Source organism: Lonsdalea quercina subsp. quercina (assembly GCF_000688655.1).
Taxonomy (GTDB): Bacteria; Pseudomonadota; Gammaproteobacteria; order Enterobacterales; family Enterobacteriaceae; genus Lonsdalea; species Lonsdalea quercina.
The window spans coordinates 1-115,343 of the sequence record NZ_JIBO01000012.1; the positions used below are offsets into that span (position 1 = coordinate 1).

The 115,343-nt window shown below is 55.6% G+C and carries 99 protein-coding genes, 3 tRNA genes and 2 rRNA genes (1 of these 104 running past the window's edge); 36 read left to right on the forward strand and 68 right to left on the reverse strand.

The window, feature by feature from the left end:
- The 5 genes from RZ35_RS12295 to murI form a co-directional block, all read right to left on the reverse strand.
- Positions 1-2,166, reverse strand: a 23S ribosomal RNA gene (locus RZ35_RS12295); the annotation flags it as partial.
- A 196-nt stretch (positions 2,167-2,362) separates the two neighbouring features.
- Positions 2,363-2,438 (reverse strand) — tRNA-Ala (locus RZ35_RS12300).
- Between the two features lie 127 nt (positions 2,439-2,565).
- Positions 2,566-2,642 (reverse strand) — tRNA-Ile (locus tag RZ35_RS12305).
- A gap of 72 nt (positions 2,643-2,714) precedes the next feature.
- Positions 2,715-4,256, reverse strand: a 16S ribosomal RNA gene (locus RZ35_RS12310).
- A 348-nt stretch (positions 4,257-4,604) separates the two neighbouring features.
- A complete protein-coding gene (gene murI, locus RZ35_RS12315; RefSeq protein ID WP_026743584.1) occupies positions 4,605-5,474 on the reverse strand; it encodes a glutamate racemase in 870 nt (289 codons plus the stop codon).
- A 190-nt stretch (positions 5,475-5,664) separates the two neighbouring features.
- On the opposite strand from murI, the gene trmA reads away from it, so the two are divergent.
- Entirely contained in the window at positions 5,665-6,768 is a 1,104-nt protein-coding gene (trmA, locus tag RZ35_RS12320) for a tRNA (uridine(54)-C5)-methyltransferase TrmA (protein WP_026743585.1), read from the forward strand.
- 57 nt (positions 6,769-6,825) lie between these two features.
- On the opposite strand, the gene RZ35_RS12325 is transcribed toward trmA, so the two are convergent.
- The 6 genes from RZ35_RS12325 to metB form a co-directional block, all read right to left on the reverse strand.
- Positions 6,826-7,179: a YijD family membrane protein gene (locus RZ35_RS12325; protein WP_026743586.1), complete on the reverse strand. Its 354-nt coding sequence runs from the start codon at positions 7,177-7,179 to the stop codon at positions 6,826-6,828.
- A 25-nt stretch (positions 7,180-7,204) separates the two neighbouring features.
- Positions 7,205-7,849 carry an HTH-type transcriptional repressor FabR gene (gene fabR / locus RZ35_RS12330; RefSeq protein WP_036153363.1) on the reverse strand — a complete coding sequence of 215 codons (645 nt, stop codon included), beginning with the start codon at positions 7,847-7,849 and terminating at the stop codon, positions 7,205-7,207.
- Between the two features lie 375 nt (positions 7,850-8,224).
- Positions 8,225-9,142 carry a DNA-binding transcriptional regulator OxyR gene (gene oxyR / locus RZ35_RS12335; protein WP_026743588.1) on the reverse strand — a complete coding sequence of 306 codons (918 nt, stop codon included), beginning with the start codon at positions 9,140-9,142 and terminating at the stop codon, positions 8,225-8,227.
- Between the two features lie 477 nt (positions 9,143-9,619).
- The gene (metF, locus tag RZ35_RS12340) at positions 9,620-10,516 is read right to left on the reverse strand and encodes a methylenetetrahydrofolate reductase (protein WP_026743589.1); all 897 of its coding nucleotides are present in this window, start codon (positions 10,514-10,516) and stop codon (positions 9,620-9,622) included.
- Positions 10,517-10,776: 260 nt separating this feature from the next.
- A complete protein-coding gene (locus tag RZ35_RS12345) occupies positions 10,777-13,212 on the reverse strand; it encodes a bifunctional aspartate kinase/homoserine dehydrogenase II (protein WP_026743590.1) in 2,436 nt (811 codons plus the stop codon).
- 2 nt (positions 13,213-13,214) lie between these two features.
- On the reverse strand, positions 13,215-14,375 hold the full coding sequence (gene metB, locus RZ35_RS12350) for a cystathionine gamma-synthase (protein ID WP_026743591.1): 1,161 nt from the start codon (positions 14,373-14,375) through the stop codon (positions 13,215-13,217).
- A 183-nt stretch (positions 14,376-14,558) separates the two neighbouring features.
- Between metB and metJ the strand changes: the two genes are divergently transcribed.
- Positions 14,559-14,876 (forward strand): met regulon transcriptional regulator MetJ, encoded by a 318-nt coding sequence (metJ, locus tag RZ35_RS12355; protein ID WP_026740895.1) that lies wholly within the window; start codon positions 14,559-14,561, stop codon positions 14,874-14,876.
- A gap of 95 nt (positions 14,877-14,971) precedes the next feature.
- Here the strand turns inward: metJ and rpmE are convergent, their stop codons facing one another.
- Positions 14,972-15,187, reverse strand: coding sequence for a 50S ribosomal protein L31 (gene rpmE / locus RZ35_RS12360; RefSeq protein WP_026740894.1), 216 nt, complete (start codon positions 15,185-15,187; stop codon positions 14,972-14,974).
- A gap of 274 nt (positions 15,188-15,461) precedes the next feature.
- Between rpmE and priA the strand changes: the two genes are divergently transcribed.
- From priA to rraA, 7 genes are all read left to right on the forward strand, one after another.
- Complete coding sequence (gene priA, locus RZ35_RS12365; protein WP_026743592.1) at positions 15,462-17,660, forward strand: primosomal protein N'; 2,199 nt, start codon at positions 15,462-15,464, stop codon at positions 17,658-17,660.
- A gap of 251 nt (positions 17,661-17,911) precedes the next feature.
- On the forward strand, positions 17,912-18,922 hold the full coding sequence (cytR, locus tag RZ35_RS12370) for a DNA-binding transcriptional regulator CytR (RefSeq protein ID WP_036153381.1): 1,011 nt from the start codon (positions 17,912-17,914) through the stop codon (positions 18,920-18,922).
- Between the two features lie 80 nt (positions 18,923-19,002).
- Positions 19,003-19,836, forward strand: coding sequence for a cell division protein FtsN (gene ftsN / locus RZ35_RS12375; RefSeq protein WP_071999796.1), 834 nt, complete (start codon positions 19,003-19,005; stop codon positions 19,834-19,836).
- Positions 19,837-19,920: 84 nt separating this feature from the next.
- The gene (gene hslV / locus RZ35_RS12380; RefSeq protein WP_026743595.1) at positions 19,921-20,451 is read left to right on the forward strand and encodes an ATP-dependent protease subunit HslV; all 531 of its coding nucleotides are present in this window, start codon (positions 19,921-19,923) and stop codon (positions 20,449-20,451) included.
- A 9-nt stretch (positions 20,452-20,460) separates the two neighbouring features.
- On the forward strand, positions 20,461-21,792 hold the full coding sequence (gene hslU / locus RZ35_RS12385) for an HslU--HslV peptidase ATPase subunit (RefSeq protein WP_026743596.1): 1,332 nt from the start codon (positions 20,461-20,463) through the stop codon (positions 21,790-21,792).
- A 108-nt stretch (positions 21,793-21,900) separates the two neighbouring features.
- The gene (locus RZ35_RS12390; protein ID WP_026743597.1) at positions 21,901-22,818 is read left to right on the forward strand and encodes a 1,4-dihydroxy-2-naphthoate polyprenyltransferase; all 918 of its coding nucleotides are present in this window, start codon (positions 21,901-21,903) and stop codon (positions 22,816-22,818) included.
- 129 nt (positions 22,819-22,947) lie between these two features.
- Entirely contained in the window at positions 22,948-23,433 is a 486-nt protein-coding gene (rraA, locus tag RZ35_RS12395) for a ribonuclease E activity regulator RraA (protein WP_026743598.1), read from the forward strand.
- 54 nt (positions 23,434-23,487) lie between these two features.
- Here the strand turns inward: rraA and zapB are convergent, their stop codons facing one another.
- Entirely contained in the window at positions 23,488-23,730 is a 243-nt protein-coding gene (gene zapB, locus RZ35_RS12400; RefSeq protein ID WP_026740886.1) for a septal ring assembly protein ZapB, read from the reverse strand.
- A 585-nt stretch (positions 23,731-24,315) separates the two neighbouring features.
- On the opposite strand from zapB, the gene RZ35_RS12405 reads away from it, so the two are divergent.
- The 4 genes from RZ35_RS12405 (at position 24,316) to fpr (ending at position 28,759) form a co-directional block, all read left to right on the forward strand.
- Entirely contained in the window at positions 24,316-25,170 is an 855-nt protein-coding gene (locus RZ35_RS12405; RefSeq protein ID WP_026743599.1) for an MIP/aquaporin family protein, read from the forward strand.
- Positions 25,171-25,182: 12 nt separating this feature from the next.
- Positions 25,183-26,694: a glycerol kinase GlpK gene (gene glpK / locus RZ35_RS12410; protein ID WP_026743600.1), complete on the forward strand. Its 1,512-nt coding sequence runs from the start codon at positions 25,183-25,185 to the stop codon at positions 26,692-26,694.
- Between the two features lie 142 nt (positions 26,695-26,836).
- Positions 26,837-27,847: a class II fructose-bisphosphatase gene (gene glpX, locus RZ35_RS12415; RefSeq protein ID WP_026743601.1), complete on the forward strand. Its 1,011-nt coding sequence runs from the start codon at positions 26,837-26,839 to the stop codon at positions 27,845-27,847.
- Positions 27,848-28,012: 165 nt separating this feature from the next.
- A complete protein-coding gene (fpr, locus tag RZ35_RS12420; RefSeq protein WP_026743602.1) occupies positions 28,013-28,759 on the forward strand; it encodes a ferredoxin--NADP(+) reductase in 747 nt (248 codons plus the stop codon).
- Positions 28,760-28,762: 3 nt separating this feature from the next.
- On the opposite strand, the gene RZ35_RS12425 is transcribed toward fpr, so the two are convergent.
- Positions 28,763-29,185, reverse strand: a complete 423-nt coding sequence (locus RZ35_RS12425) for a DUF805 domain-containing protein (protein WP_026743603.1) — start codon at positions 29,183-29,185, stop codon at positions 28,763-28,765.
- 164 nt (positions 29,186-29,349) lie between these two features.
- Between RZ35_RS12425 and RZ35_RS12430 the strand changes: the two genes are divergently transcribed.
- Positions 29,350-29,940: a DUF1454 family protein gene (locus RZ35_RS12430; RefSeq protein ID WP_026743604.1), complete on the forward strand. Its 591-nt coding sequence runs from the start codon at positions 29,350-29,352 to the stop codon at positions 29,938-29,940.
- Positions 29,941-30,066: 126 nt separating this feature from the next.
- Entirely contained in the window at positions 30,067-30,834 is a 768-nt protein-coding gene (gene tpiA, locus RZ35_RS12435; protein WP_026740879.1) for a triose-phosphate isomerase, read from the forward strand.
- Between the two features lie 73 nt (positions 30,835-30,907).
- Here tpiA and aguA read toward each other — a convergent pair whose 3' ends face one another.
- The 8 genes from aguA to cpxP all read right to left on the reverse strand — a co-directional run bounded on the left by aguA (position 30,908) and on the right by cpxP (position 37,936).
- Positions 30,908-32,011 (reverse strand): agmatine deiminase, encoded by a 1,104-nt coding sequence (gene aguA / locus RZ35_RS12440; RefSeq protein ID WP_026743605.1) that lies wholly within the window; start codon positions 32,009-32,011, stop codon positions 30,908-30,910.
- A 3-nt stretch (positions 32,012-32,014) separates the two neighbouring features.
- The gene (gene aguB, locus RZ35_RS12445) at positions 32,015-32,899 is read right to left on the reverse strand and encodes an N-carbamoylputrescine amidase (RefSeq protein WP_026743606.1); all 885 of its coding nucleotides are present in this window, start codon (positions 32,897-32,899) and stop codon (positions 32,015-32,017) included.
- Positions 32,900-33,083: 184 nt separating this feature from the next.
- The gene (gene pfkA / locus RZ35_RS12450) at positions 33,084-34,046 is read right to left on the reverse strand and encodes a 6-phosphofructokinase (RefSeq protein WP_026743607.1); all 963 of its coding nucleotides are present in this window, start codon (positions 34,044-34,046) and stop codon (positions 33,084-33,086) included.
- A 225-nt stretch (positions 34,047-34,271) separates the two neighbouring features.
- Entirely contained in the window at positions 34,272-35,174 is a 903-nt protein-coding gene (gene fieF / locus RZ35_RS12455; protein ID WP_026743608.1) for a CDF family cation-efflux transporter FieF, read from the reverse strand.
- A gap of 99 nt (positions 35,175-35,273) precedes the next feature.
- Positions 35,274-35,741, reverse strand: a complete 468-nt coding sequence (locus tag RZ35_RS12460) for a 2TM domain-containing protein (protein ID WP_026743609.1) — start codon at positions 35,739-35,741, stop codon at positions 35,274-35,276.
- 163 nt (positions 35,742-35,904) lie between these two features.
- Complete coding sequence (locus RZ35_RS12465; RefSeq protein ID WP_026743610.1) at positions 35,905-36,723, reverse strand: CPBP family intramembrane glutamic endopeptidase; 819 nt, start codon at positions 36,721-36,723, stop codon at positions 35,905-35,907.
- Positions 36,724-36,866: 143 nt separating this feature from the next.
- Positions 36,867-37,028 carry an NINE protein gene (locus RZ35_RS18615; RefSeq protein ID WP_139171512.1) on the reverse strand — a complete coding sequence of 54 codons (162 nt, stop codon included), beginning with the start codon at positions 37,026-37,028 and terminating at the stop codon, positions 36,867-36,869.
- 410 nt (positions 37,029-37,438) lie between these two features.
- A complete protein-coding gene (gene cpxP, locus RZ35_RS12470) occupies positions 37,439-37,936 on the reverse strand; it encodes a cell-envelope stress modulator CpxP (RefSeq protein ID WP_026743611.1) in 498 nt (165 codons plus the stop codon).
- 152 nt (positions 37,937-38,088) lie between these two features.
- Here cpxP and cpxR point away from each other — a divergent pair, with 152 nt between their 5' ends.
- From cpxR to RZ35_RS12490, 3 genes are all read left to right on the forward strand, one after another.
- Positions 38,089-38,787, forward strand: coding sequence for an envelope stress response regulator transcription factor CpxR (gene cpxR / locus RZ35_RS12475; RefSeq protein ID WP_026743612.1), 699 nt, complete (start codon positions 38,089-38,091; stop codon positions 38,785-38,787).
- Complete coding sequence (gene cpxA, locus RZ35_RS12480; RefSeq protein ID WP_026743613.1) at positions 38,784-40,154, forward strand: envelope stress sensor histidine kinase CpxA; 1,371 nt, start codon at positions 38,784-38,786, stop codon at positions 40,152-40,154. The genes cpxR and cpxA overlap by 4 nt, the downstream gene beginning before the upstream one ends.
- Positions 40,155-42,513: 2,359 nt before the next feature.
- Positions 42,514-43,278: a DUF3142 domain-containing protein gene (locus RZ35_RS12490; RefSeq protein WP_026743615.1), complete on the forward strand. Its 765-nt coding sequence runs from the start codon at positions 42,514-42,516 to the stop codon at positions 43,276-43,278.
- Here RZ35_RS12490 and RZ35_RS12495 read toward each other — a convergent pair.
- Positions 43,275-43,739: a tRNA (cytidine(34)-2'-O)-methyltransferase gene (locus RZ35_RS12495; protein ID WP_026743616.1), complete on the reverse strand. Its 465-nt coding sequence runs from the start codon at positions 43,737-43,739 to the stop codon at positions 43,275-43,277. The genes RZ35_RS12490 and RZ35_RS12495 overlap by 4 nt on opposite strands.
- Before the next feature lie 131 nt (positions 43,740-43,870).
- Here RZ35_RS12495 and RZ35_RS17430 point away from each other — a divergent pair, with 131 nt between their 5' ends.
- On the forward strand, positions 43,871-44,149 hold the full coding sequence (locus RZ35_RS17430) for a hypothetical protein (protein ID WP_071999797.1): 279 nt from the start codon (positions 43,871-43,873) through the stop codon (positions 44,147-44,149).
- A gap of 10 nt (positions 44,150-44,159) precedes the next feature.
- Here the strand turns inward: RZ35_RS17430 and RZ35_RS12500 are convergent, their stop codons facing one another.
- From RZ35_RS12500 to ugpB, 6 genes are all read right to left on the reverse strand, one after another.
- Entirely contained in the window at positions 44,160-45,116 is a 957-nt protein-coding gene (locus RZ35_RS12500) for an AEC family transporter (RefSeq protein WP_026743617.1), read from the reverse strand.
- Positions 45,117-45,296: 180 nt separating this feature from the next.
- Positions 45,297-46,046: a glycerophosphodiester phosphodiesterase gene (gene ugpQ, locus RZ35_RS12505; protein WP_026743618.1), complete on the reverse strand. Its 750-nt coding sequence runs from the start codon at positions 46,044-46,046 to the stop codon at positions 45,297-45,299.
- Positions 46,043-47,119: a sn-glycerol-3-phosphate import ATP-binding protein UgpC gene (locus RZ35_RS12510; RefSeq protein WP_026743619.1), complete on the reverse strand. Its 1,077-nt coding sequence runs from the start codon at positions 47,117-47,119 to the stop codon at positions 46,043-46,045. The genes ugpQ and RZ35_RS12510 overlap by 4 nt, the downstream gene beginning before the upstream one ends.
- 6 nt (positions 47,120-47,125) lie before the next feature.
- Entirely contained in the window at positions 47,126-47,974 is an 849-nt protein-coding gene (gene ugpE / locus RZ35_RS12515) for a sn-glycerol-3-phosphate ABC transporter permease UgpE (protein ID WP_026743620.1), read from the reverse strand.
- Complete coding sequence (gene ugpA, locus RZ35_RS12520) at positions 47,971-48,858, reverse strand: sn-glycerol-3-phosphate ABC transporter permease UgpA (RefSeq protein WP_026743621.1); 888 nt, start codon at positions 48,856-48,858, stop codon at positions 47,971-47,973. Before ugpA ends, ugpE begins: the two co-directional genes overlap by 4 nt.
- Positions 48,859-48,907: 49 nt before the next feature.
- Positions 48,908-50,227, reverse strand: coding sequence for a sn-glycerol-3-phosphate ABC transporter substrate-binding protein UgpB (gene ugpB / locus RZ35_RS12525; protein ID WP_036153369.1), 1,320 nt, complete (start codon positions 50,225-50,227; stop codon positions 48,908-48,910).
- Between the two features lie 532 nt (positions 50,228-50,759).
- Between ugpB and RZ35_RS12530 the strand changes: the two genes are divergently transcribed.
- Complete coding sequence (locus RZ35_RS12530; protein WP_026743623.1) at positions 50,760-52,430, forward strand: methyl-accepting chemotaxis protein; 1,671 nt, start codon at positions 50,760-50,762, stop codon at positions 52,428-52,430.
- Between the two features lie 339 nt (positions 52,431-52,769).
- On the opposite strand, the gene livF is transcribed toward RZ35_RS12530, so the two are convergent.
- From livF to RZ35_RS12555, 5 genes are all read right to left on the reverse strand, one after another.
- Positions 52,770-53,471 carry a high-affinity branched-chain amino acid ABC transporter ATP-binding protein LivF gene (gene livF / locus RZ35_RS12535; protein ID WP_026743624.1) on the reverse strand — a complete coding sequence of 234 codons (702 nt, stop codon included), beginning with the start codon at positions 53,469-53,471 and terminating at the stop codon, positions 52,770-52,772.
- A 4-nt stretch (positions 53,472-53,475) separates the two neighbouring features.
- Complete coding sequence (gene livG / locus RZ35_RS12540; protein ID WP_026743625.1) at positions 53,476-54,246, reverse strand: high-affinity branched-chain amino acid ABC transporter ATP-binding protein LivG; 771 nt, start codon at positions 54,244-54,246, stop codon at positions 53,476-53,478.
- On the reverse strand, positions 54,243-55,517 hold the full coding sequence (locus tag RZ35_RS12545; protein ID WP_026743626.1) for a high-affinity branched-chain amino acid ABC transporter permease LivM: 1,275 nt from the start codon (positions 55,515-55,517) through the stop codon (positions 54,243-54,245). Before RZ35_RS12545 ends, livG begins: the two co-directional genes overlap by 4 nt.
- Positions 55,514-56,440, reverse strand: a complete 927-nt coding sequence (gene livH / locus RZ35_RS12550; protein WP_026743627.1) for a high-affinity branched-chain amino acid ABC transporter permease LivH — start codon at positions 56,438-56,440, stop codon at positions 55,514-55,516. Before livH ends, RZ35_RS12545 begins: the two co-directional genes overlap by 4 nt.
- A gap of 79 nt (positions 56,441-56,519) precedes the next feature.
- Positions 56,520-57,632: a branched-chain amino acid ABC transporter substrate-binding protein gene (locus tag RZ35_RS12555; protein ID WP_026743628.1), complete on the reverse strand. Its 1,113-nt coding sequence runs from the start codon at positions 57,630-57,632 to the stop codon at positions 56,520-56,522.
- A gap of 401 nt (positions 57,633-58,033) precedes the next feature.
- Here RZ35_RS12555 and panM point away from each other — a divergent pair, with 401 nt between their 5' ends.
- Complete coding sequence (panM, locus tag RZ35_RS12560; RefSeq protein ID WP_026743629.1) at positions 58,034-58,435, forward strand: aspartate 1-decarboxylase autocleavage activator PanM; 402 nt, start codon at positions 58,034-58,036, stop codon at positions 58,433-58,435.
- Between the two features lie 102 nt (positions 58,436-58,537).
- On the opposite strand, the gene rpoH is transcribed toward panM, so the two are convergent.
- The 4 genes from rpoH to ftsY all read right to left on the reverse strand — a co-directional run bounded on the left by rpoH (position 58,538) and on the right by ftsY (position 62,897).
- A complete protein-coding gene (gene rpoH, locus RZ35_RS12565; protein ID WP_026743630.1) occupies positions 58,538-59,395 on the reverse strand; it encodes an RNA polymerase sigma factor RpoH in 858 nt (285 codons plus the stop codon).
- 265 nt (positions 59,396-59,660) lie between these two features.
- The gene (ftsX, locus tag RZ35_RS12570) at positions 59,661-60,641 is read right to left on the reverse strand and encodes a permease-like cell division protein FtsX (protein ID WP_026743631.1); all 981 of its coding nucleotides are present in this window, start codon (positions 60,639-60,641) and stop codon (positions 59,661-59,663) included.
- Entirely contained in the window at positions 60,634-61,302 is a 669-nt protein-coding gene (gene ftsE / locus RZ35_RS12575; RefSeq protein WP_026743632.1) for a cell division ATP-binding protein FtsE, read from the reverse strand. Before ftsE ends, ftsX begins: the two co-directional genes overlap by 8 nt.
- Before the next feature lie 5 nt (positions 61,303-61,307).
- Complete coding sequence (ftsY, locus tag RZ35_RS12580; protein ID WP_026743633.1) at positions 61,308-62,897, reverse strand: signal recognition particle-docking protein FtsY; 1,590 nt, start codon at positions 62,895-62,897, stop codon at positions 61,308-61,310.
- 301 nt (positions 62,898-63,198) lie between these two features.
- Here ftsY and rsmD point away from each other — a divergent pair, with 301 nt between their 5' ends.
- Complete coding sequence (gene rsmD / locus RZ35_RS12585; RefSeq protein WP_026743634.1) at positions 63,199-63,774, forward strand: 16S rRNA (guanine(966)-N(2))-methyltransferase; 576 nt, start codon at positions 63,199-63,201, stop codon at positions 63,772-63,774.
- A 31-nt stretch (positions 63,775-63,805) separates the two neighbouring features.
- Complete coding sequence (locus tag RZ35_RS12590) at positions 63,806-64,090, forward strand: DUF1145 family protein (RefSeq protein WP_175527820.1); 285 nt, start codon at positions 63,806-63,808, stop codon at positions 64,088-64,090.
- A 45-nt stretch (positions 64,091-64,135) separates the two neighbouring features.
- On the opposite strand, the gene RZ35_RS12595 is transcribed toward RZ35_RS12590, so the two are convergent.
- Positions 64,136-64,462, reverse strand: a complete 327-nt coding sequence (locus RZ35_RS12595; RefSeq protein WP_026743636.1) for a DUF1820 family protein — start codon at positions 64,460-64,462, stop codon at positions 64,136-64,138.
- A gap of 233 nt (positions 64,463-64,695) precedes the next feature.
- Here RZ35_RS12595 and RZ35_RS12600 point away from each other — a divergent pair, with 233 nt between their 5' ends.
- Positions 64,696-65,325, forward strand: coding sequence for a lysoplasmalogenase (locus RZ35_RS12600; RefSeq protein ID WP_026743637.1), 630 nt, complete (start codon positions 64,696-64,698; stop codon positions 65,323-65,325).
- A gap of 22 nt (positions 65,326-65,347) precedes the next feature.
- Here RZ35_RS12600 and tusA read toward each other — a convergent pair whose 3' ends face one another.
- Entirely contained in the window at positions 65,348-65,596 is a 249-nt protein-coding gene (gene tusA / locus RZ35_RS12605; protein ID WP_026743638.1) for a sulfurtransferase TusA, read from the reverse strand.
- Positions 65,597-65,786: 190 nt separating this feature from the next.
- On the opposite strand from tusA, the gene RZ35_RS12610 reads away from it, so the two are divergent.
- The 4 genes from RZ35_RS12610 to RZ35_RS12625 all read left to right on the forward strand — a co-directional run bounded on the left by RZ35_RS12610 (position 65,787) and on the right by RZ35_RS12625 (position 68,550).
- Positions 65,787-66,440, forward strand: coding sequence for a 7-cyano-7-deazaguanine/7-aminomethyl-7-deazaguanine transporter (locus tag RZ35_RS12610; protein ID WP_026743639.1), 654 nt, complete (start codon positions 65,787-65,789; stop codon positions 66,438-66,440).
- A gap of 119 nt (positions 66,441-66,559) precedes the next feature.
- Positions 66,560-67,117 (forward strand): DcrB family lipoprotein, encoded by a 558-nt coding sequence (locus RZ35_RS12615; protein ID WP_026743640.1) that lies wholly within the window; start codon positions 66,560-66,562, stop codon positions 67,115-67,117.
- Positions 67,118-67,284: 167 nt separating this feature from the next.
- The gene (yhjD, locus tag RZ35_RS12620; RefSeq protein ID WP_051625568.1) at positions 67,285-68,301 is read left to right on the forward strand and encodes an inner membrane protein YhjD; all 1,017 of its coding nucleotides are present in this window, start codon (positions 67,285-67,287) and stop codon (positions 68,299-68,301) included.
- Between the two features lie 48 nt (positions 68,302-68,349).
- Positions 68,350-68,550: a 2-hydroxymuconate tautomerase family protein gene (locus RZ35_RS12625; RefSeq protein ID WP_026743641.1), complete on the forward strand. Its 201-nt coding sequence runs from the start codon at positions 68,350-68,352 to the stop codon at positions 68,548-68,550.
- Positions 68,551-68,706: 156 nt separating this feature from the next.
- Here RZ35_RS12625 and RZ35_RS12630 read toward each other — a convergent pair whose 3' ends face one another.
- From RZ35_RS12630 to dppA, 15 genes are all read right to left on the reverse strand, one after another.
- Positions 68,707-70,176, reverse strand: a complete 1,470-nt coding sequence (locus RZ35_RS12630; RefSeq protein ID WP_026743642.1) for a M16 family metallopeptidase — start codon at positions 70,174-70,176, stop codon at positions 68,707-68,709.
- Positions 70,177-70,442: 266 nt separating this feature from the next.
- On the reverse strand, positions 70,443-71,735 hold the full coding sequence (locus tag RZ35_RS12635) for a dicarboxylate/amino acid:cation symporter (RefSeq protein WP_026743643.1): 1,293 nt from the start codon (positions 71,733-71,735) through the stop codon (positions 70,443-70,445).
- A gap of 303 nt (positions 71,736-72,038) precedes the next feature.
- On the reverse strand, positions 72,039-73,178 hold the full coding sequence (locus RZ35_RS12640) for a HAMP domain-containing protein (protein WP_026743644.1): 1,140 nt from the start codon (positions 73,176-73,178) through the stop codon (positions 72,039-72,041).
- A gap of 240 nt (positions 73,179-73,418) precedes the next feature.
- Positions 73,419-74,432, reverse strand: coding sequence for a glycosyl hydrolase family 8 (locus tag RZ35_RS12645; RefSeq protein ID WP_026743645.1), 1,014 nt, complete (start codon positions 74,430-74,432; stop codon positions 73,419-73,421).
- A 10-nt stretch (positions 74,433-74,442) separates the two neighbouring features.
- Positions 74,443-74,913, reverse strand: coding sequence for a cellulose biosynthesis protein BcsD (gene bcsD, locus RZ35_RS12650; protein WP_026743646.1), 471 nt, complete (start codon positions 74,911-74,913; stop codon positions 74,443-74,445).
- A gap of 2 nt (positions 74,914-74,915) precedes the next feature.
- Positions 74,916-78,755 carry a cellulose biosynthesis protein BcsC gene (locus RZ35_RS12655; protein ID WP_026743647.1) on the reverse strand — a complete coding sequence of 1,280 codons (3,840 nt, stop codon included), beginning with the start codon at positions 78,753-78,755 and terminating at the stop codon, positions 74,916-74,918.
- Positions 78,756-78,766: 11 nt separating this feature from the next.
- Positions 78,767-81,148, reverse strand: a complete 2,382-nt coding sequence (gene bcsB / locus RZ35_RS12660; RefSeq protein WP_081825728.1) for a cellulose biosynthesis cyclic di-GMP-binding regulatory protein BcsB — start codon at positions 81,146-81,148, stop codon at positions 78,767-78,769.
- Positions 81,148-83,271 carry a UDP-forming cellulose synthase catalytic subunit gene (bcsA, locus tag RZ35_RS12665; protein ID WP_026743648.1) on the reverse strand — a complete coding sequence of 708 codons (2,124 nt, stop codon included), beginning with the start codon at positions 83,269-83,271 and terminating at the stop codon, positions 81,148-81,150. Before bcsA ends, bcsB begins: the two co-directional genes overlap by 1 nt.
- A 95-nt stretch (positions 83,272-83,366) precedes the next feature.
- On the reverse strand, positions 83,367-84,167 hold the full coding sequence (gene bcsQ, locus RZ35_RS12670) for a cellulose biosynthesis protein BcsQ (RefSeq protein WP_026743649.1): 801 nt from the start codon (positions 84,165-84,167) through the stop codon (positions 83,367-83,369).
- Positions 84,158-84,706: a cellulose biosynthesis protein BcsO gene (gene bcsO / locus RZ35_RS12675; RefSeq protein ID WP_026743650.1), complete on the reverse strand. Its 549-nt coding sequence runs from the start codon at positions 84,704-84,706 to the stop codon at positions 84,158-84,160. The genes bcsQ and bcsO overlap by 10 nt, the downstream gene beginning before the upstream one ends.
- 499 nt (positions 84,707-85,205) lie before the next feature.
- Positions 85,206-86,222, reverse strand: a complete 1,017-nt coding sequence (dppF, locus tag RZ35_RS12680) for a dipeptide ABC transporter ATP-binding subunit DppF (RefSeq protein ID WP_026743651.1) — start codon at positions 86,220-86,222, stop codon at positions 85,206-85,208.
- Positions 86,222-87,196 carry a dipeptide ABC transporter ATP-binding protein gene (dppD, locus tag RZ35_RS12685; protein ID WP_026743652.1) on the reverse strand — a complete coding sequence of 325 codons (975 nt, stop codon included), beginning with the start codon at positions 87,194-87,196 and terminating at the stop codon, positions 86,222-86,224. Before dppD ends, dppF begins: the two co-directional genes overlap by 1 nt.
- A 10-nt stretch (positions 87,197-87,206) precedes the next feature.
- Entirely contained in the window at positions 87,207-88,112 is a 906-nt protein-coding gene (dppC, locus tag RZ35_RS12690) for a dipeptide ABC transporter permease DppC (RefSeq protein ID WP_026743653.1), read from the reverse strand.
- A gap of 9 nt (positions 88,113-88,121) precedes the next feature.
- Positions 88,122-89,141 (reverse strand): dipeptide ABC transporter permease DppB, encoded by a 1,020-nt coding sequence (gene dppB / locus RZ35_RS12695; protein WP_026743654.1) that lies wholly within the window; start codon positions 89,139-89,141, stop codon positions 88,122-88,124.
- Positions 89,142-89,232: 91 nt separating this feature from the next.
- Complete coding sequence (gene dppA / locus RZ35_RS12700; RefSeq protein ID WP_026743655.1) at positions 89,233-90,840, reverse strand: dipeptide ABC transporter periplasmic-binding protein DppA; 1,608 nt, start codon at positions 90,838-90,840, stop codon at positions 89,233-89,235.
- A gap of 1,163 nt (positions 90,841-92,003) precedes the next feature.
- Between dppA and RZ35_RS12705 the strand changes: the two genes are divergently transcribed.
- Positions 92,004-93,347, forward strand: coding sequence for a 2-hydroxycarboxylate transporter family protein (locus RZ35_RS12705; protein ID WP_026743656.1), 1,344 nt, complete (start codon positions 92,004-92,006; stop codon positions 93,345-93,347).
- Positions 93,348-93,523: 176 nt separating this feature from the next.
- Here RZ35_RS12705 and dcuR read toward each other — a convergent pair whose 3' ends face one another.
- The 5 genes from dcuR to ibpA all read right to left on the reverse strand — a co-directional run bounded on the left by dcuR (position 93,524) and on the right by ibpA (position 99,056).
- Positions 93,524-94,246 carry a two-component system response regulator DcuR gene (dcuR, locus tag RZ35_RS12710; RefSeq protein WP_026740825.1) on the reverse strand — a complete coding sequence of 241 codons (723 nt, stop codon included), beginning with the start codon at positions 94,244-94,246 and terminating at the stop codon, positions 93,524-93,526.
- Entirely contained in the window at positions 94,239-95,852 is a 1,614-nt protein-coding gene (locus RZ35_RS12715) for a sensor histidine kinase (RefSeq protein ID WP_026743657.1), read from the reverse strand. Before RZ35_RS12715 ends, dcuR begins: the two co-directional genes overlap by 8 nt.
- Positions 95,853-95,983: 131 nt before the next feature.
- Positions 95,984-97,396 (reverse strand): anion permease, encoded by a 1,413-nt coding sequence (locus tag RZ35_RS12720; RefSeq protein WP_026743658.1) that lies wholly within the window; start codon positions 97,394-97,396, stop codon positions 95,984-95,986.
- A gap of 645 nt (positions 97,397-98,041) precedes the next feature.
- The gene (gene ibpB, locus RZ35_RS12725; RefSeq protein ID WP_026743659.1) at positions 98,042-98,497 is read right to left on the reverse strand and encodes a small heat shock chaperone IbpB; all 456 of its coding nucleotides are present in this window, start codon (positions 98,495-98,497) and stop codon (positions 98,042-98,044) included.
- 139 nt (positions 98,498-98,636) lie between these two features.
- Positions 98,637-99,056, reverse strand: a complete 420-nt coding sequence (gene ibpA, locus RZ35_RS12730; protein WP_026743660.1) for a small heat shock chaperone IbpA — start codon at positions 99,054-99,056, stop codon at positions 98,637-98,639.
- Between the two features lie 349 nt (positions 99,057-99,405).
- Here ibpA and RZ35_RS12735 point away from each other — a divergent pair, with 349 nt between their 5' ends.
- Positions 99,406-99,756 carry a YceK/YidQ family lipoprotein gene (locus RZ35_RS12735; RefSeq protein ID WP_026743661.1) on the forward strand — a complete coding sequence of 117 codons (351 nt, stop codon included), beginning with the start codon at positions 99,406-99,408 and terminating at the stop codon, positions 99,754-99,756.
- Positions 99,757-99,815: 59 nt separating this feature from the next.
- Here RZ35_RS12735 and RZ35_RS12740 read toward each other — a convergent pair whose 3' ends face one another.
- A complete protein-coding gene (locus tag RZ35_RS12740; RefSeq protein WP_026743662.1) occupies positions 99,816-101,111 on the reverse strand; it encodes a DUF3748 domain-containing protein in 1,296 nt (431 codons plus the stop codon).
- 233 nt (positions 101,112-101,344) lie between these two features.
- Here RZ35_RS12740 and bhsA point away from each other — a divergent pair, with 233 nt between their 5' ends.
- Positions 101,345-101,602, forward strand: coding sequence for a multiple stress resistance protein BhsA (bhsA, locus tag RZ35_RS12745; RefSeq protein WP_026743663.1), 258 nt, complete (start codon positions 101,345-101,347; stop codon positions 101,600-101,602).
- Positions 101,603-101,681: 79 nt separating this feature from the next.
- Here bhsA and yidA read toward each other — a convergent pair whose 3' ends face one another.
- Both yidA and uspA read right to left on the reverse strand, forming a co-directional pair.
- A complete protein-coding gene (gene yidA / locus RZ35_RS12750; protein ID WP_026743664.1) occupies positions 101,682-102,497 on the reverse strand; it encodes a sugar-phosphatase in 816 nt (271 codons plus the stop codon).
- Positions 102,498-103,152: 655 nt separating this feature from the next.
- The gene (gene uspA, locus RZ35_RS12755; protein WP_026740816.1) at positions 103,153-103,590 is read right to left on the reverse strand and encodes a universal stress protein UspA; all 438 of its coding nucleotides are present in this window, start codon (positions 103,588-103,590) and stop codon (positions 103,153-103,155) included.
- A 591-nt stretch (positions 103,591-104,181) separates the two neighbouring features.
- Between uspA and uspB the strand changes: the two genes are divergently transcribed.
- Positions 104,182-104,520, forward strand: a complete 339-nt coding sequence (uspB, locus tag RZ35_RS12760) for a universal stress protein UspB (RefSeq protein WP_026743665.1) — start codon at positions 104,182-104,184, stop codon at positions 104,518-104,520.
- Positions 104,521-104,631: 111 nt separating this feature from the next.
- Here uspB and pitA read toward each other — a convergent pair whose 3' ends face one another.
- Positions 104,632-106,137: an inorganic phosphate transporter PitA gene (gene pitA / locus RZ35_RS12765; protein WP_026743666.1), complete on the reverse strand. Its 1,506-nt coding sequence runs from the start codon at positions 106,135-106,137 to the stop codon at positions 104,632-104,634.
- Positions 106,138-106,412: 275 nt separating this feature from the next.
- Here pitA and RZ35_RS12770 point away from each other — a divergent pair, with 275 nt between their 5' ends.
- Positions 106,413-107,600 carry a BaiN/RdsA family NAD(P)/FAD-dependent oxidoreductase gene (locus RZ35_RS12770; RefSeq protein WP_026743667.1) on the forward strand — a complete coding sequence of 396 codons (1,188 nt, stop codon included), beginning with the start codon at positions 106,413-106,415 and terminating at the stop codon, positions 107,598-107,600.
- Between the two features lie 4 nt (positions 107,601-107,604).
- On the opposite strand, the gene RZ35_RS12775 is transcribed toward RZ35_RS12770, so the two are convergent.
- From RZ35_RS12775 to ligB, 4 genes are all read right to left on the reverse strand, one after another.
- The gene (locus tag RZ35_RS12775; RefSeq protein ID WP_026743668.1) at positions 107,605-108,564 is read right to left on the reverse strand and encodes an arsenic resistance protein; all 960 of its coding nucleotides are present in this window, start codon (positions 108,562-108,564) and stop codon (positions 107,605-107,607) included.
- Between the two features lie 224 nt (positions 108,565-108,788).
- A tRNA-Pro gene (locus RZ35_RS12780) sits at positions 108,789-108,865 on the reverse strand.
- A 131-nt stretch (positions 108,866-108,996) separates the two neighbouring features.
- Positions 108,997-110,676 (reverse strand): kdo(2)-lipid A phosphoethanolamine 7''-transferase, encoded by a 1,680-nt coding sequence (eptB, locus tag RZ35_RS12785; RefSeq protein WP_026743669.1) that lies wholly within the window; start codon positions 110,674-110,676, stop codon positions 108,997-108,999.
- A 378-nt stretch (positions 110,677-111,054) separates the two neighbouring features.
- On the reverse strand, positions 111,055-112,758 hold the full coding sequence (gene ligB / locus RZ35_RS12790; RefSeq protein WP_026743670.1) for an NAD-dependent DNA ligase LigB: 1,704 nt from the start codon (positions 112,756-112,758) through the stop codon (positions 111,055-111,057).
- 323 nt (positions 112,759-113,081) lie between these two features.
- Here ligB and gmk point away from each other — a divergent pair, with 323 nt between their 5' ends.
- The 3 genes in view from gmk to spoT are tightly spaced (at most 56 nt apart) and all read left to right on the forward strand, a layout consistent with a single transcriptional unit that may run on beyond the window.
- Positions 113,082-113,705 carry a guanylate kinase gene (gene gmk, locus RZ35_RS12795; protein WP_026743671.1) on the forward strand — a complete coding sequence of 208 codons (624 nt, stop codon included), beginning with the start codon at positions 113,082-113,084 and terminating at the stop codon, positions 113,703-113,705.
- Between the two features lie 56 nt (positions 113,706-113,761).
- Positions 113,762-114,037, forward strand: coding sequence for a DNA-directed RNA polymerase subunit omega (gene rpoZ, locus RZ35_RS12800; protein ID WP_026740808.1), 276 nt, complete (start codon positions 113,762-113,764; stop codon positions 114,035-114,037).
- 18 nt (positions 114,038-114,055) lie between these two features.
- Positions 114,056-115,343, forward strand: the 5' portion of a protein-coding gene (spoT, locus tag RZ35_RS12805; protein ID WP_026743672.1) for a bifunctional GTP diphosphokinase/guanosine-3',5'-bis pyrophosphate 3'-pyrophosphohydrolase. 812 nt of this gene lie beyond the right edge of the window; 1,288 of the gene's 2,100 nt are visible here — the first part of the coding sequence; the start codon lies at positions 114,056-114,058; its stop codon lies off the right edge, out of view.

Sequence of the window (115,343 nt, forward strand, 5' to 3'; positions counted from 1 at the left end):
GGCTCCATGCAGACTGGCGTCCACACTTCAAAGCCTCCCACCTATCCTACACATCAAGGCTCAAGGTTCAGTGTCAAGCTATAGTAAAGGTTCACGGGGTCTTTCCGTCTTGCCGCGGGTACACTGCATCTTCACAGCGAGTTCAATTTCACTGAGTCTCGGGTGGAGACAGCCTGGCCATCATTATGCCATTCGTGCAGGTCGGAACTTACCCGACAAGGAATTTCGCTACCTTAGGACCGTTATAGTTACGGCCGCNGNTTACCGGGGCTTCGATCAAGAGCTTCGCCTTGCGGCTGACCCCATCAATTAACCTTCCGGCACCGGGCAGGCGTCACACCGTATACGGCCACTTTCGTGTTTGCACAGTGCTGTGTTTTTATTAAACAGTTGCAGCCAGCTGGTATCTGCGACTGGTATCAGCTCCGGGAGCAAGTCCCTTCACCAACGCCAGCGTGCCTTCTCCCGAAGNTACGGCACCATTTTGCCTAGTTCCTTCACCCGAGTTCTCTCAAGCGCCTTGGTATTCTCTACCTGACCACCTGTGTCGGTTTGGGGTACGATTTCGTGTTACCTGGAGCTTAGAGGCTTTTCCTGGAAGCTTGGCATCGGTCACTTCATCACCGTAGTGACTCGTCATCACGCCTCAGTGTTAATGATGTTCCGGATTTACCAAAAACATCCACCTACACGCTTAAACCGGGACAACCGTCGCCCGGATAACCTAGCCTTCTCCGTCCCCCCTTCGCAGTAACACCAAGTACAGGAATATTAACCTGTTTCCCATCGACTACGCCTTTCGGCCTCGCCTTAGGGGTCGACTCACCCTGCCCCGATTAACGTTGGACAGGAACCCTTGGTCTTCCGGCGTGCGGGTTTTTCACCCGCATTATCGTTACTTATGTCAGCATTCGCACTTCTGATACCTCCAGCAACCCTCACAGGTCACCTTCGCAGGCTTACAGAACGCTCCCCTNCCCAACAACACCTAAGTNTCGCTGCCGCAGCTTCGGTGCATGGTTTAGCCCCGTTACATCTTCCGCGCGGGCCGACTCGACCAGTGAGCTATTACGCTTTCTTTAAATGATGGCTGCTTCTAAGCCAACATCCTGGCTGTCTGGGCCTTCCCACATCGTTTCCCACTTANCCATGACTTTGGGACCTTAGCTGGCGGTCTGGGTTGTTTCCCTCTTCACGACGGACGTTAGCACCCGCCGTGTGTCTCCCGTGATAACATTCTTCGGTATTCGCAGTTTGCATCGAGTTGGTAAGCCGGGATGGCCCCCTAGTCGAAACAGTGCTCTACCCCCGAAGATGAGTTCACGAGGCGCTACCTAAATAGCTTTCGGGGAGAACCAGCTATCTCCCGGTTTGATTGGCCTTTCACCCCCAGCCACAAGTCATCCGCTAATTTTTCAACATTAGTCGGTTCGGTCCTCCAGTTAGTGTTACCCAACCTTCAACCTGCCCATGGCTAGATCACCGGGTTTCGGGTCTATACCCTGCAACTTAACGCCCAGTTAAGACTCGGTTTCCCTGCGGCTCCCCTATTCGGTTAACCTTGCTACAGAATATAAGTCGCTGACCCATTATACAAAAGGTACGCAGTCACCCTGATTAATCAAGGCTCCCACTGCTTGTACGTACACGGTTTCAGGTTCTATTTCACTCCCCTCGCCGGGGTTCTTTTCGCCTTTCCCTCACGGTACTGGTTCACTATCGGTCAGTCAGGAGTATTTAGCCTTGGAGGATGGTCCCCCCATATTCAGACAGGATAACACGTGTCCCGCCCTACTCATCGAACTCACAATCCATGCCTCTTCGTGTACGGGACTATCACCCTCTGTCGTGCGACTTTCCAGACGCTTCCACTAAGACACAAACTGATTCAGGTTCTGGGCTCCTCCCCGTTCGCTCGCCGCTACTAGGGGAATCTCGGTTGATTTCTTTTCCTCGGGGTACTGAGATGTTTCAGTTCCCCCGGTTCGCCTCGCAACACTATGTATTCATGTTGCGATAGTGCAACGGATTGCACTGGGTTTCCCCATTCGGGTATCGTCGGGTATAACGGTTCATATCACCTTGCCGACGCTTTTCGCAGATTAGCACGCCCTTCATCGCCTCTGACTGCCTAGGCATCCACCGTGTACGCTTAGTCACTTAACCTCACAACCCGAAGGTGTTTCGTAAAACACTTCGCGCTGCGATTATTTGAGAGACTCTGATACAACAAAATCACATCTCAATACTGCACGGAGAGATATGTTCAGCTGTATCGTTTCAAATTTCAGCTTGTTCCAGATTGTTAAAGAGCAAAATACTTCACAGCATACTGTCGCCAATACGCTCTGAAGTCTTTGTATGGTGGAGCTATGCGGGATCGAACCGCAGACCTCCTGCGTGCAAAGCAGGCGCTCTCCCAGCTGAGCTATAGCCCCAAACGTCACTTACAGTTNCCTTTAGATACCACTCATGGAAGAGTTAATTTTTTCTTAGGCAAGGCATGCGAGGGCGACTTTTACTCTTGTAAACAAGCCTGAGCATAACGCAGCATAAGAGAAAATTTGGTAGGCCTGAGTGGACTTGAACCACCGACCTCACCCTTATCAGGGGTGCGCTCTAACCACCTGAGCTACAAGCCTATAAAGGTATTTCTGCTCGTTCTTCTTTCATCAGACAATCTGTGTGAGCACTTCACTAGCACTTCACTTTGGTAAGGAGGTGATCCAACCGCAGGTTCCCCTACGGTTACCTTGTTACGACTTCACCCCAGTCATGAATCACAAAGTGGTAAGCGCCCTCCCGAAGGTTAAGCTACCTACTTCTTTTGCAACCCACTCCCATGGTGTGACGGGCGGTGTGTACAAGGCCCGGGAACGTATTCACCGTAGCATTCTGATCTACGATTACTAGCGATTCCGACTTCATGGAGTCGAGTTGCAGACTCCAATCCGGACTACGACGCACTTTATGAGGTCCGCTCACTCTCGCAAGTTCGCTTCTCTTTGTATGCGCCATTGTAGCACGTGTGTAGCCCTACTCGTAAGGGCCATGATGACTTGACGTCATCCCCACCTTCCTCCGGTTTATCACCGGCAGTCTCCTTTGAGTTCCCGACCGAATCGCTGGCAACAAAGGATAAGGGTTGCGCTCGTTGCGGGACTTAACCCAACATTTCACAACACGAGCTGACGACAGCCATGCAGCACCTGTCTCAGAGTTCCCGAAGGCACCAAGGCATCTCTGCCAAGTTCTCTGGATGTCAAGAGTAGGTAAGGTTCTTCGCGTTGCATCGAATTAAACCACATGCTCCACCGCTTGTGCGGGCCCCCGTCAATTCATTTGAGNTTTAACCTTGCGGCCGTACTCCCCAGGCGGTCGACTTAACGCGTTAGCTCCGGAAGCCACAGTTCAAGACCGCAACCTCCAAGTCGACATCGTTTACAGCGTGGACTACCAGGGTATCTAATCCTGTTTGCTCCCCACGCTTTCGCACCTGAGCGTCAGTCTTTGTCCAGGGGGCCGCCTTCGCCACCGGTATTCCTCCAGATCTCTACGCATTTCACCGCTACACCTGGAATTCTACCCCCCTCTACAAGACTCTAGCCTGCCAGTTTCAAATGCAGTTCCCAAGTTAAGCTCGGGGATTTCACATCTGACTTAACAAACCGCCTGCGTGCGCTTTACGCCCAGTCATTCCGATTAACGCTTGCACCCTCCGTATTACCGCGGCTGCTGGCACGGAGTTAGCCGGTGCTTCTTCTGCGGGTAACGTCAATCAGCGAACGTATTAAGTTCACTGCCTTCCTCCCCGCTGAAAGTACTTTACAACCCGAAGGCCTTCTTCATACACGCGGCATGGCTGCATCAGGGTTTCCCCCATTGTGCAATATTCCCCACTGCTGCCTCCCGTAGGAGTCTGGACCGTGTCTCAGTTCCAGTGTGGCTGGTCATCCTCTCAGACCAGCTAGAGATCGTCGCCTAGGTGGGCCTTTACCCCGCCTACTAGCTAATCCCATCTGGGTTCATCCGATGGTGTGAGGCCCGAAGGTCCCCCACTTTGGTCTTGCGACGTTATGCGGTATTAGCTACCGTTTCCAGTAGTTATCCCCCTCCATCGGGCAGATCCCCAGACATTACTCACCCGTCCGCCGCTCGCCGGCAAGGAAGNAAGCTTCCTTCCGCTGCCGCTCGACTTGCATNNGTTAGGCCTGCCGCCAGCGTTCAATCTGAGCCATGATCAAACTCTTCAATTAAAAGCTTGATTTNCTAAGTTAATAGCGATGCTCAAAGAATTTACTGTTCATTCGTAATGAATTAACTGTTGTTCACTCTTCAAGACTTTTTCGTATCTGATTGCGATAGTGTCTTGTGAGTGCCCACACAGATTGTCTGATTAAATTGTTAAAGAGCAGCGCCACTTTTAGTGGCCGCGGGCCGCATATACTATGCATTTCCGCTCGAAAGTCAAGACTTATCAGCTTGATATTCTTTTATTCTCGACAACGTTATGTTGCTGTTGCCGGGTCAGTGGGAGCGCATTATAGGGAGTTATTTCGGGCTGACAAGCGCTAAATACAAAAACATTTCCAACCGTTCATAATTCACTCAAAAACCGGATAGAGTGGCAATTTTTCCAGCGAATCGAAGCCAAAGCGAGCTAATACGGGCTGGAGCATAACAACCTGTGGCGTAATGTTGAGGCAAAAGGCTATATTTTTCCGAATAGACAGCGCAGGCTTTTCCATATGTTCAATCAGCCACAACGCTCTTCGCGCAATCGCAGCCCCGGAATCCACCAGTCGAGTCCCATCCGGCAAGACCTCTTTTAGCTCTTCTTTTAGTAAAGGAAAGTGGGTGCATCCCAGCACGACCGTATCTGGCGGNTCTGACAATTTGAGCCATGGNTTTAAGATGCGCCGTAATTCTTCGGTTGAGACACTCTCTCCTCGCAGCTTGGCTTCCCCTAAGTCCACCAGCTCCGATGATCCCAACATTAGAATTCTGCAGTCATTAGCAAAACGTGCAATGAGTTCTTGCGTATAAGTGCGCTGCACCGTGCCCCGGGTCGCAAGCAACCCGACCACGCCGTTACGAGTGAGCTTTGCCGCCGGCTTGACGGCAGGCACGACCCCCACAACAGGAAAGGAGAAGCGCGCACGCAGGGCAGGAAGGGAAATGGTACTCGCAGTATTACAGGCAACGATAACCATAGAAAGTGGGTACCGCTGCTGGACCGCTTCGACAATGGCGAGAACCCGCTGAATCACAAATTCTTCAGGTTTCTCGCCATAGGGGAATGCTTCGTTATCGAACGCGTAGATATAGTGCAAATCCGGTAGCAACTTATACACTTCATCGTAAACCGACAAACCGCCCACGCCGGAATCAAGGATAAGTACGGTAGGACGCCCAGAAACCGAAGGAACTGCTTCCGGCGAGACCTGATTCTCACTCTGCCAATCGGTAGCCATACTCTCCTCTTCACATAATGAACAGACCGCGATTTTACCATGAACCATGGTTGTTCGTGAGGCGGTAATCTATCCCCAGGGCACATCGCGACAAACAGGCCGTCTCCCTATGACAAGGTTGGATATCCCTTCTGAATCCCCTACAATCGCCGCCAATAAAGTCATCCCGAAGCTGTTAAACGAGAACACTATGACGCCAGAAATCTTGCCCATCGAAAACTACGACGCTCAGCTAGAAGAAAAATGCACACGTCTAGAGGCGATGATGGCACCATTTTCCGCTCCAAAACCCGCGGTATTCCGTTCTCCGGTTAGCCATTACCGGATGCGGGCTGAGTTCCGCGTTTGGCATGAAGGTGACGACCTTTACCACATCATGTTTGATCAGCAGACAAAACAGCGCATTCGGGTCGACAAATTTCCCGCAGCCAGCGAACTGATTAACGCCCTAATGCCGCTATTGCTATCTGCTATTCGCCCCCAGCCAGTGTTACGCCGCAAGCTATTCCAGATTGATTACCTTTCCACGGTGAGCGGAGAGATCGTAGTCTCGCTGCTTTATCACCGGCCGTTGGATGAAGAGTGGCAGCAACAGGCTTGNGAANTGCGCGACCAACTGCGTGCCCAGGGATTNAATCTGCAACTGATAGGACGAGCGACGAAAACTAAAATCTGTCTCGATCGGGATTATGTTGATGAAGTGCTGCCGGTTGCCGGCAAAGACATTATCTATCGCCAGGTGGAGAACAGTTTCACCCAGCCCAACGCCGCGATGAACGTACAGATGCTGGAGTGGGCGCTAAACGTAACGGCCGATTCGAAAGGGGACTTGCTGGAGCTTTACTGCGGCAATGGCAACTTCTCGTTAGCGCTGGCGCGTAACTTCGACAACGTATTGGCGACCGAGATAGCCAAACCATCAGTAGCTGCCGCGCAATACAACATTGCGGCTAACCAGATTGATAATGTGCAGATTATTCGCATGGCGGCAGAAGAATTCACCCAGGCCATGCGCGGAGTTCGCCAGTTCAATCGGCTCAAGGGTATCGATCTTAGCAGCTATCACTGCGAAACCATTTTTGTCGACCCGCCGCGCAGTGGTTTGGATGAGGATACGGTACGTCTGGTCCAGGAATATCCACGCATTATGTACATATCATGCAACCCGGAAACCTTATGCGCTAATCTGGAAACCCTGAGCCGGACACACAAAATCAGTCAACTCGCGCTGTTCGATCAATTCCCTTACACCCATCACATGGAGTGCGGCGTTTTACTGGAAAAGTTAGCCTAACGCATCCGTCAGCCGGTCCTTCCGGCTGACGGCTCGCACATCAAGAGGCACTCNGTCTTAGGATGACTGACGGCTACGCAGCTTGATGACCAGCCACAAAGCCAGTACCACGCAGAGGATCGATGGCACAAAATCGGAGCCGATTTGGGGATACTTCGCCCGAATAATCGCACTGTAGAGCAGGAGACCGAACAGGAAGCAGCCTGCAACCAACTTCGGCATCCCAAACGACATATCCAGGCGCCGATAGCGTTGGCGTAGGCAGTAAACCGACAGCGCCAACGCGATGAGCGGAAAAATGGAAAACGGAACAAACGCGCTAAACAAAGCAGCGAACGTGCCATTGACGGACAAACCGGCAATCATCGACAGCACCAACGTCCCTTTCTCTGCATTTTTCTGTTTTGCCATGATGTTCCTCAGCGACTATAAAAGACTACGGCGTAGTAAACCCCTTNCTCAGTTCTCTTCGATACCAGTAATACGCGCCTTTCGCAATCATCCGCAGTTGTAGCACCAGCCGTTCTTCCAATTGGCTCCGTTGTTCCGCGCCGATGTCCAGCGCTTCCGCTCCCGCGCTGAAAACAATCGTCACCATCGCTTCCGACTGCGCCTCGGCAAAACTGCGTGGGATATGATTTTCGACTTCAAGATAATCCGCCAGTTCGGCAATAAAATGCTGAATTTCCCGAACAACGGCAGCACGAAATGCAGCGGAAGTACCGGAGCGCTCACGCAGCAGAAGGCGAAATGCATTCGGATTGTTGCCAATGAATTCCATAAACGTGGATACCGACGTCCTGATAACGCTGCCGCCGCTCTTGACGATACGCTGGCGAGCCTGCCGCATCAGTTGGCGGAGCATCAGTCCGCTCTCATCCACCATCGTCAGACCGAGTTCGTCAACATCACGGAAATGACGATAGAAAGAGGTGGGAGCTATTCCTGCCTCGCGGGCAACCTCACGCAGGCTTAGGCTGGCAAAACTGCGCTCGGCGCTGAGTTGGCTGAATGCAGCTTCAATAAGGGAACGACGCGTCCGTTCTTTTTGTTGTGCTCTAACACCCGTAGTCTTACTCAAAGTGATTTGCTCTCCTTACTTAGAGAGTCACTATAACAAACTTTGCTCACGACAAAGTGCGTCAAAGTTTGTCCGTATAAAAAGTGATAATAGCGCTTTCTTCAGATAATCGTGGTTGGCGATCAAAATGCCATTGTCAGCAATCAAGCGAGAGATTAATGCTAGTAGACCGACAAAGTCAGCAGGATCGCGACCTTTTATGACTTAACATATACGGAGATGACAAGGCGTTAACGCCTCGCATGCTCAGTCATTTCTGAAGCGCCGTGTGATGTTGCACCTACTCTGGCGCGAACCTCGACCCGCAAGAATTTCGCGCCGCATAGACGGCGACGGCGCTTGTTGAAGCGACGCCAACCTATCCGAAACTGAGCACTAAATTTCCTGCTTAGCCTGATTGTCCAAATACAGCTGCATGTGCTCGCGAATGGTATCGGCCAACTGCTCATATCGGGCACGCAGCGGTGAACCCGGGCGATAAACCAGTGCGACCGTGCGCTTCGGCTCCGGTTTGTAGCACTGTAGGTAAGACACACCGTCACGCGTTCTTTCTTTCGGAACCGACAAGGAAGGCAAGAGCGTAATTCCGCTACCGGCCGCCACCATATTTCTCAGCGTCTCTAGGCTTGTCGCCCGAAAATGCGTGTCTTCATCCGCCCCGGCCTGGAAGCAGAACCCCATCGCCTGGTCGCGAAGACAGTGGCCGTCCTCCAGCATCAGCAGTTTCTCTCCGGACAGGTCCGACATTGCGACCCGCTCACGGTTGGCCCAGGGATGATCCTGATAAATCGCTAGCTTCATCGGTTCGTCGAATAGCGGCACTTCGATAAAGGCTTCCGACTCTTTCACCATCGCGAGGATGGCGCAGTCCAGCTTGCCGCTATCCAGCTGAGCAAGCAATTGATGGGTCTGCGCTTCGTGCAAATACATTTCCAATTTGGGAAACGTTTTGTGTAGCATAGGAATGATATGAGGAAGGAGATAAGGGCCGACGGTCGGAATCAGTCCGATATGCAGCGGACCAGACATGCTTTCACCCTGCTGGCTGGCCATCTCTTTCAGCACTTTGACTTCGCGCAGCACCGTTCGAGCCTGTTCGACCAACAGCAAACCTGCCTGTGTAAACAGCACTTTGCGGCTCGTGCGCTCCAGCAACATCACGCCCAGCTCGTCTTCGAGCTTGCGAATCTGCCCGCTTAGCGTAGGTTGGCTAACGTGGCAAGAATCAGCGGCTCGGCGGAAATGCCGGTGCTCCGCTAACGCCACAAGATATTCTAAATCCCGGATGTTCATGCCTTCATTCCCCTTAAACACGATAGCCCATAACGATAGATAGAATAGCAATGAACGATTAGCCCTATCAACCTTTGTAGGCAATAATACTTCCAAGTTAAGCAGGCAGCTCTTTTTTATACACCTCATTCGATACCAAATATGAGGGTGAACTTACTCAACGCCTACACCAGGGCAGAGAAGCTACAACCGGATTGTGGCATTCAGGATCAGTAAACCTCTGGCAGGCCGGGGCTAACCATGCGGGCTACCGGCACCGGATGTGAACTAACGGTACAGAATCATGCCGATATCATCCTGACAAGCATACAAGNAAAAAGAAAGCCAACGATACTTTAGCGGGCCTCTGGCCCGCTTTTTTTTTGACTATCGACTAGCGCAATCTGCTTTATTCAAAAGGAGCAGGAAGGTATCACCGTCTGTGGACAATGCCGATAAGAGATGCGTCGCGCCGTTGCACGATGGCGCGNTCGACATTCAGGCCGCAATGGCGGGACGAACGCCCAGCGTATGGCAAATTGCATAGCTCAGCTCAGCCCGGTTCAGGGTATAGAAATGGAAATCTTTTACGCCCTCGCGTCGAAGGATTTTCACCATATCCATCGCAATGGACGCGCCCACCATCTTGCGCGTTTCCGGATCGTGATCCAATCCGTCGAACATGGCCGTCATCCAGTTGGGCACACGTACATTCGTCATCGTGGCAAACCGCTGCAGCTGTCGAAAGTTGGACACCGGTAAGATGCCTGGCACAATTTCTACGTCGATCCCCGTGGAGACACAGCGGTCGCGAAATCGCAGATAGCTTTCCACGTCGAAAAAGAACTGGGTGATTGCGCGATTAGCGCCAGCGTCGACTTTTCGTTTCAAATTAATCAAATCTGCCTGGGCGCTTTTGGCCTCGGGATGCACTTCGGGATAGGCTGCCACAGAAATGTCGAAGTCGCCGNCTTCCTTCAGCAATGTCACCAAATCCGCCGCGTAAAGCTCCGGTTTGCCGCCTTCAGGGGGAAGATCGCCCCGCAGCGCTACGATGTGACGGATACCACTCTGCCAATAATCCTGCGCGATGGCTTTCAGTTCATCACGACTTGCGTCAATGCAGGTCAGATGTGGTGCGGCATCGACGCCGATACGTTCCTTGATAGCTTTGATGATGCTATGCGTACGATCGCGCTCGCCGGAGTTGGCGCCGTAAGTCACCGACACGAACTTAGGTTTCAGGCTGCTTAAACGGTCAATTGAACTCCACAGCGTCTCTTCCATCTCACTGGTGCGAGGGGGGAAAAATTCGAAAGAAACATTAATGTGCCCCTGCAATTCCGCCAGGCTCTGATTCAGCGCCTCCTGATGATTCGCGTGGAAAAAACTCATATCCTTACCTCAATTAGCCGTTGTCATTGCCACCATGCAAACGTCTATACGTTTAGACGTCTATATAAAAATGGCCGAATCGGTATGAGGAGTCAACGCTTTGGGAGCTGATGTTTATTCATGCAATATGAGCAGGATTCATGTTGTTTTTATATCGACACAATACGTTGATTTTATAAATAAAAAACCCGAAGCAGCATGCTTCGGGCTGAGTTGGAACGAGGCGATGTTTCGCGATAGTATCGCCTATATCTTCACGATCAGAGGAGTTGCGCCAGCCGGTTAAGATCGGATTGGATAGCCCCGGAGGTGACATCACGACCGGCACCCGGCCCCCGGATCACCAGCGGATTATCACGATACCAGCGGCTTTCGATGGCGAAGACATTGTCGCACGGCAGCAATGCGGCCAGAGGATGATCCGGGCGGACGGCCTCGACCCCGACGCGCGCCTTACCGCTGGCGTCGAAGCGTGCCACATAGCGCAGCACCAATCCCATTTCATTGGCGGCTTCCAGCCGCTGGAGCATTTGGTCATTCAGTGACTCGCCATCCTCGAAGAACTGATCGACGGAACCCTGTTCACAACCTGCGGGCACCAGCGACTCGACACGGACCTGAGNCGGTTCGATCTCATGGCCGGCTTCGCGCGCCAGTATCACGAGCTTACGCATCACGTCCTGACCCGACAGATCGTCGCGCGGGTCCGGTTCGGTCAAGCCCTGCTGCCATGCCTGATCCACCAGTTCGGTGAACGGCACCGTGCCGTCGAACTGCAGGAATAGCCAGGACAGCGTGCCGGAAAAGATACCGCTGATAGCCAGAATACTGTCCCCGCTTTCACACAGGTCGCGGACCGCATAGTTTACCGGCAGTCCGGCGCCAACGGTGGCGTTATATAACCAGTGGCCGCCAGTTTTCGCGAACGCATCGCGAATTTGACGATAATTATCGCCGCCAGAAGCCCCCGCCTGTTTATTCGCGCTGATGACATGAAAACCGTAGCTGGCGAAATCCAGATAAAGATCGGCTACCGCGCCGCTGGCGGTCACATCCAACACGACCAAATCATCATAAGGATGAGCGCGCATCCACAAGAACAGCTCGTCTTCATCACGTTCCTGCGCTTCGTCGTCGAAATACGCCAGCACACGCCCCGCATCCAGGCCATCGTGATTAAGCAAGCTACGGCGGCTGTCGACAACGCCAGCCAGAACAAATTCAAAACCGGTACGTGCGGAAAGATGAGNCTGCTCGCGCGCGAACAGCTCCAGCCAGCGGGAACCAATGTTTCCTTTACCGAACAGCACCAATCCGATGCGTTTCTCGGCTCGGAACAGAGAGTGGTGCAGACCACGGACCAGATGTTCAGTCGGTCCGACGCGCAGCACCGCCGCCAGACTGATGCTATCGTCCGATTCACAGACGAATTCGACCGGCTGGTCTTTCAACTGCTGATAGAAGCGGTGGCTATGAAGCGGGTTATTGCCGACGCCAGCCCCCACTACCGCGACGATCGCCAGACCTTCGCGCAGTTGGAGTCGGATCGGCAGCGCCGACTGTTCCAGCAGCGACCAGGCGCTGTCGACCACTTCCGAGGTATAGCAAAACTGCAGCAAGTTACGGTCAGGGTGGATGCCCGTCGCCAAGGCTTTGATCTGCGCGCGCTGAAGCAGCTGTCCGGCGTCTTGCTGCACACGTTGAAAATCATGTCCATCGCGCACCGTCACCTCAATCAGACAAACATCATCGTGACTGGTTACGATTTTGGCGCCGGTCCCGGAGGCCAGTACCCGCTCAATACGCGTCGACCCTTGCTCGGGTTGATAACTGCACCGCAGCTCAAGATTGATATCGCTACCGGATACCGGCTGTAAGGTGCGGGTATGCAGGACCGGAGCGGCCAAACGCGCCAGCTCGCTGGCCTCGTCCAGCCTCAGCAGCGGCAGCAGGCAGGCATCTTTGACTTTGCGCGGGTCCGCACTGAACACTCCGGCAACGTCACTCCAGATCGTCACGCGCTCTACGTCCGCCAGCGCGCCAATCTGCGTGGCCGAGTAGTCGCTGCCGTTCCTTCCCAGCAAGACCGTTTCGCCCGCTTCGTTGCGACTGATAAAACCGGTGATCACCAGGCGCTGATTGGCGTGCTGTGTGAGCTGCTGCTGCAACAGCGGCCAGGAGCGGCCTTCATCAACCTGCGGCAACGCAGAGCGCTCGGCGCAGAGAAACGTGCGCGCATCCAACCAGGAGGCGTCGATGTCTAATTGATTGAGTAAGGCGGCCATCAGCCGGGCAGACCAGATTTCGCCATGCCCGACGACCTCGGCGTACACCGCTTCGGTGATTTTTCCGTCGAGCAGCGCCGCCAGACGCTCAAGGTCATGAATAAACGCTGAAGTCAGCCGCTCTGCTGCGGCCTCCGGCAATAGCCCCGCAATAAGATCGCTTTGATAGCGGCGCAGCACCTGCTGCACCTGATGCGCGGAAATACGGTCGGTTTGACTGAGCTTTAGCCAGCTAATCAGCTGGTTAGTGGTGCCACCCGCCGCCGACACGACCATCAGGTCACCGGGACGGCTGTATTCGGCCATAATACCGGCGACGCGCTGATAGCATTTCACATCAGCCAGACTGCTGCCGCCAAATTTATGCAGTTGCCGGCCAGTGGCGGCACCCGCTATCCCTAAAGCACTCATCGTTACCTCTTTGCTACTGCCTGAAATGCCTGTTTCAAATCGGCGACCAGATCGTCGCCGTCTTCAATGCCGACGGAAACGCGCAGCAGCGTCTCGGATATCCCTGCTGCAGCGCGCGCTTCCGGGGCCATTCCGGCATGAGTCATGGTGGCGGCGTGGGAAATCAGGCTTTCAACGCCCCCCAACGACTCCGCCAGCGTAAATAGCTCCAGCGAGGACAGGAAACGGCGCAACGTCTCTTCATCACCGTCCAGCTCAAAGCTCAGCATAGCCCCAAAACCCGACTGCTGGCGACGCGCGATGTCATGCCCAGCGTTTTCCGGTAAAGAGGGGTGGTACAGTTTTTTCACCAGCGGCTGCTGCTGAAGGAATTCCACAATCTGTAAGGCGTTCTTCTGCGCCGCAGTCATGCGGGGTCCCAACGTCCGCAGACCGCGCAGTAGCAGATAGCTGTCAAACGCCGCGCCGGTCACGCCGATGTTGTTGGCCCACCAGGCCAGTTCGGTCACAAGCTCAGGATCGCGCGCAATAACCGTTCCTGCGACCACATCCGAGTGACCATTAAGATATTTGGTACAGGAGTGCACCACCAAGTCGGCCCCCAAGCTCAACGGATTCTGNAGCGCCGGGCTCAGGAACGTGTTGTCCACCACGCTGACCGCGCCCGCCCCGCGCGCAGCCTGACAGATGGCGGCGATATCCACCACACGCAGCAGCGGATTGCTGGGGCTTTCAACCAGCACCAGACGCGGTTTTTCCGCCAGCGCGGCCTTCAGATCCGCCTCGTTGCCTTGATCGACGAATTTCACCCGGAACGCGCCACGTTGGCTCAGGCTGTCGAACAGACGATAGCTGCCGCCGTAGCAGTCATGGGGAGCCACCAGGAGATCGCCCGGACGCAGGAAAACGGTGCAAACCAACAAGATCGCGGACATACCGCTGTTTGTCATTACCGCTCCCGCCCCGCCTTCCAGCTCGGCAAGCGCACGTTGCACAACGTCGCGTGTCGGATTACCGCGCCGGGAATAGTCGTGTTCACGAGGCTGATTGAAACCGGCGAAGTTATAAGTACTGGAAAGATGAATGGGTGGAACAACGCAACCGTACTGCTCGTCGTTATTCAACCCGCTGCGAACTGAGATAGTGGCCTGTTTGCGCGTCATCGGTGATCCCTGACTGGTAGCTTAATAAAGAGCCCCAAGAGTAAACGCAGTCAACATAGACGTCAATACATCTAGACTTCTAAACTTCTTTGCGTATAGATTGAGCATCCCTATAATAATCGCTAGAATTAAGACAATTTATGACAGTGACTGTCCTCATCACGATAATTTTTAAGGTATCTCATGGCTAAGTGGAATGGCGAATACGTAAGCCCATACGCTGAACACGGCAAGAAAAGTGAACAGGTCAAGAAGATCACAGTTTCCATCCCGTTGAAAGTATTAAAGATTTTAACTGATGAACGCACCCGTCGTCAGGTAAACAACTTGCGTCACGCCACCAACAGCGAATTGCTCTGCGAAGCGTTTCTCCATGCGTTTACCGGCCAACCATTGCCGAATGATGAAGACTTGCGTAAAGAACGCAGCGATGAAATCCCCGAGGCGGCTAAACAGATCATGCGGGAAATGGGTATTAACCCGGATACCTGGGAATACTAAGTGACGCCGTGACCGGTATTCAGAAACGACAAAGGCACCCGAGGGTGCCTTTGTTATGCGCGGAAGAAAATCCGCGGCAAAAACCGTGAAGCAAATTACTTCTTGCTGCCCGGGATGCTGAAACGCTTGTTGAAGCGATCAACACGACCACCGGTGTCAACAACACGCTGTTTGCCAGTGTAGAACGGGTGGCAAGCGGAGCATACGTCCAGGTTCAGGTCGTGACCCGCAGTAGAACGGGTTTTGATGACGTTACCGCAAGAGCAAGATGCAGTAATTTCGCTGTAATTCGGATGGATACCTTCTTTCATGGGAAACCTCTGATTAAGGCCGTGTCGCTATCCAGCCCTATTCCGCCAGACACCACACGAGGTTGAAGTTGAATTCGTTTTATCTTTATACACGCGGTATAAAGGCGGCGAATCATACAGAAATTAACCAGCCGATGCAATCACCCCCACACAGAACCTGCCGCACCATGTACACTATCGCCCGGATGGTTTTCCGCACAATCGCATTGTGTCCGGTTCGACTCGCCATCCATGCTGTATAAAGAGTTTCCCTTACGTTTCGGACGGAGATGCCATGCCTGTCGTTCAGGTTGCCCTGCCCGTGCCACTGGCGCGGACTTTCGATTATCTGCTGCCCTCGGGATCCTTCCCTCCAGCCCCCGGCATGCGGGTACGCGTGCCGTTCGGCAACCGCAGGATGATTGGCATCGTGACCGCCCTCAGCGACAACAGCGCGCTGCCGTTGACCCAACTCAAACCGCTGCAGGAAGTGCTGGATCCGGAGTCATTATTTCCCGCCAGTCTGTGGCGAATCCTGATGTGGGCCGTCGAGTATTACCACTATCCCATCGGCGAAGTGCTGTTTCATGCGCTGCCGACGCTGCTGCGTCAGGGCAAACCCGCGCATACGGCGCCGTTGTGGCAGTGGTTCGCCACCGAACAAGGGCGTGAAACCCCGCTGCCGACGCTAAAGCGCGCGCCCAAACAGCAGCAGGCGCTGGCCGCTTTACTGCAAGGTCCGCTTTATCGCCATCAGGTCAGCGACGCCCAATTGACCGAAGCCGCGCTGCAGGCGTTACGCGCCAAGGGGTTGTGCGACCTAAGGCCGCTGTCGCAAACGCCGCGCGACTGGCGGACGGATTTCAGCGTCAGCGGCGAACGCCTGCGGCTCAATACCGAGCAGGCGACCGCCGTCGGCGCAATACGCAGCGAAGACCAGCATTTTTCCGCCTGGCTGCTGGCGGGCATTACCGGCTCCGGCAAGACAGAAGTCTATCTCAGCGCGTTGGAAAACATCCTGGCGCAGGGAAAACAGGCGCTGGTGCTGGTGCCGGAAATCGGACTCACGCCGCAAACCATCGCTCGCTTCAGAGATAGATTCAACGCGCCGGTAGACGCGCTGCACTCCGGCTTGAACGACAGTGAACGTCTGGCCGTGTGGCTGAGGGCGAAAAACGGGGAAGCCGCCATCGTGATCGGCACACGCTCCGCCCTGTTTACGCCTTTCGCTCGACTGGGCCTGATCGTCATCGATGAAGAGCACGACAACTCGTATAAACAGCAAGAGGGCTGGCGCTATAACGCCCGCGATCTGGCCGTGTTCCGCGCCCGGGAAGAGAATATCCCTATCGTCATGGGTTCCGCGACTCCGGCGCTGGAAACGCTGTATAACGTCCAAATCGGCAAATATCGGCAGTTACGCCTCAGCAAACGCGCCGGTAACGCCCGGCTCGCACAGCAACATATCCTCGACCTGAAAGGACTGCCGCTGAACACCGGTCTCTCGCAACCGCTGATCGCCCGGATACGGCACCACGTTCGGAAAGGAAATCAGGTCATTCTGTTTCTTAATCGACGCGGCTTTGCGCCGGTGGTGATGTGCCATGAATGCGGCTGGATCGCCGAGTGTCCGCGCTGCGACCNCTATTACACGTTGCATCAGCACCAGCAGATGCTGCGTTGTCACCACTGCGACAGCCAACGGCCGGTGCCGCAACAATGCCCAGACTGCGGCTCCACCAATATGATGCCGGTGGGACTCGGTACCGAGCAGCTCGAACAGGCGCTGCCCGCCCTCTTTCCCGACACGCCGATTACCCGTATCGATCGCGACACCACCAGCCGCAAGGGTGCGCTGGAACAACAGTTGGCGCAGGTGCGTCAGGGCGGCGCACGCATTCTGATAGGGACGCAGATGTTGGCCAAAGGCCACCACTTCCCCGATGTGACCTTGGTGGCGTTGCTGGACGTGGACAGCTCTTTGTTTTCCGCCGACTTCCGGGCCGCGGAACGGTTCGCACAGCTTTACACCCAGGTCTCCGGCCGCGCCGGCCGAGCGGGAAAAGCCGGCGAAGTGGTGCTGCAAACCCATCACCCCGAACATCCCCTGTTGCAAACGCTGTTGCAGCAAGGCTACGACGCTTTCGCGGCTCAAACGCTGAAGGAGCGTCAAAGCGTGGCCCTGCCGCCGTTCACCAATCACGTGCTGTTTCGCGCAGACGATCACGATAACCAGCAAGCCAGCCAGTTCCTTCACCAGCTGCGTAATCTGCTGGAAGCCAGCCCGTTGCGCGACGAAAACCTTTGGGTATTAGGCCCGGTGCCCGCTTTGCAGCCCAAACGCGCTGGGCGGTTTCGCTGGCAATTGCTGCTTCAGCACCCCTCCCGCGCCCGGCTACAGCATCTGCTGCGAACATCCCTGAGCCTCGTCGATACCCTGCCGCAGTCGCGTAAAGTCAAATGGGTGTTAGACGTCGACCCGACGGACGGATGACGCTGTCTTCCTGTTGATTACGCTAAGATTTTGCGAACCAACGCGAAAAACGCGCTCTTGGCGCTGTTCAGCGTATGATAAATCCACAACTATAATGCGTGATCTATTAATCCCTGCGCCGCAAGGCGCTATGCTGAACACGGTAAAAGTCTAACTGCGGCATATAGGCGGCCCTGAGTGATAGGACGCAGCAGCGGAAGCTGGCGTGAGGAGAATAAGCGTTGGACAATAAAGGCACGGCTGCTGCAACGATGAAAGATGTGGCGGACAAGGCGGGCGTCTCGACCGCCACGGTATCCCGAGCGCTGATGGATCCGGAAAAGGTCTCTGTCTTGACCCGACAAAAGGTTGAGGAAGCGGCCAAAGCCGTCGGCTATTCACAGTATGCGTCCACCCGCTACGCCCGACGACACGAAACCCGAACGCTTTTGACGATCGTCCCGGATATCAGCGATCCTTTCTTCAGTGAGGTCATCCATGGGATCGAAGAGACCGCGGCGTCTCGGGGTTATCTGGTGTTGATCGGCGACTGCGCCTACCAGCGGCGACAAGACAGGGGGTTGTCCGATCCCAACGTCACCGCTCAGGTGGACGGCATATTACTGCTTGGTTCCGACTTACCGTTCGATGCGTGTAAGGCGGCACGCCGCAATCTGCCGCCGATGGTCATGGCGAATGAATTCGTTCCCACACTGGAAATGCCGACGGTGCATATCGACAACCTCACCGCCGCGTTCGACGCCGTGCACTATCTTCATGAGCTGGGACATCAACGCATCGCCTGTATTGCAGGCCCAGACACCCAGCCTCTCAGCGAGTATCGGCTCCAGGGCTATGTCCAGGCGCTGCGACGGGGCGGTCTGACGGTGGATAACCACTATATCGTGCGAGGGGATTTCAGCTACGACACCGGCATTCGCGGGCTGGGCATGTTGATGTCACATCCAACCCCACCGACCGCGATTTTCTGTCATAGTGATACCATAGCGATGGGAGCGCTGGCGCAAGCTCATAATATGGGTCTGAACGTGCCTCGGGATCTATCGCTCATGGGATTTGATGATATTATCCAGGCCAGCTACTGCTTCCCCCCGCTCTCCACTGTGGCTCAACCCCGCTACGAAATCGGACGTGAGGCAACGCTGCTGCTGCTTGAACAGCTGCAGGGGCATTCCGTAACCCGGAGCTCACGCCTGCTGTCCAGTAAACTGGTCATTCGCGACAGTACCGCTCCGCCGAATTTTGCGTTTCGCCGGCTTTAGGAATCACGGTGCTAGTCAAACATTTTAGGGTTCAGTAACATGACAACCTGTTACTTTTTTTACTTCGTAGTGAAACGATAGTGGCACAAAGAGACTATGTCGGGCGGGGGCGTTCAGGCACACGCCGGAAAAAGACATCCAGCCGGAAAAAAAAGGGTTCCTCAGGCGCATCCAAGACCATGATTGCGCTGGCGGTTGCCGTATTGGTGACCTTCGCGGGCGGGCTGTATTTCATTGCCCATAACAAGCCGCAGGAAATACCGGTACTCCCACATCATGCCGGCGGCAAGGGTAATGGGCTACCGCCTAAACCCGAAGAACGCTGGCGCTACATCAAAGAGCTGGAAAATCGCCAGATTGGCGTGACGACACCGACGGAGCCTTCCGCCGGCGGCGAAGTACGCTCGGCCGGAGAACTCACGGAAGAACAGCGTCAACTGCTGGAACAGATGCAGTCGGACATGCGCCGTCAACCTACCCAGCTGTCCGAAGTGCCGTACAACGATCAGACCCAGGTGCCGCGCTCTCAGGTGTTTATCAAGCCGCAGACGGCAACGCCGGCGCCCGCTGCGCCGCTGACGCAGCAACCGAGTCAGAATGCACCGAAAACGGCTCCCGCGGCNCCAAAAAACACCGCTCCCGCCAACATGGAAACGGCCAAGACTCCGGCGGAAAAACCCGAGAAAGCGCAACGCTGGATGATCCAGTGCGGCTCATTCAAGACGATGGCGCCTGCTGAATCCATCCGGGCGCAACTGGCATTTGCAGGCGTGGAAAGCCGAATTACCAGCAGCGGCGGCTGGAATCGCATCATACTCGGCCCCTACAGCAGCCGCGTCGCAGCGGACAAGATGACCCAAAAACTGAAAGGTATGGGTAACAGCAGCTGTATTCCATTAGCCTCCGGGGGTTGAAAACCCCCACCCCGTCCCCATTTCTAAATTCAACATGCCCCGCACTCTGCGGGGGNCTTTTTCTTCAGTAACGGGGATTAGCTCGTGACAACAATCGTAAGCGTACGCCGCAATGGCCAGGTCGTCATCGGCGGAGATGGTCAAGCCACCTTAGGCAATACCGTCATGAAAGGTAACGTGCGGAAGGTACGCCGTCTTTACAACGACCGTGTCATCGCCGGATTTGCGGGCGGCACCGCCGACGCCTTTACCCTGTTTGAACTGTTCGAACGTAAATTGGAGCTGCACCAGGGACACCTGGTCAAAGCCGCGGTGGAATTAGCCAAAGACTGGCGAACCGACCGCATGCTGCGCCGTCTGGAAGCGCTGCTGGCCGTGGCGGATGAGAACGCCTCGCTGATCATCACCGGCAACGGCGATGTCGTACAGCCGGAAAACGATCTGATCGCTATCGGTTCCGGCGGCCCGTATGCCCAGTCCGCTGCACGCGCCCTGTTGGAAAATACCGACCTGAGCGCCAGAGAAATCGTCGAGAAATCACTCGGTATCGCCGGTGATATCTGCATCTACACCAATCAGTTCCACACGATTGAAGAATTAGCCTCCAAGGCGTAAGGATCTACTATGTCTGAAATGACCCCGCGCGAAATAGTCAGCGAGCTTGACAGCTACATCATCGGCCAGAACAAGGCGAAACGGGCCGTGGCAATCGCCCTGCGCAACCGCTGGCGTCGCATGCAACTGGACGAAGACCTTCGCCACGAGGTTACGCCAAAAAACATTCTGATGATTGGCCCGACCGGTGTAGGTAAAACCGAAATCGCCCGTCGTCTCGCCAAACTGGCCAATGCGCCGTTCATCAAGGTAGAAGCGACCAAGTTCACCGAAGTCGGCTACGTCGGAAAAGAAGTGGACTCCATTATCCGCGATCTGACCGATGCCGCGCTGAAGATGGTGCGCCACCAGTCTCTGGAAAAAAACCGCGTTCGTGCCGAAGAGCTGGCGGAAGAGCGCATTCTGGACGCGCTGATCCCGCCAGCCAAAAACAACTGGGGGCAGTCCGAAGAGAATCAGGAGTCGTCTCCTGCTCGTCAGGCTTTTCGCAAGAAACTGCGCGAAGGCCAGCTGGACGATAAAGAAATCGAGATTGAACTGGCCGCCGCGCCGGTGGGCGTTGAAATTATGGCGCCGCCGGGTATGGAAGAAATGACGAATCAGCTGCAGTCCATGTTCCAGAACCTGGCCGGCCAGAAGCAGAAGACCAGTAAAATCAAAATTAAGGACGCGTTCAAGCAGTTGGTAGAAGAAGAAGCCGCCAAGCTGGTGAACCCGGAAGAGCTGAAACAGCTCGCCATTGAGTCCGTCGAGCAGCACGGCATCGTGTTCATCGACGAGATCGACAAAATCTGTAAACGCGGCGAATCTTCCGGCCCGGACGTTTCCCGTGAAGGCGTACAGCGCGACCTGCTGCCGCTGGTGGAAGGCTGCACCGTATCCACCAAGCACGGCATGGTGAAAACCGACCATATCCTGTTTATCGCCTCCGGCGCCTTCCAGGTCGCCAGCCCGTCTGATCTCATCCCTGAACTGCAGGGTCGTCTACCGATCCGCGTTGAGCTGCAGGCGTTGACCACCGAAGACTTCGAGCGCATCCTCACCGAGCCGAGCGCGTCCCTGACGCAGCAGTACAAAGCGCTGATGGCAACCGAAGGCGTCGACGTAGAGTTCGCGCCGGACGGTATCCGTCGTATCGCGGAAGCGGCGTGGCAGGTCAACGAACGTACCGAAAACATCGGCGCGCGTCGTCTGCACACCGTGCTCGAACGCCTGATCGAGGAAGTCTCCTACAACGCTAGTGAAATGGGCGGTCAGAATGTGACGATTGATGCGGATTACGTCCGTGATCACCTGGATGAATTAGTAGCAGATGAAGATCTAAGCCGATTCATCTTATAATCCGTGCCAGCGGATCGTCCTGACAACACATCAAGTGGGAGGCTATCGCCNCCCACTTGCGTTTTCGGCAACGACGTTGAGCATAATCTCCCTTAAACGAAGCGGATCATGACCTCATTGACACATAGCAGCAAAACTCAGGCCTGGCTCGACAGTTTGCGTCCCAAGACGCTGCCGTTGGCCTTCNCCTCCATCGTGACCGGCTCAGCTATCGCCGGTTTGCAAAGCAGTTTCAAACCCGGAGTCGCTTTGCTCGCTCTGCTGACGGCAGGTTTGCTACAGATTCTTTCCAACTTGGCCAACGACTACGGCGATGCGGTGAAAGGCAGCGATACCGAGACGCGTATCGGGCCGCTGCGTGGTATTCAGACCGGGGCGATTAGCCTGACCGAACTGCGCAACGCTCTCATCGTCACGGTACTACTAACCATCGTCTCCGGCCTTTTTCTCGTTGTACTAGCCTGCGAAAAACCGGTGGATATCGTCGTCTTTCTCGGGTTGGGTCTGATGGCGATTCTGGCCGCCATTACCTATACGGTCGGCAACCGCCCTTACGGCTACATCGGCTTAGGCGATATCTCGGTCCTGATTTTCTTTGGCTGGCTCAGCGTGGCAGGCTCCTATGTCCTGCAAACCGGTCATTTCGACAGCATTGTCATGCTGCCCGCGACCGCTTGCGGCCTCTTGGCCACCGCCGTTCTGAACATCAACAACCTGCGTGATATCGACAACGACCGTTTGAGCGGAAAAAACACGCTGGCCGTCCGTCTCGGCGCGCGCAAAGCCCGCCGTTATCACATGCTGCTGTTGATGGCTGCGCCGCTGTGTCTGGGGCTATTCGCGCTCATTTATCTGCAAAGCCTGGCCGGCTGGCTGTTTATTNTGTCGCTGCCGCTGTTGGTGAAACAGGGGCGCTACGTACTGCGTGAAACCACCGCGTTCAGCATGCGTCCAATGCTCGAAAAAACGGTCAAATGCGCGCTACTGACCAATATTCTGTTCGCTGCGGGCGTGATGCTCAGTTGAGTCTACCGTGTTCGACGCCATCGCTATCCCCTGATTACGGTCACGACGACAGGCGATGATTTTGCTAACCTTTACCAGAAAGGGATATACTCAATTCTACGATCCCTGCGGCAACCAGGCGTTAATCCTATGAAATACGATACTTCCGAACTGTGTGATGTCTATCATGAAGAGGTCAACGTCGTTGAACCTCTCTTCTCCAATTTTGGTGGACGTAGTTCATTTGGTGGTCAAATCACCACGGTGAAATGCTTTGAAGACAACGGACTGCTTTATGAGCTGCTGGAAGAAAACGGCATCGGGCGCGTACTGCTGATCGATGGCGGCGGCTCGGTGCGCCGGGCGCTAATCAATGCCGAACTGGCAAGGTTGGCGACGCAAAATGAGTGGGAAGGTATTGTGGTCTATGGCGCGGNGCGTCAGGTCGACGATTTGGCTGAGCTGGATATCGGCATTCAGGCCATGGCGGCCACGCCGGCTGGCGCTGAGGGCGAAGGCATCGGCGAAACGGATATCCGCGTCAATTTTGGCGGCGTCACCTTCTTCTCCGGCGACCATCTGTATGCCGACAACACCGGTATCATCCTCTCCGAAGACCCGTTGGATCTGGAGTAAGCGGATGAAAAGGGCGTGATCGCGCCCTTTTTCCGTCTTTTTGCTAATACCGTCTTACTGTACTTCTTCCATCTTGCCCAGCAGCGCTTGCAGACGTTCCTGCCATGAGCTCTGAGCTTCCCGCAGTTGTTCGTTCTCGCGCATCAGCGCATCACGATTGCCCGCCACACTCTGAACTTCCTGCGACAGCGCATTATTCTTTTCTTTCAGTTCTTCAATTTCCATCTGCAACAGCGTAATGGTGTCAATCGCCTGCTGAACTTTCGATTCCAGCTTCTCAAACACTTCAAATGACATAACTTCTAACCCCTTTTTCACGCAAGGCATACGCCGTTAACGCTGATTTATTGCGAATTCTCACACCGTACTGGCGTATTCATAGCGTTGGCGCACTAGCCGCAATGCGGACGGCCGGTCTGCGCCGACTCCGTTACGCTCCATGGCGCAACACGCTCGGAAGATTGTAAGTAGCCAGCCGGAAACTGTCTAGCGCCTATCCTCCACAAACATGAGTGTGTCATTTTTTCCCAATCTGAGCTATTGGCAGAAACCGAAAAACCCGCCGGGGAGCGATAAATGTTAATCGTGTAATGAGAATATTTACCCGTTTTCAGCGGCAGCTTGCTTCGNTATCGCGGGAAATAAGCGAATACGCTCATTTATTTGACGCACAACACACATTTCACTAGCGATATTTTTCTCTTTCGCTCATTAACGATAAATTAACATCAAAGGAACATTTGACCTGCACACATCGCTATTCCCTTCACATTGCGTGTCGTGGGCCACGGCACTCTAAAGCGAACCGTGAGAGGTCGAACGCCGCAGGGATCCTATCCTGCATTTACTTATTACGCCCTACGCTAAAAACAGGAAATGTGTATGAGTCAATCACGAATTTCTACATTAAAGGGCCAGTGCCTTGCCGAGTTTCTGGGCACGGGCCTGCTGATTTTTTTCGGCGTTGGCTGCGTCGCCGCCTTGAAGCTGGCCGGCGCAAGCTTTGGACAATGGGAAATCAGCATTATCTGGGGCCTTGGCGTCGCCATGGCTATCTACCTCACGGCCGCGATTTCCGGCGCTCACCTAAACCCCGCAGTGACCATTACGCTCTGGCTGTTCGCCTGCTTTGATGGGCGCAAGGTGGTCCCCTATATCCTTGCGCAAATCGCAGGCGCGTTCTGCGCCGCCGCGCTGGTTTACGCCCTGTACTACAATCTGTTCTACGCGACCGAGCAGGCGCAGGGGATCGTACGCGGCAGCGTGGAAAGCCTGAGCCTGGCCAGTATTTTCTCGACGTATCCCAACCCGTTGCTCTCCGTTCCCCAAGCCTTCCTCGTGGAAACGGTCATCACCGCCATTCTGATGTGCCTGATCTTGGCGCTGACCGATGACGGCAACGGTATTCCGCGCGGGCCGCTGGCCCCGTTACTCATCGGCATCCTCATCGCCGTGATTGGCGCCTCCATGGGACCGCTGACCGGGTTTGCCCTCAATCCCGCACGTGACTTCGGTCCCAAACTGTTTGCCTACCTCGCGGGCTGGGGCAAGGTCGCCTTCAGCGGGGGCCGGGACATTCCCTACTTCCTGGTGCCTATCCTTGGGCCGATTGTCGGTGCCAATTTGGGAGCTTTTGGCTACCGGAAACTGATTGGTCGCAATCTGCCCTGTGATGTCTGCCCCACCGATGACGCCAGCGCAGCGCCTGGCGAAAACCGCAACGTGTCTTCCCGATAAAGGACCACTTCTATGACTCAGGAAAAGAAATACATTGTTGCCCTTGACCAGGGAACCACCAGCTCCCGGGCCGTCGTGCTGGATCACGATGCCAATATCGTCAGCGTTTCCCAGCGCGAATTCGCACAAATCTATCCGAAGGCTGGCTGGGTGGAGCACGATCCGATGGAGATCTGGGCGTCCCAAAGCGCCACGCTGGTCGAGGCCCTCGCCAAGGCCGGGATCAGTACGGATGAAGTCGCCGGCATCGGCATTACCAATCAGCGGGAAACCGCCATCGTCTGGGAAAAAGACACCGGCAAACCGATTTACAACGCCATCGTATGGCAGTGCCGCCGCTCCGCCGAGATCTGCGAGCAGCTGAAAAAAGCCGGTCTGGAAGAGACCATCCGCGACCTCACCGGTCTGGTCATCGACCCTTACTTCTCCGGCACGAAGGTGAAATGGATTCTGGACCATGTGGAAGGCTCTCGCGAAAGAGCGCGGCGCGGTGAACTGTTGTTCGGCACCGTCGATACCTGGCTAATCTGGAAAATGACGCAGGGCCGCGTGCACGTCACGGACTACACCAACGCCTCGCGCACCATGATGTTCAACATCCACACGCTGGACTGGGACGACCAACTGCTTGAGGCGCTGGATGTTCCTCGCGCCATGCTGCCGAGCGTGCATTCGTCGTCCGAGATCTACGGAAAAACCAATATCGGGGGCAAAGGCGGCACGCGCATCCCCATCGCGGGCATCGCGGGCGACCAGCAGGCGGCGTTGTATGGTCAGCTGTGCGTCAGCCCCGGCATGGCGAAAAATACCTACGGCACCGGCTGCTTCCTGCTGATGAATACCGGTACGGAAGCGGTGAAATCCGAGCATGGCCTGCTGACCACCATCGCCTGCGGCGCGCGCGGCGAAGTTAACTATGCGCTCGAAGGGGCGGTATTCATGGGCGGCGCGTCCATACAATGGCTGCGCGATGAGCTGAAAATTATCGGCGACGCGACGGACTCCGAGTACTTCGCCGGCAAGGTGAACGACACCAATGGTGTTTACGTCGTCCCCGCTTTTACCGGGCTGGGCGCGCCATACTGGGACCCCTACGCCCGCGGCGCTATCTTCGGGCTGACGCGCGGCGTCAACGTCAACCACATCATCCGCGCCACACTGGAGTCCATCGCTTATCAAACGCGCGATGTGCTGGATGCCATGCAGGCCGATGCGGGAACCCATCTGCACTCTCTGCGGGTCGACGGCGGCGCGGTGGCCAATAACTTCCTGATGCAGTTCCAGTCCGACATTCTGGGAACGCGCGTCGAGCGCCCCGTGATCCGCGAAGTCACCGCGCTAGGGGCTGCCTTCCTGGCCGGTCTCGCGACCGGATTCTGGAACGATCTGGATGAGGTCAAAAGCAAAACGGCCATCGAACGGGAGTTCCGTCCCGGCATCGAAACCACGGAGCGTAATTATCGCTATCGCGGCTGGCAGAAAGCCGTGGCGCGCGTGCGCGCATGGGAGGACCATGATGACTAAATCGTCCGCCGCTTAAATCCTTCGCAATATTGATCGGGCGCATCTGCCGCGCCCATTTTCTCCCCGCCGCTTTATCGCCCGTTCCTACCCCTGTGATAATATTGCCGCACTTATTCTTGCCAGAAATAACGGACAGATATCCATGAAACGTGAATTAGCCATCGAGTTTTCCCGCGTCACCGAGGCAGCGGCACTGGCCGGTTACAAGTGGCTGGGGCGCGGCGACAAAAACGCGGCGGACAACGCGGCGGTTCAAGCCATGCGCATTATGCTGAATCAGGTCGACATCAACGGTCAGATCGTCATCGGCGAAGGCGAAATCGACGAAGCGCCCATGCTGTACATTGGCGAAGCGGTAGGAACCGGTCAGGGCGATGCGGTGGATATCGCCGTTGACCCGATTGAGGGCACCCGTATGACGGCGATGGGCCAGGCTAACGCGCTCGCCGTATTGGCCGTCGCAGAGAAAGGCGCGTTCCTGCACGCGCCGGACATGTACATGGAAAAACTGATTGTCGGTCCTCAGGCCAAAGGCGCGATCGACCTGAATCGTCCGCTGGAAGACAATCTGCGCGCGGTCGCGAAAAAACTGAACAAACCGCTGCATGAACTGACGGTCACCACGCTGGCTAAGCCCCGCCATGACGCCATCATCGCCAACATGCAGCGACTGGGCGTGAAAGTCTTCGCCATCCCAGACGGCGATGTGGCCGCGTCTATCCTCACCTGTATGCCGGACAGCGAAGTCGACGTGCTGTACGGCATCGGCGGGGCGCCGGAAGGCGTGATCTCCGCAGCGGTGATCAGAGCGCTGGACGGCGATATGCAGGGCCGCCTGCTCCCACGCCACGACGTGAAGGGCGATAACGAAGAAAACCGGCGTATCGGCGAGCAGGAATTGGCACGCTGCCGCGAAATGGGCATCGAGGCCGGCAACGTACTGGCGCTCGGGGATATGGCCCGCAACGACAACGTCATCTTCTCCGCCACCGGTATCACCAAGGGCGATCTTCTGGAAGGCATCGCCCGCAGCGGCAATATGGCTACGACGGAAACGCTGTTGATCCGAGGCAAATCTCGCACCATTCGCCGGATACGTTCGACCCACTATCTCGATCGCAAAGATCAGGCGTTGCATGAATTTCTGTTATAAAACCTAAACTCACACTGTTTCACAGCTGTTAAAAGATCGCGTATCTTAGGAGCCGACGTACATCGGCTCTGCATCTGAAAAGACTCTATGCACAGCCCTATTAATTTATTTTCAGAGCGGGATACCGTGCCGCTCGCGGCAGGCTGCAACAGGAGTATTCGATCTATGGCAGTATGGCTAACGGGAAAGGTGGTTGAGGTAGAAAACTGGACAGAAAGTTTGTTCAGCCTCCGGGTACGCGCCCCGGTCAATACATTCACCGCCGGGCAGTACGCCAAGCTGGCGCTGGATGTAGACGGGGAGCGAGTACAACGCGCCTATTCTTATGTGAATGCACCCAGCAACGATACGCTGGAGTTCTATCTGGTGGATGTGCCGGAAGGCAAGCTCAGCCCCCGTCTGCACCAGCTCAGAGAAAACGACGAGCTGCTCATCACACAGGAAGCCGCCGGCTTCTTCGTGCTGGAAGAGGTGCCGCCATGCGACACACTGTGGATGCTGGCGACCGGCACGGCCATCGGACCTTATCTCTCCATTCTGGAGGAAGGCCGCGACCTAGAACGCTTTAAGAATATCGTGTTGGTGCATGCCGCACGCTTCGCCCGCGATCTCAGCTATTTGCCGCTCATGCAACAGCTGCAGCAGCGCTACAACGGCAAGCTGCATATTCAAACGGTCGTGAGCCGTGAAGAGTCGGCCGGTTCACTCACCGGACGCGTTCCGGCGTTGATCGCCAGCGGCGCGCTGGAAGCCGCGGTCGNCCTGCCAATGGATGCCGCCACCAGCCATGTGATGGTGNGCGGCAATCCACAGATGGTGCGGGATACGCAGCAACTGCTGAAGGACGAACGACAGATGACCAAACATCTGCGCCGTCGCCCCGGTAACATTACGGCGGAAAACTACTGGTAAACCTCAGGAGCGGAGCCGCAGCGACTCCGGCTCTGGACCAAATCGGTTAGCGCCCGGCGTTCCCGCGAAAGAACCGCAGTCCAACAGCATCATGATGCCAATCAACGAGGGAATGAACCGCCCCAGCCCCCACTGTCCCAGCGACGGCAACATAGACCAGTTGCCGCTGCCCAACAGCCATGCCACCACCAGCAACAATGCCCACCAGCCGCTTTTATTGCGATCGTGCAGCCGTTTTATCAGTACCGCGGAAGTAGGCCACATCAGCGCCACCAGCGCGAAGGCGGCGGACTGAGTCGACAACCAGTTTTGACCCGCCAATGCGAATAACACGATCGTTAGCACCACCCAGGTCACCATCCACAACCAGAATTCTCTCCGTCCAAGACGGCCGCGAAAAGAAAAACACCACTGTTGTAACGTCATCTCAAGCCTATTCCGATAGCTGTTTTCTGACGACGAGTTTACCTTACTGTACTGTTTCTATCGTATTTTTTACGCGAACTTTGACAATCCCTAACCAATACCGCTTTAATCACAAGGCCGCGTTACGGCATAACGGCTACTGCGACGATACTGACGAACACGCTATGAAAAAATCTCTACTTATCCTTTGCCTGCTCACCGCCGGAATACATCAGGCCAGTGCCGTCAGGGCAGACGCGCTGTTTCAGCACAAAGGTCCCGCTGCGCCTTATCTGCTGGCCGGCTCGCCAACGTTTGATATGACTATCGTCCAGTTTCGCACTCGCTATAACCTCAGCAATCCGACGCTGCCGATTGGGGAATACCGGGTCGTAGATACTAACGAGGACTCCCCCATGCTGACCCGCGCCGCCAGCAAGATCAGCGATAAGTTGTACTCTTCTACCGCGCTTGAGAAAGGGACGGGCAAGATTAAAACGCTGCAAATTACTCTATTGCCTGGCTCGAAAGATCCTGACGAAGCGGGCCGACGCAAACAGGCGCAGGAGTACATGGCCGCGCTGCTGCGGGTATTCGTCCCCTCGCTGACGCGCGAACAAAGCCTGAAAAAAGTCGACACGCTGCTGGCGCAAGGCAAGGGTCACCCCTTCTTCCAACAGGAGGAGGGAGCGCTTCGGTATGTGGTGGCAGATGGAGGCGAAAAAGGGCTAACGTTCGCAGTTGAACCGATTAAGCTCACGCTGGCAGAATATTGATCAAAGCCGCTATTAGGCACGAAAAACAGAGCCACGAGGTCTTTTCATCTTTATACTGTCGTCAGGTTACACTGCCGAGCGGCAGTGACGTATTGATTAACTTGCTATCCGTCTGGAGGAAAAAAGATGCGACACCCCTTAGTCATGGGCAACTGGAAGTTGAACGGTAGCACCCACATGGTTCACGAACTGATTGCTGGTCTGCGCAACGAACTGACAGCCGTCGCGGGCTGTGACGTAGCTATCGCTCCNCCGGCTGTTTACCTGGGTCAGGCTAAGCACGAACTGTCTGGCAGCCGTATTGCCCTGGGCGCGCAGAACGTTGATGTAAACCTTTCCGGCGCATTCACCGGCGAAACCTCTGCCGACATGTTGAAAGACATCGGCGCTAAATACATCATTATCGGTCACTCAGAACGCCGCACCTATCACAAAGAAAGCGATGAGTTCGTTGCTAAAAAATTCGGCGTACTGAAAGAAGCCGGTCTGACTCCTGTTCTGTGCATCGGTGAAACTGAAGCAGAAAACGAAGCCGGCCAGACTGAAAGCGTTTGTGCTCGTCAGCTGGATGCCGTTCTGAACACGCTGGGCGCCAAAGCCTTTGAAAATGCCGTCATCGCCTACGAACCTATCTGGGCTATCGGTACTGGCAAATCCGCCACTCCGGCGCAGGCGCAGGCTATCCACAAATTCATCCGCAGCCACATCGCGAAACAGGATGCGGCGGTCGCAGAACAGGTCATTATCCAGTACGGCGGTTCCGTTAACGCGTCTAACGCGGCTGAACTCTTCACCCAGCCGGATATCGACGGCGCGCTGGTGGGCGGCGCGTCACTGAAAGCAGACGCTTTCGCCGTGATCGTGAAAGCCGCAGCAGAAGCCAAAGGCGCATAACGCTCAACGGTATCTTGTTCTTGGTTTGAAAACGGCTCCTTTCTTTCGAGGAGCCGTTTTTTTATGGGTGGAATTATTCCGCGCGCGCGGACGGGATCTGCTGGGTAATGCAGTGGATATTTCCGCCGCCCAGCAAAATTTCACGCGCGGGTACGCCGCTGATAAGGTAATCAGGGAACATTCGCTGCAAGAGCGCGTGCGCCTGACGGTCCGTACGTTTATCCAGCAACGGATAAATCACCTGACGATTGCTGATGAGAAAGTTGACGTAAGACCCCGCGAGACGCGAGCCGGCGATACGTTCAATCGCTTCCCCGTCGACGTCGATCCCCTCCGCTTCAGCCTGAGTCATGAAAAGCGGACCCGGCGCAGGCAATTTCCATATTTTCAGATGTCGACCGTGCGCATCACGCGCCTTCGAGAGCACCTGATACGCCGCCATAGAGCGAGCATATTGGGGATCGTTTTCATCTTCAGTCCAATGCAGCGCAACCTCACCGGGACGCACGAAGCAGCACATGTTGTCGATATGGCCGTCCGTCTCATCGTTGTAAACGCCGGACTCCAGCCAGATAAAGGCCGATACGCCCAGATAGTCCGTCAGCAATTGCTCGATCTGCGCCTTGTCCAGATGCGGATTGCGATTGGGATTGAGCAGACACTCCGCCGTGGTCAGCAGCGTGCCTTCGCCGTCGGTATGAATAGAGCCGCCTTCCAGAATCAGCGGCGCGGCGTAACGGGCATCCCCGAGATAAGCCAGAACCTGCTGCGCGACCTGTTCATCGCGGCGCCAGTCCGTATACAAACCGCCCTGTTCTCCGCCCCAGGCGTTAAACTGCCAGTCGACGCCGCGGCGTTCGCCCGCGGGACTCAGCACCATCGTCGGCCCGGTGTCGCGCATCCAGGCATCGTCGCTCTCTATCTCGACCAGCGTGACGCTGGCGGGCATGATACTCCGCGCATGCGCCATCTCCGCCGCCGGGACGCCCATGAAGACCGGCGTCGTCTGGGCAATGGTCGCCGCAACGGTGGAGAAAGTCTGCTGCGCCGGGATGATCTCCCCTACCGAGCGCCAGTTGTCGCGGCGATACGGCCACAGCATCCAGACCGCTTCCTGCGGAGCCCACTCTGCGGGCATGGCGAAACCGTCCTGAAACGGGGTGCTCAGCTGTGACATGATTTATCTCCAGGTTTTGCCGTCGGAAGTGCCGATCACATCATACATTTCTGGGCGACGGTCACGGAACAAGCCCCAGGTTGCGCGCATCTGCGCAATCTCCTGCAGGTCGAAACTGTGCACCAGCACCGCTTCGTCGGTGCGGTTGGCCTGCTGCACCAATGCGCCGGTCGGATCGGCGATAAATGAAGAACCGTAGAACGTCATTTCCAGCCCGTCGATATACTTGCTGGCTTCCGTTCCGATACGGTTGGAGGCGACAACTGGTACCAGGTTGGCGGCGGCATGACCCTGTTGTACACGCGTCCAGTGCGGCTGGCTATCCCAGGCTGGGAAGGCCGGTTCAGAGCCGATAGCCGTCGGGTAGAAGATGACCTCTGCCCCCATCAGCGCCAGACTGCGGGCGGTTTCAGGGAACCATTGATCCCAGCAGATGCCCACGCCAACCTTGGCGTAGCGGGTCTGCCACACTTTGAAGCCGGTGTCGCCGGGAATGAAGAACTGCTTTTCCTGATAGGCCGGGCCATTGGGGATATGAGTTTTACGGTAAACGTCCAGCACGCTGCCGTCCGCATCGATCATCACCAGCGAATTGTAGTAGGCGTTATTGGCGCGCTCAAAGAAACTCAGCGGCAATACCACTTCCAGCTCGGCGGCCAGCGCCGAGAAATGTTTAATGAGCGGACTATTATCGAGGCTCTGCGCCAACGCGTAGTGTTCAGGACTCTGGTCGATGCAGAAGTAAGGCGCGGCGAACAATTCCTGGATCAGAATGATTTGCGCGCCCTTTGCGTGCGCCTGCCGCACCAGTTTTTCCGCGTTTTCGATATTTCTGGGCAGGNCCCAGGTGCAGGCCATCTGCGTGGCGGCAACAGTCACTTTTGTCATGCAAAACCTCGATAATTTCTGCGTTTATGCTCTTGCTGAACCGCCGGCAAAGGCAGGCTCAACCAGCACCCAATGAAAGTTTAGGTCAACCTATCACCCTGTGCCTGAGGATGACAGCCAAAAGAAATCCCGCCCCCTAAGGGACGGGATTTCATACACCCTGCCACACCGGGCCGATGACTAATCAGAACAATTTTTTCGCCGTTTCCAGCCAGTCGCCCTTGAAGGGACGCTTCATATTCTCGATAGCGTCGATAATATCATGGTGAACCATTTTTTCATTCTGGATCCCAACGCAACGACCGCCGTAACCCTGCAGCAGCAGTTCGATGGAGTATGCGCCCATACGGGAAGCCAAAATCCGGTCGTACGCAACCGGAGAACCGCCGCGCTGAATGTGGCCCAGTACGGTCGCGCGCGTTTCACGCCCGGTTTCCTGCTGGATGTAGCTGGCCAGCTCGCCCNCGTCACACATCAGTTCGGTGATGGCAACGATAGCGTGCTTTTTCCCTTTGGCAATCCCGCCTTTGATTTCAGCCACCAGATCTTCTTTCTTGAAGTCGACTTCCGGCACCACGATAAATTCGCAGCCGCCGGCGATAGCCGCCGCCAGCGTCAGGTCGCCGCAGTGACGGCCCATCACTTCGACGATGGAAATACGCTGGTGGGAAGAAGACGTGTCTCGCAAGCGGTCGATCGCTTCAACAACCGTGTCCAGCGCAGTGAAGTAACCGATGGTGTAGTCCGTGCCGGCCACATCGTTATCGATAGTGCCCGGCAGACCGATGCACGGGAAACCCATTTCAGTCAGACGTTTGGCCCCCATGTAAGAGCCGTCGCCGCCGATAACGACCAGCGCATCCAGACCGCGTTTTTTCATGTTTTCTACGCAGACCTGACGTACGGATTCTTCCCGGAACTCAGGGAAACGCGCAGAGCCAAGGAACGTACCGCCGCGGTTGATGACATCTGACACGCTATAGCGGTCAAGCTGCGTCATGCGATCTTCATACAAACCCAGATAGCCATCATAAATTCCATAAACTTCCAGTCCTTCCGTTAATGCAGCGCGCACCACACCGCGGATAGCGGCGTTCATGCCTGGCGCATCGCCACCGCTTGTGAGTACTCCGATTTTCTTAATCATGACAACCTCTGGATTTGTAGATGTTAATTCGCAGATTTTTTATATCGTGCGCGAAGTTTGCGGCATTCAACACCGACAACGCAANCCTCTCACCTTCTTGTACGCATTTTATAACAAATACCCTCAGCTGAATTGATTCAAGTCAGGCTTAAAGACCAATAATATCCTTGTGAAGTATCACATATTTACAAAAATATAACGCCTGCGTGATAATTCACGTTTGAATCAAATGTTCCACCATCCGCGCTGGGCGTCTGGAACAGCCGATATGGGGTCCTGGTGGATAATGATATCGGCATCGGGAAAGCGTTGCAGCAATGCTTTCTCCAAATCGTCCGCAATCTGATGAGATTTCACCAACGGCAGGGTATCTTCCATTTCCAAATGCAGCTGGATAAACCGTGTAGGGCCCGCCCGCCGCGTTCGTAGCTGATGAGCGCCGCTGATGCCCGGCCACGCGGCAACAATATCGGTAATTTCCTGCCGTTCTTCATCCGGCAACGCCCTATCCAACAGGGCTTGAATGGCATCGTACGCCATCCGCAAAGCGCTGTACAAAATATATGCGCCGATGCCAAGCGCGAAAACGGCATCCGCCCAGGTCACGCCTTTCCAGCTCAGCCCCAATGCGACCAGGATCGCGCCGTTCATCATCACGTCGGATTGATAGTGCAGCATGTCTGCGCGCACCGCCTGACTGTGAGTTCGGGCGACCACCCAGCGCTGGAATGCGACCAGCAGTCCGGTCACGACCAGCGCCACGATCGTCACCCACATCCCCACGGCCGGATCCTTAAGCGCCTGAGGAGAAATCAAATGCTGGAAGCCGGTCAGCAGCAGAAACAACGCCGATCCCGAGATAAACATGCTCTGAGCTAATGCGGCGAGAGACTCGGCCTTGCCGTGACCGAAAGTATGTTCGGAATCCGCTGGCTGCAGTGAATAACGCACCACCAGCAGGTTGATTAACGAGGCGGCGATATCCACCAGCGAATCGACCAAAGACGCCAGCAAACNGACCGATCCGGTATACCACCACGCAAAAACTTTCAGAGCAAAAAGCAACAGCGCCGTTGCGGTCGCCAGAATAGCGGCTGTCGTCACCAGGCGCCCGTAACGCGAATCCATATCCACCTCCCATGAAAACAAAACGCTAAAGTATAGCGGATTGCGAAAATGGGATCCGAACAGGCGGCCTATGGCGGTAAACGCGATTGAAAACAGACACTAACGTCGTAGAATTTTTTGCAGTCGCACCCGCTCCCATTGCGTCAGCCACCTACGCAACAGGAACAGTTTTCCCCCCCGCAGCGTCAAGATCCCGCCCCATATCAGCAGCGGCCAGAGGAACCAGTGGCTTTGGGGAGCGGCAAATCTGTTAATGATAAAAAGCGCGAGGTTAACCAGGACGAAAAGAATCATTCCACGCCAGAAGCGCCCCTCTTCCCTCACCTGATTCCGAGCCTCCTGGTTTCGCTGCTCCAGCGACGTGTCCGCTCCTGCGGGCGTTACTCCATTCTCCATCAACGCCGACACCTTAACCTCTAAGGCGGCGGCAATAGCCCCCAAGGTTTCCAGACTTGCGCGTTCGCCATTCTCTATGCGCTGAATTGTCCGAACGCTCAACGAAGACAGCTCCGCCAGGTGTTCCTGCGACCAGGCTCGATTAAGCCGTAATAATTTTACCGGATTCATCTCTTTTCCCGTGATGTGAAAACACGCCAATAAGTTTATCCCCCTGCGCATCCCCCGAAACACGACAGACGCCTGACTGCCCCCCGACAGTGCACGGACAGCCCGCCTGCGGCATAAACGTCAATGTCGTGATTTATAGATAGGCGAGATCGAGAGAGAAAAATCAGCGCTCGAAATAGGGATAGGTAAAGAACAAAAGATGCAGCAGATTTAAAGCGAAATGAAACGCCGTCGATACCCACAGCCGACCACTCCACCACCAGGCCACGCCGTAGATCAATCCGGCCAGCCCGGCGAAAATCATCATCAGCGACCCCGCCTGAAAATGCGCCAGACCAAACAACGTCGCGGTCACAATCAGCGCAGGTAGTGGGCCGGAAAATTGCGTCAGGCGTCTTTGCAGATAGCCGCGAAACAACGCCTCTTCCGCCAGAGAGACGAAAAAGAGATTGGCAAGCACGAATTGGCCTAGCCACGAAGGCCAGTGCAATTCAAAGCGCAAACCGCCAAGAACAACGGCCAGCAGCAAAAGCGCAGGCACCGTCAGCATCAACAGCCCCCACTGCCAATAGGATCTTGATGCAGGCATCATTTTGTAAAACGACAACCCCGGGATTGCCATCCACAGCAGGAATGGCGTTACGGCCTTATCGAGATTGTAATAGAGCGAGAAAGGCGCGCTGTGCGGACCCGCCACAACGTGATCAAGCACTTTGGGGTTGTGAAAACCGGGAACAAGATGCAAAAACAGCAGAATGCAGAGCACGACCAAAAGCCCTTCGCCGCCCACCGCAATCCACGTTCTGTGCCGATAGCGATGCAGCAAATATCCTATCAGCATCGTCACGCAGAGCGTCCCCACGCCAGGCAGTGTGATAACGCCCTGCAGCCAGGCACAAATTAACGTAAATGCCAGCAACACTCCGGCAACGGTGTGATGTACTGTCAACGCGACAAGCGCTATCCCTAACAAATNCTCCATCTTAACTCTCCGTTTATGTATTTTTGCCGTCGCCCCGAGTTGCCCGGCGGGATGTCATCAACGCTTAGACAATACTGCGCCACGCCGTCCACGGTATTACGCCGGACAATGCGTTATGAACCATAGCCATAATTTCCGATGTTTCAGCGTGAAAGGTCGCAAACATTGTCTGTGATTGAGGTGCGGTTTAGGGATGATAGGAAGCAGAGAGGGAAAGCCATCCCTGACCGATATTCCCTAAATAGAAATTTGTGAGCGCCAAAACCTCCAAAGAAGAACGCAAACAGCGCTACCGCCATACGCATAGACAGAGCGCCTTCCTAAATATCATGCCCCTCGTCTTAACATCGTCAAAGAGCCAAGAAAGATATGATTGATAAGATATTTTCAATTTAATCAGGGGAAACCGTGCGAGAGGGAGTCACTCTGCCATGAGCGAATATCACGAGAACGCTCTGTGACAAGTGTTCACCTTGGCCCGTAGGTTTTGATGAATCCGGCGGAGTGATGGGAAAAAATAACCGACTGTTTTAAGGTGATTTTATTAGTTAAGAATAAAAAAAAGCCCTCCATCAAGGAGGGCAAATAGACAGGGATGGTGTCTATGGCAAGGAAAACAGGGTCTATCTTTTACACACAACGTTTCACTATCGATCAACAACTCACGGTACTGCTCAGGGATTCCGAATACGTTGCCCACACCTGACTGACAGGCTCACTTGGGCACGCTGAAATACTTTTCCTGCTGATTCGCGACCGATATTTGCTCGCGAATGACTTCCATATGCTGCTCATGCTTATGGCGCAGCACTTCTTTCTGTTCCGGCGTCAGCAGGCTGTACATCTGATTACGCACCCGGGCCATTTCCACCTGACGTGCAATCTGCGCCTGCGTCATTTTATTGATTTGCGCCCGTACGGCCGCTTCATCGAATTTTTCAGCTATAACCAACTGGTACATCGTTTCAACATCCTGCGCGGAATAAGGAGGCATGTCGTGCCGCNCTTCCTGCATCAAATCACGCATCTGTTGACGTTGCTGCTCCGTCAACTTCACGCCATCGAACATCCGTTGCTGACTGGGAAAGCGTTTCGTGGCAGAGTCATTCTGCGTCAATTCTTCCATCCCGAGCCCCTCGGCGTCGGCTGCCTTAACGATGCTGAAACCCAGCAACAGCAGTGAAGCGAGAGACAACAAGGTGGTGCGCCGCATCAATAACTCCTCTGTAAGTTGTACCGCTCAGCTAATTGATGCGTTCAGTCTAAACACCCCGCTGCAAACATGCGTCAGACGGTGTAAAACTACGTAAAGTCATGGAATAGCGGCAATCTATGGCGTATTTTGCCCGAGGAGGTAGGTAACTCATGAATAAAATCCTGTTGGTTGACGATGATAAAGAGCTGACGTCCTTGTTAAAGGAACTGCTCGAAATGGAAGGATTCAACGTGGTGGTGGCCTATGACGGCGAACAAGCCATGACCGCGTTGGACGATTCAATAGATCTGCTGCTGTTGGATGTCATGATGCCGAAGAAAAACGGCCTTGATACCTTGAAGGAACTGCGTCAACGCCNCCAGACGCCCGTCATTATGTTGACTGCGCGCGGCAGCGAATTGGACCGCGTGCTGGGTCTGGAACTGGGCGCCGATGATTATCTGCCGAAACCGTTTAACGACCGGGAGCTGGTAGCGCGTATCCGCGCGATCCTGCGTCGCTCCAACTGGACGGATCAGCAACAGGTGGGCGAAACGACGGCACCGACGCTGGAAGTGGACGCGCTGCGCCTTAATCCCGGCCGTCAGGAGGCCAGCTTCGACGACAACGTGCTGGATTTGACCGGTACCGAATTTACCTTGCTGTATCTACTGGCCCAGCGACTAGGACAGGTCGTCTCCCGCGAACACCTCAGTCAGGAAGTGCTCGGCAAGCGGCTTACGCCTTTTGACCGCGCCATCGACATGCATATCTCCAATCTGCGGCGCAAATTACCCGACCGCAAAGACGGATTACCCTGGTTTAAAACCCTGCGCGGACGGGGCTATTTGATGGTATCCACTGCATGATAAACAGCCTTACCGCCCGTATTTTCGCCATATTCTGGCTGACGCTAGTCCTGGTGCTAATGCTGGTTCTGATGCTGCCCAAGCTGGACTCCCGCCAACTGACCCCGCTTCTCGAAAGCGAGCAGCGTCAGGGGTTGATGCTAGAACAACACATTGAAGCGGAACTGGCTAACGACCCGGCGAACGACCTGCTCTGGTGGCGTCGGCTGTTCCACGCCATTGAGAAATGGGCGCCGCCCGGCCAACGCCTGCTGTTGGTGACCACCGAAGGGCGCGTCATCGGCTCACAGCGCCAGGAAATGCAGATAGTCCGCAACTTTATCGGCCAGTCCGATAACGCCGACTTCCCACAGAAGAAGAAATACGGTCGCGTTGAGCTACTAGGCCCGTTCTCCGTCAGGGATAGNGAAGACAACTACCTGCTGTATCTGATCCGGCCCGCCAGCAGCCCGCAGTCCGACTTCATCAATCTCCTGTTCGACCGCCCGTTGCTGCTGCTCATCGTCACCATGCTAATCAGTAGTCCGCTGCTGTTGTGGCTCGCCTGGAGCTTGGCGAAACCGGCACGCAAGCTGAAAATCGCGGCCGACGAAGTCGCCCGCGGCAACCTGCGTCAACATCCCGAACTGGAGTCCGGACCGCACGAATTTCGCGCGACCGGCGCCAGCTTCAACCAGATGGTAAGCGCGCTGGAACGAATGGTGACGGTGCAACAACGTTTGCTGTCGGATATCTCTCACGAACTGCGCACCCCGCTGACCCGACTACAGCTATCCAGCGCGCTGCTGCGCCGCAGGCAGGGCGAAAGCAACGAACTGACCCGCATCGAAACCGAAACCCAGCGTCTCGACAGCATGATCGGCGATCTGCTGGTCCTGTCGCGCAATCAGCACAAAAACGAACTGCATCGGGAGCCGCTGAAAGCCGACGAACTGTGGAGCGATGTGCTGGACGATGCCAGCTTTGAAGCCGAGCAGATGGGCAAAACGTTGAATGTTCTGTCGCCGCCCGGCCCGTGGCTGCTGTTCGGCAATCCGTCAGCTCTCGACAGTGCGCTGGAGAACGTGGTCCGCAACGCGCTGCGCTATTCCAGGACGCATATCGAGGTCTCGTTCTCCGTTGACGGTCAGGGCGTCACCATTCTCGTCGGCGACGACGGCCCCGGCGTCAGCCCGGAAGACCGGGAACAGATCTTCCGTCCTTTCTACCGTACCGATGAAGCACGCGATCGCGAATCCGGCGGAACCGGCCTCGGACTGGCGATTGTCGAAACGGCCATCTCGCAGCATCACGGCTGGGTCAAAGCGGACGCCAGTCCTCTCGGCGGACTGCAGTTGACGATCTGGCTACCGCTTTATCACCGCTAACCAGACAACGCCAAAAGCGGAAGAGCGCTCTGCTCTTCCGCCCTGTTCTTGCCCATCGCATTGAGTTTTTTCCGACGTCGGGTAGAGTGTGGACTTCATAGGGTCGCACACTTGGCGGCCAGCAACGCTGCCTTCGGCGCCAGCCGTCATCTGGGCAACGTTCCTGAAATAGCCTGACACCTCACCCACAGGAAAAGGACATGAAAGGATTGGCCCTACTGGCTAGTTTGATTACGACGCTGCTGATTTCTTCCGCTCACGCCTCCGGCGACGGTGTATGCGGCTTCACCGACGCCGACTGCGGTATGCCTGCACTCCCTTACCTATTGCCGGATAACGATACCCGCACCAACCTGATGTTGCTGCAAAGCAGCCGCAACAAGATTGCGCTCCCCATCCCTCAGCCAGCCCCCGATCAAGGACAATCGCGTACCGATCCCTTCACGGCCTATCGCGTGATGGGTCTGGTCGCCACCGAAGCGCCCGACGAGACGCCATCGCCCTCTTCCGATATCGCGGATGCTCAGGTTATACAGGTAGAAAATGCTGAACTACTTCCCAAAGCGGAGCGACTGCGCCTGCCCGCGTCTATGATCGAAAAGCTCAAAACCCTGTCCCCGCAGGACATGGAAGGGCGAGGGATCTCCAACGGCCTCAGCACGCTGGGCGATTTTTTCGATGTTCTGAACAGTGACGCCAACCTGACGGAAGCGCAAAGGATCCTGCTGGCGCAGGGTCGCATCGCGTTGGTCTCAGCAGATTACTCCGCCACCCGCGCCGCGTTGGATAAAGAATCAACGCTCGCCAGCGGCGATGCGGCCGATTTCCGCCACTACCTCAATAGCGCGCAAGTCTTCTACAACGGCGAGTTGGAACAGGCCGACAGCGACTTTCAACAGTTGCTGACCGCCGGACAGCCCTGGGTCGCCGAAACCGCCCGCTATATGCTGATTCGCGTCGCGATCAATCAGGCCACCCAGCACGCGCTGGATGAATACGGCATGTTCGATATCCGCAAAACGGACAAATCGGCCGGACAGCGCGCTGTCGAACGTATCGGCGACTATTTAAAGCACTATCCGCAGGGACTGTATGCCGATTCAGCCCGCGGNCTCTATCGCCGCGCCTACTGGATGAACGGTGACCACATCGCGCTGGCTAATCTCTATTATCAGGCACTGACGTCGGTCAACGACGTGCCTGCCCTGCTTGATATCAGCAACGAAATCGACGACAAGTTGCTGGAAAACAGCGACTTCGTCTCGTCCGACAGCGTACCCTTGCTGGATCTGGTGCAAGACCTCAAACGATTACGGAGTTCAGACGGCTGGATGAATTTACCGGCGCTGACGCAAACAGAGATCGAGCAGCAGCGATCCGGATTCGAACGTGCAGGCATGCGCGCCGAGTTTCTTTATCTGCAAAGTGCTTTTCAGTTCTACCACCTGCGGGACTACGAGGCGGTGCTGCGCACCTTGCCCAAGGCCACCGGCGACGACCTGACGGACACGGTCGCCTATAGCAGTCAGGTGCTGCGCGGGCTGGCGCTGGAGCGATTACAGCGATGGCAGGATGCCGAATCGCACTGGCGTCATCTGCTGACGATGCACACTCTCTACACCCAACAGCAATTCCTCCAACTGGCGCTGGCCCAGACACTGGTCGACAGCGGTCATCCAGAACAGGTGTTTGCTGCGAATAGCCCAGTCAGAAATTTACGCTTCCGTTCCGCCATCCTTAAGGTCAGCGCCGATGCCGNCCTATTGCGCCAACAGACCGGCCCACAGCAGACGCCCGCCGAACGCGCTATTGCATTGGATACGCTGCTGACCAAGCAGCTGACGCACCGGGATTACGCAGGGTATCTGAAGGACAGCGAAAAACTCTCAACCATTCCACCGCTGAAAAGCACTGAAAACATGAGCTGGGATGAGGAAGATCTGACAGCCTTCTCTTGGGACGGCGGCGATACCGAGGAAGGCTACCAATGCCCGAGCCTGCAGGAAACGGTGGTGCGTCTGAACCACAACCCGCAGGACGCACGCGCCGTCAACTGTCTGGGCGAGTTCTTCCTACGTACTGGAAATACCGTGGGTTTCGACTGGGGCGAAAACAATATGCTGAACGATCTGACCGACGCCAAGACGCAATATCAGGGCCAGGAGTACAATCGGCTGGACGGCTATATGGAAGTGATCGCCAACCCGCAGGCGCCGCCGGAAGACAAGAGCTACGCGCTCTACCGCGCGATCTACTGTTACGCACCCAGCGGCTACAACAGCTGCGGCTCTCAAGACATCAGCAAGGCCACTCGCAAAGCCTGGTTCAGACAGCTCAAAACCGAGTTTAAGGGCAGCCAATGGGCCGAGCAGCTCAAATACTACTGGTAGCGCGCGGCTTTTTCTTCGCCAGCCTGCTGTTCGCCGGCGTTGATGCGGGCGCGACGACCGTCAACGCCGCTCACTATAACGCCTTCTGGCTGTGGGCCGCCGTACAACCTCAGCCGGTGCTCCATCAGGCAGAGACGCTGTATCTTCATCAGGGTGAAGTCGCTCTGCGGCGGGGCGACGTGGTCTTCCTGCGCCAGGGACTGCCGGCCAGCAGGCTGACGGTAAAACGTCTGTGGTTATCGTTTCGCGTTTCCACGCTGGACGTCGGCGAACCTCAGTTGGCGCGCATGCTGAACATCGCCCAACGCTGGCGAGCGCTCGGCAATCGGGTGGAAGGGATTCAGATTGATTTCGACGCCGCCAGCCATCATCTCTCCAGCTACGTCGCTTTTTTGCAGCAGTTGAGGCAGCGTCTGCCATCGGACTACCGTCTTAGCGTCACCGGCCTGCTCGACTGGGCCAAAACCGGAGAAGTCGCGCAACTCAATCGACTGAATGATGTGGTGGACGAACTGGTAGTGCAGACTTATCAGGGCCGCAGCACGGTGGACCATTACACCGAGTACCTTCCGGCGCTGCTGTCCTTACGGGTGCCGTTCCGACTGGGGCTGGTGCAACATGGTCGCTGGGACGAGCGCTGGCAGCATCGACTGTCCGCTTCGCCGTATTATCGCGGCAGCGTCGTTTTTCTACTCAACCCCCATCCCGCCAGACATGCTCGGCGGACACGCTAACTTCTGCCGCCGAATCCGTTCTGACGCCAGGCTTCGTAGCTGATAATCGCCACCGAATTGGAGAGATTCAGACTCCGGCAGTTCGGCTCCATCGGGATGCGGATGCGATATTCCGGCGCGATGCCGTTGCGCACGGCGTCCGGCAGTCCGGCCGTTTCCGAACCGAACAACAACACGTCTCCGGGCTGGTAGGCAGGACGATCGTAAGGCTGGCTGCCTTTCGTCGTGCAGGCGAAAATGCGACAGCCGGGCACCGACGCCAAAAAAGCGTCGTAATTCGCATGGCGCTGGACGACGGCCAGATCGTGATAATCCAGTCCGGCCCGACGCAATTTCTTCTCTTCGAAGTCGAAGCCCAGCGGCTCGATGAGATGCAGAGAGCACCGGTTATTCGCCGCGAGCCGGATGATATTGCCGGTATTAGGCGCAATTTGCGGTTCGTAAAGCGCAATATGGAACATTCAGATAACGTCTGTCGTCAAAAAGGTGGCGGCAGTATATCGTATCCCGGCACACCGCCCCAGCCTGCAGGCGACGGCGAAACGATTAACGACTAAACTTAGGCGACAAGCGGCTTTCCCGCGGAGGACGTATGTACCACAACGTGATTCGGACAGTCATGCTCGGCGTTTTACTCTTGCCGATGACCCTGTCGGCAAATGCAGCCCCCTTGCCATCAACCCAGCAACAGCAGTTTGAAAACGGCATCAGCAGCCAGAAGCGGTTGCAGCAGCAGATGCAGCAAGACCAGAAGTTGCAACAGCAGCGCTTGAATCAAAGCATTCAGCAAAACAGCGCCGCCCGGCAGCAACAGCTCAGGCAACAGCAGCAACAAACGCAACAGCGCATGATGCCGTCCACCACGCCTTAACTAAGCAGGGTTAGATTCGCACGCCCATCAGCGTCAGGATGAGCGGCGTGGTCACCGCCGCCAGCAATGTGGATAACAGCAGGCTGGCGGCTACCGGTCCGCCCAGTGCATTGAACTGGCGCGACATCAGATAGATATTCACCCCCACCGCCATTGAACCCAGCAGAACGACGGCTCGCGTCTCCATTTCCGGCAAGCCCAAGGCCACCGCCAGCACCCACACAACCCATGGCTGCACCAGCAGTTTGATGAAGCAGATGGCCGCGCTGATTCGCCAGCCGTCTCGGATTTGATACTCCGCCAACCCCATCCCCAGCGCCACCAGCGACAGCGGAACGGCGCTCTGGCCCAGCATAGTCACCGAACGCTCAGCAATCTCCGGCAACGGTAGGCCGGTAAAGCCGAACAGCGTGCCGGAGAGAATCCCGATAATCAGCGGATTTTTGAGCACGCCCCGCGCGGTGGCGGTGAACCCCTGAAGGGATAGCGAGCCATTGCGGGCCCACTCAACGGAAACGGTGACCAGCGTCCAGAGGATCAGACCATTGAAGATCAGCACCAGCGCCACGGAGGGGATCGCCTCAGGTCCCAGCATCATCGTAGCGATGGGCAGGCCTAGCATGACGTTGTTGGAGAAAATACCGCTCAGCGCAAAGACGGAGCCGGATACGCCGTCCAGCTTGAACACCCGTCGAGCCACCACGCGACCCAGCACAAAAACCACCAGGCAACTGCCGAAAAAAGCGATCAGCAGGCGAGCATCCACCGCGGGCCGGNCGGCGAAATCACACATCATACGGAACAGCATCGCGGGTAGTGCGATGGCGAAAACGAAGCGAGTTAACGCATCAGGCACGACCGTCGGCCAGCGGCCGATACGGATGAGGCCGTATCCCAACGCAATCAGAACGAACAGCGGTAACGACAAATAAATTTGGTGCCAGAGTGAAACGATAAACGCGGACATCGCCCTTCTTCCTTAACGTTCGCGTCATCGCCCCATACGCTGCCTGATAGCGGCAGATTCGCTCCTTACCTTCCTGGCAGAAGCGAGGCTACCGGAGACCAATATCAAGTGCGAATAGGGATGGAAAACGCCGAAATTTAACCGACATGCCATGGCGGATACCGGCTCCGCCGGGCAGGTTTAGTCGGCGATCTCCGCTGCCCCGATCAAATCTATCCGGTCGGTACAGATAGCGTCAACACCCCATCGCAATAAGTCTTCCGCCCGTTCAGGCTGGTTGACGGTATAGACCAGAATCCTCAGTCCGGCCTGCTTCAACTGCGCCACGCGCGCTTCGTCGAGCAGCACATGATTCAGATGAATCGACACACACGCCAGCCGTTGCGTCAACGTCAGCCAGTCCTCACGCCACGCGTCCAGCAGCAGCCCGCGAGGCAGTTCAGGCGCAGCCTGTTGAGCCGCTTCGAGCGCCTCGACCGAGAAAGAGGACAACAGGGGNGGAACGGCGCGATGTTGCCACAGTTCGCGCGCCGCCAACGCGACGACCCGGCCGGTTTCTTTTTCCTCACCGGTGGNCGGCTTGATTTCAATATTGNCCAGAATATCGTAACGGACGCTGCGCTGCGCCACGTCCGCCAGCGACGGCAGATGCTCGCCGCGGAATGTCCGTCCGAACCAGCTGCCCGCGTCCAGCCGGGACAGTTGCTCCCAGGTCTGTTCGCCGGCAATGCCCCAGCCGTTGGTGGTGCGATCCAGCGTGTCGTCATGCAGCAGGAAAACCTGCCCGTCGCGCGACAGTTTGGCGTCAATCTCAATCATTCGATGCCCGTAACGCGCGCCGGCGTCAATCGCCGCCAGCGTATTTTCCGGCGCCAGTGAACCGCCGCCGCGATGGGCGACATAAGCAGGATAAGGCCAAGAGTGTGTCATCGTTCCATCCGTAATCCGCTCTGCGAATCAAATATATGCCACGACGAGGCCGGCACATGCAGCCAGAGGGTAGCGCCCACGGCCGGACAATATTCGTGCGACAGGCGCACGACGACATTCTGCCCTGCCCNCTGTCCATACGCCAGATTATCCGCACCCAATAATTCCACCGTGTCGACCGTCATCGCCACGGCGTTGTCCGGGCCTTCCGCCAAAAGAATATGTTCCGGCCTGACGCCTAGCGTCACTCCCCGCCCCCGCCACTCGGGTTTTGACGCGGGAAGCGTTAGAGACAGGTCGGGGGACAAGATAAGCCGGNCGCCATCGTCGCCGATCCGGCCCGAGAACAGATTCATGGCGGGNGATCCGATAAAGCTTGCGACGAACAGCGATGCCGGGCGGCGATAGATCTCGGCAGGCGGGCCAATCTGCTCGGCTACGCCTTTGTTCATGACAATCACCCGCTGCGCGAGCGTCATCGCCTCCACCTGATCGTGCGNGACGTACAAGCTGGTGGTCCCCAGCCGCTGATGCAGCTGCCGCAGCTCCAGCCGCATCTGGACTCGCAGCCGGGCATCCAGATTCGATAACGGCTCGTCGAACAGAAACACCGCCGGCTCGCGCACGATGGCTCGCCCCATCGCCACCCGCTGGCGCTGGCCGCCGGACAGCTCACGCGGCTTACGCTCCAGCAACGGCAGCAGTTCCAGAATACGCGCGGCTTCCTCGACCCGTTTGCGGATCTGCTCTTTGCCGAATCCCCGAATCTTCAGCCCGTAGGCCATGTTTTGGTAGACGCTCATGTGCGGATAGAGCGCGTAATTCTGGAACACCATCGCAATGCCGCGATCTTTCGGCTCCCGATCCGTCACCCGCTCGTCGCCGATGTAGATATCGCCGCTGGTAACCTGTTCCAGGCCCGCGACCATGCGCAGTAAGGTCGACTTACCACAGCCCGACGGACCGACCAGCACCACGAATTCCCCATCAGCGACGTCCAGATGGATGGGCTTGACGATCTGCGTTTTGCCGTCGTAGGACTTAGTGACGGCCTGTAATTTTAACGATGTCATAACGTCTTATTTCTCGCTATCAACCAGTCCACGGACAAACCAGCGCTGCATCAGCAGCACCACCAACATCGGCGGCAGCATGGTCAGCAGCATCGCCGCCATCACATGCTCCCAGCGAGTCGGGCTGTCGCTGCTGGCGATCATGCTTTGAATACCCGCCACGGCGGTGCCGAGACGCGCGTCGCTCACAATCAGCAGCGGCCACAGATACTGGTTCCAGCCGTAGATGAAAATAATGACGAACAGAGCCGCCAAATTGGTTTTGGATAACGGCAACACCATATCGAAGAAAAAGCGCATCGGTCCCGCGCCGTCGATACGCGCCGCTTCCATCAGCTCGTTCGGCAAAGTCATGAAGCACTGCCGGAACAAAAAAGTCGCGGTGGCCGAGGCCATCAGCGGCAGCGTCAGCCCGGTGTAGCTGTTCATCATGCCCAGATGAGAAATGACCTCCACCGTCGGGAAGATACGCACCTCCACCGGCAGCATCAGCGTGGTGAAAATCATCCAGAAAAAGACCTGCCGAAGAGGAAAACGGAAATACACCATGGCGTAGGCGGACAGCATCGATACGCTGATTTTCCCCACCGTAATGGCGAGCGCCATGATGAAACTGTTGATCAACAGCCAGCCGAACGGCGCGCTGTTGTTGTTTCCCACCCCGTGCAGCCAGATGGCGTTAAGGTTCTGCCAGAGATGGCTGCCGGGGATGAGCGTCATCGGCGCCCGCGAGGCCTGCGCCTGATCCAGCGTCGCCGTCACCACCGCGACATACAGCGGAAACAGCACCACCAGCAGCGCCACCGCCAACATGACATGGCTGAAAATATCCAGTCCGCGACGATTCTCAATCATTGATAGTTCACCTTACGCTCCACGAAGCGGAACTGGATGACCGTCAGTACGATCACCAACATCATCAGCACCACCGACTGCGCGGCCGAACTGGCGAGATCCAGCCCGGCGAAGCCTTCGCGATACACTTTATAAATCAACGTGGTCGTGGCCTGCACCGGTCCGCCGGCGGTGGCGGCATCTATCACCGGGAAGGTGTCGAAGAACGCATAGACCAGATTGACCACCAGCAGGAAAAAGCTCACCGGCGAGATCAACGGCAGCACCACATTAAAGAAACGCCGAACCGGCCCCGCGCCGTCAATCGCGGCCGCCTCAACCAGCGATCGCGGCACGGATTGCAGCGCCGCCAGGAAAAACAAGAAGTTATAGCTGATCTGTTTCCAGACCGACGCCACCACCACCAACAGCATCGCCTGACCACTGTTCTGGGCGTGGTTCCAGTCATAACCGAGGTGATGCAACCAGTAGGCGATCATGCCGAGACCCGGATTGAACAAGAACATCCACAGCACCGCTGCCACCGCCGGCGCGATGGCATAAGGCAGGATCAGCAACGTCTGGTAAATCCGGCGACCGCACGCCACATGGTTGACCAACGCCGCCAGGAACAGGGAAATCACCAGCCCGAAAACCGTGACCAGCCCGCTGAACCATAGCGTGGTGTAGAACGACTCGAGGTAGTAAGGATCGTGAAACAGCTGGATAAAGTTAGTTAGCCCGGCAAAGCGGCTCGACAGCCCGAATGGGTCGACGTCCTGCACGGAGTACCACAGCGCTTGCCCGGCGGGCCAGAGGAAGAACAGCGCCGTTATCGCCAACTGGGGAAGAACCAACGCATACGGCAGCCAGCTGCGGCCAAAAACGGGACGGGAAGCAGTCATCGGATTATCTCAAGAGGGGCAGGCCGAGTCCTGTCGGCCTGACACTCATTTATCGGGTGGATTGTTCAAAGCGGCGCAGTTGCATGTTCCCCCGCTGTACCGCGGCATCCAGCGCCTGCTGCGGCGTTTTCTTGCCGGTCCAGACGCTCTCCAGCTCTTCGTCCACGATGGTGCGGATTTGCAACATATTGCCGAGACGCAGACCTTTGGTGAACGGCAACGGCGGTTTGTTCAGCATCTGACGGGTGGCGATATCCGCGCCGGGATTCTGATCATAAAAACCCTGCTGACGGGTTAAGTCGTAGGCGGCGGAGGTAATCGGCAGATAGCCGGTTTTCTGATGCCACTCCGCGGCAACCTCCGGCTTCGCCAGGAACTGCATGAACTGCGCCACGCCATGATAGGTAGCTAAATCCTTGCCGTTCATGACCCAGAGGCTGGCTCCACCGATAATGGCGTTTTGGGGGGCATCCTTCACGTCGGCGTCATACGGCATCATGCCGNCGCCGAAGTTGAATTTCGCGTACTGGCGAATGCCCGCCAGCGATCCGGAGGAGGCCGTGATCATGGCGCAATCGCCGTTATAAAATTTCTCCGTCGATTCGTCCTTGCGCCCGTAGTAGGTGAAATCCCCTTTCTTGTGCATGGCCTCCAGCAGGGCGATATGTTTGACCTGAGCGGGCTTGTTGAACTCGAGCACGGCGTCGGCGCCGTCAAATCCGTTGTTTTGACTGGCGAACGGCAGACCATGCCAGGCGCTGAAGTTTTCGAGCTGGATCCATCCCTGCCAGCCGCTGGAGTAGCCGCACTTCATGCCGGCGGCGCGCAGCTTGCCCGTGTACTCCGCCATCTGCTGCCAGGTCTTCGGCGGCTGTTCCGGGTCCAAGCCCGCCTTGTTAAATGCATCTTTGTTGTAATAAAGCACCGGTGTGGAGCTGTTGAACGGCTGAGACAACAGATGGCCGCTTTTGGCGTCGGTGTAATAGCCGGAGACCGTCGGTACGAACACGCTCTCATCGAAAAGCACGCCCGACTGCCGGAATACCTCGTAAACCGGTTTGATGGCTTTGCTGGCCATCATGGTGGCGGTGCCCACCTCATAGACCTGCAGGATCGCAGGCGCGTTGCCGCTACGGTAGGCGGCAATCCCCGCGGCCAGCGTCTGTTCATAGTTGCCCTTGTAGACCGGCACGATCCTGACGTCGTTTTGGTCGTGGTTAAAGCGGTCCGCCAACGAATTGACCGTTTTTCCCAGTTCCCCTTCCATCGCGTGCCAGAACGGAATGTCGGTCACCGCCTGCGCCTGGGAAGTGAGGGTCATCGCCATGACGGCGCTGGCGGCGACGGTGCGGATTGCGTGTATCAACATGCCAGTCTCCTGCAACAATACCGTTCAGCCCCCGGAGGGAGCCATAAATGTGGCTGGTAACATGACATGTGCAGATGACATAAAAATAACTTTTAAATGACAAAAAAATGACAATCCTGAAAGAGGCACATTCAGCATGTATGTGCCGAAACAGACGGTATTAAAAGAGGGAGTCGAGTCACCCACCGCCAACACTGGCTTAACAAAACCACAATGAATATAAGGACTACGAGGATTTGTCGGATAATCGCAAGCATATGATAACGACATAAACCGCTTTGGAAGATTTTTGTCACCTCCCTAACATTACCTCCCTCTTTGCCCGGGTTCTGTTACCAACATGTTTGGAAATTGGTAGTACAGGCTTGTGTAACGCAGCCGATAAAGACCCCCGAGGGTTCCTAAATGGTATGTCGCCATATGGCAGTAAAGGCGATTNCCAATGACATACCGCACTCAGCCCCGCTTTACATTTTTAGACACCCGGACTTCACCATGAAAAATCAGGTGTCCGCCAACCCTAAGGGACATTATGAAATTGCTAAAAAACATGAAGCTCAGCACTATGCTGGGCAGTGGTTTTTCGTTGGTCATCGCAATCGGCTTTATGGTCGCTCTGTTCGGCCTGTTTCAGCTTAAGCAAATCAGCGCCAACGTTCAGACGTTGTCCGAGCTCCGTATTACCCGTCTGCTGCAGTTCCAGGAGTTTAAAGACAACGTCAACATCGTTGCCCGCTCCGTCCGTGATATTGCGCTGCTGAAAGAACGCGACCAAATGCTGAGCCGACAAAAGCAGATCGAAGACATCATCACGGTNAATACAGCCGCCTTGAATGAAGTCAGCCGCTCCGTTTCCTCGAAGGAGATGTCGAATTATGTCAGTCAGCTGGCTCAGGTTCAGCCTGGCTATGTCGCGGCCGTCAGAAAAGCGCTCACATTCGGGCTGGCGAACCGCCAGGAAGAGGCCAGAGACACGATCCTCACAGAGGTGCACAATGAGCAGGATAAAATCTTCAAGGCCGTCGACAACATTCTGAACTTCCAGAAAGAAACCACCATCAGCGATGCCGAACAGTCTGGCCATAAAGCCAACCGATCCGGTGCGGTGATGGTGGCTTTAGCCGTCCTCGTCGCCGTATTAGGCGGCATGACAGCCTGGCTGATTACCCGTCGCATCATCAACCAGNTGGGGGGTGAACCAGCCTACGCCGCTGAAATCGCCGGCGCTATCGCCAAAGGCAACCTTGCCGTCCACGTTCAACTGCGCGAGAAAGATACGACCAGCCTGCTCGCCGCCATGGACGAAATGCGTAACGGATTAAACAATATGGTGAATCAGGTTCGCCAGAGCAGTGAGTCTATTGCTACCGGCTCCAGCCAGATCGCCATGGGCAACNCCGACCTGAGCCAGCGCACGGAAGAGCAGGCGGCGAATCTACAACAGACAGCAGCGTCGATGGAGCAGATCAGCCAGACCGTTAAACAGAATGTCGATACCGTGCGTATGGCGACGGAATTGGCGAAATCCGCCAGCGACACGGCAACCAAAGGCAACACCGTTGTAGGTGACGTCGTTAATACCATGGATGAAATCACCAGCAGCTCGCATAAGATCAGCGACATTATCACCGTCATCGACGGTATCGCGTTCCAGACCAATATTCTGGCGCTGAATGCCGCCGTCGAAGCCGCCCGGGCTGGAGAGCAAGGGCGTGGATTTGCAGTCGTCGCCGGTGAAGTTCGTTCCCTGGCACAGCGCTCGGCTTCTGCGGCCAAAGAGATTAAAGATTTGATTACGGAAAGCGTGGAGAAAGTGGAAACAGGCTCGAAGCTGGTTGGCCATGCGGGCACAACGATGGACGATATTGTCGATCAGGCGCAGCGCGTCGCAGACCTGATTAGCGAAATCGGCGTCACCACCCACGAACAGCAGGATGGGATCACTCAAATCAATGATGCGGTAAACCAGCTCGATCAGGTGACTCAGCAGAACGCCGCGTTGGTCGAAGAGTCCGCCAGCGCCGCAGATAGCCTCAGCTCTCAGGCGTCCAATCTGGTCGAGCTGATGAAGGTATTTAAGGTGGAAGGCGCGAACTCACTGCCAGGCGCCAAAGCGCCCGTTAAAAGACCAGCAATCACGTCACAGCCGAAACCGGCGTTGACGAACGCTGGCGGCAGCGAAGACGACTGGGAACGTTTCTGAACGTCCCCTCGGAACTGCCGCGATGATGCGGCGTTCCGGCGAGTTGCCGCCTGACAGCGGCACGTCGTGCTAGTCCGGCTAATGGCCTGCACGGCATGGCGCGTTGGCGAATCCGCCGGCGACCGCGAATCCTCCCTACAGCCCCGCGCTCACGCGGGGCTTTTTACTTCTGATGGAACTCGCCCTGATTGACAAAGCCCGGCGCAGCCGCGCCACGCCCTCATGCATCTGCTCTTCCGTCGCGGTCGCAAAAGACAAACGCAGCGTAAAACGATCCGCCGCTCGGCGAAGAAGAGGGAAGACAAGAAACAGGCCGGGAAACGCCCGGCNAAGCGTAGTTTAGCCGCCCAGATAGGCGGAACGCACCGCTTCGTTCGCCAGCAGCGCCGCCCCGGTATCTTCCAGCACCACGCGGCCGTTTTCCAGCACATAACCGCGGTCGGCAAGGCGCAACGCCTGATTGGCGTTCTGCTCCACCAGGAAGATGGTCATCCCTGCTTCGCGCAGCTGCTGAATGGTGTCGAAAATCTGCTGGATAACGATGGGGGCTAGTCCGAGCGAGGGTTCATCCAGCAACAGCAGACGCGGCTGACTCATTAACGCCCGACCGATTGCCAGCATTTGCTGTTCGCCGCCGGACATGGTGCCGGAACGCTGAGCGCGACGTTCACGCAGGCGCGGAAACAGCGTATACACCCGTTCGAGACGCGCGTCATACTGCTCGCGCTCGGCGAAAAAGCCGCCCATCGCCAGATTCTCTTCCACCGTCATGCGGGAAAAGACCCGACGGCCTTCGGGCACGATGGCGATGGCTTCACGCATGATCCGCGCCGTCGGCCAGTTGGTAATATCCTTGCCATCGAACACGATGGAGCCGGTAGACGCCCGAGGGTCCCCGCACAGCGTCCCCAGCAGCGTCGTTTTTCCAGCGCCGTTGGCGCCGATCAGGGTGACGATTTCCCCCTGATTGATATGCAGGTCGACCTGATGCAGCGCCTGAATCTTACCGTAGTGCGCCGATACCTGATTTAATGACAACATAACCTTATCCTTCACCCAGATAGGCACGGATCACGTCCGGGTTATTACGAATCTCTGCCGGCGTGCCCTGCGCCAGCGGCGTCCCCTGATTCACCACGTAGATGCGATTTGAAATCCCCATCACCAGCTTCATATCGTGTTCAATGAGCAGCACGGAGACCTGATGGCTATCGCGCAGATCGAGAATCAGGNCGTTCAGCTCATCGGTTTCTTTCGGGTTCAGCCCCGCAGCGGGTTCGTCCAGCATCAGCAGTTCCGGTCGCGTGACCATACAGCGGGCGATCTCCAAGCGGCGCTGCTGACCATACGCCAGATTGCCGGCCTGCCGATTCGCCAGATCCCGCAGCCCCACCCGCGTAAGCCAGGTGACGGCGCGCGCCTGTGCGTCCGCTTCCGCAAGGCGGAAGGCAGGCGTTTTCAGCAGCCCGGCGAAGACGCCGCTTTTCAGATGCTGATGCTGAGCGACCAGCAGGTTTTCAATCACCGTCATCTCGCGGAACAGCCGCACATGTTGGAACGTACGTACGACGCCCATCCGGGCGATCTGCTGTCCTGGCAACGATTCGAGATGCCGATCGCGTAGCAGAATCGTGCCGCCGGTCGGCCGATAAAATCCGGTGAGGCAGTTAAAAATGGTGGTCTTGCCAGCGCCGTTGGGGCCGATCAACGAGACGATTTCACCGGCATGCAGGTCCAGCTCGACATTGTTGACGGCCAACAGACCGCCGAAACGCATCATCAGGCCCCGTACCGATAATAGTGGCTGCGTGCTCATGCCTGTCCTTCCTTATCCTCAACCTTCAGCTTCATCTGCGGTCGTTTCATCGGCAACAGTCCCTGCGGACGCCAGATCATCATCAGCACCATCAGGGCGCCCAGCAACAGCATGCTGTACTCGTTGAGGTCGCGCATTAATTCACGGGAAACCACCAGCAGCACCGCCGCCAGAATCACCGCAAACTGCGACCCCATGCCGCCCAGCACCACGATGGCCAGCACGAAGGCGGACTCGGCGAAGGTAAAGGACTCAGGGCTGATAAATCCCTGACGGGCGGCAAACAGGGTTCCGGCAAAACCGGCGAAGGCGGCGCTGATGGTAAAGGCCGTCAGTTTGATTTTGGTCGGGCTGAGACCCAGCGAACGGCAGGCGATCTCATCCTCGCGCAGCGCTTCCCAGGCGCGGCCCAGCGGCATACGTAGCAGACGGTTGATGATGAACAGCGTCAGCACCACCAGCAGTAGCGCAACCAAATACAGGAAGATGATGCGGTCGCCGGGATCGTAAGCGAGTCCGAAGAAGTTGTGGAACGTATCCCATCCGCCCTCACGCGGCGTGCGGCTGAACTCCAGTCCGAACAGCGTTGGCTTGGGAATTTGGCTGATGCCGTTCGGGCCGCCGGTCCACTCCGTGTTGTTAAGCAGGAGAATACGGACAATCTCGCCGAATCCCAACGTCACGATCGCCAGATAGTCGCCGCGTAGCCTGAGCACTGGGAAACCGAGNAGAAAGCCGGATAGCGCCGCCGTCAGCCCCGCCAGCGGCAGAGACTGCCAGAAGCCAAGCCCGTAGTAGTTGCTCAGTAGCGCGTAGGTGTAGGCGCCGATGGCATAGAAACCGCTGTAGCCCAGGACCAGCAGGCCGGACAACCCCACCACCACGTTCAGACCCAGNCCCAGCATGATATAAATCAGCGTCAGCGTGGCGATGTCGACCGTGCCGCGGGACACGATAAACGGCCAGGCCACCGCAGCGACAATCAGCAGCAGCGCCAGTCCTTTCTGCCGTGGCGTACTGCCGTCAAAACTCGGCAGCACCAGACCCTTACCGGAGANCGTCTGCGCGCCCCGCGCCAGCAGAGGACGCAACAGTTGGAACAGAAAGACCACGACGCAACCTGTAGCAATCCAGTACCAACGCACCTTATCCGCGCCGTGAACCACCAGCTTCGTGCCGTCCAGGCTCAGTTGCATCCCCATCATGAATGAGGCCAACACCAGCAGGATGAAGGCCGAGAAGAAAGCATTAAAGACGTTATGCTGTTTCATACCTTCTCCACCTCCGGGCGACCCAGAATACCGGTGGGCATAACCAGCAGCACGACAATCAATAGGGCGAACGACACTACGTCTTTATATTCGGTACTCAGGTAAGCGGACGTCAGCGCTTCCGCAATGCCCAGAATCAGGCCGCCGATCATCGCGCCGGGAATGCTGCCGATACCGCCCAATACGGCGGCGGTAAACGCCTTCATGCCAGCCATAAAGCCGATATAAGGGTTGATGACGCCGTAGAACTGACCTAACAGAACACCAGCGACAGCGGCCATCGCCGAGCCGATCACGAACGTCAGCGAGATCACCCGGTCCGTGCTGATGCCCAGCAGGCTGGCCATTTTCAGATCTTCAGCGCAGGCGCGGCAGGCGCGGCCCATACGCGAATAGCGGATAAACAGCGTCAGCGCCAGCATGGTCAGGAAGGTGACCACCCAGATGGTCAACTGCATCGTGCTGAGGGTGGCGGCGAAGCCGTTACTTTCACCCAGCGTCCACTGACCGTGGATCAAGCTGGGCAGCGCAACGTCGCGCGACCCCTGAGTCAGGCTGACGTAGTTTTGCAGGAAAATCGACATCCCAATGGCGGAAATCAACGCAATCAGGCGTTTGGAGCTGCGCACCGGTTTGTAGGCCACGCGTTCAATGCTCCAGCCATAGGCGCTGGCAATCACGACCGCCGCGACAAAAGCGACGCTAATCAGCAGCCAGCCAGTGTCGATGCCCATCATCATCAGGGCGGCGATCACGATAAAGGAGACATAGCTACCGATCATATACACTTCGCCGTGGGCGAAGTTAATCATGCCGATAATGCCGTAAACCATGGTGTAACCAATGGCGATCAGCGCATAGGTGCTGCCCAACGTCAGGCCGTTGAACAGTTGCTGAAAGAAATAGAGGAATTGCTCGGACATACCTTAAGCCTTTGACATTGCCCCGCCGTCGGCAGACGGAAGGACAACGGTATTCAGGGAGTAATACGAATCCAGTCAATCACTTCACGGAGGAGGAAGTACCGTCTGCGTGCCACTCAAATACACCAAACTCAAACCCTTTCAGGTCACCTTTTTCGTCCCAGCTCAGCGGACCCATCACCGTTTCAACCGGCGTGGCCTTCAGATCGGCGGCCAGTTTGGCAGGCTCCATGCTGCCCGAACGCTGCATGGCGGTGGTCAGAGACTGCAACGCGGCATAGGNCGTCCACACGAACGGACCTGACGGGTCGAGGTTTTTCGCCTTCAGCGACGCCACGACGGCTTGGTTCGCCGGCNCCTGATCGTAGCGTTTCGGCAGAGTCACCAGCATACCTTCAGAGGCGTCGCCCGCGATGTTGGACAGGGACGAGTTACCCACGCCTTCCGGTCCCATGAACTTAGCTTTCAGGCCAGCCTGACGCGCCTGCCGCAGTATCTGTCCCATCTCCGGGTAGTAGCCGCCGAAGTAAACGAAGTCGACGTTCTCTTTCTTAAGACGCGCCACCAGCGTAGAGAAGTCTTTGTCTCCGGCGGTCACACCTTCAAACAGGACGACGTTGCCGTTGCCCTTTTTCAGGTTGTCCTGAACGGCGCGCGCCAGACCTTCGCCATACTGCTGTTTGTCATGCACGACAGCGATACGCTGCGGCTTCACGGTTTCAAGAATGTATTTGGCGGCGGTCGGCCCCTGATCGGAGTCCAGCCCGGTGGTACGCAGGATCAGCTCATAGCCGCGAGTTGTCAGGTTGGCGTTAGTGGCGGCCGGCGTAATCATGATCACGCCTTCATCTTCGTAGATATCCGACGCGGGCTGGGTGGAGGAAGAGCATAGATGACCGATGACATAGCGGATACCATCATTAATCACTTTGTTGGCGACGGCGACCGCCTGTTTTGGATCGCAGGCGTCATCATATTCCACGCCGACCAGCTGATTGCCGTTGACGCCGCCCTTAGCGTTGATATCCGCAATAGCCTGACGGGCGCCGTTAAACTCCATATCGCCGTACTGCGCGACCGGGCCGGACATGGCCCCAACGACGGCCACCTTGATATCGGCGGCGTTAACAGCGTGACCCAGCGTCATCGCCATACATCCCATCAGTAGCAGTGTGCCTGTGCTTAATTTCATCCCGTTTACCCCATTCTAATTTTCATTTATTGCGATAATTTTCGGCGCCAACCGTGACTACTCACGCTTTTTTTATAAGTAATAACAAGTTAGGCTTAATATTTAGCAACAGTTAGCAATAAGATTTTATTTTTCATGCCATTAAACAGGAGTTTTATGCTACATAGCAACTTGCACGCACAGTAAGTCACGGTGTAAACAGCATAAAATTTTAGTCTTAACCCCCAGGGTTTGCTTCATATCTAGTCAGTTATGCTAACCGACATATAGAAAGGTAATTAATAACTCGAAAAATGACCAAAGTGAAAAACATCGCCCTGTAAACTGTACATAAAAAATTACACCAGCTTTCTGACGACGACTCACTACAATCCTCTTCGCCATCAATCGGAGCACCTCGCATGAAACTGACCGTGGAATGCCTCACTTCTTTTACCGACCAGGACAAGCTGGACTTAACCCCGCTGTGGCCGCATCAAAACTTTACTCAGTTGGCCCATAGCCTGACTCCCGATCACCAGCTGTTCGCGGCACGCTTCAACGATCGCCTGCTAGGGGCTGTGATTGTTGAAATTAAAGAGGACAGCGCCAAACTCTGCGACCTGCAAGTAAGGGACGTTACGCGTCGGCGAGGAGTGGGGAAATATCTCGTGGGAGAAGTGCTGCGAGCGCTGCCGCATATCAGGGAGTGGTGGCTGGATGCAGCCGACCATGCCATGGTCAGCGAAAGTGTGATGGACGCGTTTATGCGTTCCTGCGGGTTTGATCCGGTATCCGGCGGCTGGAAATACAGCCGGCCATAAAGCAGACCGCGCCGTTTCTCTCTGCGTTGTTTTCGTCCGAAAACAGCAACGGCCGGGGCAAGCCCGGCCGTTGATTTCGGCAGTATTCCATTATTGACCGCGTTAGGCTTCTATCGCCGTACGCAGCTTTTTCATGGCGTTCTTTTCCAACTGACGTACGCGTTCAGCGGATACGCCATAGCGATCGGCCAGTTCCTGCAGAGTAGACTTATTATCGTCGTCCAGCCAACGGGCGCGGATGATGTGCTGGCTACGCTCGTCCAGACCTTCCATCGCATGAGCCAGTTTATCGGCCGCATGGCTTTCCCAGTTGTCTTCCTCAATGCCATCGGCAAAGTCAGACGTTTTGTCCTGCAGGTACAGCATAGGGGCCATGCCGTGCCCCAACTGCGCATCATCATCGGGCGTCGGATCAAAAGTCATGTCCTGCGCCGCCATGCGGGATTCCATCTCAAGTACGTCTTTACTGGTGACGCCCAGTTCACGCGCGACCAGCTCAACTTCGTCCTGATTAAACCAGCCCAGACGCTGCTTGGTTTTACGCAGGTTAAAAAACAGTTTGCGCTGAGCCTTGGTCGTGGCCACTTTGACGATTCGCCAGTTGCGGAGCACGTATTCGTGGATTTCCGCCTTGATCCAGTGGACAGCAAAAGAGACCAGGCGCACGCCGACGTCAGGGTTGAACCGACGCACGGCCTTCATGAGGCCGATGTTGCCTTCCTGAATCAAATCCGCCTGCGGCAGACCATAGCCGGAGTAGTTGCGGGCTACGTGAACGACAAAGCGCAGGTGTGACAGGATCAGCTGCTTGGCAGCCTCCAGGTCTCCCTCGAAATGCAGCCGTTCAGCCAGCGCCCGCTCTTCCTCCGCCGTCAGCATCGGATAGGCATTGGCGGCACGAATATACCCTTCCAGACTGCCCTGGGGAACTAAGGTGAAAGTTTGCATATCTTTGGTCATTCAACCCTCTCATGGTTTGTTGTATGTCGTCGAACATTACGAACAATGTCTAACCCACATCAACGTTCAAATCTAGAATTCGCTCACTATTAGAGCGTGATTTACCTCACAAGTTCACACAATTTTATCCATCTTTTTTTACATATCAAGATGGCAGCGCAACAAGATAAATCAGGAATAAAATGCGTTTTCGGGAGGGATTTTTTCATACTCTTCCCTTGACTATTTCATCCTTTTTGCAAGGAAAGAGTATATCAGAAAACCCTTACTCCGGTGTAAAGCGGCGTAAATGTTGGACCGTCGCCAGCCACGCAGCCAGCCAGCCGATCATCGCGGCAACCAACAGCAACAGCAGTCCTTCATCCCAGCCCATCCCTTTCACCGCGAATGTCGTCCCGAAGACGGCGGCAACCTGCGCCGTCGCCGCGGAGAGCTTCCACACCAATGCCTGAGACAGGATCAGCGACAGCACGGCGCCGCACAGGCCCAGCATCGCCCCACCGTTCAGGAACGGCCGCAGTATGAAGCCGTCGGTCGCACCAATCAGCTTCATGACGTTGATAGTATCTCTACGGCTGAAAATGCTTAGACGGATGCTGTTACCGATCACCAGGAAAACCGCCACGATCATCAGCACGCCAATCGTGAAGGCGATTTGACCGACTAATCCGGTCATTGCCACCAGACGCGAATACCAGCTGTCGTCCATTCGCACTTCATCGACACCCTCAATGGACGAGATACGATCCCGCAGCGAGGNCATGGTCTCCGCGCTCTGGAATGTCATTTTGGGCGTCACAATCGCTACTGCCGGCAGCGGATTTTCTTCCAGCATATCCAACGCGCCGCCGAAGCCGGACCAGTTGCGAAACTCGCCCATCGCCTCATTGCGCGACAGATAGTTGNCCTTGTCGACCCCGTCCGTCGACTGAATTTTGGCGATGACGCCCTCGGCCGCCTTGTCGTCCAGCGCCTTATCCAGATAGATCGTCAACTGCGGGGTGGGATACCACTGCGTCGCCGCCTGGCTGACGTTTTTCCACACCAGATAACAGATGCTCGGCAGCGTCAGGGAGATGGCGATGACCATGATGGTCAGCAGCGTCGCCAGCGGCTGACGCAGCATATCCCGCAGCGTGTTCCCCCAGGCGTAGCGCCATTGTTCCTGCCAGCCGCCCTTGAGCGCACGGGCCTTGCTGACGGGGCGTTTCTGTTTCTCTTTTCTGCGGACCTGATGATTAGCCATTGACGTTATCTCCCAGCATATGACCTTGAGACAGCGTCAAAACCCGGTAACGGCGGCTGGCGATCAGCCCCGTATCATGGGTTGCCATCAGCACCGTGACGCCCACACGGTTAAACTCTTCAAACAGGCGCAGGATGTCTTCGGACAATTCGTCGTCGAGGTTGCCGGTCGGTTCATCGGCCAACAGCACCACGGGTTTGTTCACCACCGCACGGGCAATGCCCACCCGCTGCTGTTCCCCACCGGAGAGCTGAATAGGATAGCTGCGCGCTTTGTCCAGCAGCCCCACCTTATCCAACGCCGCCGACACGCGACGGCGGATGTCTTCCATCGACGCACCGGCGATGATGAGCGGCATCGCCACGTTTTCATACACGGAGCGGTCCATCAGCAGATGGTGATCCTGGAAAATCATGCCGACCTGACGACGCAGGAACGGGATCTCGCTTTTCTTCAAGCGGCTGATGTCATGACCGCCGAACAGAATCTGTCCCGCGCTCGGCCGTTCTATCCCGCAAATCAACTTCAGTAAGGTGCTCTTTCCGGCGCCGGAGTGGCCGGNCAGAAAAACCATCTCCGCGGGTCGGACGTGAAAATCAACGCCTTGCAACGCCTGGCGACCGCCGCGATACGCCTTACTGACCTGCTCGAAACGAATCATCCGTATTAGTCCTCACGGGCAAAAAGTGCCTCTATAAAATCGTCAGCCTTGAATGGCCTTAAATCTTCGATGCGCTCACCTACCCCGATATAGCGGATAGGAATACCGAACTGATCGGCGATGGCGAAGATCACGCCGCCTTTTGCCGTCCCGTCCAGCTTGGTGAGGGCGATACCGCTCAGCCCGACCGCCTCGTTAAACAGTTTAGCCTGACTTACCGCATTCTGGCCGGTGCTGGCGTCTAGCGTCAGCATCACCTCATGCGGCGCCTGATCGTCCAGTTTCTTCATCACCCGGACAATTTTTTTCAGTTCTTCCATCAGGTGGGATTTGTTCTGCAGACGGCCCGCCGTATCGGCAATCAGTACATCCNCGCCGCGCGCTTTCGCCGCCTGAATGGCGTCAAAGATAACGGAAGCGGAGTCCGCCCCGGTATGCTGTGCCACGACCGGCACGTTGTTACGCTCACCCCAGACCTGCAGTTGCTCCACCGCCGCCGCGCGGAAGGTATCTCCCGCGGCCAGCATCACCGACTTGCCCTGAGCCTGATATTGGCGGGCCATTTTGCCGATGGTGGTGGTTTTACCCACGCCGTTCACGCCGACCATCAGAATGACGAACGGCGTTTTGCCTTCAATGTTCAGCGGCTCATCCACTTTTTCCAGGATGGCGGCCATCTCTTCTTTCAACAGCGCCATCAGCGCTTCCGCGTCTTTCAACTGTTTGCGGCTGGCGTGTTCCGTCAGACTGCCGATGATCTTGCGGGTGGTGTCCATTCCCACATCAGCAACCAACAGTTGCTCTTCCAATTCTTCAAACAGATCGTCGTCAATTTTCTTACCGCGAAACAATGAGACAAATCCAGAACCCAAATTCTGCCGGGTTTTCACCAGACTGCGCTTGAGACGGCTAAAGAAACCCTCTTTGGTGGGACGTTCCTGCTCCTGGATCGGCGCAGGCGTTAACGCCGTTTCGTCAATGGTCTCCGCAGACTCGTCCACCAGTGATGGAGTCCGCATGGCCGCTTCGGCGGCTTCAGGGGCTTCTTCCGATTGGGCTTGGAACGCGATCTCTTCCGGAGAGGCCCCCGGCGCCAGACTTTCCAGCTCGTCAATCTCCTGCAACGCCGCCTGGCGATCCGAAGCAGCGTCCTCCGGCGTGTCTTCCACATCTTGACGCGCTTCTTCCAGAGCCTCTTCCTGCAACAGGACGTCTTCCAGCGATGCGGTTTGCACCGAGCTATCCAGTGCTTCGAACGCTTGCGGCGCCGCTTCCTGAGCGGTGGCGGTGACCGGCTCGTTAACAGGTTTGTCGACGACAGCCGGCTCTTCCGGCATCTCCCCCAACGGGGCTTCCAGCCCGGCCTCGGCGGCCTCTTCACGCTCAACGGGCGCTGGCGCGTCATCATCCGGGTTTAACGGCTGGCGTTCAGCCTCTTGCGGCGCCGGGGCTTCAGTAGATACGAGCTGCGCATCCGGATCCGAGTGCGCCATCTCGCCTGATTCCGGTGGGGTCTGCGGTTGCTCAGTCTTTGCTTCTTCCTGACGTCCTAATCCCAGCCAGGAAAAAAATCCGCGCTTCTTCTTTTTAGCCATCTTGTAATTGCGCTCCTCGCCATCCAGTTCAGATGATGAATAATCTATGAAGTCGATAAAGAGCAGAGTTTAACACTTTCCCGACCGCAGCAACACGCGGCGTACGGCCCTGAACGCAGACAATCTGCGTAACCAAGTGTTTCAATATTCAAGGAGAAAAACGACGTGTGGCGCAAGTGGCTATGCCGTTCAACACGCAACTATCTTTGCCTTTCCTCGATTGGCCCTGCCCCGTTAGAATAGCGCTACTTTCAACCCTATACGGTTGCACCCGGTAACGAACCTCAGTGAATGGCAGGCTATGGCAAAACAACACGCGACATCCGCACCCGGACAAATTCGAATCATCGGCGGCCAATGGCGCGGAAGAAAACTTCCCGTTCCGCACAGCCCCGGCCTGCGCCCCACTACCGATCGCGTGAGGGAAACACTCTTTAATTGGCTGGCGCCGGTCATCCAGCAGGCTCGCTGTCTGGACTGCTTTGCAGGCAGCGGCGCATTAGCGCTGGAAGCACTGTCGCGGTATGCCGCTCACGCCACGCTGCTGGAGGCTGAACGCGGCATTGCTCGTCAGCTCAGCCAAAATCTCTCGCTGCTGCGGGCGGAAAACGCCAGCGTGATCCATACTGATGCGCTGCAGTGGCTGGCTCAGCCAGGAGAGGCCTTTGACGTGGTCTTTCTCGATCCACCGTTTCGACAGGGATTGTTGGACAACACGGTCAACCTGCTGGAAACACAAGGTTGGCTGGCGGATGACGCCTGGATCTATATTGAAACAGAGGCGGAAAACCGCACCCTGAACCTTCCGGCCAACTGGCAGCTGCACCGCGAAAAAGTCGCAGGCCAGGTCGCCTACCGGCTTTACGCGCGCGGCTGACAGACCGGCAACCTCAGAGGACATTATGGTTATTTGGATTAATCTCGGACGATTAGTGATGCTGGGCGTGTGGGCCTTTCTGATCATGAACCTGATTCAGCCCTTTCCGCGGCCGTTGAATATCTTCATGACGGTGGCGATGGTGTTCATGATACTGATGCACGGCATGCAATATCTGCTGCTGAAGGCCAGTCAGCCGAAGGACGCCCCGCCCATCAGCGGGATGACGCAACTGAAGATCTTCCTGTTCGGGGTATTCGAGCTGATGGCGTGGCAGCGTAATCAGCCGCAGGACAGCAAGCGGAACATGCGCTAGGCGCAGGGCATCCGCTCATACGATGCGGATGCCTTGGAACAAAAATTAGGGCTTCTTGCCGGGCAGATAAGGGAAATGGGTCACATTGTCGCCGAGTTCGGCAATCCGTGAGCTGCCGCGCTCCCGCTCCTTCACCGAATCGATGCGAATCACCGCCTGCAGCGGAATATAGCTGCGGNCGACACCGGCAAATTCGGTCTTCAGCTTTTCTGTACTCGGATCGACCAGCAGCTCCGACGGGCTTTCAAACACAAAGTCCGCGATTTCGATGAAGCCAAACAGCGCGCTCTGCACCAACTCTCGCACATAAAGCTGATAATTTTTGCCATTGTTCATAAATTGAATGCGGTAGAGTGCGGATTCATTACTCATTCAACAACATTCTCCTTCTTGAGCGATTAATCAAGACTACTGCCACCTATCCGGCGCTACCTTAGCATGATGCCTCTATAATACCCGCATCCGCCATCCTGCGTTGTCCGGCTGAGGGTCGATCACCTACACTGAAAGAACAATCATTGTGCAGATGCATACCAGAAGCCGAATTTCGCCCCGTCGCGCCCCTGCTGCTGGCCGTCTGAATTTCCCACCTTTGAGGACGTTCTATGCTTTGGTCATTTATTGCCGTTCTTTTTTCCGGCTGGCTTTACGTCGACGCCAGCTATCGTGGTCCCACCTGGCAACGCTGGCTGTTCAAGCCTCTTACCTTACTCTTGCTGATCGCGCTGGCCTGGCAGGCGCCGATGCTGAACGTCCCGGCCTACCTGATTGTTCTGGGTCTGCTGGCGACCATCGCCGGCGATACCCTATTGCTGCTGCCCGCGCAGCGAATGTTGTACGCCATCGGCGCTTACTTCGCGGCGCACCTGCTCTACACCATCAGTTTCCTGTCCACCCAGATGACGCTGAATTTGTTCTGGCCACTGCCACTGCTGCTCGCCATCGTGTCGGCGCTGCTGGTCGCGATGCTGTGGACCCGACTGGATACGCTGCGTCTGCCGGTCTGCGCATTCATCGCCATGACCGCCGTCATGGNGTGGGTTGCGGGCGGTCCCTACTTTGCAGCGAGCACCGACGACAACCTGTCGCTGCTGGTCGGTGCGGCCCTGCTCTTCATCGGGCATGCGTCCTGGCTGATTTATCACTTCCGCTTTAAATTCCCGGCGCATCAAGTGATTTTGGCCATCTGCTATTTCGGAGGCCATTTCCTGATCGTTCGTTCTATTTATGGCTGAGCACGAAGCGGGGAGACGCGGGTTATTTGCCCGCTTTGCGCAGGAGATAACGGTAGGGCAATGCTTCCGTCGCCTGACCCAACAGCTCGTGCTCCATAAATAGGCAGAATCCAGGGATATCACGCGTCGTCGCGGGGTCATCCGCAATAATCAGCAGCGTCTCTCCCGCAGCCATGTCACGCACCGTCTTGCGCACCAGCATCACGGGTTCCGGGCAGCGCAGTCCCAGCACGTCAAGAGTGCGGTCGGCCTGAGCAAAAGTATCGGTCATAGCGAGTCTCAAAAGGGATTATCGTTGGATAGCGGCCTTAGTTTACGCTGCGAATATCAGGGTGCAAGCCGCGTTACCCCCCCATGTTCAAAGAAAACAGAAATAGGTATGATGCCGTTTTATTGACGTCCGCGCGAAGCAGGACGTTATCACTGGGTTCCCTCACCCCATAAACCAAAAAGGNCGCAACATGTTTGGATTTACGCCGCAGCAGCGGCTGACAGCATTGTGCTGGCTTACGCTATTCCACATTCTGATCATCACCTCCAGTAACTACTTAGTGCAGCTCCCCGTTTCCGTGTTCGGTTTTCACACCACCTGGGGCGCCTTCACTTTCCCATTTATTTTTCTGGCGACGGACCTGACGGTGCGGATTTTCGGCGCGCCACTGGCGCGACGCATTATTCTGCTGGTAATGATCCCGGCATTGGCGATCTCCTATCTGGTCTCCGCGCTGTTTTACGACGGCACCTGGCAGGGCTTTGCCTCACTGAGTCAGGTCAATATCGTGGTCGCCCGCATCGCCTGCGCTAGCTTTATGGCTTACGTGCTGGGACAAATTTTGGACGTACACGTCTTTAATCGCCTGCGACAGCTCAGCGCCTGGTGGGTCGCGCCCTCGGCCTCCACGGTGCTGGGCAACCTCTGCGACACGTTGGCATTCTTCTTTATCGCGTTCTATCGCAGCCCGGACCCGTTTATGTCCGCTCACTGGGTCGAAATCGCGCTGGTGGATTACACCTTCAAGATCCTGATTTGCGGGATACTATTCCTGCCGATGTACGGNATCATGCTAAACATGCTACTGAAGCGTTTGAGCGGCAGGACGCCGCAGACGGCATAACACCAGATTGCCCCGAAAGGGGCCGACAGACAGGCTTTGTGACAACAAAACGCTTGTTTTTACTGCCTGAATCGGTTCGCATAGCAGCATTATGTTTTCTGGTTAAGGAAAGAGCTGCTATGTCGAAAGTTGTAAAATTTATCGGAATCGGCTTGCTGGCCGCCACGCTGGCCGCCTGCGATGGCAAAAACGATGAGACGTCTTCCGCCACGGATGCGGCCGCACAGGCTCAGAGTAGCCAGACGATCTCTTTGCTCTCCGGCAAACTGACGTTCACACTGCCCGCAGACCTGAGGGACCAGAGCGGAAAACTGGGCAACCAGGCCAATAACATGCACGTGTACGCCAACAAAAGCGGACAAAAAGCGGTCATCGTTATCTTGGGCGACAGCACCACTGAAGATCTGCCGGTGCTGAGCCAGCGTCTGGAAGACCAGCAGCGTACCCGCGACGCCAATCTGCAGGTCGTCACCAATAAAACCATTGATGTCGACGGCCACAAGCTGCAGCAATTAGACAGCATCATCTCCAGTAGCGGTCAGAAAGCTTACTCCTCCGTCGTCCTGGGCATCGTCGGCGACCATTTGATGACGCTGCAAATCACACTCCCCGCAGAAAATCAGCAGCAGGCGCAAACCGAGGCGGAAAATATTCTCCGCACGCTGAAACTGAGCTGATATTTACCGTTCAGGGCGTTAACGAGGNCCTGAACGGCCTTTGCAACCACGACCATGACGCCCTATTTGCCCGTCTATTCCTGACGGAAGCCCGCGTAGAACTGTTATTGAGAGTATCTCGGTTATAATCAATCGGATGGATAACTGCGCGTAAGAGGTTTTATTACATGTCCGTAACACCTAAACGGCCCCCTGACAATACACCGGCCCCTATCCCTTCCAAAGAGGACGCAGCGTCCCCGGCGGAGAAAAACCCTATCGCCCGGCTGACCCGCTGGAGCAAATGGATTCAGTCTCTGCCTTACGTCGCGCACTTTATTCGCGCCGTCGAACGGTTCAATGACCGCATGGGCAGCCAGTTCGGGGCCGCCATCACCTACTTCTCCTTTCTGTCGCTGATCCCCATTCTGATGGTCTCTTTCGCCACGGTCGGGTTCGTGTTGGCTTCAAATCCCGATTTGCTCACGGAGCTGATCAGCCGCATCGTCAATAGCATCAGCGATCCTAACCTCGCTAATACGCTGAAAAATACGGTAAATACGGCGATACAGCAGCGTACCACCGTGGGTTTGACCGGTTTGCTGATCGCGCTGTACTCCGGGGTGAATTGGATAGGTAACCTGAGAAACGCCATCCGCGCGCAGTTCCGCGCAAAGTGGGAACGCAATCCGCACGATGAAGAGAAAATCTATTTTCAATACCTGTGGGATTTTCTGTCGCTGCTGGGACTATTGATCGCCTTGGCGTTCACGTTATTCCTGACTTCCGTCGCCGGGACCGCGCAAAACAGAATTGTCATCGCGCTGGGACTGGAGGGGATCGAGTGGTTGCGGCCCGCCATGACGCTGATCGCGCTGTCGATTTCAATCTTCGCCAACTATTTGTTATTTCTGTGGATATTAGGCGTTCTTCCCCGACGGAAACCCAATCGTAAGGCGCTGTTACGCGGAACCTTGCTGGCCGCGGTCGGTTTCGAAATCTTGAAATTTATTATGACCGTCGTGCTGCCCAAACTGGCGTCTTCGCCTTCTGGCGCAGCCTTTGGCTCGGTGATCGGCCTGATGACCTTTTTCTACTTCTTCGCCCAGCTGACGCTCTTTTGCGCCGCGTGGATCGCCACCGCTAAACCCAGACATCATCATATATCCGAGGACACAGCCGAACCGCCGGTTGCGGCTTCCTAACAGTCGGCGGCTCGGCCGCCGTTTACGTTACCCCGACAGGAGAAATGTATGCCGGTTGTTACCGTTCGCATCCTCAAAGAGGACACCACCGCCGAGCAAAAGGCGCAGGTCATTAATGGCATCACGCAGGNGCTGGAGACAGCGCTGGGAAAGGACCCGGCCAAAATCATCGTGATGATTGATGAGGTCGAGCCAGAGAACATGGGCGTCGGCGGACAGAGCATCATCGAACGGCGCAAGTCGTCCTGACCCCGCGGGAACCGGCGGTGACACGCCGGACGCCAATCCCTTCTGATGACAGACCGCGCTGCGGTCTGTGTTTCCCCCCTCGATCGAGTGATGATAAATAACGCCGGGGCGACAACCCCCTAAAAGCGGCGCGTGCCTGCCTCCGGCTCACTCAACCTACGGCGAAGCGGGCGCCGTTTCATCCGCCGCAGGCGCGACGCTCTCCGCCGGTTTCATCAACTCGTTATACCTATCTTGCAACTCTTTCAGGTTGGCCTCGGGTTCGCCCGGCGGCTGTTGCAGCACTAGCGTCGCATTTTGCGCCAGTTGCAGGCGCAGCGCCTGATTGAGGGATCCCAGCGTCACCGCGGAGAGGTAATGTTTACGCAGCTGCTGATACTGTTCCGGCGCGATATCCACCACGCCGCTTCGCTGCGAGCGCAGCCGCTGCTCCATCAAAATCTGCGTGCCGGTGCGGGCATAGGTGGCGAAAAGCTTGTCCAGCTCTTCGTTTTTACGCGCCACCAGCGCATCAAATTCCGCCTGTGTCAGGCCATCATCCTGCAAGGCGCTGAGCGCTTTGCCCACCAGCGTCACGCCCTCGACCAGCTGTTCGCCGTTCAGGTTGTCCATATGTAGAGAGCACTGCGCGCGTCCATATAAGACATTGCAGTCGAAACGCAATTTGGCCTCTTTCAGCGCGCTTCTCTCCAGCGCCTGCTCTACGCGCTGGAACATCGCCTCCCGCGCCAGATCGCGCTGCCAATAGCGCGCGAGCGCGTTTGAATCCCGAATCGGCTGCCAGACCGTATCCCAGACCAGCGCGATGGAGTCCGGTCTGCCCGTAACGCCGATCAGTCGGGCCGGTTCCACAGGCAACGCAGACAATACCGGCAGCGGCGCCGGCGTCGCGCGTTTGCCCTCCAACGGCGAAAAAACCTTCCTGATCTGCTCGACGATGGCGCGGGAGTCGACGTTCCCCACGACATACAGCGTCATCGCATCCGGGGTATACCACGCTTTGTAGAAGGCCAGCAATGGTTCAGCCGTGAGCGGCGTTTTGACCGGCTGCCCCGGATTGTGCGCCAACAGAATGGAGTTTTGAAGGCGGTAGCGCCAGACGGGATCGTGCGGATTCGGCGGCAACGTGGCGNCGCCGTCTCCCTTTTGCAGTGTCGTACCGATGATTTGGTCGTCGATTGACAGACCACCTGCGGTTTCCGCCAGCCAACTCAGCGCGTCTTTCAACAGCTCCGGTCGATTATTCGGCAGGCTCAAATTATAGGAGGTGAAGTCGTAGGAGACGACGACTGGCGACGGCCGATCATCGTTGGGAGAAGATGCCCATAATGCCGCCAGTTGGCCCGGCGTAAACGATGCATTAGGCATCATCGCCAGGCGGGGAATGACGTGAGAAAATCCAGTTTGCTGTGTGTTTTCGCTCAACGATCCCGTATTCACCACCAGACGGAGTTCGAGGTGGTCGTTGGGACGCTGAGGGGTGGTCAGAAGCTGCCAGCTAAAGCCGTTATCCAGCTTACCCTGCTGCCAGGCGGGATCGGGCTGTAGCTCTTCCGCCAGTGCAAAACGGCCGAAAACCGCCAGTAAAACGCCACCGAATAAAAGGCTGACTTTGGTTCCCTGCATGTGAACCCCTGCTTTTTCATCACTCTCTGAAGACGTGCATTTTATGGATTACGGTGACGGTTTTGCGGTCACCACACGGTGTACTCACCTCTCAAAAAACAGAGGCGCAGTGTACCATTCGCTTGGACCGCGCGCTTTCGTCGATGTCACTTAGTCAGGCGAAATATACCGAAAAAAGTGGAAAATGCTGAATTTGGACTCATCCGATAAACAGCGGCCCACAGCGTTGATATTCGCTGTGGGCCGTTGGCGGAAAGGCGGGAACGTCAGGAAACAGGCGGGGAAGAGGGCGCCGGTTTAGAGGGTTTGTTGTTATCCAGCGCCTCATTCAGCTGCTTTTCATCCAACTGGCCGACCCACTTGGCGACGAAGATTGTCGCGACGCCGTTACCGACAAGATTAGTCAGCGCGCGGGCTTCCGACATAAAGCGGTCGATCCCAAGAATCAGCGCCAACCCGGCAAGCGGCAGATGGCCTACGGCGGAGATGGTGGCGGCCAGCACGATGAATCCGCTGCCGGTGACGCCCGCCGCCCCTTTCGAGGACAACAGCAACACCACCAGCAACGTGATCTGATGCCAGATATCCATGTGGCTGTTGGTAGCCTGCGCAATAAACACCGCCGCCATCGTCAGGTAGATGGAGGTGCCGTCGAGATTGAAGGAATATCCGGTCGGGATCACCAGCCCCACGACCGACTTCTTACAGCCCGCCTTCTCCATTTTCTCCAGCATGCGTGGGAGGACCGACTCGGAGGAAGACGTCCCCAGAACAATCAGCAGTGATTCCTTAATGTACCGAATGAACTTGAAGATGCTGAAGCCGGTGGCGCGGGCAATGGATCCCAGCACCAGAATCACGAACAGCAGACAGGTCACGTAGAAGCACACCAGCAGCTGTCCCAGCTGCACCAGCGAGCCGACGCCGTATTTGCCGATAGTAAACGCCATCGCCCCAAACGCTCCCAACGGCGCCAGGCGCATGATCATGTTGATGATGCCGAAAATGACTTTGGAAAAGCTTTCGATCACATCAAAAACAATTTTCCCTTTCGCGCCTAAACGGTGCAGCGCAAAGCCGAACATCACCGCGAACAGCAGCACTTGCAAGATATTGCCGCTGGCGAACGCGCCGATCACGCTGGCGGGAATGATGTCCAGCAGGAACGGGATGACGCCTTGCTCCGCCGCCTGACTGGCGTAGTTGGAGACCAGAGACGCATCCAGCGTGGCGGGATCGACGTTCATCCCCGCGCCCGGCTGCATCAGATTGACGACGACCAGCCCAATAAGCAGCGCGATCGTACTCACCACTTCGAAGTACAGCAGGGCGACGGCGCCGGTCCGGCCCACCGCTTTCATACTTTCCATGCCGGCGATGCCCGTCACGACCGTACAGAAGATCACCGGTGCGATGATCATCTTAATTAATTTAACGAAACCATCACCAAACGGTTTCATTTGCTCGCCGATAGATGGATAAAAATGCCCCAGTAGAACCCCGATGGTAATTGCCACAATCACTTGAAAATACAAACTATTAAAGATTGATGTTTTCATCATTATGTCCTTGGGTAGGAGTGCACACGTGGACGAAAACGGCATGACACCGCCACCTGTGATTGCGCAAAAAGTAACATTGCATTAACAGCGCAGATATCTTTTTTAACTTAAGTATGTGACTAAAAGGTGAGAGTTAAGAGCTGAATCGCATCAACGGATCATGAATAAAAAGAGNGCAAAAACAGCCTGATAACAATATCTGCGGGAGAGGAGGATGGAGGCCGTACTAACACACCGTCAGTTATTAAGTCATTTAAATAGGCGCTATCGCCGCCCACGCGTTGAAAAGTAACGGCAGCGTTAAGACAAAGAGGACGCGTGAGAGAGAACGACGGAGAGAACGCCGNCGCGACCCGCGCCTCGCGCCTGCTCCATCGTAAGACGGGCCTGCGCCAGCCACTGCCCGGCGGCATTAGCCTCCTTCTGCGCCACCTCGTCCAGCACCGTCAGCAGACCGATACTGATGTGCACGCCTTCGCGCAATCCGCCTTCACGCAGGCGGGCAAGGGGTTGATGTCCCCATACCTGAGCAAAATCGGCTCCTGCCGGCACGGCGGCCAACATCGCATATTCGTCGTTATCGAGCCGTGCCAGCAAACCGGACTCGCCGATGACGGACCGGAGCGCCGCGAGCGTGGGCAGCAGATCGTCTTGTCCCAGGACCGTATCCGCTTCCAGCCCCACCACGCACAGACAGAACGGTTCACATTGGCGGGATAAGGCGTCGATAAGCGTCGCTTTGTCTGCCAGTCCCCCCTCCCCCGCGCGCCGGTGCGACTTCCACCGCCGCAAATTTCGGTTATAGCTACGAACCAGCATGCCCAGCTCATCGTCGATGTGCCGCTCCGGCATCGTCAGCGGACAGTCAGGCAGAGACTCGGAGGATACGTCCTGCAACTCCTTGATGATTAATCGCAGCGGGNTGACGACACGGTGTTTTACGCACCAGGTGATGCCCACCGAGAGGATCAGCGCCAGCAGCAGATAGGTGACCAGCAGGGTCGAAAAGGTGCTGACGATGAACTGGAACATCCGGTACGAGTCAGCCTGCAACACCAGATGCGCCAGCGGCGTCGAACCCGGCACCTGCGGCAAGGAATATAACGGAATCGAGACTTCTATCGGCAGGTTGAACGTACGAGCGATCCACCGCGGCAAAGGCCGCTCGGACGGGAAGTTGGCATGCAGCGTGTGCAGCTCGCCGGGGAGCACCAGATAAGCCCGGCTCAGGAAGCCGACCGGTAGTAGGTTGTTTAGCAGGCCGTCGGCCTCGACCACATCGCCCTGCAAGACGGCATTGGTCAGAGGCGTTCGCACAGAATAGGCAATATGTTCCAGCTGGCGCACGTAATCATCCCGTCGCTGATGCACGAAATGGAACAGCTGGATCACGATAAACAGGCAGACGGCGGTGACCGACACTGCCGAAATCACCGTCATCTGTTTGATAGTTAGTGAACGACGAACGTGCAAACCTATTCTCCCAAAACCCCGACGCACGGGGAAAAACAGCCGTACAGTATATCTCGAGCGCCAAGTTTATAGGATGCAAAGGGGAGTCGGTTAAAAGGTTTAAGGATTTTTCTGAGGAAAGTGTTTCCGTCAGTGGCCGAGCATCAAAAAAAGGCGCTCTTGTCAGTCTGAAACAGGCGCTGCCGGGCGACGGCTGCGCCGGTGGGGTTAACGGACGTCGGCAGTGACCCGCGCCAGGTTAGCCAGCAGATGCAGGCTGGCAGAGTAGTAGTCTTCTTCAGGGCTGATGACATCATTGACCTGATGGCTGTCGCCCATCGCCAAATCCCGCACCGCCAGCAGGCCGCCGTTCATCATGTAAGGGGCGGTATGATTATTCAGTACGTCGACCCAGGCTGGCGTACGAAGACGCGGGAAACCATGCCAGTACAGACGGAACGTACTCAGCTCCGGACTTTCACGGTCATACCAGTAAACGTACAGCGGGATGCGGATGGCGTCATAGCTAAAGCGCGACGGCCAGTTCATAGCCGGGGCGGTCGTGCCATCGGCGTTCAGCGCCACCCAGTCGGACGGCAGATTGGCATCGCCGAACCGCGTCTTGCTCAGCAGAACCATTCCGTCTTCGATCAGCTGATGCCATACCGGCAAACGGCTGCGCTTGGAGAAATCTTCCCATGCGGGGAAGATAAAATAAGAAGGATTGAGAACGAGGTAAGTGCCTTTATTGAAACCGTTCGCACCCGGCAACATTACCGTATGTCCGGCGTAATGGGTCACATTGTGCGCGATGATGTCTTTTTGCAGGCTGTCCGACGCCTGAAGATACGGCTCATTGCGCCACTTCTCACCGGCCTTCAACAAAGCCCAGGCAATCATGACATCGCCATCGGAAGCATTATTTTTATCGGCCACCGGGTCGGCCGCCGTCGGAGCATAACGCCAGTAGAACAGGCCATTCTGCTTATTGTTAAGATGGGCCTGCGTCCATGACCACAGGCGGTCGAAGGTGCTCCGGTCATCATAATGCACCGCCAGCAACATGGCGAAACCTTGCCCTTCCGTATGGCTGACATTGTTGTTGCCGGTATCCTGAATTCGCCCGTCCACCGTTAAAAAACGGCTTTTATAGCTATCCCATCCCTGATCTGCCGCTATCGCACTCGTGCTGCATAACGCCATGAGCAAGACCATAGTCCAATGCCGCAATGGCTGTATCATGCTTTACCCTCTAGTTATTCTGATAACGAAATCTCAGAGCCGTCTCGCCGTCGGTCACTTCACCGNCCAGCGGCACATGAGCGCCGCCGCCCTGCTCTTTCAGCCAGTGAGCATACAGCCCCTGCAACACCGCCTTGATCGCCATCAGCCAGCGCGCCTTGCTCAGCGCACCCTCTCCGGCAGGCAGCGCCAGGTGGAGGATCTCCAGCGACGCGCCACCCGGCAGCAATTCGACATAGCCCCAGTCAAACACGGCCAGCACCGCATTGACCTCCCGCTCCAGATCTGCCACGGTCAAAGCCGCCGGTAAGGGATACCGTTTCGCGAGCGCCTCGCCCATTTGCTGGAGAAAGGCCTGACCTTCGCTTTCGCCAACGTTGTTCATCATATTTTCGATGATGATCCCCAGAAGATCAAACCAGCCCGGCGGGCACTGCTGCTGGCGATAATACTGCAAGGTCGTTTGCTGCCATTCACTCATGCTTATTCGCCTCCAAGCCTATAGCGGAAATAGAGTTGCGCGTGGCTTTCGTTATAGTCACCGAAAGTATCGTAACCGAGTTGACCGCCGATGGTGACGTTGCGATTGATCTTATAGTCAGCCCCGGCGTGCAGATTGTAACCGATGCCGTTTTTACTGGTGCCGGGGTAGTAGGCTTCCTGAGTCAGGCCTTGCGCCGCCGCCGTTTCCAACATTCGCTGCCACTCCGGGTTGTTCGGATAGTAAGCGCTGCGATCCTGCGAGTAGGACTGATAGCCCAGCGCGCCGCCGATCTTCACGCTCAAATCGTCGTATTTCTGGGTGTAGTCGATGGGGAAAGCGACCGAGACGAAGTTCTGCGGGCTGAAGTAGCCGCCCTGCCCGTAGCTGTAGTAGCTCAGGTTGCGGGAGAAATCCATCCACGACAGGCTGATGCCGGTCTTCAGCTCACGCTCGCTATCGTGATAGGGACGCACGTAAGCTCCTGCATTCGCCACCAGACTTTTGTTGCTCTTCACATTTTCGCCCAGATAGCTGTAGGCCCCCGCGCCGCCATAGAAACCGGCGTCGCCGTCGTCATAGCTCAGCAGCGCCGTTCCGCCGTTCTTGGTCACGCGGCCCCACTTCTGACCGCCGAACGCATCGCGCGCGCCAACGTAGGACAGCAGGCTGTCGGTGACCGCCCGGCGTTCGCCAGTCAGCACCAGCGTCAGGAAGTCGGTCAGTTTCGGCGACCACTGAACGCCCCCCACCAGCGTGCTGAGATCTTGCCCCAGCGGGGTCGAACCGATGTCCGCTTTGTACTGCTTACCGGTCAGCGCGAGATTCAGCTCCACGCCGGTGGCATTCTGTGCTCCGGGAGAGTCCGCCGTGATCTTGTCGAGGTTGAAGCTGTCCGAGGAAGATTCGGCCTGTGCCTTGATAGATTGCTGGATAGCTCCCAGCCCAAAGCGGCGGCTGGAGGTGTCTTCGGCGCTTCCTGCGCTCAGCGTCACGGGCGTAACGGTAACGTTGAAGCGATCTTCGCCCAACGGCGCGCTGGACCACGTCAACGGCGCTTTCGCCTCGGTTAACTTACTGAGGCCGGACTCGCCGTCCCGACCGCGCACCTGCACCCCGGCCTGAGTCCAGGTGCCGGTGTCGCTCTCCAGCGCATCCATCATCTGGTTTATCTGACGGAAGGTGCCGTTCTGCGCGGAGGCCGTCGTGGTCCCCTGCGTCCCGTCGAGGCGTTGCCCGCTCACCGCGCGATAGTCGNTAGTCTCGTCGCGCTGCTGCCACGGCATCACGCTGCCGTAGGTCGACGGCGACCGCCGCGTGCTTTCCGTCGTCCGGTTGATAAACGGGTTATCCGAAAGCGCCAGTCCGCCAATCACCGGCAGGCTGCCGGACTCCGCCCCCCTCAGCCCAATCATTTTTCCGCGGGCCGTACGCAGATAAGCCAGCGCCTGCGCTTTGTCGCCTTTCGCGTCCGCCACGCGCGCCAGCAACAGCAGTCGCTCCGGCGTCTGTTTGTCGCGCAGGCCATCGGCCAGCGCGCTGGCTTTCGAAACGTCGTTCTGCGCCAATGCCACGTCGATAGCGCCGACGCGCGCATCCTGCGAGGGGGTATCGCGCGTCATCAGATAGTCATAGACCGTTGCCGCTTCCTGATTCATCTTGCCGGACTGGTAGAGCCGCGCCATCGCCAGCATCAAATCGGTATTCTGCGGATCGTGCTGCAACGCGCCGATCAGCTTGTCGTAGGCGGCCGCATACTGTCGGGCTTCACGCAGGCGATCCGCCTCCTGAATCACGCCGCCGTTGCGCACCGAGGCCAACTGCTCCGGCGTGCTGCGGGACAACATGTCCGGATTGCTCAGCCACGCTTGCGCCTCCTGACTTAAACCGGCCTGATTCAATACGGCCACCTGGGCCGCATAATCGCCCGCGTTGCCCTGAACCCCGCGTTGCATATTGCTGCGCACCACGCCGACCGCGCCGGCGACATCGCCTGCCGACGCCAGCGCCTGCGCCAGCTCACCGGCATCCTGCGGATCGGCTGGCGGGTTAACCGCCAGCGCTTTCAGGGTGTTGGCCGCCGCGACGTTGGAACCGGTCTTAAGATAATCCCGCGCCGTCTGCATCTGTAGGTTGAAGCTGGCCCGACGGGCCAGCGCGCGCATGTTGGACGTCTGCTGGCGTTCCGGTACGCGAGCCAACAGCGTTCCGGTCTGCTGCCAGGCGCCGTTCTGGCTGGCGAATAGCGCGCCAGCGAACAGCTGCTCGGCGCCGGCGCCGGGACGGTACAGCGGCTGCATCACATCGGCTGCTGTCGTCATGTCCCCTTGCTGCTTGTAGATGCGCGCCAGATCGTATCTTACCCAGCCGTCGGCGGGCCAACGCTGTACCGCCTGCTGCAACAGCGCGATAGCCTGCGCTGGGNGGCCCGCCGCCCGCTCGCGCTCCGCGGCGCGCCTCATCGACGCGCTGCCTTCCTCCACCGCCACGCGCGGCGCCAGACGTTGGCGCACGCTGTCCGGCAGCTCAGCCAGCAGGGCCTCGGCTTCCGTACTGCGATTCTGCCGTTGAAGCACATAGTAGAGTCCTTCCTTCGCCGCGCTGTTGTTCGCATCCAGCGTCAGCACATCGCGATAGCTTTGTTCCGCCTGCGTCAGCTGATTGCTGCGCCGTTGCACATCGGCCCGAAACAGACGAACGGCAATGCCGCGTTCTCCGTCGGCCTGCATCAGCGGTTCGCTAAGCGCCAGCGCCTGCGGCGTATTTCCCGTTTTCATCGCCTGCTGCGCCNCGCTCAGCTGCGCGTAGAAACGCGCGTCCTCCGCCTGCTGCTGACGTTCGACGCTGTTTTCGCCGCCCTGCTTCGCCGCCTGCTCCAGATAGTTGGCGGCGCTGGCGTAGTCGCCTCGACGCTGAGCGATATAACCGAGACCGGCCAGCGCATCCGCATCCTGCGGCGCGGCCTGGAGTACTTGTTCAAATGCCCGCTGCGCGCCGTCCGTATCGCCGCTGTTCAGCTCGGCGAACCCTTTTCCTATAGCCGCGCCGCCGACATGGGTGCGGTAGTGCGTCATGACCGCGTTATCCTGCGGGTGCCGCTGCTGGTAGTTGTCGTATAGCGGCGCGTCGTCCAGCTGAGGACTCATCCATAGCAGTGCCTGACGCATGGCGCCGTCTACGTCGGGATTGCCCGAGGCCATCGCATCCAGCAGCCGCAGCCCTTCCCGTCGGGTGGATTCCTGATAGGNCAGCGCCTTACCCAACGCCAGCCGGGCCTGAGTATCCTGCGGATTCGCCGCCGTGAACTGACGCAGGCCGTCCACCGCCTGCGGCCACAGCGTGCGGTCGCCCGCCATGGTCAGATAGTATTCCACTGCGACGTTGGCCGGCGGCTGGCCGCCGTCGAACAGGTTACGCCAGGTTTGCAGCGAGGCGGCGATGTTGCCGCTGCGGGCCTGCTGACGGGCCAGCGCCAGCTGAGCAGGGGGAATATCCTGCCAACGCCGGGAGTTGTCCAGCGCCTGCAACCGAGGGTCCTGAGGCGAAATGCCAGCCAGACGCGCGCGCCACTTCGTCGCCTCGGCGTTGTCGCCGCGTTGTTGAGAGTAAAGCGCCATCAGGTAAATCGCGCGGGTGTTGTCGGCGTCAACCGCCAGCACCTTTTGCAGCGCGCCTTTGGCCAAATCGTCGTGGGCGCGTTGATGCCAATATTCCGCCTGATCGAACAGCGCCTGGAACGCCGGGTTGTTGTTGTCCGCCGCCAGCGTCGGCGCGGACAGGGCCGCCGCCCCCACCAGGCACGATAACCGAAGCATTGTGGCAGTCAGTGTGTTCTTTTTCATAGATCGCTCAATTATTTCCGACCTGAGTCACGCTCGTCCCGCGGATGCAGACGGCGATGAGCGTGGCGTTTCAGCACGCGATACAAAACCGCTCCACCTAACGAAGCCATGATTAAGGCGACAAACGCCAGAATGACGGCATGCTGGTTGGCATACCAGATAATCATCATGTACCAGGGCATTTGCCCGCTGGGGAACTGCGGGCCGACCCGAAAACTGCGGATGCCGTTCTCATCGGTGATGATGGCGGTATCGCCCCGGATTGCCGCGGTGATACGCGTCGACGTCAGATCGCCGTGCAGCCGCTGCAACTGCTGGTCGTTCGTCGCCAACACGACTACCGCCACGCGTTGAGGGTTCCACGGGGAGCGATAGCTGACAAAACCGCGCCAGAACTCATTCGATGAGAAATAGCGGTCAGCGTCTATCGGATGGCGAGACCAGTCACCGGTCAGCCAACTGACCAATTTTTCCGGCACGCTCGGCATTTTAACCCCCAGCGCATGGCCGTCCGTCTGGTATGGAGACTCCGCCAGCAGCGCCGTGTTAAATCCGGCATGCGCTAACGTCGTGACCGCCAGCACATCGCTGTTTTGCAGCCGATGCCGCTCTACCCCCTCTTTCGGCACGCCGAATACGACCTGGTTATGGTTGATGCTGACGCCGGTCGCATCGCCGGAGCGGCCTGCCATGTCAAGCAACGTGCCAATCTCCTGATCTGAAGGGCGTTCCGGCAGCAACATCACCGTCTGTGCATAGTCAGCCAGACGGGAGAAGGGGAACGACGCGCCGATGAAATACGACAGGTTAGGCAGCATCGTGAAGTGACGCGTGCGGGTCAGGTCTATCCACGAGTCGTTCTCAATGCGGCTTTTGATGTTGTTGTTCAACAGTACGCTGCACGGGGCATCCGCTTTCGGCCGGATGTTGAAGTAGAGCTGTAGCTGGTTAAAACCGTAAATCAGATACGGGTCGAGCTTCAGCGTGTAGGACTCCTGACGATTGTCGCCCCCCAGCCGACGCCAAAGCTGCTCCAGCAGACCTTCCTTTACCATTGGTAAATTATTGATAAAAGTGCCATTAAGCGTGACGTTTAGGTCAGAGCGATGTTCGTCAATCCAGCTTTCCGCCGGGAAGCGGTAGTTGATGTGCACCGGGATCGTTTCGCCGTCCCACAGGAAGAGATCGGGGGCCGCCCGGAACTTGAGGTTCTGCGCGGAGTGCCAGATGCCTAGGGACGTCATGCTCTGCCCTGGCTCCAGCAGTTCGCTAAACCGGACACGCCGATCGGTGCTGATCCAGCGCGGCGCGTCGTAGCTCTTATGGCGCGGAAGCGTCAGCGGCGTGACGGTGATGGATGTCTGTTTCGCAGTCAACGGCTGACTGACGAGATGATAGGCAGCCTGTTTTAGCTGTTGCTCGTCCTTCCCCACCACCAACAGCAGCTTGTAAATCGGATTGTCGGGGTTATCCACCAGTTGCAACGTCGGGGCATCGACCTGGGGCAGCGTCACGCGGCCGATCTTCTGGCCCGGATAGCCGAACAAAATACCGTTCTGTTCCGGCATGCTGTCGCGCTTCACGGGGAAAATAATATCTCGTCCGTTGGCCTGCCCCCCCATCCAGGACGCCACCAGCGCCGCCGCGCTCACCTGATCGGCCGTCGGCTCGGCGGGGAACACCATCGGCACGGAGGCCGTCGCCATCTGCATGGAGTCGATAAACGGCCGCGGGAAGTTGCCGATGNCCGCCCCGACGTTCAACTGCTGCTCTTCCAGTTGCAGCATGGTGCTGGGCAGAATGATGACGCTGTACTGTTGTGCATTGTCGCGCTCGCACATCAGGCGATCGGAATTAATGATGCGGAAGCTGAGGTTGTTGTCGGAAACCACCAGCGCGGCGGGGATCTCTATCTGATAGGTCCCGGTCTCCTGTCCATTCGTGGTCAGAGGCACATTGCCCAGCGGCTGTCCATTCAGCATCAGTTGCAGCGCGGTGTTGCGCTGGGCCAACGCCGGAGAAACGGCGAACTTCAGCGCCAAATGGGCGGCAGTCACCACCTGATCGGCGGAGAGCGTGAATCTCAAACCAGCCTGCAACTGACCGCCGCTTAAAGCGACGCCCTGCGTTTGCCCCATTTGCGCCACGGAAATCGTGCTGCTGATCGGTTGGTTGTAAACGCCAGACGACGCATTGAACGCGGGGACGGTCTGAGACGGCATCGCGGGAGGGGAAGCGGTGTCATACGCGCCGGGAATTCGAGGCAACTCGTCAGGCAGCGGGGCATCAATCAACGACAGCGGACGGCTGGATTCCCCGGCAGCGGCGGCGGCGCAGAGGCACAGCAGCAAAACCGTCGTCAATAAAGAAGGCGTCCTTAACAATCTGTACATCATACCGTTTTATCCTCTTGCTGCATCCCTTCGGTCGTTGAGGGTAAGGCTGACGGCGTCGGCCCCGCCTTCTTTTTTCCCTTCCAGGTCAGCCAGAAGAATTCACACACCGTTCGGAATACCGTCACGAAGGAGCGCAGCGGGTTATCCCGCGGCCAAGGCGGGTCAATCCAGGCATCCGCGCGCGAAAGCACGACGCGCACCAGACCACGGCGTTGCGATAGCGGGATTTCATCAAATTGCAGACGGATCGTACTGTCATCGAAACTCACGGACTTTACCGGCAGCGCGATTTCACCCGCGCGAGACAATAGCTCAAGGCACTCAATGGGGTCCGTTTTGTGACGCTGATCCGGCGCTTTGATTTGCGCGCCGCCCATCGACAGATCCACCGTCACCGTACGCGAGGCGATGCCGCTGGCGTAGTGAATAATAACCGGCAGCTCAACGTCGATACGGATGGTCTGCCGCGTCTGCTTCGTTTCCCGCGCCACCGCGATAGCCGCCATTAAAATCAGCAGACTGATGCAGGCCCAGGCGACGTTCAGGGCGATAACATACGGGTCGACGTGGTAATAGTGGTGCCCGACGGCCCGAACGGCGCCAATGACAATGCCCGCGAACAGCAGGACAGCGGTCGCGATATGCGGTCGTACGATGCGAAAGTCGAAAAAGCCCACGTCCAGCAAGCCGCCTTTATCCGTCACATTGAATTTGCCGTGACGCGGGGAGAGCAGGGTTAGCAACGTCGGAATGATCAGGTGGAACGCCATGACCGTTTCATAAATTTCCCCCCAGAAGCTGTAGCGGAAACGTCCGTTCATCCTCGCATTGAGGTAGACCGACATCACCAGATGCGGCAACACGTAGGCAAAGATCAGGTTCGCCGATGAATGAATAATGTTCAGGTTAAACAACAGATAAGACAGAGGCGCAGTCAGGAAGATGACGCGCGGCAGGCCGAACTGGAAGTGCAGCATGGCGCTGAGGTAACACAGACGCTGCTGCCAGGTCAGTCCTCTTCCCAACAGCGGATTGTCGACGCGGAAAATCTGCGTCATCCCTCTCGCCCAGCGGGTACGCTGAATGACATGCAGCACCAGTCGCTCGGTCGCCAACCCCGCCGCCAGCGGGATCGCCAGAAACGCGGACTTCCAGCCCCGACGCTGCATCTTCAGCGCCGTATGCGCATCTTCCGTTACCGTTTCCACGGCGAATCCNCCCACTTCTTCCAGCGCCGTACGACGAATCACCGCGCAGCTGCCGCAGAAGAAGGTGGCGTTCCAATAGTCATTCCCCTGCTGGATCGGCCCGTAGAACAGCTCGCCCTCGCTCGGCATCTGTCTGGCCGCTTTGAGGTTGCGTTCGAACGGATCGGGGGAGTAGAAGTAGNGCGGCGTCTGCATCAGCGCCAGCCGGTCGTCTTTCAGGAACGCGCCCACCGTCGCCTGCAGGAAGATACGTTTCGCCACGTGGTCGCAGTCAAAGACGCAAATCAGTTCGCCGTTGGTGAGCTGCATGGCATGGTTCAGGTTGCCCGCCTTGGCGTGCGAGTTATCGTCGCGGGTNATATAGCCGACGCCAGCCTCTGCGGCAAACACCGCAAACTCGCTGCGTTTGCCGTCATCCAGAAGGTAGACTTTGAATTTGTCCTGCGGGTAATCCATGCACTGCGCCGCCAGCACTGTGTCCCTCACCACGTCCAGACTTTCGTTATAGGTCGGGACGTACACATCCACGGTCGGCCACAGATTGGTATCCTCCGGCAGCGCCTCGATACCACGTTGTAGCGGCCATAGGGTCTGCATGAAACTCAGCATCAAAATAACCCAGACGTAGACCTCGGCAATAAATAAGCCGATACCCAAAATAGTTTCAATCTCGGAATTAAAATGCAGCGTTTCGGTCGCACGCCAGTATATATAACGCGTTGACATTAATAACGTGAGAATCACCATGACCACCGTGACCTTTCGGCTTTCACCGCGGCCCAATAAAAACAGCATGCCAATACTGATTAGGCCAAAGATGTATTGTTTTTGGCTATCCATTGGGGTGATGATAATCACTAACGCGACCGGAAATAGCACCAGCAACATGAGATAAAGAAGTGCCTTTTTCATAAATCTAGCCTGATGTTCAATAATGAGCGGGTCAATGCAAAAAGAGGAAATATCCTATAGTGATTGACGCGGAATTATTATAAACGGCCTGCCTGTTAATAAGAGGCAGGCACGAATGTCTTATAGACTTCGCCATTACCCACTTTAATATCCAACATCGCCGAAATACGTTTGCTGATTAATTCAATATCAAACGCTGCCGCCGAAGCCGGACTAAAATCGAAAATGGAGCGCTGTGAGGCGTTAGCTTCGACGACGCTTTCATCGCGATGTACGCAGCCAATTAATCTGTCGCCTTTGTTTTCCTGCATGTACGCCGCCACATCCCGGCTGATCGCACGTCGCGTATCCGTCTGATTCAGCAGCCAGTAATACCCCTGTTTATAGTTCAACGGCCCGCCAGTGAATCGCTTTTCTTCGACCGACGAAAGGAGAGACAGCGAGGCGGTATCGGCTTGCATGACGACCAGATGCAGGTCGGCCAGCTCGGTCATTGCTTTCAAGGCGGGGCTGGGGCCGGGAGGAAAGTCTGCCAGGATAACAAGGCCGGGGTAGTTCAGCATGGCGCTGAGTCCACGCGCCAAAAATGCGGGGTCCGCCAGGCGCCGATCGAAGTCCTCACGCTGCGTTTCCGTCACGCCGCCGTAGGGCAACACGAAAATATTGCCGCCTGCCGTCAGGATGGACTGGCTCCAGTCAGGGGAATCGACTGCGGCCGACACGAAGCCTCGCTCATCGGATAGCGGAATGCCGAAATNCAGGCGCAGCGCATTCTGGACATCAAAATCTATCGCCAGCACTTTGCTGCCGCCGCGCGCCAAGGCATAGGCCAGATTGGCCACCATCGTGGTTTTTCCAACTCCGCCTTTCGGAGAACAGAGACAGACTAACGGCATGAGGCAATTTTCTCCAATAGCGGTTTCAACAGTGTGTCTTTATTCGGCGCTTGTGCGGTTTGCCGACCACGCGTGCTGAACATTTGCTTATAACGCTCGGACCCGAGCGGCGCCGTGCTGACCGCAGCGGTCGATTCCGGGCGGGACGCAAGGGCAGATGAACCAATCTCCGGCGACGGCGATGACCTCGTAGGATCGGCCGCCTGCAAAGGCATGGACGCGGCGGTCACCGCATTCAGGAGCGATCGCTGGCCTGAGGCGGCGCCGTTGCGCGGGCGGGTATGGAAATCGTCCAACCTGGCAGGCTTGACGGCGGAAGCCGGCCCCGCAAATACATGTTTCGCGACAGGCTTCAGAGAGGGCGGCATGCCATCGTCTAATGAAGATTCGGCACCGCCTTTATCTTCATTAATCACTTGCTTCACAATGGCCCAGCGAGAACCTTCATCATGCAAAGAACGCCCCAACATTTCCTTGAAATTAATGTCTTCCGACTGGGTCTTTTCTTTGAAATGCTTCAGATCGTCATAGCTTTTCATAAGCCTCCCAAATCTCTACATGAATGGCGGCTAATATACCATTAATGAGAGAACACTTAATCAAAATATCCTCACCTATTATTACAAAATAGATTGGCGCCAGTTGTGAAAATATAATGATTAAAATGATGCGTCTCTTTTATCTGTTCTTTTCTCCACCAAAACCCGCGCAGTGAAAAATAGTTCGCACTCTTGCCAAGTGTTTATAATTGGGCGTTTTATAATAAAAAACGTAATATTTAATTACCAGGTAACGGGCGTTGTCGTCGCGGAAAATAAGACTTTCCAATACGATAAAGTATTCATAACCTTTTCTTTTTCCAACCGGAAAACCAGCACGTTATGTCGTTGGTTCTTCTTTCCCTTTGACAATAAAGCGGATAAGTCTGTTTGCAGGGATGAGCGGGCGCGCCTGTCCGTGTCGGCGGCATTGAAGCGCAGTAGCAGTAAACCCGCCAGACGCCTGACTTATCGTCTGACGGACTTGTAGAACCGGTTCTTATGGCGATACGGGCTGGGGCTGCGCTTCTTCTTCATCCACTGCAAAGCAGGCCACCTTCCGTTCGCCGTAGGCGATAAGCTGAGGCTGCCGTGCCACACAGACATCAAACCGTCGTCGGCATCGGGTGTTGAACGCGCATCCCGGCGGCGGATTGAGCGGGCTGGGCAGTTCTCCGCTCAGCTTGATGCGCTCGCGGCGCAAATCGGGACTCAGGCGGGGCGTCGCGGAGAGCAGCGCCTGAGTGTATGGATGGCGTGGACGGTCGAAAATCGCCGCTTTGCTGCCCTGTTCGACGCAGCGGCCCAGATACATCACCATCACTTCATCGGCGATATGCTCGACCACCGAGAGATCGTGGGAGATGAACACGTAAGACAGGCCCAGCTCCTGCTGCAAGTCCATCATCAAATTCAGGACCTGCGCCCTGACGGACACATCCAGAGCCGAAACAGGTTCGTCCGCGATCAGCACGTCCGGGTCCAGCATCAATCCGCGGGCAATGGCGATGCGCTGACGTTGCCCGCCGGAAAACATGTGCGGATAACGGTCGTAGTATTCCGCTCTCAAGCCAACCTTCGCCATCATCGCCAGCGCCTTTTCCCGCCGTTCGGTTCGACTCAACGCCGTGTTGATCACCAGTGGTTCTTCCAGAATCTGGCCAATTTTCTTGCGGGGATTCAGCGACGCGTACGGATTTTGAAACACGATCTGAATTTTCTGCCGCCGTAACTTTTCAGCCGCGGGGTCCGCCTTCAGCAGATCCTGTCCCTGATAATACAGTTCGCCGTGGGATGGAGTTTCAATCAGCGTCAGCAGGCGCCCCAGCGTCGATTTACCACAGCCGGATTCGCCGACCACAGCCAGCGTTTTACCCCTTTCCAGCGTAAACGAGACACCATCCAGCGCTTTCACCACGCGCTGAGGCTGAAATATCCCAGACTTCACCGGGTAGTATTTTTTCAACGCACGCGCTTCCAACAGCACGTCCCGACGCACGTCTTTATCGTGACTCATCAACTGGGCCTCCCCGAATCATCCAGCGGCGTATGGCATTTCACCCGGCGATCGCCCCAGGGTTGCAGCCTCGGCTCCTGCTGGCGGCAGTGGTCGGTGACATACGGGCAGCGCGGATTCAGTAGGCAACCCAAGGGTCGGTCGTACTTGCCGGGGACGACGCCCGGCAGCGAGGCCAGCCGCGATTTATCCGTTGCAAACTCCGGCAAAGCCCGCAGCAGCGCCTGTGTGTAAGGATGACGCGGCGCGTTGAAAATCTCGCCGGCAAGCCCCGACTCCACGACCTGCCCGGCATACATGACGATGATCTGATGCGCGGCTTCGGCGACCAGCGCCAGATCGTGGGTGATCAGTATCAGCGCCATATTTTCCTGCTGCTGAAGCGTCAACAGCAGATCAATAATTTGCGCCTGAATCGTGACATCCAGGGCGGTGGTCGGCTCATCGGCGATCAGCAGCTGCGGACGACAAGCTATCGCCATTGCAATCATCACCCGCTGGCTCATGCCCCCCGACAGCTGATGAGGATAAACCTCCAGCCGCGAGGCCGGATCCGGTATGCCGACCATCGTCAGCAGGTCGATGGCTCGCTGGCGTCGGGTCCGACGGTTGCCGCCCTGATGCACCTTGATGGCTTCCATAATCTGAAATCCTACGGTGTAGCAGGGGTTGAGGCTGGTCATCGGGTCCTGAAAGATCATCGCGATCTCCGCGCCGACTAGCTGACGGCGCGCTTTCTCCGGCATGGCGATCAAATCACGACCGTCGAACGCCAGACTGTCGGCCGCGACCTGACCGGCATCAATCAATCCCATAATTGCCAGCGAACTGACCGATTTGCCGGAGCCGGATTCTCCGACAATCCCCACGNCCTGACCGCGTTCTACCTGATAACTGACACGGTCGACAGCCTTGAACGGCTGCTCGCCCTCGCCGAAACTGACGGACAGATGTTCTACGTTTAGTAAGGCCATCGCTCTTCCTCTACGACTGCTTGAGTTTGGGGTCGAGAGCATCGCGCAAGCCGTCCCCCACCAAATTGAATGCCAGCACCGTCAACAGAATCAGCAGCCCCGGAAAAGTCACGACCCACCACGCGCTTTGCGCATATTGCAGCACGTCCGACAGCATGGTCCCCCATTCGGGTGTGGGCGGCTGCGCGCCCATTCCCAGGAACCCCAGCGCCGCCATATCCAGAATTGCATTGGAGAACCCCATGGATGCCTGAACAATCAGCGGAGCCAGACAGTTGGGAAAGATGTTGATGAACATCTGCCGCATGGCGCCTGCGCCCGCGACGCGGGAAGCGGTGACGTAGTCGCGGTTGGCCTCCAGCAGCACCGCGGCGCGCGTCAGGCGTACGTAGTGCGGCAGCGAGACGAATACCAGCGCAATAGCCGCATTCACGATCGACGGGCCGAAAATCGCGACCAGCACCAGCGCCAACAGCAGGCTCGGCAACGCCAGCATGATGTCCACCAGCCGCATGATGGCGGCATCCACCAGACCGCCGAAGTAGCCGGAGATCAACCCCAATACGGTTCCGAGCAGTAAGGAGATCGTCACAACCAGGCACCCGACCAGCAGCGACAGGCGCGCGCCGTACATCAGGCGGGACAACATATCGCGCCCCACATCGTCCGTGCCGAGAAGAAATTTCCAGCTGCCGCCATCCTGCCACACCGGCGGCGCCAGCAACGCGTCACGAAACTGTTCGGACGGCGAATGCGGGGCCAAAATGCCCGCCCCGATCGCGATCGACAGCATGATCATGATGTAGACCAGCCCCACGACGGCACCTTTATTGCGACGGAAGTCGTGCCAGAACGCCTGCAGCGGCGTCAACGGCAGCGGCGCCGAATTCGTCACGTGTTGAGTCAGTTGCGTCATTGCGGCCTCCTATTTGCCATGCCGGATGCGCGGATTCACCACGCCGTACAGCAGGTCCACCAGTACATTGACCAGAATGATCAGCGACGCCACCAACAGGACGCCGCCCTGCACGACCGGATAATCACGGCGTTGCAAGGCATCCATCAGCCAGCGTCCCAACCCCGGCCAGGAGAAAATGGTCTCCGTCAGAATAGCGCCTGCCAGCAAAGTGCCAACCTGGAGCCCAATCACCGTGACCACCGGCAGCATGGCATTACGCAGCGCATGCACCACAACGACGCGCTGGCGGCTTAACCCTTTGGCGCGCGCCGTGCGGATATAATCTTCGCCCAGCACTTCCAGCATGGAAGAACGGGTCATACGCACGATGACCGCCAGAGGAATGGTGCCAAGCACGATGGCGGGCAAAATGATATGCATCACCGCATCGACGAAGTCGCCCTGTTCCCCCCAGATAAAGGTATCGATGAGCATGAAGCCAGTCAGCGGCAGCGACTCATCCAGAAACAGGGTATCCCCCACCCGGCCGGACACCGGCGTCAGATTGAGATGAACGGAAACCAGCATGATCAGCATCATTCCCCACCAAAAGATCGGCATGGAATACCCCGTCAAGGCTACGCTCACCGCCGCATGATCGAAGAAGGAGTCGCGCTTGACTGCCGCCAACACGCCCACCGGAATCCCCACCGCGATGGCGAAAATCATGGCGCATACGCCAAGTTCCAATGTGGCTTTGAAGCGCGGAACGAACTCTTCCCATACCGAAGTACGGCTTTTGAGCGAGGTGCCTAAATCACCGTGCAGAACGCCGTTGATGTAGTGGATATACTGTTGCCACATCGGCTTATCCAGCCCCATTTCCATCATCAGCTGAGCGTGNCGTTCGGGGGTGATCCCCCGCTCGCCAGCCATGATCATGACAGGATCGCCGGGGATCAGGTGCACAAAAGCAAAGGTCAGTAGGGTAATACCGATAAACGTTGGGATAACCAGCCCTAAACGCCGGAGTATGAACTGAAACATATCCGCACTCTCAATAGATGACCGACCCATCGGCGGATCGGTTCGGGCCGCGCGCGCAAGCGCGCGGCGACATCCGCGTCGTGGTCAGTGATTAATCCAGGGATACATGATTGAAGTTATGCACGCCGCGCGGCTCGATGACGTAGCCCTTCACGTTGCTGCGAATGGGTTCGTACACCGTCGAGTGAGCGATGATGAGAGCCGGAGCCTGATCGTGCATGATGACCTGCGCCTGCTTGTACAGCTCGATGCGCTTAGCCTGATCGGAGATGGCCCGAGCCGGCTGAATGACATCCTCGTATGGCTGGTAGCACCACCGGGAATAGTTNGAGCCCTTGCGAGCGGCATCGCAGCTAAACAGCGTCGCGAAGAAGTTATCCGGGTCCCCATTATCGCCGGTCCATCCAAACAGGACGGTCTGATGCTCCCCGTCTTTGGAACGTTTTAAATACTCGCCCCATTCGTAGGTCACAATCTTGGCGTTCACGCCGATTTTGGCCCAGTCTGCCTGAATCATCTCCGCCATACGGCGCGCATTCGGATTATACGGTCGCTGAACCGGCATGGCCCACAGGTCGATAGTAAAACCTTCCCCTAACCCGGCTTCCTGTAAGAGCGCCTTCGCCTTTTGCGGATCATAGGCGTAATCCTGCACCGCATCGTTGTAACTCCACATGGTAGGCGGGATCAGGTTTTTGGCCACCTGCCCGGCGCCCTGATAGACGGCGTCGATAATGGCCTGTTTGTTGACGGCATAGTTCAGCGCCTGCCGCACTTTAAGGTTATCCAGCGGCTTTTTCTCCACGTTATACGAGAGATAGCCGACGTTCATTCCAGGTTTTTCCAGCAGAATCAGGTTGTTATCCTTCCTCATGCTGGCCAAATCCGCAGGGTTGGGATAAGGCATGATCTGGCATTCGTTTTTCTGTAGCTTAGCGTAACGCACAGAGGCGTCCGGCGTGATAGAGAAGACCAGGCGATCGATGCCCGGTTTCTGACCCCAGAAGCCGTCGAACGCCTTATACAAAATGCGGGAATCTTTCTGATATTGCAGCAGCTGGAACGGACCGGTGCCCAGCGGATTCAGATCGACTTTTTCAGGCGTTCCGGCCTTCATCATCGCATCGGCATATTCAGCGGATAAAATGGAGGCGAAATCCATCGCCAGATCGGCGGCAAAGGGCGCCTCGGCGCGGGTCAGATGGAAACGCACCGTGTGGTCGTCAACTTTTTCCACCTTCACGATCAGATCTCGCATCCCCATGCCTTCAAAGTACTCATAGCTGCCGCCTGAGACTTTGTGATACGGGTGATTCACATCCAGCTGACGCTGGAATGAGAACAGCACGTCGTCGGCATTAAAGCCGCGCGTCGGCTTGAAATCTTTACTGTTTTGCCACTTCACGTCGGTGCGCAGATGAAAGGTGTACGTTTTGCCGTCATCGCTGATGTCCCACTTTTCCGCCAGACCAGGTTCGATCTCCGTTGTCCCACTTTTAAATTCGATCAGGCGGTTATAGATAGGGGACGAACTGGCATCAAACGTCGTGCCCGACGTATACAACTGCGGATTGAAACCTTCCGGAGAGCNTTCCAAGCAATACACTAACGTTTTCGCCTGCACGCCTGCTGCAACCGAGAACGCCAGCAGTCCAAGGCCAAGCCTTAGCATCCTTGATGCCCTCATGGATTTAGCCATTTACGTATGCCTCATAGTGTGGATGTTGTGTGTTAGCAGGCGGACCGGAATATTTATTTCATGGCCCGCATACCGCAGCGTTAGCGCGACAGGCATCAGTAACCAGGATAATAAACCGTGTGATGTTTCCTGCTGCCCAATAAATAAAGGGATATACCCACACATGGACGAAGCTTTTTCCTGTCGTGTCATCAATTTGTCAACTGTTCACATTCAGGTCAATACACTCAATATGGATTTACAAAGCCACCAAGAGCGGCTGAACGAACTAAAAAAAGAAAAAACATCCTCAATTCAGACTAAAAATCCGATATACATAAAAAATTAAGACTAAAATTACACAAAAGTCCAAACGAAGTAATTTAAAAGCAAAAAATAACCATATGAATTTCATCTTACCCTTCTAATTTTAGGCATCACTTTTCCGGCATCTTCCTGTGTGAATGATATTTAGGTCACAAAATCGGAAGCGTTGTGATTAGCAGGNTTTCATTTCATAAGGCCTAATATGACTATATGCGTAAGGAGAAAAAAGTGGTGACAAGAACTATCGCCTCAACAGAGACAGCGTTCCCGCTTCACCCGGCGCGGCCGCCTAAAGGCAGCGTTCATCCACGAAAATAAACGGTGCGGCATGACTAACGTCACAAAATTAAAGGAAATAAAAACGAAGAAGTTGGCTGAAATGAGGGTAATTATGTGATCCCGTAGACAAACCACTGAAAATATAAAAAACTGAGATATTAATAATTACTAGTGTGATCTCATATTTTCCCCGAGAGAGTTACATTAGTTTTAAAATTTTAATATGCAGGCACCGCTGGTTATTTTTATCATGCGATTATATCAAGATAGAAAACAAATTCCCCGCTTCAATAACGCTATCCCCTACCCCTAAGTTAATTTTAATTACAAAACTAAGAATTAAATTATTTAAAATGGAAGTGCCGTTCAGTTCACAATTACATCACGCACTCAATTAATGGCTATTATTTTTAACAATAAGCCATGATAAATTGCCTGATATTCAATGGCCGTACCCGAAATACCATACCCATTCACATTACGCGTGTGAGCAAAAATAAAATAACGATTCATTATTTAAAATCTTACATGTTCCCATTGCTCTTTGTATGCCCTACCACCACAACAAGGTGAATATAATGAAAAAAATTGATGCTGATATCCTCCATGAGGATACCCTCGTGAATACTCCGCCTCCTGGCTTTATGAGTAGTTTGAATAAAACCACGATTGGCTCCGTTCCTTTAGTTCTCTTTATCGTCATTTCCGCCATTGTTTTTGTCGCCGCCTATACCGGTGTTTTGCCCAGAAATATGATCGGCGGNTTCGCCGTTATCATGTCGATGGGATTTTTATTGGCGCACATTGGCCGCAATATTCCGGTGTTGAAAGAGATTGGTGGGCCAGCAATTCTGTGCCTGATCGTGCCGTCGGTATTGGTCTATTACGAGTTCTTTAATGACACCACGCTGGATACCGTGACCCTGCTGATGAAAGAGGCCAACTTCCTCTATTTCGTCATCGCCAGTTTGGTGGTGGGCAGTATTCTCGGCATGAACCGTATCATTCTGATTCAGGGCATGGTGCGTATGTTCGTTCCGCTGGTGATCGGTACTGTCACTGCCGTGTCTACCGGCCTGCTGGTGGGTAAATTGTGCGGTTATAGCTTCTACCACACCTTCTTCTTCATCATCGTTCCCATCATCGGCGGCGGTATCGGCGAAGGCATTCTGCCGCTTTCCCTGGCCTACTCCGCCATTTTGGGCCAGTCTCCCGACGTCTATGTGGCCCAGTTGGCGCCTGCTGCCGTCGTAGGCAACATTTTCGCTATCATCTGCGCCGGTATGCTGGCGCGACTGGGTATGGCCCGCAAAGATCTCAACGGCCAAGGCCGACTGATCCGCAGCGATAAAGATAATGAGATCTTCAATGTGAAGGAAGCGCCAAAACCGGTGGACTTCACGCTGATGGGCGGCGGACTGCTGCTTATCTGCGCCTTCTTCATCGTTGGCGGTCTGGCGGAGAAAATCGTACACATCCCCGGCCCTGTTCTGATGATCCTGATCGCCGTCATCTGTAAATACGCTCGCGTCATCCCTTCCAGCATGGAAACCGGAGCCAGCAGCTTTTACAAATTCGTTTCCAGCTCTCTGGTATGGCCGCTGATGATTGGGCTAGGCATGCTGTATGTCCCGTTGGAAAGCGTTGTCGCGGTCTTCTCTGTCGGTTACGTACTGGTATGTGGTTCTGTGGTGATCTCGATGGCGCTGGTCAGCTTCTTCATCGCGCCGTATCTCAATATGTATCCTATTGAGTCATCTATCGTCACGACCTGTCACAGCGGTCTCGGCGGCACCGGCGACGTCGCCATCCTTTCCGCCTCTAACCGCATGTCGCTGATGCCGTTCGCGCAAATCGCAACGCGTATTGGCGGTGCGTCTACGGTTATCGGCGCCACGCTGTTGCTGAGATTGTTCGTTTAGTCAAAATCAGCTCCAGGAAAAACTTTCTCGAAGAAGTCGGGAAAGAAGAACGATAAAAAACCCGCCGCCTCTTAGAGGTGGCGGGTTTTCATTATGTCGATGAGGCCGTTCTAGGTCAGACCAAATGGCTCACCATGATTCGCCCTGCGAGCATGCTCTGCTTACCCTCATCACGATTATTCGCAATATTGGCGCAATGCATCCTGCTTTTCAGGCAACAGACGGTAGAGATACACCGGACGCCCCGTCGAACCGTACAGGATATTGGTGGCAAGAATGCCAGTATCCGCCAGGTAGATAAGGTACTTACGACAGGAAACGCGCGAGATGCCAATTGCATTGGCCAGCATTTCGGTAGAGAACTCCGCGCCTTGATTACCTTCAATCCACTCACATACGGTACGCAGCGTCAGGCTCGTCAGCCCTTTTGGCAGCTTCTTACGCTCGGCGACAGGGTTCCCGCTGGTGCGTCTAATCAAGTTATCGATATCCGTTTGCGCCACGAATTCGCGGTGTTTAAGCAAGTTTGCCTCTTCGCGGTAAGCGGTCAGCGCCTGTTCAAAACGAGCAAACTGGAAAGGTTTAATCAGATAGTCCACCACACCGTAGTGCAGGGCTTTTTTAATGGTGTAGACGTCGCTGGCTGACGAGATGATGATCACGTCAGTATGCTCGCTGAATTCGCGGATAGCCGGCAACAAGTCCAGGCCGTTATCCTGCTGCATGTAAATATCCAGCAGCACCAGATCGATTTCGCAATCTGGCTGCATCAGCAGATTTCTGGCCTGCTGCAACGTGGAGACAGTAGCGTAACAGTTGAATCCGGAAACCTGATTCAGGTAACACTTATTCAACTCAGCCACCATGGCATCGTCGTCAACGATCAGTACATTAATCATGGTCAATCTGCCTTGCTTTATAAGGAATATTCACGAAAAACTGGGTATACACCTCGGGTTCAGAGTCAAGATCGATGGTGCCGCCAATTTTTTCCAGACTTTGTTTAGTCAAATACAAGCCAATGCCGCGTCCACTGCCTTTGGTCGAGAATCCTTCCTGGTAAATCTTTTGCTGGATATCCAGCGGTATACCCGGGCCATCGTCGCTGACCATACAGTGCAGATGTCCTTTTTTATGATGAAACGTGACGCGGATCTCGCGGTTTTCGAGGCCGTTCATCGCGTCTAGCGCATTCTCGATCAGGTTCCCCAGAACCGTGATCAATTCGTTCGTCGCTTCCACATCATCCGTATCCGGCAGCAGACTGTCTTCGCTAATCGACAGGTTGATACCTAAATCCCGCGCCCGGNTAATCTTCCCAAGCAAAAATCCGGCTATCACGGGAGATTTAATCTTACGAATAATGGCGCCGATTTCCGCCTGATAATGATTCGCCGTTTTGAGAATGTACTCTTCCAGCTGCGGGTAATATTTCAAATGCAGCATACCCAGAATGACGTGCAGTTTGTTCATGAATTCATGAGACTGCGCGCGCAACGCGTCGGCGTAATACGACATCCCGGTCAACCGCTGTACCAGCTGGCTAATCTCGGTTTTATCCCGCAGCGTGGCGATGGCGCCTATCGTTTCTCCATTCACCACGACCGGCACCGTGTTGGTCAGCAGCTGGTTGCCGTTGAAATTGATCTCTTCGTCTCGCTGTGGTTTTCCGGATTTCACGACTTTTTCCAGACTCATCAGGGCGGGCCAACGACTGATCGTACTGCCGATAGTGAGCTCATTGCTGGCGGAGTGCTGACTGAACAAGCGCTGAGCTTCATCATTGACTATCGTCACGCGTAATTCAGTATCGACCGCAATAACGCCTTCCTTAATCTGCTTGAGCATGGCGTTACGCTGCTCGAACAGATTTGAAATCTCGAAAGGTTCGAAGCCAAGCATGATCCGTTTCAGGGCTTTAACCAGAAAATACGTGCCCAACAATCCGACCAGCGCTCCAAAAAGGATAGTCCAAGGAATAATCCAGCGGTTTTCATTGATCAGCGACTGCACGCTGGTTAACGAGATCCCCACAGCGACCACGCCCAACTGTTTGCCGCTCTGGTCGAAGACCGGAACAAATACCCGCAGGGCAGGTTCCAGCACCCCACGGTTCACCGCCGAATTCTCAAGGCCCATGAGAGCCGGGTAGAGGTCGTTGCCGATGAAATGGCGGCCAATCTGGTCGGACTCGGGATGCGAATGGCGGATCCCTTTCATATCGGTCACGATGACGAACAGTAAGTGATTGCGCCATTTCACTTCTTCCGAAAAGCGCTGCACCTCTTCCGGGTTGCCGACATTGCTCAATTCATGGATCACTACGGGGGCATAAGCGACGGTGCGAGCGATGGCAAAGGCCTTCTCTCTAAGGTGGTTTTCCGTCAGCTCGCTGATACGGAAAAACAGTAGGGCATACACCACCAGTAGTACGGAACCAATCACCGCCGACACCATAAGGATGATGGACGTACTCAGCTTCAGCGGAGTCTTCTTCTTACTCATGGATCGCTCCGAAAGAATATCGTAACCCACTATCTTATACCGTTTAAGCCGATCTCGCGCAGTTCATATAGCAAACCGCCGCCATAAAGCGGCGGCGGCGGTTTATTTTACTTGTGGGGGCTTGCTGCCTGTTACCACAGGCCCAGAACTTTCCACCAGAAGCTACCTACAATCAGCCAGATGGGGATGACGACCAGTCCGGTCAGGAAACCGATCTTCCACCAAGTAGATAGCGACATGTAGCCACAGCCGAACAGGATGGGCGCAGGACCGCCGGAATAGTGCGTGGTAGACATGAACAGGTTACTGAAGGCGGCGAAGGCCAGAACCGTCAGCATAGGAGGAGCACCCGCAGCAATAGCGATGGAGACGAAAATCGCATACATGGCGCTGATGTGCGCCACGGCGCTCGCCATCAGGTAATGACTGTAGTAGTAGACCAGTAGCAGCAGTCCCAGCATTGGCAACCAGTGCATCCCTTTGACGGAATCCCCTGCCATGTTGCCCAGCCAGCCGATCAGACCCAATTTATTCAACTGCGTCGCCAACATGATCAGCACCGCGAACCATACTACGGTGTGCCAGGCTTCTTTCTCGCTCACCACATCGTCCCATGTTAAGGCGCGAGTCAATAACAGCACGCTCAAACCCGCCAGCGCGGTCAGCGTTGCGTCGATATGCAGCGTCGAACCCAGAACCCAGAAGGTGACCAGCCCCAGGAACACGCCCAGCACGACCCACTCATCGCGGCTCATCGAACCCATTTCACGCAGTTTTTCGACGGCCATCGCGCGCATTTCGCTCGTTTTCTTCAGCTCTGGAGGATAAAAGCGATACATCACCAGCGGAATGACAATCAGAGAAACAATCCCCGGCAGCAATGTCGCCATCGCCCACTGCGTCCAACTGATGTGCACGCCGAACTGCCCGGCCAACTTGCTGATCATCGGGTTACCGGCCATGGACGTCATAAACATCGCGGACGTGACGGAGTTGCACTGGAAGATGGTTTGCACCAGGAAGGCGCCGATACGTTTCTGCGTTCCCTGGGCCGGCGTCGAACCGTAGGCTTCAGCGATAGAACGAAACAGCGGAGTGATAATACCGCCGCAGCGCGCTGAGGTAGAAGGCATCGCCGGAGCAAACAGCAGATCGGTGAAGACCAGGCCGTAGGCCAGACCCAGACTACTGTTGCCCAACTTGCTGATAAACAACAAACCGATACGGCGCCCAAAGCCGGTTTTGATAAAACCGCGCGAGATGAAGAAAGCGCAGGCGATCATCCAGATGGTCGGGTCGCTGAAACCTGCCAACACGTCTTTGACGCTCAGCAGCCCCATGGCGGCAACCGCCGTGATGCTGAATATCGCGATAGCGCCCAACGGATAAGGAGAAAGAATCAAACCCACGACGGTCGCAATGAAGATGGCCATCAAATGCCAGGCTGAGGGGCTAACGCCCTCGGGGACAGGAACAAACCATAATCCGACGGCAATGCCGAGGATGAACAGAAGTTTAACTAACCTGCTATTATTCGCAGACATACATACACCACTCATATTAAAACGAAATCTGACGTTTTTACCGGGTGTACCCTGTCTTGAGTGGGGGGGTCGTTATTCTCTTTTATTTCCCCATTAATAAATAAAACGGGTACAACGACAGTAAAAAAGGCAAGAAAATAATAGCGTTTCAGCGATCCTCTTGCCCCATAAATTCGATGAATGTTCAACGCTCCAAATAGTATTATAAATGGCGCTACCGAACCCTTTACTTTAGTTACTAAATGTATTTAATAATTTAATTATAATTTAATAATTTGGGTATTAACAAATAAAAACAGTCAGTTCACGACGAGCAAAGATCTCACAACAATAAAACATAAAATTAACTCGATGACTGATAATTATCTATTTATCAATTAAACACTTCATATCCTGTAATATTGACTATACGTAAATTTAATATTTCTGCTGCGATATGCAGCAATGATATTCAATGACAGGGAATGTGGCAGAGACAATATTAAGGACGGCACATAAAACATGCGGTACATTGGCGAAAAAAATGGCATTCCCGACAATCATTGCCGCATTTCCTCCTCACGGGTCAACCAACAAACCCTGAAGCAAAAAAAACCACCCACGGCGAAAGCCATGGGTGGTCATCAACGATTTTAGACGCGATGGTTAAGCGTCAATCACCTCTTCAGAGGGTTTATTCAGCTGCTCGGTGCGCGACGTGCCGATGGCGATACGCTGCGGCTGCAGCTCTTTGGGGACTTCGCGGACGAGGTCGATGTGCAGCAACCCGTGTTCGAATTTCGCTTCCGTCACGCGGATATGTTCAGCCAGGGTGAAGCTCAGGGTAAACGGTTTAAACACCAGCCCCTGATGGACGTACTTCACAGTCTTGTCCGCCGGAACGGGCGAACCTTTAATCGTCAGACGCGGCCCTTCGATTTCAATAGCCAGATCCTCCTGACGGAATCCAGCCAGCGCCAGCGTGATACGATAGCGATCGTCGTCCTGTTTTTCGATGTTGTAAGGAGGAAACTCCCCCGTTTCCTGGCTGCCCATAGAGCTAGCCAACTTATCGAAGCCGATCCACTGACGCAGCAGCGGGGATAAATCATAGTTACGCATAGTCATGACTCCTTCTTTGAAGCNAGAAATTCAGCCGGAGTGTCAAAGCATTCCGGCGCGCCCCCATTCGGCAGGCGCTACATGTCACGGCGAGACGATAATTATCTCTCGCCGGTGCTAACTCCGGTTAACCCGTTTATTACTTGATTTCGATACGACGCGGTTTCAAGGTCTCAGGGATCACGCGTTCCAGATCGATATACAACAGCCCATTTTCCAGGTGTGCGCCTTTAATCTGAATGTGCTCGGCCAGCTGGAATTTGCGCTCGAAGTTACGTTCGGCGATCCCCTGATAGAGGTAATTGCGAGGAGCTGGGGCTGCCTCGCCGCCGTGTGCGCCTTTCACGATCAGCATATTATCGTGCGCGGTGATATCCAGTTCGTCTTCAGCAAAGCCGGCAACGGCAATCGCGATGCGGTACTGATTCTCGTCGACAAGCTCGACGTTGTAGGGGGGATAACCGCCGTTACCCTGGCTCTGGCCAGCTTCCAGCAAATTTAACAGACGATCAAATCCGATCGCGGAACGGTACAGCGGAGAAAAATCGGGGTTACGCATTATAGCCTCCTAAGCTTCAGCGAGGTGCTTACGATGGCCTTCCATTAGGACAGGCCCCTTGCCGGAAAGAAATACCCTGTCGGCATACGTCTCTCTACGGCTCTGTCATTCATATGGCGGCCTCGTGTTTTTTTTTCAAGAGGGCCGATAAATATTTTTCCGGGAATAGTGGAAATCAACCCAATGAGATCTCACGTATAAAACGGTTATCGCCTACACTGTACGAGGCATATTTTTCCAAAATGAGTACCATCATCTGTACGCTTCGATAACAGTACAAACGCGACAACAATTTGTGGGTATGCAAGCTCAAGAAAATTGGCGGAGCGGTTTCCCTGTGGATAACGTTATGACCATATTGAAAAGTGTCTTATCTGCTTTCGTTCTGGCCGTTGGCATCGTCATTGCTTTAAGCGGGTGTTCCAGCGTGATGACACGCACGGGAGGCGATCCGGGTTATTACTCGGGTACCCGAGCGGGCATCGACATGTTAGAAGACGACCACACCAGCTGGGCGATGATGCCCCTGGTCGCGATTGATATTCCCTTCTCTGCCGCGCTGGACACGCTGCTGCTGCCCTACGACTATTATCATTCCGATGATAAATCCCTGCACGACAGAGTCAGCGACAGTGAAGGCGACGCCCCTTTCAGCACGGCTCCTGCTACGCCCACGATTGCCAGTCAGACGCGACACTGAGTCGCTAGTTCGGCGGCAACGCTCAGGTCGGTTGCTGCTTTCGGGGCTGAACTCTCCGTTCAGCCCGCATCTTCAAGCTGTACTCTGACCTTGAAAATCTGATTCACGCCATCCACCTCTCGCAAATACGCAATCTCTTCGCCGCTGGGAGAAAAGACGACGGCGTCTCCAGACGGCGGCACCGCACTTCGCGGCGTCTGCCGGAATAATCGTCCCGTCGAAAGGCCACATACCATAATGCTGTTATCACTGACAAAAGTCAGATATTGCCCGCTGGGATGCCAGGTAAAGGCCGATTGTATGGAATCAGGCCCATACGTCACCTGACGAGGGGCTCCGCCATTCGGCGACACCGTCCATAGCTGGACAATACCGTCATCATCCCGCATCAAAAACGCAATTTGGCTACCATCCGGCGAGGATCTCAACCAATGACGCGGCTGATTCACCACGCCGGGGTATCGTCTGTCGCCGCTAAATGTCAAACGGCGTTGAGTGACGCCGGCCGGAGGTGAAGGCAGCGTGTCGGCGGTCCCGGCAAGCGGTTCGGATCCTGGCTGCGCATAGGCTTCGAGCGCTTCCGGCAGATCGACGATGAATACTTCCGGTACCCGCTCCCCTGTCGTCGATACCGTATCGCCGATAAATGCCANCGCCCATCGCTGGCGACAGCCTTCCGGCCGGAGATACCCCTTTTCACCGATCCAGCCTTCCTCGTAGGCTCGGTTAATTTCATCACTGCCCGGGCGCGGATGTGGCGTGGTGAGACTGACCAGAACACAGTAATGGCTGCCGTCATATTCTCTAGGGTGATGTTTCGACACGATGACCGGGCGCAGCGGCACGCCCACTCCAACGTTGCGCAGGTCGAGAGACGGATCCCGTTCGTGCAGGACGTGATCGTTGTAGGTGAAGCTCAAACGCGTTCCATCAGGGCTGAAGACGTGGACATGTGTCCCGCCGCGCAGCGCGCCAGCGACATAGGGAGGCGTGATCGACAGCGCATCCAGCGTAACGGCCTGATCACGTTTGTCGTCGGCGACGATAACGCCGCGACGATGGTGGAAATCATAGTGCCAATCGTCATCCGGTCGTTCCGGACCGTGGATAAAGACATAGCGTTGAGGTAACGCGGGGCTACCGGTGATTACACCAACACACGCATTTTCTCTCGCCTCATAGACGACCTCCGTCTGTCGGGTATGAATGTTCACGCGCTCAACCCGACGGCCGGTAAATGAAGACCCCGTTGGTCTGACGTCATACAGCACCCATTGACCATCGCATGTCCAAATATTGACGTTGGTCAGCTGATGGGAAATGGGGCCAGACGTTAATTGAGATTCTTCATTCATCATAAAAATCCGCAAGGTGTATCGATTATTAACCTATAATAAAAATCTATACGCAAAATAAAAAATTAATAGATAAAACAATTCGTTATTTACAGTATCTGACTTTCCTCACGTGAAAACAGGAGGAATATAGTCGCAACTGATTAGGGTTTATCGTCGTACCAACAAGGCGGGCGTTTGCTACAGAAAAACGCGCCATTTCTTTTCGTTATCGATATAGAAGGTATAAGACTATGAAAAACGTTAAAATTATCGTTGCAGCTGCTGTACTTTCCACCCTCTCTTTTGGCTCGTATGCGGCCCAATATATCAGCGTGCTACAGGCGCAAAATATGGAAAAGATTGGCGAAACCTCTGATACCGGCAAAGACTTAACGACCCTTCAGCACAAATTCTCAGCCAAAGCTGATAAGGCCGGTGCGAAGGCTTACACCATCACCAAAACCACCGGCAACCAAGTGTTGCACGGAACAGCAAACTTTTATAAATAATCCCGCAGCTGAGATTCATGCCCGGTTTGTCCGTTTCAGCCGGATAAACCGGGGCGTAGCGAAACTAAGCCGTCTCGCATTATCCCTTCAAGACAAACTTATCGATGGCATAAGCCACACCGTCTTCCTGATTGGTTTTGGTGACAAACTGACTGGCTGCCTTCACCTTTTCAATCGCGTTACCCATTGCCACGCCCAGCCCCGCATAATCCAGCATCGCTAAATCATTTTCCTGGTCGCCCAGCGCCATAATTTCATCGCGCTCAAGGTTCAGGTGTTCCGCCAGCATCTTGACGCCAGTGCCCTTATTCACGCGTTTATCCAAAATTTCCAAATAAAAATCAGCACTTTTCATTATGGTGTAGCGTTCAAAAACCTCCGCCGGCAATTTTTGTATGGCCTCATCCAACAACGCGGGGTCATCGATCATCATGAGCTTGGGGAAAAGCAGGCTACGGTCCATCTCTTCAACGGCCCTGTACCGCAGAGGCATACCGGTGAGAAAAGCTTCATGCACCGTATAACGGCCGATGTCCTTGTTAGCGGTATAGACATAATTAAAATCCAACGCGTGGAAATGAACGTTCAGATCGCGCGCCAGCTTTTCGCAATAGAGATAATCATCAAAATTCAGTGTAGTTTCTGCAACGCATTCGGCGCTGGCAGCTTTCTGGACCAGCGCGCCGTTGTTGGTGATACAGAAATGATCGTCCTGATATAAACCCAACGCTTCCAGATAACGCTTCACACCAATATAAGGCCTCCCGGTCGCGAGAACGACGTGCACGCCTTTATCCCGTGCGGCGGCGATCGCCGCTTTTACCGCCGGAGAGACGACGTTTTGTGGGTTAAGCAGCGTGCCGTCCATATCGATCGCAATAAGTTTGATGGTCATAATTCGTACCGGTGTCGAAATAATAATTTGTATGCTAACGCGCCTTTATGCAGCGATGCCAGTGAATATAGAACAAGGACGTACTTTCCCGAATCAGTCGCGAAATTGCTGTAGGTAGCTTTTTAAAAATGTGACATCGATCATGTTATGCCATCACAATAAAGAAAATAAGCTGGCTCAACCAACGCCACGGCAGATGAAATAACGGACGCGCTCTCCGCTTTTTTAATTTTTCTCCCATCCGAATTAACACACGTTTATTTCGAAGAGGAGCCATAGGATAAGTCCCGGCAGTCACCGTCTCTCCCAAACGAAATTCCTGTGCATCACTTAATTTCGATCAACGCTATTTCACGCTGACGTAAATAAGTCTGGAGTTTCATTGACTGCCTGAAGATCGCACCGGAAATGGTATCCCCTGCTGCGCGAGCGCGTCGCCGTGTTTTAGCCGTCGATACGTGATGGGGTAATCATTAATGAAGCGGTTCCGTCAACGCGGGGGGATCACATGACAGCGTTAAGCCGAATATCGACAAGAAGGGGGAAAAATTCAGCGCCAGAGTGAAAACAGGGTTAGGCAGAACTTTAGGCGGCACGTCGCAGTCATGAAACTACGCACCCGCCACCCTGATACTGAAGCGGCGGGNGACCCACGTTATACTTCTTCGTCATCCTGCAACGGAACAATCAGCATATCGACGTGGATGGTATTGATCAGCTGACGCGCCGAGGACATCAACTTGCTCCAGAAGTCTTGATGGTGTCCGCACATGACCAAATCGACATCGTACTTATGAATGGCATCCAACAGCACCTGGCCCAGATCACCGCTCCCGCTCAGCGTTTCCGCAATAGGGTATCCCGCGTTCTGCGACAGGTCTTTCAAAGCATTTTGCGTCTCTTCAGAGATACGCTGCTGCATATCACCGAGGTTGACATCAATCAGTCCGGTATAGAGATCGGAGTAGTTAACGTCGACATGAATCAAGGAAACCTTGGCATTATACGGCTTGGCCATTGAGACAGCCTTGTCGACCAGCATTTTGCTTTCCGGCGATAGGTCGACGGCAATAAGAATGTGTTTATAAGCCATAATAAGCTCCTTCCATAAAGACTAATGAATGGGTCAGCAGAGTTTTCTCCTGCCAAACTGATACTTACTGGCGATCTGCATCATAACACTCGCTATCGAGAGGGAGATGTTCAGCAGATCACAACGCCGTAGAGTGGCGGTTAGCTGTAGTCACGGAACCCATCACCACGCCTCCCTATTTTGAAGTTAACGCCAGTGTACGCCGATAAGCCGCATCGCCGACGAAAAATCGCGTGAACGCATAAGTATAGCTAAAGATCGCACGCAAAAAGGCTCACAGAGCGGGCTGGGATAACCGGGGGATCTTGCCAATTTTTCATCACATTAGCATGTCTAAGAGACATTAACGGCGTTATAGTAAAAAAATGAAACGGTCTTCTACAATGAAAATAATCCCGCGTCGTTGACTCCGCGCGGAGAAGAAGAATACCGCCAGTAGTCGGCATTATCCGCAGACCGCGCCTTGATACGCCACGATCGAGCCGCACGGAAACATCGCATACATGATATTTGGGATGACTATCCACAGGTGTAAACGACGGAGATTCGTGACGTATAAACATCTGCCGGATAGCTAAGCGGGAGGGGAGCATGGTTATTAGCACGTTTGCGCTTTTCTGGGCCTTATGCATCATTTGCGTCATCAATATGGCGCGTTACTACTCTTCTTTGCGAGTGCTGCTGCTGGTATTGCGAGACTGCGATCCGCTGCTGTACCAGTACGTGGACGGACGCGGTTTCTTCACCGCTCACGGACAACCCAGCAAGCAACTAAGACTCGTTCGCTACATTTACAGCCAGCGCTATCTGGATCATCACGACCCCGAGTTCATCCGTCGCTGTGAACGCGTCCGCGGACAGTTCCTGCTGACATCCGCGCTGTGCGGACTGGTCGTGGTCAGCCTTATCGCCCTGCTCGTCTGGCACTAAAGACGCGACCGATTCAAGGTCACGGCGAACGAGATTTTCTCGAACGTCGCCCATAAAAAAGGCGACCTCAAGTCGCCTTTTTATCGTACGTATTGCTGTTGTCGCGCGGCCTTAAATCAGCTTCAGCGTCAACCAGTACAGCACGCCGGACAGTATCAGCGATACCGGCAGCGTAAAGATCCAGGCCAGCAGGATGCTTTTCACCGTTTTGCTCTGCACGCCGCCGCCATCTACGATCATCGTCCCCGCTACCGCGGAGGAGAGGACATGCGTAGTGGATACCGGCATGCCGGTATAGCTGGCGACCCCGATCGAGAGCGCGGCCGTCACCTGAGCCGAGACGCCCTGAGCATAGGTCATCCCTTTCTTACCGATCTTCTCACCGATAGTAACGGCAACACGTTTCCATCCCACCATGGTTCCGAGAGACAGAGCCAACGCCACGGCGACGATAATCCACAGCGGCGCATACTCTACGGTATGCAGTAAATCGGTACGCAAATTGGTCAGCAGACGTTTGTCTTCGCTGTTCGTTTCAGGCAGCTTGATGATGCGGTCCATGGTGTCGGAAATACACATCAACAGACGGCGAACCTGACCACGGTCATCGCTGGACAACTCGCTGTAGTCTTTCAGGTTATTCAGCAGGCCTAAAGAGTGGTCGATGGCCAGCATGACGCGAGAGCTATCACAATGGAAGTCCGATTTACCCTCGACAGGAATCGTTTTATCCGGTGCGGGCAGCATCGGCGGAGACAGATCAACCACATGCTCCAGCGCTTCGCCGTGAGAATGATAGTAGCCCTGCAGATTCACTATCGCATCGCGAGTTCGGCTAATGTCATAACCCGATGCATTCATGTTCAGCACAAAACCTGCGGGCGCGACGCCGATCAGTACCAGCATAATCAAGCCAATGCCTTTCTGACCATCGTTGGCGCCATGAGAGAAACTGACGCCGACGGCGGAAAGGATCAAAGCGGTACGCGTCCAGAACGGCGGTTTGCGCTTGCCATCCTGTTTCTCACGCTCTGCTGGCGTGAGGTGAACCCGTTTTCTTTTCTTGGTGTTGCTCCAGTAGCGACGCAGCAAGAACACCATGACCCCGGCGATGATCATGCCCACAATCGGAGACAGAATCAGCGACAGAAAAATGCTGACCATCTTTGGAATATTGAGCGCATCGACGACTGACGTATTCGTCAGCAACGCATTGGTCAAACCGATACCGATAATAGAGCCGATCAGAGTATGGGAGCTGGACGCCGGCAGCCCGAAGTACCAGGTACCCAAGTTCCAGATGATCGCAGCCAACAGCATGGAAAAGACCATAGCCAGGCCATGAGCAGAGCTGACGTTCAGCAACAGATCGGTAGGCAATAGGTGGACGATGGCGTAAGCCACGCTTAATCCGCCCAGCAGTACCCCAAGGAAGTTAAATATTCCCGCCATCACCACAGCGAGCTGAGCGCGCATGGCACGAGTATAAATAACGGTAGCAACAGCATTGGCAGTATCGTGAAAGCCGTTAATAGCTTCGTAAAACAATACAAACAGCAAAGCCAAAATCAACATCAGACCGGTGTGGAAATCAATTCCGGCAAATAAATGTAGCATAAGCGTTAGGCCATATAGTGGTCATCAACGCGGCGCATTATCGGCGACAAGCGGGGCTTGGGAAAAGGAAAATCTGACATTATTTTGACTTATTTTAATCCAATCATCCATTGGATAATAATTTATTCGATAAAAATCAGTAAATTGGACCTTATTACGAAATTCTGCAATTTGTAACACTGGTCAGATCACAGGACGAGCACTACAATCTGCCGCCCTGAACGCCAATTCGGCCGCAGGCCGAAACCTGACGAATTGCAGGGGGAGCAAAACAAGTGGAACAGTATGATGTGGTCGTGATTGGCGCAGGCGCGGCAGGGCTATTCTGCGCGGCGCAGGCAGGACAGAAGGGCCTACGGGTGCTGCTGGTGGACAATGGTAAAAAACCGGGCCGCAAGATTTTGATGTCCGGCGGCGGTCGCTGCAATTTCACCAACCTTTACGCAGAGCCTGGCGCTTACCTGTCGCAAAACCCGCACTTCTGCAAGTCCGCCCTGGCGCGCTATACCCAGTGGGACTTTATCGAACTGGTTAACCGCCACGGCATCGCCTATCACGAAAAGACCCTCGGGCAATTGTTCTGCGACGACTCCGCCCAGCAAATCACGGATATGCTGCTGAAGGAGTGTGAACAGGGCCAGGTCACGCTCCGTTTGCGCAGCGAAGTGCTGGACGTGGAAAAGAGCGATGTGTTTACCCTCCGGCTGAACACCGGTGCGATTCAAAGCCCGGAGCTGGTTATCGCCACCGGCGGCCTGTCGATGCCCGGACTCGGCGCCACGCCCTTTGGTTATCAGCTTGCCCAGCAGTTTTCCATCAACGTACTGCCCACCCGCGCGGCGCTGGTGCCCTTCACCCTGCACAAACCACTGCTGGAACAGTTGCAGACGCTGTCCGGCGTCTCTGTGCCGTCTCTGATCGAAGCGGAAAACGGCGTGACCTTTCGCGAGAATATCCTATTCACCCACCGCGGCCTTTCCGGCCCGGCGGTACTTCAGCTTTCCAGCTACTGGCAGCCTGGCGAATTCGTCACCATCAATCTACTGCCCGACCGGGATCTGGCCGCACAGCTTGATGCAGAACGCCTCGCCCATCCCAATCAGAGTCTGAAAAATACGCTGGCGCAGTGGTTGCCCAAGCGTCTGGTGGAGTGTCTTCAGACGTTGGGACAGTTGCCGGATGTCACGCTTAAACAGCTGCAAAAACCACAGCAAACTCAGGTAGAGAACACATTACAGCAATGGCGGGTGCAGCCCAACGGCACAGAAGGCTACCGCACGGCAGAAGTGACGTTGGGCGGAGTCGATACCCACGAACTATCGTCAAAGACGCTGGAAGCCAGCAAGGTGCCTGGACTGTACTTTATCGGCGAAGTCGTGGACGTCACCGGCTGGCTCGGCGGTTACAATTTCCAGTGGGCCTGGAGCTCGGCCTGGGCTTGCGCTCAGGCGCTGGGCAAATAACGACTCACTTGCCTGCGTGAAAGCGCAGACGCGGGGCACAACGAACGTAAATCAGTTCGGCAATCAGCTCGACCAGCGTCTGCGTCACCACCACGACAGGCATCAGCGGTAACGCCCCAGGAACCGACAGCGCCAGCGGCAAAATCACCAGCGAATTTCGTGTCGCAGCGCTAAACATGACGCCCCTTCCCGCCGCCGCATTAAGCTTCAAAAGCCGCGCAACGCCCCAGCCCGCCAGAGGCGCGAGCGCCGAAAACAAAAGGTAAATGGGCAACACCGTCAGCGCGGTGCTTCGCGACTGAGCTAGCTGCGGTACGACAAACGCCGTAATCACCGCCAGCACCAGCGCCGTCGCCGGCACGGGAAGAAATCCAAGCCAGTTCGTCATAACCCGCCCTGCAGAGGTCCTCTTGCTCCAGCGTTGAAAGATCAGAGCCAACAGCAACGGGATTGCAATCATGGTGATAAAAGCATGTAGGAAAGGCTCGATGTTGATGACCTGGGCCGCATCGAATAACAGGCTCAAATAAAGCGGCAACAGCAACATTTGCAACAGCAGCAACAGCGGCGTCGCCGCAAGCAGCAAACGGGAATCCCCCTGCCCCTGCTGACAAAAAGTCACGACGTAGTCGATGCAGGGGCACAACAGTACCATCGCGACTCCATACGCCACCACCGACGGCAGCGGCAATAGCGTCAGCAACAACGCCACCAGCGCAGGTATCGCGACAAAATTGGCGATAAACAAGGCAAGCAGGAAACGCACATGGCGAAAAGCGTTAAACATCTCCCCCAGCGGCAACGATAAAAACGTGACGAACAACATGAATGCCAGGGCCGGGTTGAGCGCCACCACTAGGCCCGACGCCTTCGGCCAGCAAGCAGCAATGACCGCCGCCGCGACCATGGTCGAAAAATAAATTCCCGTTTGCCGTTTTTCCAACACGTCTTTCATCTGGCTCATAAAAAGGCGGACATACTCAATTAAAGAAAACGGCTAGCATCTTGGCAGAAATAGTCGGTGTTGCCTATTGGCGCTCTGAATCCGTGCCAATGTTGCACTGAAATGAGGAGGGACGGCGAAATGAGATAGGTGGCGAAATCTGCGCTAAGGGGAGATAAAAACAAAAAACCCGCGTAGTAAGCGGGTTTTTGGTGAAGACAATCGGGTATCGTCTTCTTTGAATTTGGTCGGTGAGAGAGGATTCGAACCTCCGACCCCTTCGTCCCGAACGAAGTGCGCTACCAAGCTGCGCCACTCACCGAATGCGGGGCGCATATTACTGCGCCCCTGATAACGCGTCAATCCCTTTTTAACAAACGGCCTTGGAGTTGTCGACAAAGCATACAGCGTCATTTTCGTGAACAGGTGTATCCCGCATCTTATTGATTTTAATCAATGAACTGGCTTCGCACACCAGTTGTTGCTCTGATTAATGCCGCCATTAGGAGAGGTATACCCCAGACATCCCAACACCGAGTCGAAGATCTCTTCATGACGCAGAATCTCACCAGCATCCTTTCTGGCCTTCAAATTGGCGAAAGCCCGCTGATGTTCTGGCTCAGCCAGAAACTTGTCGGATGCCCACATCATCACCGGCGACCGAAACTGCTCCGGCGGCGCGACATTACGCGGGGTACCGTGCAGGTGCGAGTTCTCATCGATTGATTCGCCATGATCGGACGAATAGAACACCAACGCTTTTTTATCCCTCATTTGACTAATAACCTGCTCGATAACAGCATCCGTGTAGAGAACGCTGTTATCGAAAGAGTTGATGAGCTGTTCCCGGGTACAGGAGGCATCCACGCTCATACACTCCGGCTGATAGCGGGCGAAGCTACGCGGGTAACGCATCGAATACTGGTAGTGCGACCCTTTAGTATGCAGAACAATCAGGTGTTTACCTTTGGTATAACGTGCCAACGAGGACTTCATCTCATCCACTAACAGCATGTCATCAACCGATTTTCCATCGTTGCGCTTTTCAGAGGCAATCATCTCACGGATGGAGTAGTTATCAGCCCGGATGTTATTGTAGAACCAGACTTCGCTTTGCATAGCGAACAGCTCCGACGAGAATCCCAATCCTTTCATCACGGAAAAAATATTGTGCTCTTTTAGCGTCCGCTGAGGGTTATCTTCCGTCCCGCCTTCTCGTACGAACATACAGCGCATGGACAGTTTGGTCGCGGTATCGCAAGAGCGGCCGCGAAACGCCAGCAAGTTTTTCTCTTTCTCCAACTGCGGTGTCGTGTCCCGCGAGTAGCCTAACAGTCCCAGATGATCCCACCTCGTCGTCTCGCCGATGATAAATACGACGTAGGTATCATCGATATCGTTGGGAGCCTGATAGGTAAAATGTGTGCTGGGGTCAAACAGGGAAGACGCGTCCTGATTTTCATCGTAATGGGCGTAAGCGAACAATCCCAAGGCGGACAGCCAGTTAGAAGGCAGATACGAGNGGGCCACCACGCCGCCATAGCTAGGTAAATCCTGATTAGAGGCTTTCTCCGCGTCAGCATTAACCTTGCCCATGTAATCCATCGGCAGCCAGACCAGCGCAACGATGACCGCCAAACCCAGCGCGGCTCGCAGACGTTTCCCTGACGTTTTCAATTGATCCAGTAACGTATGTTGCAGACGGCTTGTCCAGATGATCGCCAGCGGCGGCAGGCTGACCAGTATCATCCACAGCACGAAATTGACGCCGATCACCTCACGCGAGAGATCGATATCTGTCGTCATCACGGAAGCGATGATGCCGTAGCCGATAACGACATTAAAAAAGGTCATGTAATAACTGGCGGCCACTGAAATTAATGTCAGTAACGATGCCAGAATACGAAAGCATTTTTTTCCGCCCAGAGAAATAAGTCGCATCAGAAAAAAAGTAAACAGAATGCAAGCCAGCAGTTCAGCCACGGCAGAAAGAAAGTGCGTGGCATGCTTGAGGTCGAAAATAGCTACAGAGTCAAAACGGCGGTAATAAACGGATAAATTCAGGAATAAGCCTATATAAAAAGCCAGTATCCAGGAAACTTTGGGTTGGGAAAATGACATCGACACTTTCATTCTTATAATCTGCTCCAGAGGCTCACGTCTGTAAACAGACACCGGAGCCCCCCTCGGAGTTCATTATCTTTGAGGTATAAAACGTAATAAATTCGATGTAGTACAAGCGCTCGACCTGCCGATAGCCGTATCTGACCGCCGAACTATCTGTCTGGCTCACGAAAAGATTAAATTAATTTATCTATTCTGTGGAATAGTCATCTAATTCATTAGTTTTCATGTGTGAATAAACCTTGTGGTCTTATTTTATATATAACGAGAAATAATTCTTTGCGCTTTTGTCAGCAGTATTCACTTTCAATAAAATCATTTATTTGTTATCACGCTAGCTTTTTTATTACTGCCATCGAAATATATCTGACAGGTTGAAATCTCCCGCTATTTAATACCGTACGACTCGATTTGCCGCATCATCGATTGCACCTCTGGATGATGTAAAAACCGACTTATTTTGTGCGCCCGCCGATGACCTACACCGGAAAACTGCTGCCACTCAGCGATGCTGCGTTGCTGAAGCTGAGAAAAAGAGTATCCCGACAGCGCGCCATGAGCCGACTGCGGCAACGGCATCCCCAAGGCCAGAAGCCAACGTGATAGCGGCAGCTGCCGCGTCGACTGGAACTGTTGATGCAGTAGCCCCGCGCGCGTTTCACCGACAGACGCCGCGGTGCTGATCTGGTTTCGTTCCAGAGCCAGCCAGCTAATCAAATCCTTCATCAGATGCGCCTGTATCAATCGTTTCCACATGCCTTCGCGTAATCCTTGTATTGCCAACCCCGCATCGCTGCTTAACCAGACCAAGCGAGCCAGAAATTGCGGCTGACACGCTCTGCTCCATCGGAAACAGGAAAACTCGTCGAACTGCGATGTGTCAGGCGCATCCACCGTCAAACGCTCCATGCTTCGCCACACGACGCCATCGAGCCGGGGTATGCCTTGTCCCGCGAGACTCACGGTCACGCGGTCTCCTGGCAGAACATCCCACCGCCGCCAGCGCGTTACAGAGCCGACATTAACGCTGCGGACCTGCTTATCATCCAGTGTCACCGTTTCCAGCGCCAAAACGGCCCCTATTTTTCCAGTTCGACCCACCGGAAATTCAACGCCCTTGACCTCTGTGACGCGGTGAATCGGCGGATATTTCCAGGCTATCGCCCATTCAGACTCTCCTGGCTGCCAGTAGCGTCCTGCAGGCTCGTCTTCCTGGCGGATCACCACACCATCGGTGACAAACGGNAATGGGGATTGATACCAATGCTCACGCCAGCGTCGAGCCTGTTTCAGCGAGGTGATAGGTTCGGAATAGCGCTCCGTCAACGCAAACCCCATTTCACGCAACGCCGCCAGCCGCTGCGTCATGCTGCGGGGTCCGTCGGGCCACGCCCAGATAAAAACCCCGATATTCGCCAACCGTGGAGAAGGTTGTTTACGCCGCATTTCTCCTGCGACCAACGCCCGGGCATTGAGGCCGCCGAGCTTATTCTGACGATGATTTTCCACCGGAAGAAACAGCTCGCCCTGCAGAACGACACGCTCTGGTATTCCAGTGTTATTGCCCCGCATGAGCCGAATTTGCTGAGGGATGGTTGCGATCTGACGAACCTTCTCCGTCCAATCTTCCCCTTGCCGCCCGTTGCCTCTGCTGACGGCAGAGATCAGGCGGCCTTGCTCGTAAACCAGCGTTACAGCTACACCGTCCACCTTGGGTTGAACCCAAAGATGACGCCGGGCGGCAATCCAATGCCGCAGTTCGCCATCGTCGGAGAGTTTTCTAAGGCCGGTCTGCGCCACCGGGTGAAGCTTTTTTCCCTGATTGGGCAAACGCACCTTGAACACCGCCCCCTGCGTTGGAAAACAGCGCTGCCAGCCAGCCAACATCGTGCGCATCTGGTCATACGCATCATCGGGAACCGGACTTTTGCCCTCGTCGTGATACGCCTTATCCCATTGCGCCAGCTGCTGCCCCAGTCGCTGAATTTCCTGACTGGCCCGCTGGTGAGCCCATTCCGGACAAGCATCGGCAGCCGAAGCCAGTGCCGTCAACAACATCGCCGCTACGCCCAGCCAATATCCATATCGCATAAGTCCCCCCTCGCCTACGTTCAACGCAGCGGCAGTAAAGCATGGAGTCCGACTGCAAACCCAGCGCCGGGGAATACGGTTGCGAGCCGTTTCGCAGACAATTAGCGTCGTTACAGGAAGGCGATAAGAAATTGCGGCGCACTACACAAGGAATAAGCAAAGAAGAGGAAAGGGTTTGAGCGAGGCATAAAGATAAGCCAATTTGTCAAACAAGGCGGGTTCAATACTTACGCTGCGCGACTGACGGCGGCGCGGCATGTATAATGCGGGGAACTGCACGTTCCGCTGCATCAATTCTAACTACTGAATCAGATACATTCATTATGGCTCAAGGCACGTTATATATTGTTTCCGCACCGAGCGGTGCCGGAAAATCCAGTTTGATTACTGCGCTGTTGAAAACGCAGCCGCTGTATGACACACAGGTTTCCATTTCTCATACCACTCGCGATAAACGGCCGGGAGAAAATCACGGCGAGCACTATTATTTCGTGCCGGTTGACGAGTTCAAGCGCATGATTGGGAACAATGAGTTTCTGGAGTATGCCGAGGTTTTCGGTAATTATTACGGAACATCTCGTACCGCCATTGAGCAAGTGCTGTCTACCGGCGTGGATGTATTTCTGGACATAGACTGGCAGGGCGCCAAGCAAATTCGCGAGCGGATGCCCTCCGCACGCAGCATTTTCATCCTGCCGCCCTCTAAAGAAGAGCTTGAACGTCGCCTGCGCGGCCGTGGTCAGGACAGCGAGGAAGTGATTGATCGACGTATGGCGCAGGCGATTGCCGAAATGAGCCACTATGCTGAATACGATTATCTTCTCGTTAACGACGACTTTGATTTGGCGCTGCAGGATTTGAAAACCATCATTCGCGCCGAGCGTCTGCGTTTATCCCGCCAGAAAGTGCGGCATGACGGTTTAATCACCAAACTATTGGCAGACTGACGGCACATTCAGTATCATGCCCAGTCTTTTTTTATTTCCCTGTGGAGTACCTCATTATGGCACGCGTAACTGTTCAAGACGCTGTAGAAAAAATTGGTAACCGTTTTGACCTGGTGTTGGTCGCTGCCCGTCGCGCCCGCCAGATCCAGGTTGGGGGCAAAGATGCTCTGGTTCCTGAAGAAAACGACAAGTACACGGTTATCGCACTGCGTGAGATCGAAGAAGGACTGATCACTTCGCAAATTCTCGACGCCCGTGAACGTCAGGAGCAGCAAGAGCAGGAAGCCGCAGAAATTCAGGCGGTCACCGCAATCGCTGAAGGTCGCCGCTAATAACACCACGAGTCGCCCTTGTATCTGTTTGAAAGCCTTAATCTGCTGATTCAGAGTTACCTGCCCGAAGACCAGATAAAACGTCTCCGGCAGGCTTACCTTGTCGCACGTGATGCTCACGAGGGGCAGACTCGCTCCAGCGGCGAGCCTTACATCACCCATCCAGTCGCCGTAGCCTGCATTTTGGCCGAGATGCGTCTCGACTATGAAACGCTAATGGCGGCGCTACTGCATGATGTGATCGAAGACACGCCCGCCACCTACCAGGATATGGAACAGCTGTTCGGCAAAAGCGTTGCCGAGCTGGTGGAAGGCGTCTCCAAGCTGGATAAGCTGAAGTTTCGCGACAAGAAAGAGGCGCAGGCGGAAAATTTTCGCAAAATGATCATGGCGATGGTGCAAGACATCCGCGTCATCCTGATCAAACTAGCCGACCGCACCCACAACATGCGGACGCTGGGAGCGCTAAGGCCGGATAAGCGCCGACGTATCGCCCGGGAAACATTGGAAATCTACAGCCCTCTGGCCCATCGGCTTGGTATTCATCATCTTAAAACCGAACTGGAAGAGCTGGGGTTTGAAGCGCTCTATCCGAACCGTTACCGCGTCATCAAAGAAGTGGTGAAAGCCGCGCGCGGCAACCGTAAGGAGATGATTCAGAAGATCCTATCTGAAATCGAGGGCCGTTTGCTGGAAGCCGGTATCCCCTGTCGCGTTAGTGGCCGGGAAAAACACCTCTACTCCATCTACTGCAAGATGCACCTGAAAGAACAGCGTTTTCACTCCATTATGGATATATACGCCTTTCGGGTAATCGTCAGCGATTTGGATACCTGCTATCGCGTGCTGGGCCAGGTACACGGCCTGTACAAACCGCGCCCCGGTCGCGTTAAAGACTATATCGCCATCCCGAAAGCCAACGGCTATCAATCTTTGCATACCTCGTTGATCGGCCCGCACGGCGTCCCGGTCGAAGTGCAGATCCGTACGGAAGATATGGATCAAATGGCCGAGATGGGCGTAGCCGCACACTGGGCTTATAAAGAAGGTGAAAGCAGCACGACCGCGCAGGTCCGCGCGCGCCGCTGGATGCAGAGCCTGATGGAGCTGCAGCAAAGCGCAGGCAGTTCATTTGAATTTATCGAAAGCGTGAAGTCGGATTTGTTTCCGGACGAAATGTACGTCTTCACGCCCGAAGGCCGCATTGTGGAACTCCCTTCCGGCGCTACGCCGGNGGACTTCGCCTACGCGGTGCATACCGACATCGGTCACGCCTGCGTGGGCGCACGTGTTGACCGTCAGCCGT

Bases quoted from the DNA above. Each gene is read 5' to 3' on its own strand.
- hslU (WP_026743596.1), top strand. From the start codon at position 20,461: ATGTCTGAAATGACCCCGCGCGAAATAGTCAGCGAGCTTGACAGCTAC.
- ugpE (WP_026743620.1), bottom strand. From the start codon at position 47,974: ATGATTGAGAATCGTCGCGGACTGGATATTTTCAGCCATGTCATGTTG.
- yidA (WP_026743664.1), bottom strand. From the start codon at position 102,497: ATGACCATCAAACTTATTGCGATCGATATGGACGGCACGCTGCTTAAC.
- RZ35_RS12460 (WP_026743609.1), bottom strand. From the start codon at position 35,741: ATGAATCCGGTAAAATTATTACGGCTTAATCGAGCCTGGTCGCAGGAA.
- bhsA (WP_026743663.1), top strand. From the start codon at position 101,345: ATGAAAAACGTTAAAATTATCGTTGCAGCTGCTGTACTTTCCACCCTC.
- aguA (WP_026743605.1), bottom strand. From the start codon at position 32,011: ATGTCACAGCTGAGCACCCCGTTTCAGGACGGTTTCGCCATGCCCGCA.
- glpK (WP_026743600.1), top strand. From the start codon at position 25,183: ATGACTCAGGAAAAGAAATACATTGTTGCCCTTGACCAGGGAACCACC.
- RZ35_RS12735 (WP_026743661.1), top strand. From the start codon at position 99,406: ATGACCATATTGAAAAGTGTCTTATCTGCTTTCGTTCTGGCCGTTGGC.
- RZ35_RS12615 (WP_026743640.1), top strand. From the start codon at position 66,560: ATGTCGAAAGTTGTAAAATTTATCGGAATCGGCTTGCTGGCCGCCACG.
- livF (WP_026743624.1), bottom strand. From the start codon at position 53,471: ATGTTGTCATTAAATCAGGTATCGGCGCACTACGGTAAGATTCAGGCG.
- livH (WP_026743627.1), bottom strand. From the start codon at position 56,440: ATGTCCGAGCAATTCCTCTATTTCTTTCAGCAACTGTTCAACGGCCTG.
- RZ35_RS12425 (WP_026743603.1), bottom strand. From the start codon at position 29,185: ATGACGTTACAACAGTGGTGTTTTTCTTTTCGCGGCCGTCTTGGACGG.
- RZ35_RS12635 (WP_026743643.1), bottom strand. From the start codon at position 71,735: ATGAAAACATCAATCTTTAATAGTTTGTATTTTCAAGTGATTGTGGCA.
- bcsO (WP_026743650.1), bottom strand. From the start codon at position 84,706: ATGAAAAGCTATGACGATCTGAAGCATTTCAAAGAAAAGACCCAGTCG.
- RZ35_RS12430 (WP_026743604.1), top strand. From the start codon at position 29,350: ATGAAAAAATCTCTACTTATCCTTTGCCTGCTCACCGCCGGAATACAT.
- RZ35_RS12325 (WP_026743586.1), bottom strand. From the start codon at position 7,179: ATGGCAAAACAGAAAAATGCAGAGAAAGGGACGTTGGTGCTGTCGATG.
- RZ35_RS12720 (WP_026743658.1), bottom strand. From the start codon at position 97,396: ATGTCTGCGAATAATAGCAGGTTAGTTAAACTTCTGTTCATCCTCGGC.
- RZ35_RS18615 (WP_139171512.1), bottom strand. From the start codon at position 37,028: ATGCGTATGGCGGTAGCGCTGTTTGCGTTCTTCTTTGGAGGTTTTGGC.
- RZ35_RS12775 (WP_026743668.1), bottom strand. From the start codon at position 108,564: ATGAGCCAGATGAAAGACGTGTTGGAAAAACGGCAAACGGGAATTTAT.
- RZ35_RS12645 (WP_026743645.1), bottom strand. From the start codon at position 74,432: ATGATACAGCCATTGCGGCATTGGACTATGGTCTTGCTCATGGCGTTA.
- RZ35_RS12490 (WP_026743615.1), top strand. From the start codon at position 42,514: ATGGGCCGAGCAGCTCAAATACTACTGGTAGCGCGCGGCTTTTTCTTC.
- pitA (WP_026743666.1), bottom strand. From the start codon at position 106,137: ATGCTACATTTATTTGCCGGAATTGATTTCCACACCGGTCTGATGTTG.
- dppC (WP_026743653.1), bottom strand. From the start codon at position 88,112: ATGACGCAACTGACTCAACACGTGACGAATTCGGCGCCGCTGCCGTTG.
- uspB (WP_026743665.1), top strand. From the start codon at position 104,182: ATGGTTATTAGCACGTTTGCGCTTTTCTGGGCCTTATGCATCATTTGC.
- glpX (WP_026743601.1), top strand. From the start codon at position 26,837: ATGAAACGTGAATTAGCCATCGAGTTTTCCCGCGTCACCGAGGCAGCG.
- oxyR (WP_026743588.1), bottom strand. From the start codon at position 9,142: ATGAACATCCGGGATTTAGAATATCTTGTGGCGTTAGCGGAGCACCGG.
- tusA (WP_026743638.1), bottom strand. From the start codon at position 65,596: ATGACCGATACTTTTGCTCAGGCCGACCGCACTCTTGACGTGCTGGGA.
- rpoH (WP_026743630.1), bottom strand. From the start codon at position 59,395: ATGACCAAAGATATGCAAACTTTCACCTTAGTTCCCCAGGGCAGTCTG.
- rsmD (WP_026743634.1), top strand. From the start codon at position 63,199: ATGGCAAAACAACACGCGACATCCGCACCCGGACAAATTCGAATCATC.
- gmk (WP_026743671.1), top strand. From the start codon at position 113,082: ATGGCTCAAGGCACGTTATATATTGTTTCCGCACCGAGCGGTGCCGGA.
- zapB (WP_026740886.1), bottom strand. From the start codon at position 23,730: ATGTCATTTGAAGTGTTTGAGAAGCTGGAATCGAAAGTTCAGCAGGCG.
- yhjD (WP_051625568.1), top strand. From the start codon at position 67,285: ATGTCCGTAACACCTAAACGGCCCCCTGACAATACACCGGCCCCTATC.
- RZ35_RS17430 (WP_071999797.1), top strand. From the start codon at position 43,871: ATGTACCACAACGTGATTCGGACAGTCATGCTCGGCGTTTTACTCTTG.
- ibpA (WP_026743660.1), bottom strand. From the start codon at position 99,056: ATGCGTAACCCCGATTTTTCTCCGCTGTACCGTTCCGCGATCGGATTT.
- cytR (WP_036153381.1), top strand. From the start codon at position 17,912: ATGAAAGATGTGGCGGACAAGGCGGGCGTCTCGACCGCCACGGTATCC.
- metJ (WP_026740895.1), top strand. From the start codon at position 14,559: ATGGCTAAGTGGAATGGCGAATACGTAAGCCCATACGCTGAACACGGC.
- ibpB (WP_026743659.1), bottom strand. From the start codon at position 98,497: ATGCGTAACTATGATTTATCCCCGCTGCTGCGTCAGTGGATCGGCTTC.
- dppF (WP_026743651.1), bottom strand. From the start codon at position 86,222: ATGAGTCACGATAAAGACGTGCGTCGGGACGTGCTGTTGGAAGCGCGT.
- panM (WP_026743629.1), top strand. From the start codon at position 58,034: ATGAAACTGACCGTGGAATGCCTCACTTCTTTTACCGACCAGGACAAG.
- RZ35_RS12405 (WP_026743599.1), top strand. From the start codon at position 24,316: ATGAGTCAATCACGAATTTCTACATTAAAGGGCCAGTGCCTTGCCGAG.
- uspA (WP_026740816.1), bottom strand. From the start codon at position 103,590: ATGGCTTATAAACACATTCTTATTGCCGTCGACCTATCGCCGGAAAGC.
- ugpA (WP_026743621.1), bottom strand. From the start codon at position 48,858: ATGACTGCTTCCCGTCCCGTTTTTGGCCGCAGCTGGCTGCCGTATGCG.
- rpoZ (WP_026740808.1), top strand. From the start codon at position 113,762: ATGGCACGCGTAACTGTTCAAGACGCTGTAGAAAAAATTGGTAACCGT.
- RZ35_RS12495 (WP_026743616.1), bottom strand. From the start codon at position 43,739: ATGTTCCATATTGCGCTTTACGAACCGCAAATTGCGCCTAATACCGGC.
- dcuR (WP_026740825.1), bottom strand. From the start codon at position 94,246: ATGATTAATGTACTGATCGTTGACGACGATGCCATGGTGGCTGAGTTG.
- rpmE (WP_026740894.1), bottom strand. From the start codon at position 15,187: ATGAAAGAAGGTATCCATCCGAATTACAGCGAAATTACTGCATCTTGC.